We start from the raw sequence: 115,343 nt of genomic DNA, 5'->3' as shown, positions 1-115,343 counted from the left end.
TAAAACCTTTAACTAAGTCCCTTGCCTGTTTAAACTTCCAAAGTGTAGCAATTGAATACTCTTTTCCTACAAGCTTCTCAAGTCTGTCATTATGCTCTTTAAAAAGCTCAAGAATTGTTTTGGTTCTGATTGAGACATCTCCCTTGTATTGTAAGTAAATATCTCCTACATCAAAGTTTTCTTCATTGACTTGCAGAAATAAAAAAGCCTGATTAATTTCATTCTTAATCAGACCTAATTGTGTATTAATAAAACTGTTTTCCTGATTGGGCGGTTTAGCCTTCTGTAATCTACTATCCCATTGCTTAGGATTTACAAATAATCCAGTAGAAAACTCTTTTCTATCCTGGTGAAAAGTAATCCTACACTTTATAGGGCACTTACCCTGTTTATTTAGTTTCACTTTTTGCAATAGAAAAAGTATTGATAATTTATTGTTATTCATTGATTTAAGTTTTAGAAAATGGGTCACCAAAAAGTAGAAGTGGGACACCTAATAGGACACCTTTTAACAAGTATTCTATATATCTGATTACATAGATTAAATTGAACTGTTGCAATTAAGACAATATTACAACACCCTGAAATAGAGAATAAAGCACAAAAAAAAGCACCTACATTTCTGTAAGTGCTTGATTTTATGTGGTCCCACCTGGGCTCGAACCAGGGACCACCTGATTATGAGTCAGGTGCTCTAACCAACTGAGCTATAGGACCTCAAAACTTGGTTAAATTTTGTGTTTGCAAAAATAGTAAAATTTCTTTCACTACAAAATTTTTTATTGCTTTTCTTGGCAAAGTTCTACCAGAACGCCATTGGTAGATTTCGGATGAAGGAACACAACTAATTTGTTATCAGCACCTTCTTTGGGTTCTTCAGAGATAAATTGAAATCCTTCTTTTTTTAATCTTTTTACTTCATCCAGGATGTTTTCAACTCCAAAAGCCAGGTGATGGATCCCTTCACCCTTTTTTTCAATAAATTTTGAGATGGGACTTTCAGGATTACTGGCTTCCAAAAGCTCAATTTTACTTTCTCCGGTTTCGTAGAAGGAAGTTATCACTCCTTCCCTTTCTACAGTTTCCTGTTTGTAGGATTCTTTTCCTAATAATTTAGCAAAAAGTTCGTCAGAAACGCCTAAAGATTTTACGGCAATACCGATATGTTCTAGCTTCATAAATACTAATAAATATAATTAATTCGTAAATTTGATACGATAGCAGAATTTCAAAGTATCAATTCAAACAAAAGTACTAAATTTGCATAAATTATGGAAAGTAACAGACAAAGAAAAGTAGCACAGATTATTCAGGAGGACTTCGCAGAACTTTTCCGCAAGCAGGCTGCTGACAGCAAACAAAGTATATTGGTATCCGTTTCTGATGTAAAAGTAACAGCAGATTTAGGTATTGCTAAAATTTATTTAAGTATTTTCCCTCAGGAACACCGTACAGCGGTAATGAAGGAAATTGAAGAAAACAAACCTCAATACAGAAACTTTATTGGCCAGAAAATGGCAAAACAGGTACGTATCATTCCGCAGCTTAACTTTTACTTAGACACGGCTCTTGATGATGTAGAAAAATTGGAAAGAGAATTAAGAGGCGAGGGCGACAATCCCGTTTTATAGATCTTGAAGAATATTGCATTTTACATAGCATCCAGATACCTTTTGGCCAAAAAAGGCAGTACCGCTGTTACATTTATTACGTGGCTGGCAGTAGGTGCCATGACGGTTGCTGTGACTGCAATGTTCGTTATTATTTCAGTTTTTTCAGGTCTTGAGGATCTGAACAAAGACTTGATTTCTAATCTTCATGCTGACCTTACCTTAAAAAGTGCATCGGGTAAAACCATTAAAAACCTGGATCAGGTTAACAAGATTTTAAAAAGCAATAAAGAAATCAGCAGCTATTCCCGTGTTATCGAAGAAAAAGTATATATAAGCTTTAACGGAAAAGGGGACATAGCCTACTTACGTGGTGTTGATTCTGCCTATGTAAAAGTAAATCCTATCAATAAAGAAGTATTTTACGGAACTTATCCAAGTTTCAAATATTCTAATGAAGTATTGATGGAAAACAGTCTTGATAATCGGTTATCCATTCCGGTAGATTCTTCCAATCACTATGCTACCGTTTTCATGCCTAAGCCTGGAACCGGAATCATTAATAAAGAAGAAGATATCTACAATAAAAGAGACATCCTGGTAACAGGTGTTTTCCCTGGTAAAGACCAATTGGACAGCTACATCATCTCTCCTATTGAACTTACCGAAGAATTATTAAGTCTTCCGAAAAAATCAGCATATCAGATTGTTATTAAATTAAGAAACCCTGAAAATGCTGATGCTGTAAAACAAAATCTACAATCTTCTTTTGGTAAAAATATTGAAATCAAAACCAAAGAAGAGGAAAATGCGGCCTTCTGGAAGATGATTAATACTGAAAAGCTATTCATCTACCTGATTTTTGCACTGGTTATTTTCATCACGACTTTTAATCTTGCAGGAGCTATTATTATCTTACAGCTTGATAAAAAAGAACAGGCAAAATCTCTTATTTCTTTAGGGTTTCCTTTAAACCATCTGAGAATGACCTATTTCTATACCGGACTTCTTATTGTTATTTCCGGAGTAATTACCGGCTTAATCTGTGGAACAGCTTTGTGTTATTTCCAGCTTTACACAGAATTCTTCAGAGCAAATGAAGTATTGCCCTTCCCTGTAAAAATAGTAGGCAAAAATTATCTTATTGTTGCTCTTACCGCTTCCATATTTGGAATTGCAATCTCATGGTTCTTCTCAAAAATCAGCAAAGAGTATATTACTAAAAGTTAACATACTACACTTACACATTTAACTTCAAAAAACTTTTCCAGTTTCATTTTTTTGTACCTTTACGCCCCAATTTTAAAAAAATGAAACGAATTTTATCTTTTTTTTTATTAAGCTTTGCATTCATTAATGCTTTTGCACAGGCTCCAGCTGGTTACTATAATGCAGCAGCCGGTTTAACAGGTGCTACACTAAAAACTGCCTTAAAAGGCATCATTGAAAACGGACATATAGACCATGGATATGATGGGCTATGGACAGCTTACGACACTACAGATCGCGACTATTTCTATGAAAATGATGGTACAGTTTTAGATATCTACTCAGAAAACCCTTCCGGACCAGATCCATATAATTATACACCAGGGTTAAAAAAATGTGGAAGCTATTCCAATGAAAGTGATTGCTATAATCGTGAACATATCGTTCCTCAGAGTTTATTTGGAAAGAAATCACCAATGGTGGCAGATGTTCACTTTATTCGACCTACAGATGGAAAAGTAAATGGGATGAGATCGAATTATCCATTCGGAAAGGTAGGATCACCATCTTTTACTTCTCAAAATCAATCTAAATTAGGTAACTCAGCATCTCTTGGATATTCAGGAACTGTATTTGAACCTATCGATGCATTTAAAGGAGATGTGGCCAGAATGATCTTTTATTTTGTAACAAGATATGAAGATAAACTTTCTACATTCAGCTCCGGTAATATGCTTGGAGGCTCTGCTTTTCCAGGTCTTCAGGCATGGGAACTTCAACAACTTTTACAATGGCATGCTATGGATCCTGTATCTGCTACAGAAATTGCGAGAAATAACGCATCCTATACATTTCAGGGGAACAGAAATCCATTTATTGATAATCCTGCTTATGTTGATTTAATCTGGGGAACTCCGGTTGTAGATAACCAAGCCCCTACAGCCCCTACGAATTTAGCAACAAACACTCCAACTTCAAATTCTATTTCATTAAGCTGGACTGCATCAACAGATAATGTGGACGTAACAGGTTATGATATCTATGTAAATGATGCATTTAAATCTACTGTTTCTGGAACATCAACAACGGCTACAGTATCCGGATTGTTACCACTTACTACCTATTCATTCCATGTCATTGCAAAAGATGCATTTGGAAATGCTTCCCCGAAAAGTAATGTTGCCCCAGGAACTACTCTTGACGGCCCAGTAAATGTAGGAAACTGTGGTGATGAGAATTTCACTAATATTCCTGGAAATGCAAGCGATTATAAAACCAGAACATGGACAAACAACAATGTAAGCTGGACTGCAACATTGGCAAGAACTGATCAAACTATTAGCGGTAAGGCAATAACACTTCAAGGAGGTGATCTAACCAGTTCTAATGTACCTGGCGGAGTTCAAACATTAACGCTAACTACTCAACGTAAATACAATGGTGGGGATAGTACCCTAAATGTTTTTGTAAATGATAATTTAGTGGGAACAATTCCTTATAGTGCATCAGTGGCAACAAACTCAATCAATGTAAATGTCAGTGGAAATGCCACTATTAAAATTGTAACCCCTAACCCGAATGACCGAATAGCAATTGATGATCTGAAATGGACTTGCTACAGCGGAGCATTAGCAACTTCTGAAATCAAAAAAGATAAATCAGAATTCACTATCTACCCTAACCCGGTAAGAAATAATGAACTGTTTGTAAAAGGCGAAAACCTTAGCAAAATTTCAAAAGCTGAAATCTATGACATTTCAGGAAAAGTAATTGAAACACTTGTTAATCCTTTCAAAAACTCAAATAAAATTAATCTTAAAGGTTTAGTGAAAGGAACTTACATCTTAAAAACAGATAATTTCTCTACTAAATTCATTGTAGAATAATTATTACAAAATATTTCAAACTAAAGGCCGGATTTATCCGGTCTTTTTTTATAATTTTGATGTATGGATTCCAATAAAAAATTAGGTTTGATAGGACGAAATATTTCCTATTCCTTTTCTAAAAAATTCTTCGAAAATAAATTCCAAAAGCTTATGCTTAAAGGTTTTTCCTATGATATTTTTGATTTGAATGAAATTGATGAAGTAGAAAACCTTTTCTCCTCGACGGAATTGTTAGGCTTTAATGTTACCATTCCTTACAAAGAAAAGATCATCAGTTATCTTGATGAATTAAGTGATGAAGCTGAAAAAATTGGTGCAGTGAACTGTGTTTTAATTCAAGACGGTAAAAAAACCGGATACAACACGGATGCTTTCGGTTTTGAAAAGACCCTTCTTCTTCACCAAAAACCATCACAGGACAAAGCATTAATTCTGGGTAATGGAGGAGCTGCAAAAGCTGTAAAATATGTTTTGGACAAACATAATATTCCCTCCCAAACCATTTCAAGAAGCACAGAAATCAATTTTGAAAATCTGGATAAGCAAACTGTACAGGAGCATAAAATTATTATCCAATGTACACCGGTAGGCACATTTCCGAATATTGAAGACTGCCTAAGCTTTCCATTTGATGCGCTTTCTCCGGAACATTTAGTTATCGATTTAATTTACAACCCCAACTATACACAGTTTATCATCAATGCTTCAGAAAAAGGAGCAAAAACGGTAAACGGTTATTATATGCTTGAGCAGCAAGCAGAAAAAGCTTGGGAAATTTGGAATTTTCAAAAAAAATAACATAAATTAGTACTTTAATTGGCCTTACAGCCATATATAAAGGATATTAACGCCACTCACATAAAAGATTTGCTATGACTACAGAAAACAATCTTTCTGAAAACGAAGAAAAGAAAAATCCTAACGAAGTATCTCAGGAGACATCGGAGAACCCTGTTTCTCATGATGCCCACCCCCATGAAGATGATACTGAACACCTGGAAGAACATGAAGATGTCGAAATCTCTCTGGCTGATGCCCTGAAAGAAATGGAAAAAATCATCAATGCACCTAATGCCGGTGAGAACTCCAAAAGATTCATTCAGCTAAAAGAAAAAGCAAGTCATCACATCCATGATGAAGTGGAAGATAAAAAACATGAGTTTGCAGAAGCAGGAAATGCTACCGAAACCTTCAGTTATGAGCATCCCTCACAGGCTAAATTCTCTGCTTTAGTCAATATTTTCAGAGAAAAGCATGACGAATTCCAGAAGGGACAGGAGGAAGAACAGAAAAAAAACTTGGAGCACCGTCAGAATATTATTGAAAGATTAAAAAATCTATATACTAATTCCGAACCGGGAGTCAATCTTTTCAAATCTATTCGTGAAATTAAAGAAGAATGGTCAAAAGCCGGACAGGTTGCCAAGTCTGAGTTCAAAATCCTTAACAATAATTATTTCCACCATTTGAACCAGTTTTATCAAATGCTGGATTTGAATAAGGAATTTTTGGAGCAGGAATACAGCCATAACCTTGAAAAAAGACAGCACATTATCGCCCGTGCTCAGGAGTTGGAGAATGAACCTGTTATCCAAAAGGCTTTAAATGAACTTCAATATCTCCATAAACTGTGGAAAGAAGAAGCAGAGCCCGTTGCAGAAGAATTCCGTGAAAAAACTTGGGAAGAATTCAAAGAAATCTCCAATAAAATTCACGAAAGAAAATCTGAACTTTCAGCATCTATTGAAAAAGAACAGACAGCCAATCTTGAAAAGAAAAGTCAGATTATTGCTGAAATCAAGAAGCTTTCAGAACCTTCTGAAACCCCTAACCATAATTACTGGCAAAATGCCATCAAAAGAGTTGAAGACCTTCGTTCTGATTTCCTGAAAACCGGAAGTGTTCCAAGAAAACTATCCAATCAGAACTGGAATGACTTCAAAACTACCCTTAGAGCCTTTAATACTACAAAAAATAATTATTATAAATCCTTAAAAGGTTCTCAGCAAGCTAATCTGGAAGAAAAGTTAAAACTAATCCAAACTGCTCAGGATAATCAGGGTAATGAAGAATGGGATATCGCTGTTCCATTGTTCAAAAAGCTTCAGGAAGACTGGAAAAAAATTGGGCACGTTCCAAAGAGTATGACCAATAAAATCTGGGATGAATTCCGTGATGCTTGCAATGCCTTCTTTAATAATTATAGAGAAAAGAGCAATACTCCTACCGACAATTGGAAAGAAAATCACAAAAACAAGAAAGCCCTTCTTGACGAATTGAAATTGGTTTCCAATGACGAAGGAAGCATTGAAAAAATAGAAGCAATTAAAACAGCATGGAATAATATCGGAAAAGTTCCAAGAGATAAAATTGCAATCAACTCTGAATTCAATAAGACTTTAAGAGAGAAACTGAAGATCAATAAGATCAATGAACTTGAATTGAAAGAAGAAGGATTATCCGAAAATCAACTTACCGATAAGGCAAGAAAGATCAAAAACCAGATTTCTGATCTTGAAGCTGAAATTGTTAAACTTGAAAATAATCTTTCATTCTTTAATAAACCATCAAGAGAAAATCCTCTATTAAGAGATACTTTTAACACTATTGATGAAAAGAAAGCTCATTTGGAAACTTTAAAACAAAATCTCCACAGCATTATTGCCGGAGAATAAATCTTAACAAAATAGATAAGGGCGGAGCAAAGCAATTTGTCTTCGCTTTTTCTTTTTATACACTATGAATAACGACGAACTCTATATTAAAAGATGCATTGAGCTGGCTCAAAAAGCCCTTGGTAAAACCTACCCTAATCCTCTTGTAGGAAGTGTGATTGTTCACAACGGAGAAATTATTGGCGAAGGATACCATCACAAAGCTGGAGAAAACCATGCAGAGATCAATGCCATCAATTCAGTAAAAGATAAAAGTCTCATTCCGGAATCAACCATTTATGTTTCTTTGGAACCATGCGCTCATTATGGAAAAACACCGCCATGTGCTTTAAAGATTAAAGAACTGGGCTTTAAAAAAGTAGTTATTGGTGCTATGGATTCTCATGATAAAGTCAATGGAAAAGGGAAAAAGATCATTCAGGATGCAGGAATAGAAGCTTTTTCTGGAGTTCTTGAAAAGGAATGTATTGAACTGAACAAAAGGTTTTTCACCTATCATGAAAAGAAAAGACCTTATATCATCTTAAAATGGGCTGAATCCGGTGATGGATTTTTAGATAAAGATTTTAAACCAACAGCTGTTTCAAACGCTTTGGTTAACCAGTTTGTTCACCAGTTAAGAGCAAATGAACATGCTATTCTGGTAGGAACTCAAACTGCTTTAACTGATAATCCAAGTCTTACTGTAAGAAATGTTGAAGGAATTAATCCGGTTAGAGTTCTTATTGACTTTGATCTGAAAGTTCCTGAAGACTTCAAAATTTACAATAACGAAGCCAGAACATTAGTCTTAAACACCATTAAAGAAGGAACCGAAGACCACATCCAATTCATTAAGATCGAAAAAAATAATTTTTTGTCTGATTTGATGGAAGCTTTATACAAAGAACATATTCAGTCTATCATTATTGAAGGAGGTCGCTTTACCTTACAGCAATTTATTGATGCCGGTCTCTGGGACGAAGCTATCGTTATTAAAAATGAAAATCTGAAACTGGAAAACGGGACAAAAGCTCCGGAATTTACTCAGAATCCTTACAAAACAAAAAACTATAGGGATAATACCATTTCTTTTTTTCAATCAAAACAAAACAACTTTATCACTTTGGAATGAAATAATTTATTTACCTTAGTAATATCCAAAAAAATATTATCATGAAAAATGTAAAGAAAGTTTCAAGACAAAGTTTAAAAAAAGTACAGGGAGGTATAGCACCTGAATGTTGTTCGTTTTATCCGCCTTCATTACAACACTGTTGTGCAACCCCATCAAGTATGAGTTGTCCACCACCTTGGGCAGACGGATCATTCCCATGCTAATAATGTGAAACCGTACAAATTAATCAAACTAAAAATAGTATCATGAAAAATTCAAAAAAACTATCCAGAGCAGGATTAAAAACAATCCAGGGAGGTGCTGTTTTTGTAACATGTACATTGCCTAATGGACAACCAACAAGATGTAGAGATAGATGTCCTCAGGATTTCTGTGGCCCTACAAGCTATATGTGTCTGATTCCAATGGACCTTTGCGGAGATGGAATTTAAGAAAAATTTTTACATTCAAAATGATATAAGCCGTCAAAATTTGACGGCTTATACTTTTTTAAATACAAACTATTGATACTTTTACTAGTTTTGCAAAAATTAATAATAATGTACAAATACTTTTCTATTCTTTTCTTGAGCTTAGTCTCTTTCATCAAAGCCCAAGAATGGAAATTTTTAACCCCTGTAAAATCTTTTTCCACCATCACTAATCTGGAGGTTACACCCGATCAAACATTATACATGCTTGATCAGTCTGAATATGGAATCGTAGCATCTTCAAAGGATGGAGGGAAAACCTGGAAAAAGCTCTTCAGAAATGAAATATACAGAGATATTCAAATGCTCAATAATAATCTTGGATTTGTTTTAACACAAACTGGAATTTATAAAACTACAAATGGATTTAAGACTTCTGTTTACAAATCAGCCAATGCTGCTTTTTTAAGAAGTTTTTATTTTGTAAATGAATCTGTAGGTTTTCTTGGTGGGAATTCAGGTGTTATATACAAAACATTAAATTCAGGAGATTCATTCTCTTTTGTTTCATTACCGGAACAAAGTAATATTAATGATATCTTTTTTATAGACGAGAATATCGGGTTTGTGTGCGCCACTAATGGAAAAGTCTATAAAACAATAAACCAGGGAGCAAACTGGACTGCTACAAGTTTAAGTACAACCAGCATCAATAAAATTCTTTTTATTAACAGTACAGATGCATTTATTGTAGGAAATAACGGTAAACTCTTTAAAACAAATGATCAAGGTGCAAACTGGTCTCCTGTAAGTATTTCAGCAACTTATAATTTAAATGATATAAAATTGTACTCCAACCAGCTTTATATTGTTGGCGATGACAATAGACTGTATAAGTCTCCAGATATGGGACAAAACTGGACGAATCAAAGATTAATTAATACTTATCCTTACTTCGACCTTAATTCCATTGGCATTATCAATGGTAATATGATCGTTGGAGGTAAATCAAACATTTACAAATCTACTGATACAACCAACTGGAGCTTATTAGTTCCTGGGGTTTATCCTTCCGAGTTAAAAAGCATTTCTTTTGCAAATGACAACCAGGGAACTATCGTAGGAAGCGGATCTACCGGATTATACAGTGTTGTTTACCGTACAACTGACGGTGGGCACACTTGGATTAATCAAGCAGCAACATTTACATTGAATGCTTTTAAAGGGGTACAATTAAAAGAAAACGGAAAAGGTATTCTTGTTGGGAATGGAAATTATTCTTTAACATCAAATTTTGGTCAAACATGGAATAGTTCCAGTTCAACCAATCCAGCAATATATCCTTCTGCATTCTGGATTAAAGATAATGGAGATGTCTTATTAGGTACTGCATCACCTTATATAAGCCCTCCAAATGGAATACACTTCATATCACCCCCCTCAACCGCTTCCCAATTTACCGAAATGGGAAAAATAGAATCCATTCAGTTCTATAACGATATGATTGGCTATGCAGGCGGCTCCCAAAAACTGTATAAAACTACGGACGGGGGAATTACCTGGAATTCTATTTTCGAAGCAACAGGTTATCTAAATTCTGTCAATGTAATTAGTGCTTCTAAAATTTCTATAACAGCCAATTATGGAAAAGCATATATGAGTAATAATTCAGGAGCAACATGGGTAGAAACTACAAATTCTGTTTCTTCTAAATATTATTTTGTCAATGAAAATCTAGGCTATTATTATGGCTCTAATAACGCTCTCTACAGAACTACAGACGGAGGTGCTACCTCACAACTTGTTGTTTCTGCTGCAAGCAATGAAGATTTAGATCTTGTAAGTATTAATGCTTATAAATATTTTAATAACAAAGTTATAGTTGTAGGAAATTATTCAGATATCTATATCGTTGATTTTTCGAATACAGCCTTAGCAACCCATGAAAATGATATTGTAAACAAAAATGACTCACAACTGTTATTATATCCCAACCCTACTACATCATCAGTTTTCTTTAAAACACCAGTGACTTTAGATAAAGTTCAGGTTTATGATACAAATGGAAAAACAGTTCAATTTAATAAAGAAAATAACGGCATCAATATATCACATTTGCCACAAGGAGTTTACTTTGTCAAATTTGAATCCAATGGAAAATGGTTTACCCAAAAAATAATAAAAAAATAAAAATAATGAAGAAGCTGTCGGAATTCCGACAGCTTCTTTACCAATAAAGGTGCAAGTTTATAAAGCATTTAATACTTTTGCATAAATAAAGCCGGAATACAAATGACGTTTGAATACAAAACCATTGATAAACCCATAGAAAACACCTTATTAAAAGAAAAAGGAAGCAAATTTATCGGATTTGCCTTTCCGGTTACCAATGAAAAGGAATTAAAAGCTGCATTGGAAAAAATCAGGGAAGAACATCCAAAAGCAACACACCACTGCTATGCTTTCAGAATGGGATTGAATGGGGAAAATTACCGTGCTAATGATGATGGTGAACCTTCTGGAAGTGCAGGACTTCCCATTTACAATCAACTCTTAGCAAACGAAATAACCAATGTTCTTGTTATTTCAGTTCGTTATTATGGTGGAACCAAACTAGGCGTTTCAGGTTTAGTAAAAGCCTATAAAGAATCTGCAAAGATTACATTAGAAGAAGCCAGTATCATTACTAGAGAACTGGAAACTGAAATTGAAATCCAATTCAACTTCAATCAACAAAACACCATCTTTACCCTGCTTTCAAAGTTTGATGCCAAGGTTGTTAATTTTGATGCGAATGAAAACTGCATCCTTACCGCCTCATTAAAACTGGCACAAAAAGAAAGCATCTCAGAAAAATTATCTGAGATGCAATATGTTTCATTTGAATTTAATGATTAATCTCTTCTTCCACCGAGAAGTAAAGACCCCCAGTAAAGAAGCTGAGCTAAAGATCCTAAAGCTGCCACAACATAAGTTCTTGCTGCCCACTTTAAACTATCCTGAACTCCTACAAATTCTTCAGCAGTTACAGTACCCGTATCTTTAAGCCATTTCATTGCTCTGTTACTTGCGTCATATTCTACCGGCAATGTTACAAAAGCAAACAAAGTGGTAACTGCAAACATTGCTACCCCAATGGCCAGAATCGCTGTATTTCCGTTAGGATTCTCTATTGTTCTGGTAGCTGCCATTATCGCAATACCTGCAATGAGAACAAATTGCATCAGATTGGAACTTATATTAACAACAGGAACCAGCTTTGAACGTAAGTTCAGCATTGAGTATCCTACTGCGTGTTGTACGGCATGTCCGCATTCGTGAGCTGCTACAGCAGCAGCAGCAGCATTCCTCTGCATGTAAACACTTTCGGAAAGATTCACTGTTTTATCTGCCGGATTATAGTGGTCCGTTAGCTGTCCGGGAACTGATATTACCTGAACATCATTAATCCCGTTATCTCTCAACATTTTTTCCGCTACTTCTTTTCCCGAAAGACCATTTCGAAGATGTACGTTGGAATAATATTCAAATTTTGATTTCAACCTGGATGAAACCCACCAGCTCACCAGCATTGAAATACCAATAATGATATAATAACCCATCATTTTATTTAGATTTTGTGTTCAATTTTTAACCATAATGATATAAAAACTGTGCCAAAGTATACGATATTATTATTTATATTTGTCCCTAAATTACCATCAAAAGTTATGTCTAAGGTTTCAATTATTGAAGTAAAAACAGCAGATCATCTCAAGCAATTCGTAAAATTTCCGATGGATTTATATAAGAATAATCCATACTATGTTCCATCCTTTATTAAAGATGAAATGAAAATTTGGGACGCAAAAGAAAATCCTGCATTACAATATTCCGAATCCAAACAATTTCTAGCCATAAAAGACAACAAAATAACAGGAAGAATTGCTGTAATTATTAACCATAAAGAAGAAAAAGAATTAGGCATCAAAAAAGTACGATTTGGCTGGATAGACTTCATTAATGATCCGGAAGTTTCCAAAGCTTTAATCCAAACTGCAATTGATTACGCCAAGGAACATAATATTGATATGATCGAAGGCCCAATGGGCTTCACCAATCTGGACAAAGCAGGTATGTTGACGATGGGATTTGATAAACTGGCTACTATGATTGGAATTTATAATCATGCCTATTATCCGGAACATCTTGAAAGCCTTGGATTAATAAAAGAAAAAGAATGGGTAGAATATGAAATGAATTTTCCAAAAGTACTGCCTGAAAAAGTAGAGAAATTCAGCGGATTGATTGCTCAAAAATATAAACTTAGTGTTCTTAAATTCAAATCAAAAGAAGAAATTCTTCCTTATGTAGAACCTATGTTTAAACTATTGGATGAAACGTATAAACATCTTTCCACTTACACCCCAATTTCGGACGAACAGATCAAAACCTACAAAGAAAAATACTTCCCTCTTATCGATAAGAACTATGTTATCTGCGTGGTAGACGAAAACCAGCAACTGGTTTCTTTTGCCATTACCATGCCGTCCTACTCAAAGGCTTTACAGAAGTCAAAAGGCAAACTATTTCCTTTTGGATGGTGGCATTTTTTACAGGCTGCCAAGAAAAATGACCGTGCTAATTTTTATCTTATCGGAATTCATCCTGAATATCAGAGACGTGGAGTAACCGCTATCATTTTCAAGGAAATCTTTGTCCGATTTACAAGTATGGGAATTAATTTTGCTGAAACCAACCCTGAACTTGAAGAAAACAAAAGTGTACAGCTTTTATGGCAGGACTACAATCCTGTGAATCATAAGAGAAGAAGAACATACTCACTTGTGATAAATGATAAATAACGAGTGGGTACAATCTCACTCATCCACTCTAAAATTCTCCCTCAAATATTTTCACCCCATGAAGCCACAACTTATCATTTTCGCTGTTTTAATTGCTGGATTTATTGCTTACAATTTCTTTTTCCAATCGCAGGACAACCGAACAAATACAGTGATTAACATTGTTTTTGCAAGTCTTCTTTTTGGATATATTGCATTCATGGCCTACTCTCTTCTTAAAAAAATGAAGAAATAATTTGTTATTTTTATTGATTCTAAATTGTAACTTTTCTCTATTTTCACCCTACTTTTAAGCTGATAAATTTCATGCTTTCTTGTTTATTCGTTAAATTTGCAAATTGAGATAATAATGCAAAAATGAATTTACCTGAAAGTTATATTCCAATCCTTATCCAGGCAGGTGTAGCAGTAGGATTTGTCGCTGTTTCATTGCTTGGGGCACATTTCTTAGGTCCAAAGCAGAAAAAAGGAGATTCTGTAAAAAACCAGAGTTGGGAATGTGGGGTTCCTAGTGAAGGAAACGCAAGAACACCGTTTTCTATCAAGTACTTCCTGACTGCGGTATTGTTCGTACTATTCGATATTGAAATCGTATTCTTTTATCCTTATGCGGTAAACTTCAGAGAATTCGGTATGGAAGGATTCCTGGCTGTGCTTACGTTCGTTGCGATCTTCTTCGTGGCGTTTTTCTATGTTTGGAAGCGTGGTGCACTAGATTGGGATAAATAGAGCAATTATAAATTTTAAATTAAAAATTTTAGATGGTGATTTTAAATTAAACCAATCGTATTAATTTAAAATCTAAAATTTAAAATCTAAAATCATCTACAAGATGTCAGATAAAAAACCAGTAATAAAAACAGATGCACCTGCTCCCGAAGGTTATGAAGGAGAAGGGTTTTTCGCAACAAAACTGAGCAGTGTAATCGGGATGGCAAGAAAGTTTTCACTTTGGCCATTACCGTTTGCAACCTCTTGTTGTGGTATTGAGTTTATGGCTACCCTGAACCCTACTTACGATGCTTCAAGATTTGGTATGGAAAGAAACTCTTTCTCTCCAAGACAAGCAGATATGCTGATGGTTTGCGGAACTATATCAAAGAAATTAGGACCAGTCCTAAAAGAAGTATATACTCAGATGGCGGAGCCGAAATGGGTAGTAGCTGTTGGGGCCTGTGCCTCCAGCGGAGGTATTTTTGATAGCTATTCCGTACTTCAGGGAATTGATAAAATTATTCCGGTAGATGTTTATGTTCCTGGATGTCCTCCAAGACCTGAACAGATTATTGAAGGAGTAATGCAGGTACAAGCTCTTGCAGAAAGCGAAAGCATCAGAAGAAGAGACATGCCTGAATATCAGAAATTATTAGATTCTTACAACATAAGCAACTAAACGGAAATGACAAACGAATTTGTATTAGAAGCAATCACCAGAGAATTTCCGGAATCTGTTATTTCAAGTTCAGAGCCTTATGGAATGTTGACCATTGAAGTAAAGAAAGAAGATATCAAGAAAATCATTCACTATCTTAAAGATTCATCATTGGAATTTAACTTCCTTACAGATATCTGTGGTATTCATTATCCTGAATTCCCTGAAAAGGAAATTGGTGTTGTATACCATTTACATAATATGATGGCCAACTTCAGATTACGTCTGAAGATCTTTATGTCCAGAGAAAACATTGAAGTAGACTCACTTGTTGAGCTATATGCAGGAGCCAACTGGATGGAAAGAGAAACGTATGATTTCTATGGGATTAAATTTAAAGGACACCCGGATCTTAGACCTATTTTGAATATGGAAGATCTTGGATACCACCCAATGTTGAAAGAATATCGCCTTGAAGACGGTACAAGAACCGACAAGGATGATAATATGTTCGGAAGATAAATAAATTTGAAATTGGATATTTGAGATTTGAAGTTAACAATTCAAATTTCAAATCTCAAATCTAAATATATTATGAAAGATAACTCATTATCTAATATACTAAACCAATACGAAAGTAAGGAACAGATTGATGGACAATTATACACCCTCAATTTAGGACCTACCCACCCTGCCACTCACGGGATTTTCCAGAATATCTTAACGATGGACGGAGAAAGAATCCTTCATGCTGAGCAAACGGTAGGATATATCCACAGAGCATTTGAGAAAATTTCCGAAAGAAGAAACTATTCTCAGATCACTACCCTTACCGACCGTATGAATTATTGTTCTGCCCCTATCAACAATTTAGGTTGGCACATGACAGTAGAGAAGCTGATTGGCATTGAAGTTCCAAAACGTGTAGACTATATGCGTGTTATCTTAATGGAACTGGCAAGAATCGGTGACCATCTGATCTGTAACGGGGTAACCGGAATGGACTCAGGAGCGATTACAGGTCTTACTTATATGTTTATCGAAAGAGAACGTATTTATGATATGTATGAGCAGATCTGTGGGGCAAGGATGACTACTAACATGGGAAGAATCGGAGGATTTGAAAGAGATTTCACTACTAAGTTCCATGAGTTATTGAAAGACTTCTTAAAGACTTTCCCACCAAGATTCAAAGAATTCTGTACACTATTGGAAAGAAACAGAATTTTCATGGACAGAACCATCGGTACAGGAGCTATTTCTGCCGAAAGAGCATTAAGCTACGGTTTCACTGGTCCAAACTTACGTGCAGCAGGTGTAGATTACGATGTGAGAGTTGCACAGCCTTATTCTTCATACGAAGATTTCGACTTCATTATTCCTGTTGGGACTTCAGGAGATACTTACGACCGTTTCATGGTTCGTCAACAAGAAATCTGGGAATCAATTAAAATTATTAAACAGGCTTACGAAAACCTTCCGGAAGGACCATTCCACGCGGATGTTCCTGATTTCTATCTTCCTGAAAAGGCAGATGTATATCAGAAAATGGAAGCGCTGATCTATCACTTCAAAATTGTAATGGGAGAAACTGATGTACCGAAGGGAGAAGTTTACCATGCGGTAGAAGGAGGAAACGGAGAATTAGGTTTCTATCTTGTGAGTGACGGAGGAAGAAGCCCTTACAGACTTCACTTCAGAAGACCATGTTTCATCTACTATCAGGCATACCCTGAAATGATTACAGGTTCTGTTATTTCAGATGCCATTGTAACGATGTGTAGTATGAATATTATTGCGGGAGAATTAGACGCATAACTGGGATTATAAATTTTGAATTATAAATTATAAATTGATTTTAGACCGTTATTCATTTAGAATTTAAAATCTAAAATCTAAAATTTCAAAAATGAGCGAAACAATAGCTTTTAAACCGGAAAGTTTAGCACAGGTACACAAAATTATCGCAAGATATCCTGAAGGAAGACAAAAATCTGCTCTTCTTCCTGTACTTCACTTGGCACAGAAAGAATTCGGAGGATGGTTAGATGTTCCTGTGATGGATTATGTTGCCGGACTATTAAGTATCAAACCGATCGAAGTATATGAAGTGGCTACTTTCTATACCATGTTCAACATGAAGCCGGTAGGTAAATATGTGTTGGAGGTTTGCAGAACAGGACCTTGTATGGTTTGTGGAAGCGAAAAAATCCTTGACCATATCAGAACGAAACTGAACATTAAGGACGGAGAAACTACTGAAGACGGTATGTTCACCTTAAAACCTGCTGAATGTCTTGGAGCATGCGGATATGCACCCATGTTACAGCTTGGAAAGTTCTTTCATGAAAATTTAACGATAGAAAAAGTAGACGAAATCCTTGAGCTTTGCAGACAGGGGCAGGTTGCTTTAGACTAATAGAAATTTTAAATTCTACATTTTAGATTTTAAATTATTCACTTAACGTTTAATACTAATTAATGCAGGAAGCCAAAAGCTGATTGCAATAAGCAAATAACAATGAGTAAAAAACTTTTACTTAAAGACGCACATATAGAAGGTATTCGCTACTTTGAAACATACCGTAAACAGGGAGGTTACACTGCAGCTGAAAAGGCCTTGAAGATGACTCCTGACGAAATTCTTGAAGAGGTAAAAGCATCAGGATTAAGAGGACGTGGTGGAGCTGGATTCCCAACAGGGATGAAATGGAGCTTTTTGGCAAAACCAGAAGGCGTCCCAAGACACCTTGTCGTAAATGCGGATGAATCTGAGCCCGGGACATTCAAGGACAGATATTTGATGGAGTTCCTTCCTCACCTATTGATTGAAGGAATGCTAATTTCATCTTACTGTTTAGGTTCAAACACTTCTTATATCTACATCCGTGGAGAATATTCATGGATTCCGGATATCCTTGAAGAAGCTATTGAAGAAGCTAAAGCAGCAGGATTTTTAGGTAAAAATATTTTAGGAACAGGTTTCGATCTTGAAATCTATGTACAGAGAGGTGGTGGAGCATACATCTGCGGTGAAGAAACTGCATTGCTTGAATCCCTTGAAGGAAAAAGAGGTAACCCAAGATTAAAACCGCCATTCCCTGCCGTAAAAGGTCTTTGGGAGAGACCAACCGTAGTAAATAACGTTGAGTCTATCGCAGCAATTGTTCCAATCATTGATATTACAGGTGCTGAGTATGCTAAAATTGGTGTAGGTAGATCTACAGGAACGAAATTAATTTCTGCTTGTGGAAACATCAACAAACCGGGTGTATACGAAATCGATATGACCATCACCGTAGAAGAATTCATTTATTCTGATGAATATTGCGGTGGTATTAAAGACGGAAAAAGATTAAAGGCTTGTATTCCTGGAGGAAGTTCTGTTCCAATCGTTCCAGCAAACTTATTGTTGAGAACAGTGAACGGAGAACCAAGATATATGAATTACGAATCATTAGCTGATGGTGGTTTTGCTACCGGAACAATGATGGGTTCAGGAGGCTTCATTGTATTGGATGAAGACCAGTGTATTGTAGATCACACAATGACTTTAGCAAGATTCTACAACCATGAAAGTTGTGGACAATGTACACCTTGCCGTGAAGGTACAGGATGGATGTACAAAATACTGAAGAAAATTGAGAAAGGAGAAGGAAAAATGGAAGATATCGATCTACTTTGGGATATCCAGAGAAAAATCGAAGGAAACACGATCTGTCCATTAGGAGATGCAGCGGCTTGGCCTGTTGCAGCAGCGATTCGTCACTTCAGAGATGAATTTGAGTGGCATGTGAAAAACCCTGAGTTATCTCAGACCCAAAATTATGGATTGGCACATTATGCAGATCCTATTCCGGCTGTTGAAAAGAATGCATAGTTGAAATGAAAAGATTGTTTGTTGTCGGCTTAATGATGTCGAGTTTTGTTTTCGGACAAAAAAAAGATTCTCTACTAGTAGAAAATAATGCAGACCTGTTTAAAGCTCCTGTTTCTAAAAAACCTGAGCCTTTAAGCAAAAAAGGACAAATGTTCTTTTTTTACGGGTGGAACAGAGCGGCATTCAGTAATTCTGACATCCGTTTTAAAGGAAATGGATATGATTTCCAACTGAATAATGTAACTGCTCAGGATAGACCTACAAAATTTGGACTTGTTTATTTTGATCCAAGCTGGTTTACGGTAACGCAGTATAATTTCAGAATAGGATATTTTATTAAAGATAATTTAGCACTTGTTTTAGGGATTGATCACATGAAATATGTGATGGATCAAGATCAAACCGTTAACTTTAAAGGACATATTTCAGATCCTGAATATGCAGCCATGGTACAAAACGGTCAGGTAAACCTGGCAGATGAGAAGTTCCTTACTTTTGAACATACAGACGGACTTAATTATGAAAACTTAGGTCTTGAAAAATACCAAAGCCTTATCAACAAGAAAAATGTTGATTTAGTTTGGTCTTATGGAGCCGGTATCGGATTTATGTTCCCAAAAAGTAATGTAAAGCTTTTTGGAAATGAAAGAAGTGACCGTTTCCACGTTGCAGGGATGGGAACTGATGTAAGAGCCAGTCTTAACTTAGTACTTTGGAACCATGTAATGGTAAGATTAGAAGGAAAAGCAGGTTATATCAATATGTGGGATATTAAAACCACATTAAATAATAAACCTGACAAAGCCCAGCAGGATTTTGTTTTCGGACAGATTATGGGGGGAATTGGATATACATTTAATACTAAGAAATATAAATAACAAAGCCTATTGCTTAACGCATAAAGCTTAAAGCATACAATATGAGCGAAGAAGTTAAAAAATTCACAATAACTATAGACGGACAAACTACTGAAGTTTTGCCTGGTACTTCTATTTTGGAGGCGGCAAGACAAATTGGTGGTAAATCTGTACCTCCTGCTATGTGCTACTACAGCAAATTAGAAACCAGTGGAGGAAGATGCAGAACTTGTCTTGTAGAAGTTTCTAAAGGATCTGAAGCAGATCCGCGTCCTATGCCTAAATTGGTAGCAAGTTGCAGAACGAATGTAATGGACGGTATGGAAGTTAAAAACCTTACTTCTGAGAAAGCTCAGGAAGGAAGAAAAGCGGTTACCGAGTTCTTATTGGTAAATCACCCGCTGGACTGTCCGGTTTGTGACCAGGCTGGTGAATGTCACCTTCAGGATCTTGGATATGAACATGGAAATCTTGAGACAAGAACAGAATTCGAAAGAAATACTTACGAAGCTGATGATCTTGGACCACACATCAAGTTGAACATGAACCGTTGTATTCTTTGTGCTAGATGTGTATTAGCTGCCAACCAATTGACGGGTGAAAGAGAACATGGTATTCTTTTCAGAGGAGATCACGCTGAAATTTCTACGTATTTAAATAAAGCTTTAGACAATGACTTCATCGGAAACGTTATCGACGTTTGTCCGGTAGGAGCATTAACAGACAGAACCTCTCGTTTTGCAAGCAGAGTATGGTTTACAAAACCAATGAATGCTACTTGTAAATGTGATAAGTGTTCAGGAAAAACTGTAGTTTGGATGAAAGGTGATGAAATCGTAAGAGTAACTGCAAGAAAAGACCAGTGGGGTGAAGTTGAAGAATTCATCTGCGATACATGCCGTTTCGAAAGAAAAGCATTATCAGACTGGAATATCGAAGGTCCTAGACATATCGACAGACACTCTGTAATTTCATTGAACCACTACGAAAAGCCGAAAGATGAGCTAAGAGTTTTAGACAATCCTATGGCTAAGGAAATCAGTGAAAAAGACGAAAAATAATTTTAATAAAGACAATTAGATTTCAGACACAAGACATCAGACTTAACCTCATATCTAGTATCTGACATCTCACATCTAAAAATCTTTAAAACAAAAATGGATTTACTTACATTTAAACTTATACTTGTACTAGCACTTTTCCTGCTTTCGTTAACGATTGCAGCCTACTCTACCTGGGCAGAAAGAAAAGTTGCCTCTATCATGCAGGATAGAATTGGTCCTAACAGAGCTGGACCTTTCGGACTATTGCAACCTCTTGCTGACGGTGGAAAATTCTTCTTCAAGGAAGACTTTACGCCTGCCAATGCAGAAAAATTCCTTTTCGTATTGGGACCGGCTTTAGTAATGTTTATTTCATTAATCACAGGAGCCGTTATTCCTTGGGGTAAAAGTTTAAATATTGCAGGTACTTCTTTTGATCTTCAGGTAGCTAATATTGACGTTGGTGTACTTTTCATCATCGGAATGGCTTCTATCGGGGTTTACGGAATTATGATCGGAGGTTGGGCTTCGAACAATAAATATTCATTATTAGGTGCTATCCGTGCTTCTTCTCAGATGATTTCTTATGAATTGGCAATGGGACTAGCGCTTCTTTCTATCATTATGATGTCTGGAAGCTTAGATTTAAAAGCAATCACGGAAAGCCAGACTACCGGAAAACTATGGGGAATTATTCCTTGGGTTTCCGGGATGAACTGGAATATTTTCTATCAGCCAATTGCTTTCCTTGTATTCTTTGTAGCCGCTTTAGCAGAAACTAACAGACACCCGTTCGATTTACCTGAGTGTGAATCTGAATTGGTAACAGGATACTCTACAGAATACTCTTCCATGAAGTTAGGTTTATATATGTTCGGGGAATACGTGAACATGTTTATTTCCAATGCTTTCATGGTTGTTCTTTTCTTTGGAGGTTACAACTATCCTGGTATTGAATGGGTAACTCAGAACTGGGGAGAAAACATTGCAGGAATCTTAAGTATCGTAGCATTCTTAACGAAGACTGTAATCGGAATTCTGATCTTCATGTGGATCAGATGGACGCTTCCAAGATTCAGATATGACCAGTTAATGCACTTAGGATGGAAAACATTAATCCCGATGGCATTGGTAAACCTATTAATTACAGGAGCTGTAATTTTAGCATTTGCAAACTAAGAAAATTTGAAAATGAGCTGATTTGAAAATTTGATAATGAAATCAAAGTTTTATCTTTAGCCTATCATATTCAATCATCAATATTAAATAATTAAGATAGCAGACAAGATTAGTCTAAAATCTGGTGTCTAACATCTAATATCTATAATTAAATGAAACTTACAAACAGATCAAAAGTTGTTTCCAATAAAGAAATGACCCTTGCTGAAAAAATCTACCTACCTGCTATTTTTACAGGGATGGGGATTACATTTAAGCATGCTGTAAGAACCGTGATAAAAGGTGCTCCCGCAGTATATTCGTATCCGGAAGTACAGAAGCCAAGAACTACCATCTGGAGAGGTCAGCACGTTTTGAAAAGAGACGAGGAAGGCAGAGAAAGATGTACTGCTTGCGGACTTTGTGCGGTAGCTTGTCCTGCAGAAGCCATTACAATGACTGCTGCTGAAAGAACTAAAGAGGAAAAAGGACTTTACAGAGAAGAAAAATATGCTTCAGTATATGAAATCAATATGCTAAGATGTATTTTCTGCGGTATGTGTGAAGAAGCTTGTCCTAAATCTGCCATCTATCTTACAGACAGATTGGTAGACGTAGAAACCAACAGAGGTTCTTTCATTTACGGAAAAGATAAATTAGTTGAAAAAATAAATGAAAGGATTGACATCACGACCAGACAATCCGAGAAACAAAAAAATGCGGTAAAATAATGGATCAGTTTTTATTTTTCTTGGTGGCGTTTTTAGCAGTGGCGAGTGCAGTTTACTTTGTATTTGCAAGAAACCCTTTATATGCTATTTTGTCATTAATTGTTACGATGTTTTCAATTGCCGGAATGTACATTCTTTTGAATGCTCAGTTCCTAGCGATTATCCAGATTATAGTGTACGCAGGTGCCATCATGGTACTTTTCCTTTACATCTTAATGATGCTTAACCTTAATAAAGCAGACGAAAGTAAGAAGGGTAATACTTTAAAATTTATTGGAGTTTTTACTGCAGGTCTTCTTTTAGTAGGAGTATTAGGAGTATTCAGAGGAGTTCAGCAAAACCAAATTGTTGTTGAGAATGTAGACAGAGGGGTTGGTCTTACTAAAAACCTGGGTAGACTTTTGTTTAATGAATATGTTTTACCGTTTGAGCTTGCTTCCATCCTGATTTTAGCAGGTATTGTAGGCGCGGTATTAATCGGTAAAAAAGATTTATAAAATTATGGGAGAAGTAAATACATTTATACAAAGCATCCCTTTGAACTACTTCATTATCCTTTGTTCAGTATTATTCTGCTTGGGAGTGATGGGCGTATTGCTTAGAAAAAATGCTATTGTGATTCTGGGCTGTGTAGAGCTTATGCTTAATTCTGTAAACCTTTTATTGGCTGCTTTTTCAGCATACAAAGGTAACGGAGACGGACAACTTTTAGTGTTCTTCATTATGGTGGTTGCTGCTGCTGAAGTAGCGGTAGGTCTGGCAATTATTGCTATGCTGTATAGAAATACCCGTTCTGTAGATGTGAGTATATTTAATAAATTAAGAGGATAAGAATGGAGAATTTAGTATATGCAATAGTACTTTTACCACTTTTAGGGTTTCTTATTAACGGTTTATTCGGAAAAAATCTTCCAAAAATATTGGTTGGATCTTTAGCAACAGCTATGGTTTTCGGATCATTCTGTATTGCTGTAAGTCTTTTCATGAATTTCAATTCTGAAAGTCAGCCTGTAATCGTAAAAGCTTTTGAATGGTTTAGAGTAAACGGGGTTCAGATCAATTTTGGATTCCAGATCGATCAGCTGTCTTTAATGATGGTAATGATCATTACGGGTATCGGTTCACTGATCCACTTATACTCTATCGGATATATGAGTCATGATAAAGGATTTTATAAGTTTTTTACTTACCTGAATCTTTTCATCTTCTCAATGTTACTTTTAGTGATGGGAAGTAACTACCTTATCCTATTCATCGGATGGGAAGGTGTAGGTCTTTGTTCTTACTTATTGATCGGATTCTGGTACACCAATGAGGAATACGGTAAAGCTGCAAGAAAAGCTTTCATCATGAACAGAATTGGTGACTTAGCATTATTGATCGGTATCTTTATGATTGCTGCTCAGACGAATGCTGTAGATTACCTTTCAGTAGCTGAAAATGCTTCAAAATTTGAATTAGACGGAACAGTGATTATCTTTATCACAGCGAGTTTATTCATCGGTGCTACCGGTAAATCGGCTCAGGTTCCATTATATACTTGGTTACCGGACGCAATGGCCGGACCAACTCCTGTTTCTGCGTTAATTCACGCAGCAACGATGGTAACAGCGGGTATCTACTTGGTAGTAAGATCAAACTTCTTATTTACTTTAGCACCAACGGTACAAGGAGGAATTTTATTAATCGGATTCTTAACTGCAGCTTTAGCAGGATTCTATGCACTACGTCAGAACGACATCAAAAAAGTATTGGCATACTCTACCGTTTCACAGCTTGGATTTATGTTCATCGCTTTAGGATTGGGAGCTTATACAACAGCTATGTTCCACGTAATGACGCACGCTTTCTTTAAAGCTTTACTATTCTTAGGGGCAGGTTCTGTAATCCACGCTATGAGCAACGAGCAAGATATGCGTTTCATGGGAGGTCTTAAAAAATACATTCCTCTTACCCATGCTACATTCCTGATCGGAACATTAGCCATCTCAGGTTTCCCTTTATTATCAGGGATGATCTCTAAAGACGAAATTTTAGTAGCAGCTTTCGCTAAAAATCCAATCTATTGGGTAATCTTATTTGTTTTAGCGGCAATGACTGCAACATATATGTTCAGACTATACTATCTGACATTCCACGGAGAGTTCAGAGGTACTGAAGAGCAAAAACACCACTTACATGAAAGCCCATCTAATATGACATTACCATTGATCGTATTGGCCATCCTTTCTGTAGTTGGAGGTTTCATCAATTTGCCACACTTCATTGGTCACGGACACTATGCTAAATTGATGGAATGGTTAAAGCCTGTTCTTACTGAACAAAGCTACAGCCAAATGGAAGCTACTCTTTCAGGAGTAGATTTCAACACTGAAATGATCTTATTAGCAGCTACAGTTCTTATGTTCTTCTCTGTATGGTTTATCGTTAGAAATACCTACGTGAAAAAGAAAAAAATGGCTGTGGCAGAAGAAAACTATACCGGATGGGAAAAGCTTTCTGCTAAGAAATTATACGTTGACGAACTTTACAACGCATTGATTGTAAAAACTGTTGAAGGATTAGGACGCGGAGGAAAGATGTTTGATAAGGGTATCTTAGACCGTTTTGTAAACTTTGTAGGTGATGGTGCTGAAGACAGCGGAAAAGCTATGAAGCGTGTTCAAAACGGAAATGTAGAGACGTATATTCTTATCATGTCTTTAGCTGTGGGAATTATATTAATTGTTAACTTTTTATTACAATAATAATGTCTTGTTTATTATTAACATTATTACTATTACCTCTAGTAGGTTCGGGATTAGTTTTTGCGTGGAAGAGTAATTCCAGCAAATATTTGGCACTAGGGATTGCATTGGTTCAAATGCTTCTTACGTTCTATATACTATCGGATTTTGATTTTACTCCGACAGTAGACAGCGTATTGCAGCACGAGATCAATTATCCGTGGTCACAATTTATGAAGAGCTCTCTTCACTTCGGTATCGATGGGATGAGCATGCTTCTTTTATTGCTGACGAACATTTTAGCGCCAATCATCATTTTATCTTCTTTCAATGAAAGTGTAAACTACAGAAATACATTCTACGGATTGATTCTGTTGATGCAATTCGGCCTTGTAGGAGTATTTACTTCTTTAGATGGATTGTTGTTCTACATTTTCTGGGAAGTCACTTTGATTCCAATTTGGTTTATTGCCGGACTTTGGGGACAAGAGAATAAAAGGTTTGAATTCACTACGAAGTTCTTCGTATATACATTCGTTGGATCTTTATTTATGTTAGCCGGATTGATCTATGTGTACAACCACTCTGCATCATTCGCTTTAACAGATCTATACAATGCACAACTGAATGAAACACAACAGACTGTGGTATTCTGGTTCATCTTCTTTGCTTTTGCCGTGAAATTACCGGTATTCCCTTTCCATACATGGCAGCCTGATACGTATACCTATTCTCCTACTCAGGGATCAATGTTGTTATCCGGTATCATGCTTAAAATGGCAGTGTATGGGGTATTGCGTTATTTACTTCCAATCACTCCACTTCCGATTGCAGGAATTTCAGGACAGATTGTAATTATCCTTGCTATTGTGGGAATTGTTCACGGAGCATTGATTGCCATCATCCAAACAGATATGAAGAGAATTATTGCTTATTCATCTTTCTCTCACGTAGGATTGATGGTAGCGGGTATCTTCGCTTCTGCAGTAGTTACTTTAAGAGGAACTTTCAATGTAGAAGGAGCTGAAGGAGCATTGGTACAAACTTTCGCTCACGGTATCAACGTGGTGGGGTTATTCTACTGTTGTGATATTTTATACAAGAGATTTAAATCAAGAGACATCAGACAAATGGGTGGTTTAGCTAAAGTAGCCCCTAAGTTTGCGGTGTTGTTCCTGATTATTATATTAGGTTCAATGGGAGTTCCATTGACGAATGGATTCATCGGAGAATTTATCCTGCTAAAATCAGTATATGATTTCAACGGAACAGCAGCAGTAATTGCTGGTCTTACGGTAATTCTTTGTGCGGTGTATTTATTGAGATTCTACGGAAAAGCAATGTTCGGAGAAGGGAATGCAGAAGTTCTAAGCACAGCAAAAGATTTATCTGGTGTAGAATTCTCTGTATTGGCTAGCATAGCGGTTTTTGTGATCTTACTTGGTATTTTCCCACAACCGGTAATCGATATGGTGAGTAGTTCAGTGAAGTTTATCTACACAGCGATGGCTAACTAAAAAATTAAAAGATTTAAAAATTAAAAAAATAAGAGATTAAAAGAGACAAAGAATAAAGAGAAAAGAACAAAGACTTTAAGAACCGGTTTTCGGATATTATTCAAACTTTCAATTTTTAACTTTATACTTTCAATTAAAATCTCACATCTCAAATCTATATTATGAGTGTTTTAATTATTGTTTTCCTAACGGCAGTTATTGCGTTATTTTCAGGAGTTTTCGAACAAGGAAAATTCGCAAGATACATTGGGATTTTGGGTTTAATCATCGCATTGTACGTAAGCTTTATGCCTGAATGTTCGTTCTTCGATCAATACAAGCATATGTATGAATACAGTGCCAATACTGCATTATTCACCAAATTATCCATTGTAACAACTTTATTGTTATTCTTCTTGGGAGGTTTTGCATTCAGCAATCACAGAAGCCACCAATCAGAATTATATGCATTGATGCTATTTGCATTATGTGGAGGAATTGTTCTTTTCGGATACCAGAACCTGGTTACCATGTTCTTAGGTGTTGAAATCCTTTCTATTCCATTATATGTAATGGCAGGTGCCAACAAAACTGATCTGAGATCAAACGAAGCTTCAATTAAATATTTCTTAATGGGTGCATTCGCAACAGGTTTCTTACTTTTTGGAATCGCATTCATCTACGGAAGCGCTGGAAGCTTTGATTTATATAAAATCCATGACTTTGGAGTAGCAAACGCTTCAAATGTAATGTTCATCTTAGGGGTATTGCTTATCCTTTGTGCATTGGCATTTAAAGTAGCATTAGCACCATTCCACATGTGGAGTCCTGATGTATATGCAGGATCACCTTCATTAATTACAGCATTCATGGCGAGTGTGGTAAAAATCTCAGGATTCTTCGCTCTATTCAGATTGATGACCATCGGATTTGCCGGAGTGACTCACGAATGGATTAATGTTTTAGGAGTATTCTTAATCATCACTTTATTGTTGGCAAACGTAATGGGTCTTGCACAGACAAATGCAAAAAGAATGTTGGCGTACTCTTCAGTATCTCATGCAGGATACATTGGATTGGTATTCTTCGGAATGACAAGCCTTTCTACTTATAACTTAGCGTTCTATTTATTCGCTTATGCTTTATCTACAGTAGGAGTGTTCATGTGTCTGATCTGGGTAGAGAAATTAAAAAGAGAAACTTCTTTCGGAGCGTTCAAAGGATTGGCAAAAACAGAACCTTTATTGGCAACAGCAGCAGCCATCTCCATGCTTTCAATGGCTGGAGTTCCGCTAACGGCTGGTTTCATGGGGAAATTTGCTTTATTCTCTCAGGCAATGAACGGAGCAGCTTTCTTGGTATTAGTAGCAGTGTTAGGTTCTGCCCTATCTATCGCTTACTATTTAAGACTGATTATCGCAATGTTCTTCTTTAAAGAATCAACATTCAAATCATCAGAAAAAGTAACACTTACTTACAATATTGTTGCAGTATTTGTAATTGTAGCAATTATCGTTCTGGGTATCTTCCCGGATCTGTTTGCAAAAGTGTTCGGACTGTAAAAAGTTATCCATACAATATCAAAAACCTTTCAGAAATCTGAAAGGTTTTTTTGTACTTCTCTATTTCTTCTCCGCTAAGGGAAATTTTGTTATTTTTAAAACTGAATACAACTAATACTCAAGAAAAAGAATTATCAAGACATGGAAGAAATAAAAGAAAACACAAACACCCCTCAAAACTCGAGTAACAAAAAGAAAAAAAGAATTATTATCATCACTTCGGTTATCGTCATTATCGCAATATTAGGCGGGTTTGTATATAAATATTTTGAAGAGAAAAAGAATAGAGAAAATGAGATTACTCTAGCTGATGACTCTGCTACAGCGGTTGATTATGCATATGGTACTTTTCTGGCTTCTGATGAAGATTATAAATATTGGGCACCTTCCATCTTTGCCACTCATGCCTATGACGAGATTGAAAAAGATTATAAAAGAGCTATCGTTAAAATTTTCATGGATAATAAATATACTGAAACCGGAGAATATTTCCTGTCGAAGATAGAGACCCGTGGAAAAAGCACATTTGCTTTTGGAAATTTTACAGGTAGTGTTCAGAAAAAACCGGATATGGCATTTTTAGTTGAAAAATCAGATTATGCCAGCAGCGCCTTATATATTATTTCTCACGATGGGAATGTTCTGTACTGGAAAGAATATTCTCAGGAACTTCCTATCATCAATTCATTTTCACAGGGAAGCAAAATCTTCATGGATAAAATGGAACTGGAACCTTCTCCCCTGGATGGCTTAATCATCAAAAATAAAAATGATAAACGGGTTGTACTCTATGATTCCAAGACCAAAAACTTTGAGAATTTTTATCAGTATACCAATGATGATATCAAAGCCGCGAGAGAAGAAGCATCCTATCGTGGTGATGAAGACATAATTGTTGCGGATAGCATCGCGCGATAAAATATCAAAAGAAGAAAGTGAAAAACCTCATCATCTTATTCTCATTTTTAACTCTTTTTTCCTGTAAGAAAGACAATCATCAAGTAATTGTTCAACCCACAGAAAATACAGGAGCTCCATCTCAGAATAACCCAACAAAATCTATAAGTCCTCCGAATCATTGGAATGGGCATTATCATTTTGAAGCCTCAAACAGAGATCAGATTAAAACGAGCTATGACATTACGATTAATTCCTTAAATGATATTTCAATCCAAATTAATGAAGATGGAGATCAAGAATCTTATTCTCATATACAGGCAGAAACGCTCAATGATGATAAAATAAAACTGATTTTCAACCCTTCATTAGAAGATGAAATGGGAATTATTTATATTGAAAAATCGGATAATATCTATTTAATTTCCGGCTATCCCATCTATTTTATTAACCCGGGAAATAATGAAATGCCTTTAATAAAAGAAAAATAAATACTTTTGGTGTATGATAAAACATGTAGTAGCTGTATTAGCCATAATTTCATTAGGGAGTTGTAACTCCAAAAAAGAAAAAAAAGACCCCCAGCCAGAAGTTGAAAAAGTAACCCTAAAAGATACTACAGCAAAACCTCAGCAAATTGTTGAAACTTCTTCTCAGGATCAGGAAGATCATTTAAAATATAATCAACTTGGATTGGCTGTAAAATCCGGAAACATTGAAGAAGCCGGAAAACTATTAAAAAACGGGGCTGATATTAACAATGCTGCAGAAGATGAATACTATGCTTATGGAGCTTTGTATATTGCCATCAATACAGGAAATGAAGCAATGGTAAAATTCCTTATAGACCATAAAGCGGATCTGAATACACAGATCAATGATGAAGGATATTCTCTTCTTATAGCAGCTATCAACTCCAAGAATGCAAATATGGTGAACCTATTGATACAATCCGGAACGAAAGTTGAAACATTTACCGATCCCGAAGGAAACAAAAAATTTATCCCTTTATTAGAAGCCACTCAAGGCAATCAACTTGAAATGATTACATTATTGCTTGAAAAAGGAGCAGATCCTCACGAAATGACTTTTGAAGGCTTGTCTGCCTATAATTACGCCAAAGAAAATAATAAAAGCATCTTTAGCTTATTCAAAAAATAGTCAATCCAAATCATGATATGACAAAGAAAACAATTCTAGCATCTCTATTCATTATTTCCCTTTTATCTTCTTGCAAGAAGAAAACGATGGAACAAAAAATAGAAAATCTTCCTCCAGCACAAACTACAGTTACAGCAGCTCCTTCTCAAGAAAACATCGCAGATATGGAAAATAATTCTTTCACTCTCAGCTGTGGTTCAGGATGTGCAGCCACTTACACAGCTGAAGAGATTTCCCAGGATAAAACTTCTGTAAAGGTAAAGTTCAAGGTGGAAAACTATATGAATGACAAATTGGAGGAAACCAATGAAGAAACCTATCTTTTTTACTACAGCAACACCGGGGAAATTGATAAAATCATCAATGAGGAAACCCAAAAGAACATTCTGGATGAATATATCCTCAATGCTCAGGAATCATTCAAAGAATTTGCAGCTTCACTCATTAAAGATAAGAAGGTTGAAATTCCACAATCAAAGGAACAGAACAACTCTGCCAATACAAAATACAGGATATCTGCTTTACCTTTCGATCATGAGGATTATTATTCCACATGTTATGTAAAATTTGATGAAAAAGAATGTGCAAATAGATATCCACGGTATTCTTATCCTGAAAACAAAAATATTCTTGAGGAATATGGGATCAAAGATACTCCCACCAGCTTCTTCATGCTTCCCAAAATCAATAACCTGCAGCCTTTTATTCTTGGGTATACGGATTCTGATGTGGAAGGTTACGACCTGATAGTGGCTACAAAAAACAAAGTGATTTCATCATTGCAGATTGCAGAATTTGACGGTGAGACAGTCAACGACTTCATCATTACCAAGAATTTTGAGATTGAACTCTACACAAGAAAAAATACCACTGAAAAAAGGATATTGAAAAAGAAATATAAAATACAGCCAGACGGCAAGCTTAAACAAGCGTTATAATATACCGCAAAGAAGCCTTACAATTTTATTCAATTATTCTTCGAAAGATAATCTCACTGCAAACATTTTTAAAAAGTAAATCAGAACCATTCAATGTTATATACATTTTGACTATTTCTTCAAAAAAACTGAACAAAATAACTATAAAGAATCATTTTCACAAATCTGAAACACAATTGGAAATACTCTTTTTTTCATAACTTTACTCTAAATTTCAGCAATTGACCAATCTTTACAAAAAAGACTCTCCCTTTCAGGTTTATATATCATTCAAAAAATATTTGGATGTGTTGGAGCATATCCGTTATAATGACCGCCTGGAATATAGGGCTAATTACGCTGAATCTCTCATTGAGAAAACAAAGAATTTTAAGGAACTGAAAGATGGCTTTCAGGACATTAGTCTTTTGGAAAAAAATGAAGACCTCATCAGATTACTTCTTGCTGACCTCTTCCCTACCGGACTTACCAATAATGAAATAAAAGCGGCAAGTATTCCTCTTTCCAATATCACCTTCAATTATACCGAAAGATTTAAAGGAATACTGAAAGATGCAGGAAAAGACTTTGAGATCGAACTCAGAAATATTAATGATAATGAATTTTATGTATTCTGTTGCTGCCTGATTCTTCAGTCTTATTTTAAAAAGGATATTAAAAGCACTATTCCTTTTTATTATGATATTCCCAATAAACAGGGAATCATGAAACATTATAAAATTACAGTAAATTCAGATTTTACTGAAATTTTTCCTACAGAAGAAGCCAAAATCCCTTCTGATGACACTCTGGATATGCTGTTGGAAAATCTGGATGATTTTAAACTGTGGAAAAAATATTTTCCCTCACAATCTTGGATACTGAAAGGATTTACTATTATTTCACTGGTAGACTGTACGTCTGAAGTAGCACTTTCTGACCTGAAATCAAGCATGATTGAGATTGATCCCGAAGATTTGAATCCCAATGAAAATCTGACTGAAATTTTCAAATCCTATTTTGATGTTCCGGAACTCAGCTTCGGACTGATGACCTTTAACAAAAAAGAGCAGAAACTGGATAAACTTCCTATTTATGAGAGTCTTCTGACCAATCATATTCTGGATTTCTGGATCAACGCTTTTGACGAAGATACGCGTAAGAGTACGTTTAATAATTTAAATCACAATTCAAAACCCGTTGTTGTTTCCAATGTAAACAACCTGGATGAAAATGTAAAACAACTTCCTTCCTTTAGCATTTTAAAGGATAATAACGTTAACAGTTTCATGGTAATTCCTATCATGAAAGATGCTGAACTTCTTGCAATCATGGAGTTCACTTCTCCTATTACCGGAAGTTTCAATGGCTTAAAACTAAAGAAGCTGGAGTTTTTTTCAGATATGATTCTTTTCTCTCTGAGCAGGTTCTATTTTGAAAAAAATTACCAGATAGAAGCTATTATCCAGCGTGAATATACTACTATCCACGATAGTGTAGTCTGGAAATTCAGGAATGAAGCTGAAAAGTACTTTACCGCATCACTGGGGAAAAAAATATATACTTTAAAACAGATTTCTTTTAAAAATCTCACTCCGCTATTCGGGGTTTCTGATATCCGTTCTTCTTCAGAGAAGCGTTTTAATCTGATGCTTCAGGATCTTAATCAGCAGATTGAATGGCTGAATGAAATTTTTGTACTCACAAATTCCGATTCAGAAAAATTTTTACTGGCACTGGATATTTTTGAGAATGAATTAAACAATGAAATCAAAGCGGATACAGAACAGCGTTTTCAAAGATTATTAAGGGAAGAAATTCATCCTTTTTTACAGGGAAAATTGGAAGTAAGAAGCTCCAGAGAAATAAAAGCAAAGATTAAAGATTATTTTTCACACATCTTTGCACCTACAGATCTGTTTTATCATCACAGAAAAAACCTGGATGATTCTATCACACTGGTCAACCGAAAGCTGGCAGATTTACTGGACGAAAGCCAGATAAAAGCGCAGGAAATTTTTCCGCACTACTATGAGAGATTTAAGTCTGATGGTGTGGAGCATAATCTGTACATTGGATCTACCATCGCTCCTGAGCTGCACTATACCTCAAAAGTTGTCCACAAACTGAGATACTGGCAGTTGAAAACCATCTGTAAAATGGAACTGGAGTTTCAGTCGTTCAAAAAAAATCTTCCTGTACAGCTGGATATTGCCTCACTGATTTTTGTGTATAATGAAAAAATAGACATCCGTTTCCGAATGGATGAAAAGCGCTTTGATGTAGACGGAGCCTATAATTCCTACTACGAGATCATTAAAAAACGTTTGGATAAAGCGCATGTGAAAGATTCTTCAGAACGCATCACCGCTCCCGGAAAAATCACCATCGTGTATTTCGGAATGGAAAATCAAAAAGAATACCTTGACTACATTTCCAAACTTCAGAAAAAAGGAGTTCTACAAAATGATATAGAATTCCTAAAGGTTGAGGATCTCCAGGGAATTACGGGATTGCTGGCACTGAGGGTTTCTTTTACGCTTCCTCAGGAATAGAAATCAATTTTTAATCCACAAAATAAGTATCCGGCTTCTCCAGCTCACCTTGAGAGATTCCTGCCTGTTCAAAAATAGAAAACTCAATTGTGCGGCAAATACTGTTCAGGGCAAGGTCATTTTCTTCTTCACCAAAAGGCTCACCAATCTCCTGAATAATAGCATCAAGAGCGATAAAGGTATAGCTGATTAACAAAACAATTAAAGGCATCATCCACCCCAAAGAATCTACTAATCCGAAAGGAAGCCAGAAGCAGTAAAGATATACAGTACGATGTAGAAGAACGCTGTAAGCAAATGGTAACGGAGTGTTATAAATTCTCTCACATCCACCAGAAATATTAGAAAACTGATTCAGCTGATGATCCATAGAAGTCATCACAATGGTATCAATATTTCCTTTTTTATTCTGTTCGTTAAGCCAGTCTGCAATAAATCCAAGAATAATACTTGGAATAAATTTTTTATTCTTCACCTGTTCCAGTTGTATAGGAGAAAGAAGTCTCTCAAGATGTTCTGTTCCGGATTTAGCTCTCAACTGGAAGTTAAGCGACCAGGAAAATGCAGAGATTAATTTAATGATTTTCTCTTTTTCTTCTTTAGCATCGGGAGAAGAATCATTGACTAGGGATAAAATCTGTCTCGTCAAAGATCTGGTTTCAATAACAAGAAGTCCCCAAAGTTTTCGCCCTTCCCAGAAACGGTCATAGCTCGCAGAATTACAGAACCCCATAAATATAGCAAGAGCCAGTCCTATCAATGTAAAAATCGTAGGATTCAAATGTACTTTATAATCAAAGATTCTCCCTTTGAAAATATAGATAGCCAAGGAAAACAGCGTGATGATGCTAAGCTGAACAACAATTTTCTTTAATACAGAGCCTCTCCATATAAATAACATTTTCAGCCAATTCGTTCGCTGTCTGACTATCATCTGTATGTATTTTTAATTAAAGACTAAGAAATGCGTACCCAAAAGATAAAACGGAAATAATAATTCCTGCCATAAATATCTTATAAGTAATGGATAAAAGCTTATACTTTCTGTCTAGCACCTTTCCAAGATAATACAGATCCTTCACCATAGAATCATAAATATAATCCCTGTCTTTGATGAGATCTCTCATTGCATTATGATAATCATCAAACAACATCTGCTGAAAATTCCCGAAGAACAGTAGATTCACTTTTCTGTTGGAAACATCCTGATTGGTAAACGTAGTCTTCGTTACATTTGGCTTTGTAGACAGAATCGCAAATATAATGGTGAGAACACTGGATAATAGCAATATAAAACTCGGCAAGATCAGGTGAGAGTTTTTAGGAGCATCCAGCTTTGGCACCAGTACCGAAAGACACACGGAAATAATAATCGCATTTACAGACAGCAGGATATTCGCTTTACTGTCTGCAATATCACTTAGTCTTGTATGGTTGTTCAGCGTTACCCTGAATAAGGTATCCACACTTCTGTCTGATTTTTCTTTATCTTTTTTGTTATCAGATTTAGTATCCGTATTCTCTTTTTTCTCTTCTTCTTTTCCCAGCTTCTTCTCGATCTTCTTGATATTTTTCTTTTTTAAAGGTTCCCAATTTTCTTTAGCATAATCGGTATAAAAAGTATGCTTGTTTTTAAGCATATCCAGATTTCCCGCATTCCATTCTTCATTAGAGAAGCATCTTACATTGGTAAGTTCCCATTCTTTTCTTAACGCATCAGAAATATCATTGTAATCATGACCGGCAAAATGGCTGAAGTCAGCATCTTTTACAATTTTCTCCAGTAAATTCTGAGGAACATAGGTAATTTTAGTCGCCAGAATCAGTTTCTCCACATCTGAGATATAGCTTTCCGGATAATTTTCCTGATGAAGAAAGTTCTTCATAATCTCTACTCCCCTTTCTTCATGGTTCATGGCACATTCTATATATCCTGTATCATGAAACCATAAGGCCACAAGAACTTTTTCCTGATCTTCTTCAGAAACAGGGGTATGCTTCATAATCTCCTCGGCTTTATTCACCGTATAGGCAGTATGAATAAAATTATGATAAAAATATACTGAAGATAACTTATCTTTGAATAAGATTTCAACATAATTTTTAGCGTTGTCTAGAATGTTCATTCCTGAATTTTTGTTAATGTAAATTTATGAATTTATCCTTTAAAACTCATCTAAAAAATACTTCTATTGTTCTGAGAACAGTAATGTCTGCCGGAGTGATGTATTCCTGCGCAACATATAACGTACAAAAAGGCAAAAACTTATTCGAAGTAAAAGATTCTGAGATAAAATCTGAAAATGATTTTAAAATTTTCCTGATTGGAGATGCCGGAAATGCAGATGAACCACAAGCACAGAAAACTCTGAATTTACTTAAAGGCAAGCTGGATTCCGCAGACAGCAACTCTATGCTGATCTTTCTTGGAGATAACATCTATCCCAGCGGAATGCCCAAGGAATCTGATAAAGGCTATGCTTTAGCCAAACAAAAACTGGAAGACCAGCTTGCCATTACTAAAAATTTTAAAGGGAAAACTCTTGTCATCCCTGGAAACCATGATTGGTATAGTGGCTTGAGCGGATTAAACGCTCAGGAATCATTGGTAAAAAAATATTTTGATGATAAAAAGGCCTTCCTACCTAAAAATGGCTGTCCTATTGATGACATCAGCATCACTAAAGATATTAAACTGATCGCCATTGATACGGAATGGGCAATTACCAACTGGGACAACTATCCCGGAATTAATAAAAACTGCAACATCAAAACCCGTGAAGACTTTTACACAGAATTTAAAGATCTTATCATTAAGAATCAGGGTAAAAAAATTATTGTTGCCTTACATCATCCGATCATCAGCAGTGGAACCCACGCAGGATTTCATTCAGCAAAGTCGCACCTTTTTCCTCTGAAAAGTAAAATACCGGTACCGGGAGTGGCAAGCCTTATTAATATTCTTAGAAGCTCTTCAGGAATCAGCCCGGCAGATATTAACAATCAGCACTATACAGAGCTAGCCAACAGACTGAAAAGTATTGTGCAGGATAAAGATAATGTCATCTTCGTTTCCGGGCATGACCATAATTTACAGTATCATGAAGAAGAAAATATAAGACAGATCATCAGTGGTGCAGGTTCTAAAACAGATCCTTCTACCATTACTGAAAAAACAGACTTTTCCTATGGTGGAAACGGTTTTGCCGTCCTTAATCTCAGAAAAGATCAGAGTACCGATGTGGAATTTTTTTCCACAAAGGATGCTAAGCTTCAGAAATTATCACAGATTTCCGTGATATCCAAGCCTGATGAATTTGTGAATAATTTTCCCAATACATTCCCAGCTACATTCTCTTCCAGCATCTATCCGGTTCAGCTCACCCAAAAAGGTGGTTTTTACCGATGGCTTTGGGGAGATCACTACAGAAACTATTACGGAATTCCTATTGAGGCCCCTACAGCCAATCTTTCTGAGCTAAATGGCGGTTATATCCCTTTCAGAGAAGGAGGAGGAAACCAATCTAACAGTTTAAGGTTAAAAGCTAATGACGGACAGGAGTTTGTGATGCGTGGAGTGAAAAAAAGTGCAGTACGGTTCCTCAACAATATGGCTTTCCAAAAAAGCACATTGGGAGAAGAACTTACCAATACTTTCCCGGAGAAATTCCTTTTGGACTTCTATACCACCAACCATCCTTTCACTCCGTTTACCATAGGAAATATGTCAGAAAAACTGAACATTTTCCATAGCAATCCGAAGTTATATTATATTCCCAAGCAGCAGGCTTTAGGAAAATATAATCAAAACTATGGTGATGAAATGTATATGATTGAAGAACGTTTTTCTTCAGATCCTAAAACATTGGCCTACCTAGATCATGCAAAAGATATCGTCTCTACTGACGATGTCCTGAAAAACCTGACCAAAAACTACAAATACTCTGTAGACAGGGAATCCTACATCAGAGCAAGATTGTTTGATATGCTGATTGGTGACTGGGACAGGCATTCAGATCAGTGGAAATGGGCAGAATATGAAAAAGGTGATAAAATTGTCTATAAACCGATTCCAAAAGACAGAGATCAGGCGTTCAGTAAATATGACGGGGCGGCATTCAGACTGATCATGAATGTTCCGGCTATCCGACACATGAAAACTTTTACAGAAGATATCAGCAGCGTAAAATGGCTGGCGATGGAACCGTATCCTATGGATCTTGTTTTTTTAAAAAGTTCTAGTCAGGAAGAATGGGAAGCTCAGGCAAAATACATTCAGGAACATCTGACCGATGCAGATATTGATGATGCATTCCACAACCTTCCTAAAGAAGTTCAGGATAGCACCGTAGCAGAGATCCAGAGAAAACTTAAAATAAGAAAAACAAAACTGCAGAAATACGCATCCGATTATTATAATGTCCTGCAGGAAAAAGTTCCTTTGGCAGGAACCGTGAACCCAGATAAGTTTGTCATTACTAAAAACGGACACTCCGTTCTTGTACAGCAATATAAATTAGGGAAAAACAAAGATAAAAACGAACTGGTTTTTGAAAAGACTTATCATGATTCAAAAACAAAAGAACTTTGGATTTATGGGCTGGAAGATGATGACATTTATGAAGTAGTAGGATCCGGCCGCCCTAAAATGAACATCAGACTGATTGGTGGCTATAACCATGATGTGTATAATGTGGCCGATGGAAGAAAAGTAAAAATCTACGACTTCGCCTCTCAAAAAAACACCTACAATGCAGGAAACACTACCAAAAATATTGCAGATGATTATGAGATAAACACCTACAATTACAAACATCCAAAATACAATGCATTTGCTGGGTATCCTAATTTGGATTATAACCCGGATGACGGCGTTATTGTTGGTGTTTTGGCTAATTATACAGTGAATAACTTCATCCGTGATCCTTTTACTCAAAGACATAGTTTAAAAGCCAATTTCTATACTGCTACTGCCGGGTTCAGCCTTATTTATAAAGGTGTTTTCAAGAAAGCAGTTTCAGGATGGGATTTTAATATTGATGCGGCTTATACCACTCCAAGATTTTCACAGAACTTTTTTGGACTGTCCAATGAAAGTCCGTATGATGAAGAAGGTACGGAAAGAGAATACAACAGAGCAAGAATTTCAAAATTCAATGTTGCCCCTTCTATCTCCAAAAAAGGCTGGATGAATTTTAGTCATCAGATGCAGCTTACATTTGAAGATAATAAAGTACAGAGAAAAGACGGCCGCTTTATCAACACTTCCCCAGATGTAAGACAAGAAGTTTTTGACAGCCAACAGTTCTTGGGAGCCAATTATACATTCAGCTATAAAAATGCGGATAACCCTGCCTTCCCAACTCTGGGTATGGAATTGATGCTGAATGCCGACTGGAAAGCTACTTTTTCAAACTTCAACAGAAACTTCCTTACGGTAAAAGGAAGATTCGCGATTGACCACAGAATTGATAAAAAAGGGGTTTTCGTATTTGCCAATGCCAGCAATGCCATGTGGATCAACAATGATAATTTTGAATTCTATCAGGCTGCAGCTATTGGCGGTAACAATGGTATGCGTGCCTTCAGAAATGAAAGATTCTCAGGAAGATCTTATTTTATCAATAATTCTGAGATCCGTTGGGATTTTGGAAGAATCAGAAATAATATTATCCCTGCCAATCTGGGAATCCTTGTAGGTTATGATGTTGGCCGTGTATGGAATGATGGCGAATACTCCAGAAAATGGCATCAATCAGTAGGTGCCGGGATTTGGCTAAGCGTCGTGGAAATGATGTCTGCCAGACTCAATTATTTCTATGGCGCAGATGGTGGACGTATCTCTGCAGGAGTAGGAATGAAATTTTAAATAAAAAATAATTGTTAATAAAAAACTCAGGAGTTTCCTGAGTTTTTCTTTTTTAACGAACATAATAGTTTTATATTCAATACGTTTTTATACTTTAGCTATAACAAACAATGATAAAAAAGCACACAATGAAAGCACTCATCACTTCACTTAATATTATTTTGGTTTTATCAAGTATTCATTGCCAGAACCAGAGCAAGAATGGAAACATTGAAAAAAATTCAACCGTAAATGCTCAACAAACAAAAATTGAAAAAATAGAATTAACTGAACAAACCAGAGGCTTTCATACCATAATTACCTTCACTCCAAAGTCTAAAACCTCTTCTTTTAATGGTGAGGAAAAGCAATCTCCTATGTCTTCATCTGACTGGGAACGTATCTCAAAACAGGCTTCAGCTATTGATTTATCTAAAGTATCAACACTTGAAGCTCCTACTACAGGACGACATTCCGATCAGGCTATGATTGCCACTCTTATGATAACAAGTAATGGTATCACTTATACTTCTGCAAGTTTTGATTCCGGTAACCCACCAAAAGAATTGAAACCGCTGTATGATGAATTTCAAAGGAAACAATAATAAAAAATCCCATGGAACAGTCTAGTCCGTGGGATTTTTAGTTTATCTATTTTATTTTCAAAGTCTATGGTTTAAGAGAAAACTGATAGACATTTCCGCCTTCATCTTTCCCTTTTTCATCTGCAATCATTAAAGTCTGGTCATTAAGAAAAACAATCGCTTCTTTCTGTGAGTTATGATTTAATGGAATCTTATTAATCTTTGCGGTACTGAAATCATCAGCATTAAATCCTGTAAGAACATGTACATTTTTATGCGTCAATAGCACAATCTTATCTTTTGTACTGTTAATGGTTGCGGAAGTAATAGCGGCATCATTATATCCACCCTGCAGCTTCAATTTACCAATCAGTTTAGCTTCAAAAGCTCCTTCTTTATTAGGTACTTTAAAAACAAGGAAAGTTCCGTCAAACCCCTTGCTTCTGTTCTTGGTGAAAAGATAGAAGTTACCATCCATCTCTACAAAACCTTCACAGTCATACAGCAAATTTGATTTTTTCGGTGGGAATTCCGTTTGTCCTTCATAATGGAATTTAGTCGTTTGAACAACTTTGGTAGTCGTTTGGGTAATATCTTTCAGATCGGTTTTTAAAATAGCCAGATCCTGTCGGTTGTTATCATTATTTCCGAAATCCCCGATGTAAATATTTCCCTGAGTATCTGATATAATGTCTTCCCAGTCTGTATTTTCAGCATTTTCAACCGGAACTTTAGCCATCATCTGCCCACTGTCATTAAGGCCATATATCGCATTTTTATTTCCTTTGTCCTCTATGACCCAGATTGTTTTTTTATCTTTTGACAAAGTAATCCCGGAAACTTCCTTTAATTTTTTAGGTAAAGAAAACTGCGGCTTCAGAGTATCACCCTGAGCAGGTGAATTCTGGGCTTTTGGATTACAACTCAATAAAAGCATAGCGGGAAGTATAAGAAAACGTAGCATATTTATTTTTTATTTTTTAACTGAATATAAGTAACATTAATTGTTCCAATCCGGAAATTATGATAACTGTTTTGCCTTTTCCCAAAGAACATCCATTTCTTCAAGAGACATGTCTGCAAGCTTTAAATCCTGTTCTTCGGCAAGGCCTTCCATCTTCTTGAATCTTGAAATAAACTTCAGATTGGTTCTCTCCAATGCAGAATCCGGATTGATCCCTGAAATTCTTGCATAGTTGATTAACGAGAAAAATACATCTCCAAGTTCCTGCTCCTTTTTGTCTAAATCTGTCTCTGCATGAAACTCCTGAATTTCCTCATCTACCTTTTTCCAGGCATCTTCCGCATCATGAAACTCAAAACCAATCCCTTTTACCTTATCCTGAATTCTATACGCTTTTACCAAACTTGGGAGGCTTTTCGGAACACCCCCTAAAATAGATTTGTTCCCTTCTTTAAGCTTTAGCTTTTCCCAGTTCTGTTTTACTTCTTCCTCATCTTTCACTACAGTATCTCCATAGATATGAGGATGACGGAAAATCAGTTTTTCATTTAGGGAATTGATGACATCTGCGATATCAAAACTTTCTTTTTCTGAGCCTATTTTAGAATAAAAAACAAGATGAAGTAATACATCTCCCAATTCTTTTTTAATCTCCTGCAAATCTTCCTGTAAAATGGCATCGGAAAGCTCATAGGTTTCTTCCAGAGTAAGATGACGAAGAGATTGTAAGGTCTGCTTCTGATCCCACGGACACTTTTCACGCAAATCATCCATAATATCCAGTAATCTCCCGAAAGCTTCTAGTTTTTCCTGTTTTGTATTCATAAGTAATTGGAAATTCAATATTATACAAATGTAAGGGTTATTCGGACACTATTACAAACGTTGAGAGTGAAAGTTACGAGGTACGGGGTTCATGATAGTGTGATAGAATATTTGTTTAAACCTAACAGGTTTCGAAAACCTGTTAGGTTTTTGGAATAGATTCTTTGTTCCACTCAGAATGGCTTACTAATTTTTATACACAAAAAAACCTCATCATTTCTGACGAGGTTTTATATGGTAAATTCAAAAATGAATTATCCTTGTTTTCTATGCGTACTTTTAGGAGCTGATTTTGCTGCTGAAGTAGCTTTTACTTTTGGAGCTGCCGGTTTTTCTGCTTTTGGAGCTGCTTTTTTAGCATCTAAATCTAAGCTTACTTCTTCTGCAGGCTCACCATCTAAAGTTTCAGGTTCTGCCTTTACGAAGCTTTCAGGAGTGATGTATCCTGCTTTCTGAAGAGTGTTGTACCACTGAGCCAATTTCTTGATATCCGAAGCATATACTCTTTCAGTATCGTAATTAGGAAGAGACGCTAACATAAAGTCTTTCAAATCTGCATCTGAAGATTTGTGAGAAATTGTTTCTTTGTAATCGTTGTTTTTTGCAATATTTTCAAAAACCTCGAACAATGGAACTTCTTTTTCAAATGTAAACATTGCGATATTATCTAATAAGCTTACCTGGCTTGAGTTTCCAATGCTTACTTTTTTCTTGTTGGTAACATCTTCAATGATGAATCCGTTTCTTAATTGAGAAACTAATTTGTAAAGTCCTGGTTTTCCAGAAATTGAAATTATTTTTTCTAACAGCATAATTTTATTTTTTGTAAATTCTGCAATCAGCGTTAAGCTTTTTGCTTTTTATTATTTCTTTTAATCCTTGTTTAAATTATTTCGGAAATCTCATTTTGTAACCGATGCTTACATCCCCCTGAGAGATTTTTGACAGTTTTCCTTTTACCAGCTTCTTCTTCAAAGCACTTAGGTGATCGGTAAACAGAATCCCTTCAATATGGTCATACTCATGTTGAATTACGCGGGCTCTAATATCGGAAAAAGTTTCTGTATGTTTCACAAAATTTTCGTCATAATATTCAATAACGATTGTGCCCTTTCTTTTCACATCTTCTCTTACATCCGGAATAGACAAACAGCCTTCGTTGAACTTCCATTCTTCTCCTGATTCTTCAAGGATTCTGGCATTGATGAATACTTTTCTGAATTCTGCCAACTCATCCTTAATATCCTCATAATCCTCATCTTCCGCAAGAGGAGTTACGTCTATCACAAACAGACGGATATCCAAACCGATCTGAGGCGCAGCAAGACCAATTCCGTTTGCACTGTACATCGTTTCGAACATACTATCTATCAGTTCCTGTAATCCGGGGTAATCTTTTTCTATATCTTTTCCCACTTTTCTCAAAACAGGATCCCCAAAAGCTCTTATCGGTAATATCATTTTAATCTTTGTTCTAAAAAATTCTGCAATATGATGGTTGCACTTACTTTATCTATTAATCCTTTTTCCTGTCTTTTCTTCTTGTTTTTTCCGCTTTGGGAAATAAAGAATGAAGCCATTTTGGAAGTAAACCTTTCATCAAAACGATGGACTGCAATATCCGAAAATTCTTTTTTAAATGCTTCAATGAATTTTAAAATATCGGTTTCCACCTCTGAAAGATTTCCTTTCAAATCTATGGGAAGTCCAATCACTACTTCATCCACCTTATTTTCATTGAAATATTTTTTTAAAAATTCCATTAAAACACGGTTCTCTACAGTCTCCAGCCCACTGGCTATAATCTGCATATCATCCGTCGCAGCGATGCCACAACGGGCTTTTCCGTAGTCTATTGCAAGGATTTGTCCCATAAGTCTGCAAATTTAGTAAAATTTACTGATTTTATTCATTACGCAGTTTTTTTATATAAATCATGTTTTATTCCATATTTTTTTTTATAATTTTAATCTTCCAAAAAACAGACTATATGAAGAGACTCATCCTCGTAAGACATGCGAAAAGCGACTGGCCGGAAGAAACGGAGGATTTTGATAGACCCTTGGCAGACAAAGGCCTGCAGGATGCCATGAACATGTCCAGATTCCTTAAAAACAATAATATTTCTATCGATTATTTTGTATCGAGCCCGGCAGTCCGAGCTTTGAATACCTGCAAAATTTTCAATCAGGCTTATCAGCTGGATTGTACTACAAATGAAAAATTATACAATCCTTCGGAAAGAAATTTTGAATCTGTAATCTATGATCTGGACGACAATCTGAGTTCGGTTGCTATTTTCTCTCATAACAATGGTATTTCCAATTTTGCCAATTCCATTTCGGAAGATATTTTTCATTTTCCAACCTGTGGAGTAGCCGGTTTTGAAGTAGACTGTGAATCGTGGTCTGAATTTGACGGTGCCAAAAAGAAACTCCTTTTCTTTTATGAGCCAGGGAAAATATAACTTTATCCCGATTTTTCTTTACACCATTGTCTTTATACTCTTTTTTCATGTCAGAAAAAGGAGAATACCTATTTTGAAACCATTGCCATCAATGATGTAAAATTATCTGCCACTCCCAAAACCGAAAGCTGAAGGGCTGGCAAAAAATTTATTTTTTGACGGGGTGGTTAAGTTTCGGCTAAAGCCCTTATCCGCTGTATATAAAAAAGACGGGCTAAAGCCCGTCCCTATTGAATATCTTTTATGACTTTCATCTTTCTTTCCACTATTTATTTTCTTTTCAGATCCAGATCATCAAAGTCAAAACTGAAGTCTGTAACATCAGAAATTGCTTTTAATTTTGCAGACTGAGCTTTTCCGTTTTCATCATAATCGAAAATAATGTATGCATCAGCGTCATAGCTTCTATCATCCCATTTAATAATGAATGAATTATTTGAATATGGCAGCAGTTCTCCTTTTAATCTTGGCGAGTTTTTACATGAAACTCTATAGGTACTTCCCTGCTGAGCAATTTCCACATCGCCAAACCAAACATCATTATAAGTTCCTGTAAACTGTTCTGCTTTGGGTTGAAGTGCTTTTTCTTTTTTAAAGGCATCAGATTTAGCGTAAGCCTCTTTCTTTTGTTTATCAAATTCTGCATTCACTTTTGCCATTCTGTCTCCATACGTTTTCAGCCAGTTTCTATCCGCCACTCCAAGGTAAGAATCTTTAACCGTATTGGTAATAGTGTTGAACGCTGCTCCAGACTGCTGATTCGTTAATACCACAATTCCTAATTTAAGATCAGGAATGAGAGTAAACTGGGTTACAGTCCCAATTAACCCTCCTGTATGCTGTACTTGTTTGTGCCCTTTCACATCGCTTAGGAACCAGCCTAAACCATATCCATAAAAACTTGTATCATAAGGATTTTTAGCCGCTACTTTATCCGGAATCTGTAAGCTCCAAAGTTGTTGAACATTTTTATCTGAAACTAATTTCTTACCGTCTTTTGTGGTGAAATTGTTTAATAAACATTCTGCCCAAGTTGTCATGTCTTTAATATTACTCATGATTCCTCCGGCAGCATTACCCGTTTCATTCCAATCGTGAGGAACGGCAATGGCTTTTCCGTCTACAGGTGCATGAGCATCAATTTTATTGGTTACAGCTTTAGCCCTGTTGTAGCTTCCAAAACTGGAGGTCATTCCTACTGGTTTCATGATCCTTTGTTCAATAAATTCTGCCCAGCTTAATCCGGAAATTCTGTGGATCACTTCACCGGCAACAATGAACATGATATTGTTATAATCTAAAGTTGTTCTGAAAGGATTTTCAGGTTTCAGGTATCTTACGTTGTGAACAATATCATTAACGGTTAAACTTCCGCCTTCCGGAAAAAACATAAGGTCTCCCTGTCCCAACCCTAATCCTGCTCTGTGAGTAATCAAATCTTTGATCGTTACATTTTGAGAAACGTATGGATCATACATCTGGAATTCAGGAATATATTTTGAAACTTTATCGTCCCAGTTCAGTTTTCCTTCATCTGCCAGAATCGCTAATGCTACGCAAGTGAACCCTTTGGAGTTGGAAGCAATTCCTACTAAAGTGTTATCATCCATTGCCTGTTTTGAGGTAAGAGAACGCACTCCAAATCCTTTGGAATAGGTAACTTTTCCATCTTTTACAATTCCTACCGACATTCCTGGAACATCAAAGGTTTTCAAAGTATTTTGGATCAGATCATCCAGTTTTTTCTCTTCAACCTGTGCATTCGCCAATCCTACGGTTAAAAGAAAAATGAAAAAAGAAAATTTCTGTTTCATTATTTTTTAATTTTCCCAAATTTAGTAAATAACATGCGTCCGGAAGAGGAAAATTGTGATTTATGTGGCGGGAAGCTTTTTCCCACAAAAAAACCGGAAGAAAACTCTTCCGGCTGTCGTTAAATCAAATGATCTTATTGTACTAACAAAAAAGAAATTATTTTTTAGAAATGACATTAACTCCCATTAATCGTCCACTTCCTTTAAGTTTAAACTCAACTTTTGTATTTTTAGAAACAGGGTCATAAGAACTTAAACCTGAAAAGTTATCAGCCTTATTATTAGACATAAAATAGATTCTGTTTTTATATAAGAATGGGTTCTGATAATTATAGAAATTATCCACAGGAATATCAAGTTTTACAGCCTTTTTCGTATGAACATCAATTTCGTTCCAGAACCAGATATCATTTCTGTAGCCTACTCCATGCCCGCCATTGTAATAAGATGCTGCAGATGAAGGAATGGTAGTATAGATTTTATTATTGTGGGCAAAAATTCTGTTAAATTCTGCCGGATGTACATAATTTTTGATATCGATTTCAAAACTCGCGTCAAAGATATTCTGCCCATTCTTTATTCTAAGAATTTTAGATGAGTAGGCTGCATCCTGAGCTTTCATATCTGATGTAGCCACCATATAAATATCTTTGGTTACCTCATCAATACTCCATAGAACATGGTCTGTGAATAGCCCAAGATTTGTAGCATAAGGATATTTGGTAACATTTTCCACTTTTTTCGTAGTCAGATTATATACGGCAACCGCTACTTCTTTTACAACTGGCTTTATCTGCCAGTTTGAACCTTTCTTACCGATCTGTAAGTCAAGATACAGTTTATCATCTCTCTTGATTAAAATGAGCTGTCCTGCAGCCTGATAAGATGTTTCTCCCGGTTCAAGAACAGCAGGATCGATAGTTTGAGCTAATGAAGAAAGGTCAATTTCTCCTGTACGCTGCATCGTTCCCGGATTAAAGGTCTGGATTTTAAGCATTCCTCTTGAACCATCCCAATAATATCCTTCTGTATCACTTACCACAAGATAATTAGGTTCAAAACCATTATTTTGGGTAGCAATGAAACCTTTTGAAAAAATATTTCCTGCATTATCTGCTGTAAGTTTAGAAAAACCTTCTTCCGAAGATGCCGCTCCGCCAAGTCTGTAAATATTTTCTCCGAAAGCTTTTCCACCTGCAGAATACGCAATCTGATAGAAAGGTTTCTTATCAGCTAATGAAAGTTCTCCCTGAGGCAGTTCTGAGAAAGAATAAATATTTCCACCCCATCCAGCTGTACTGTTATAGATGATCCAGCTGTCTTTAGTTTCGGTTGTGGGTTGTTTTTGTTGCTCTTCAATATTGTCATCGCTGCTGCAATGGGTAAAAAGCAAGAGGCTTAATGCAGATAAAATGATTGAAATCGGTTTTGATTTTCTCATGATTATAATATTAAAAAATTGTATACGTTAATTTCAAATGATAAGATCTTGTAGGTTTCTGTGCGTTATAATTATCATAAAGTCTTTCGTTCGTAAGATTATTAACGCTAAAATTAATGGCCAGCTTAGGGTCTGCCAGGAAATAGGTAATTCCTACCCCTACATCCACCATGCCCAGCCTGCCGTCATTCGGAATCAGGAGATCACTGGAAGCAATAGTAGCTTTGGAAAACAATCCTGGCTCAAGGTTTTTCGGTACAGGATAGAGTAAGAAACGATGTACGTAATTAATGTTATAGTACAGCTCTATCTTATCCTTCATATTGAGAATATCTGAAAAATTCAGTCTCAGATAATGGTTTCCAAATAAGTAAGGAATATTCGGTTGTCTGGCATCTTCCCAGATACTTTCGGAACCGGAAAGGTTCTTAAGCCTTATATCCTGATACGTAAAATTGAATCCTGTCTGAATATTTTTAATAGGTTGGTAATTAATTTCATATTCCAACCCAAGGATGCGATTGTCATAATAATTCTGATACCTTCCATAAGGATTATCCGGTATCATGAATATTGTGTTTTTAACGTTCCTGTAGAAGAGATTTAAGCTTGTATTCAGCTTATAATTCGATGAAGTATAATCCAGAACAACATTGACGTTATCACTTTTTTCAGGTTCCAGATCAAGATTTTCTTTGATTAAAATTCCATCTCCGAAAATTTCGGTTTCATCAGGAAGTCGAACGGCTTTCTCATAAGATAATTTCAGAATAAAATTTTTAGGCTTATAGCTGATTCCCGCCATATATCCTGATGCGTTTTTATTGCGGTCAGACTCCCATGTAAAATTATATTTATCCGTAGTATATCCTTTAGAACTGAAGAAGTAATTCTTTACTCCAAGCACTGTTTCCACTTTTCGGTCAAGCCAATGAGACACCAATCCCAAAGCTGCAATATTCTTATTGTAAATCGCCGGAATCTTAAGTACATCTTCCCCATTTATATTGATGGCTCCATAAGGATCGCTTCCTTTTCTTCGTTGATAGAAATACATATTTCCAAATTCCAGACTGTGATTATTATTGATCCGGAATGCAGCATTAAGCCTTGTATGAAACATATTGTAACTCATTTTCATATCATTCCCTTTATTGATCTCACCAACGTTGTTTTCATTACTGAAAGTGGATTCTCCCAGCCAATTGTATCTGCGCCTGCTGATGTCTACAAAGGAATTGTTATATCTGGCAAAGGCTGTCATCAAATCTAATTTCAGGCGATTATCAAAGAACATTTTTTTATACTGAAGGTAGCCCGTCACATTGTTTTCTTTGGCAAATGCTTCACCATAAGGTTTTCTCATTTCAAGATCATTCTGAATTTCCTTGTAGAAATGAGAATAGATAAATCCGACTCTAAAATCGTTGGCCCAGCTTTTATTTCTTACGCCTGTGTAGACTTCCATATAAGAAGCTTCCGTATCATCATGAAATCTTTTGGCTTCTACTTTTTTAAGATTGGCCGTCTCAGGATCTATAATGTCACCCAGAATTTTATAATTGTTCTTTGAAAATACATAACTTGCCTGCGTTCCAACATAGAACAGACTGTCTTTTTTCCCTGTAAATACTGCATTAAGATGAGATTTATAAGTACTGAATGATGCAATCTCATTAGAAATTTCAAGGTTGTCTTTTTGTATAGGTTTTGAGATAAAATTGATCCCACCTCCTAAAGCATCAGATGCTAAATAAATAGGCATTACTCCTTTATACACATCTACCCTGTCCAACATATTGGGAGATAAAACATTTGGATTAAAGCTATGCCCATAAAATTCAATCGGGACTCCATCCCTGAAAATTCTGACCGCTTTCCCCTGAAGACCTCCAAGATTAACCTGAAATCCTGAACCAACGCCACCTTCTGTACGAAGTTTAACTCCTGTTGCCATATTCAGTATTTCACCAATATTGTTGGCCTGGCTTTTTACGGCCTGCATATCAACAATCTTAACACTTAATGGAGTTTCTTTGAGTTTCTCCAGCTTCTTTTTACCTCTGATATACACCTCATCAATACGGTTCGCATCTGAAACTGCTATTTCATACTTTTGGTGTGACTGACAATTGATATCTAACGTATCATTATAAATTAATTTATTCTGATACAATACAGAAACATTTACAGAACCATCCGATACCTCAGCAAAATCAACAGTGCCTTGTTTTGAAATCTTTTTCTTTTCGCCGTTAATCACTACATACACCTCATCGTGGTTATAGTTTTTAATATTTTTAACAACTAAAGTAATTGGACAGGCCGCCAATGCTAAGGAAGAAAGTACAGAAATCAGAAAAAATATACGCTTCATAGTTTATATAGTTTCTAATGCTCCGAAATGTTGGAACGCAATATTTTTCTCCAATGGATAATGTTCGTGGCCTAATATTTTATTGATAATAGTAGCATTTCTATAAGGTCCCATTCCTAAATCTGAGGTGATAATCCCTTGTGAATCTACACAGCCGTTCTGCATGAATATTTCATTATCATTCACATCAACCGTATAATTTTCTGAAGATAGTAATGTGCCATCATTTTGGCTCTTGTTTAAACGGCCTTCAATAGGTTGTAAAAAATGCGGAACTTCATATCTGTAGCCTGTTGCCAGAATAAGATAATCCGTATCTACTGAAAACGTTTTTTCTTCTTCAAGATGCCTCATCTTCAGGGTATAATTTTCATCATACTCCATATCTTCCAGCAAACTATTAGTTAATATTTTTACAGGAAGTGGTTGTTCTTCTTTCATCTGCTGATGATAAAGCTCATCATAGATGGTGCTTATCAATTCATCATTAATTCCTTTATATAGAATATCCTGTTTATTGATCACTTCTCTTCTTTTTGATAATGGAAGCCTGTTGAAGTAGGAAATATAATCCATGGAAGTAAATTCATAAGTGAATTTCGAATTTTCCATGGGGAAAAATCTGTCTGCTGCTGTTACCCAGTTCAGTTTTAAGTCTAAATCCGGTCTGGATGAAAGAAGATCAAAAAATACTTCACCTCCACTTTGTCCGGAACCCAATACGGTAATAGTACTGCCTTTCTTCAAATATTGTTTTCTGTGTAAGTATTCAGAAGAGTGGAAAATATGTTCTTTAGAGAATCGCTCTGTTATTTTGGGAACATTAGGAATAGAACCTACTCCTAATACAATTTTATCAGTGAGATACACTTTCTTTTCACAATTAATAAGATCTATAACCGAAACTTCGTAGCATTGATGAATTTCATTATAATCTATTTCTGTAACGGTATGACTGAAATTCAGGCTTTCAATTTGTGAGGCTACCCATTTACAGTAGAGGTTATATTCCATCCTGGTTACATAAAAGCTTTCCTTAAAGCAAAAACGGAAAATTTTACCTTGCTCTCTTAAATAATTGATATACGTAAAAGGACTTTTAGGATTTACAATGGTTACCAGATCTGCAAGGAAAGGAACCTGAAGAGTCGTCCTCTCTATCATTAAACCGCTGTGCCATTCAAATCTGGGAGCCTTGTCAAAAAATATGGTTTTCAGATTATGTTCTTCAAGCAGAGCCGCAAGACTTAGATTGAATGGTCCTATTCCTATACCAATGATATCATATTTCATAAATTATCTTTTTCAGTATTCAAGTATTATTATGTAGTAATGTTTATTTTCAGGACCGAGTTTTTGAAGATATCTTCTGTTGTTTCATAGAACTTCTCACGGTCAAGGAAAGTCAGATTGGATGTTTTATAAGGAAGTGCCAGCGATCTGTTGAATTCACATCCTACCTTGGTAATCAGATTATGAGTTCCTTTATGAGAGGCAGAGGCCTCGCCTATCATTCTTGTCAATTGTGGGAAAGAGAAGAAATATTCCATGCACATGGCCAATGCATTCATTGAAAAGTTTGGAATTTTCTCTTTTGCAGGAGCGATAAGCATGTGAAAGCCGTAATCTCCAGGATTGAAACGATAATATTTACCCACTTCATCCTTTACAGCCCAATACAGTTCCAACGTAAAAATAGGATTGCCATTCAGAAGGCCGATATAAGGATGAGAATAATCAACCCCCATGTGTTTGATGTAGGCTTCTTCAAACTCCTGTTTATCCACATCCATTTCCCAGTACTTTTTAGCGTAATCCATATTAGACCATTCATGAAGGAACTCCATATCGGTTTCAGGATTAAAAGCTCTCAGGGTAATTTCTAACGTTCCGTTATTAAAATATCTTTTATGCAGGATTTCCCCATAATCAGGTTTTATCAGCTTTTTGGAATAATGTTTAGGGTTAATCAGGAAATTATGGTGTCTGATATATTCTTTCCAAATATCTTCATTCACACTGTAAGCCTGTTTCAGGAAAAGCCTTGCTTCTATCGTTTCATAAATAAAATTCATGGCATCACCATAAACTTCTCTTAATGAATCAATTTCAGAATCTACAATCTGATAAAGAATTTCTTCCTCTATAGAACCTAAATAGGCCAAATGTCTTAAAACCGGATAAAGATTGTAGTAAACCACATGGGTTCTTATGAAACTTTCAGCCTTCTCAGTTCGGATAGCAGATCCGTCTGAAATGTATTCATCAAAACTAACATCTACCTTATCTGCACTTTGGTTAATAAATGTATGCTCGATATTGCTGTTATAGATAATTCCTTCTTCAATATACTTTCCTACTGCTGTTTTCAACAATGAATGGGTATATTCTGAAAACCACTGGATAATAGCTGCTTTCTTATCGTACCTGGATTCTAACGCTACATTCTTCGAAATAAACTCCAATAGATTTTCATTTTCGTATCCGAAAAAATTAAAGATGGCTCCTGCCTTAACACAGTCTATGAAAGAGTCAATACTTTCTACCATTTTATGCCCTTTGTTAAAATACTCATCAAATTCTTCAGAAAAATATTTGATATAGGCTTCCTCAGGATTTTCTACGGCTGTACTTGCACCGTAAACAAGCGAAATAATAAATCGATAAGCTTCTTCAGTACTTATCTTCAATACTTCGCCCATTTTCTTTTCTCTATACCCTACATCATTTCCTATGTAATGAACTCCAGTAGTAGAAAAATGCTTTACAGGAACAATTAAATAAGATTCTTTACCTGTAATATTAATTCGGATGAATTTACTTTCAGAACAACGGTTCATGAACGTTGACAACTCTTCATCAAACTTTGGTATAAGGTCAAAATAATACCAGTTTTTGCTTTCCAATAAGTATAAACCGACACTCATTATTATTTTTGTTTAGATTAAATAAAAATTAAGACAAATATATACATATTTTTATCTCAGCAAAAAAAATATTTACAATACCGAAAATGAACAATTCAAAATACTGATTTACAATTTATTAAAATACAAAACAAATCCAAATTAATACACCAAAACGTGAATACATGCATTTTTTCAATCCCCATTTTTTATAACGAAAATCAATTTTTTGGGTTTTAAAAAAAACTTTTTAAGAATTAAATAAAAAATCAGTCACAAAAAATAAAATATCTCAATTTGAGACTTTATAGAAATAGTAAGCTCTGTTGATAAATTTCATATTAAGCGGAAAACTTTTCAGTCTTCTATTGAAAAGCTTAATTTTGCCGATATTAAAGTGTAATCATTTTAAAAGTATGAAAAAGTCGATCCCCTTTCTTTTGTTATTATTCTTCGCAACCGGTTTTATGAAAAGCCAGGACAGAACCTCAGACCCTTTTCTTTTACAGACATGGAAACTGACTAAACTGGACAATTATATTTACACTTACGAAAAGCAGAATATTTTTAATGCCAAAAGTCCAGGTTTAAAGTTCAGTAAAAACGGAAAAATCATTGGAAATTTAAGTAAATCAGCCAATGGTTATGATACAAAGGAAGATTTTCCTGGAAAAGCTTCAAAGTTGGAACGATATGTAGGAAACTGGAAAAAGGTTTCAGATACCACCATTGCCATTGTATTTTCTTCAAATAACAGTATGGATGGAACTTTTGTGATATCAAGGCTTACCGAAAGTGGACTGAAATTAAGAAAAGTCTTCAGTGCTGACATTGAAAAGAAGCTTGATTCTATACGAAGAACCAAGAGTATTTCTTATTAATATACAATGAGGCTTTACAGCAACGATAAAATCCAACCAAAGTAATTTTTATCAAAGCTTCTTTATATTTGCAATCTAAAACATTAAAAATGGCAATAAACAGACTATTCACTTTCTTTATATTGATGATGAGCTGTAATTTATATTTTTCGCAGGATATAACCATAAAAGACGATAAAGTTCTTCTGGATGGAAAACAGATTCTAAAAGCAGAAAAGATTAATGTTACCCAGTACTCTTTCTTTTCCATGAAGGATGATGAAGAAATCCTGATGTACAAATACATGGATAATGAAACGCCAAGATATGTAAGCGATGATTACTTTATCCTGAATTTCCTAACTGAGAAAACTAAAGTAGAGTCTACTGACCTAGCAAAAATTGCCAATTTTATGAATTCTAAAAAAGGAATGGAAAAGCTGGTAAGATGGCTGCTTAAAGAAAGAGTTATCAATCAGGATGGTGATTTAAACTCCGAACGTGTTGCTATATTTAAAGAAAAATACGACGAAAATATTACCCAAAGAACTCTTAGATAATGACAAAAATCCTTCTCCTCTCCGATTCCCATTCTTATATAGATGACAGAATTCTGGAATATGCCTCTCAGGCAGATGAAATCTGGCATTGTGGAGATTTCGGAAGCATGGATGTTATTGAACAGCTCGAAAAAATAAAACCTTTAAAAGGGGTCTACGGAAATATTGACAACTCAAAAATACAGTCTGAATTTCCGGAAGTCAATCGTTTTTTCTGTGAAAAGCTGGAAGTTTTAATGATTCATATCGGCGGATATCCCGGAAAATATACTCCACTAACTAAAAAAGAAATGGCTGAAAAAGCCCCTAAATTATTTATATCAGGACATTCCCATATTCTAAAGGCTATGTATGATGAGAAAAATAGTCTTTTACACCTTAATCCAGGTGCTTGTGGAAAGCAAGGCTGGCACAAAATGAGAACGATGATGCGTTTTGTGGTGGATGGTGAGGAAATAAAGGATCTGGAGGTTATTGAATTGGGTCCTAGGGTTTAAGAGTTTGAGAGTGGTAGGGTTTGAGTTTTAGAGTATGAGCGTATATTTATGATTCAATATATTCATTTATCATTTATCATTTATCATTTATCATTTATCAAAAATAAAAAGCACTCATTCAAAGTAGTTTAAGAATTTATGAAAATTGGAGATACAGTTTCTGTAGTGGATGAAGATTTAAGCGGCGTAGTTACTTCCGTGAAGGGAAATATTGTGGTTTTTAAAGATGAATACGGCTTTACCCATCAATATCCTAAAGAAAAACTCGTTCTCAAGGATGCTGATCTTTATGAAAATATCCGTGTGGTAAAAAAAGCAGAGCCTAAAAAGATCATTTCTAAAAAACATCAGAAAAATCATTTGGTTTTAGACTTACATTTTCATAATTTGGTAAAGAATCCCAGTGATTATGACAGTTTTGAAAGATTGTTTATCCAAAAGGAAAAACTGATTGAAGTGATAGAATTTTGCAGAAGGAACAATTTAAAGAGACTGGAAATCGTTCATGGAATTGGAGATGGAATCCTGCAACGCATGGTTCGGGATGTTTTAGAAAGCCAGGTTGGTATTGATTTTTATAATAAGGAAATACTTCACCACCAATCGGGTGCGGTAATGGTAGAATTTCACTAAATTTGCAGGAATTGAAATATGAACGTACTTAATTTACTTTTTACCAAAGACGGATTAATCTACCAGATTGTGAAAAACAAAAGCATTCTGGAAGAAAAGTCTTATTTTGTTACTGAAGAAACACCAGCCAATCTTATTGAGGAAAAGCTGGATGAGGTTCTTATCAAACAGCGTTTTGATGAAATCCAGGTGATTTCTGCTCTGAATCATTTTACATTAATGCCGGAAGGTTTTTCTGATCATGATGCGGGATTTGATCTGATCTCATTCAATGCACCTGCTGATAGAGAGAAAGAAGAGTTGATGCTATCCATCAATAAAAAATTCAATATTCAGTTTTATTATACTTTTCCAAAGAATTACTACAAGAAAATAAAAGAACTGGCAGTACCGGTACATTTTAATTTTTCAGGGGAAAAGTTTTTAAGCTCTATCAACAATAAGAATAATAAAGAGATCCATATCAACCTTTATCATAATCAGTGTGAATTTTTTGCTATTGATAATAAGAAGATCATCCTTTATAACAACCTGGATGTCAATTCTGAAGTTGATTTCCTTTATTTCGTCATGTTTACATTAAGCAAAATAGGCTTCGGAATTAATGAAACCAGTTTTTATGCTTATGGGGAAACAACAGAAAATGAAACATTTATTTCCGAGCTTCAGAAGTTTGTAAGAAACCTGAAGATCGTTTTTGACAATATTCCTAATAAGAATTTTATACTTAATTAGGTTGCAGGTCGCAGGTAATAGGGAGTAGAACCCAAACATAATCACCTGCCACGTATAACCTATTACTTAAACCCTAACAAAAATATGTTCAGAATAATATCAGGCAAGTGGAAAGCCAAAAAAATTGCCGCTCCCAAAAACTTTGATGTAAGACCAACCACAGATTTTGCGAAAGAAGCTTTATTCAGTATTTTGGAAAATAAATACGATATGCAGTCGATTTCTGTATTGGATCTTTTCGCAGGAATTGGTTCTATTTCATTTGAGTTTGCTTCCAGAGGATGTCAGGATGTAACTTCTGTAGAAATGAATCCAAAGCACACTGCCTTCATCAATTCTACAGCCTCTGAACTTGATATGGCTCTTCAGATCAATGTACAGAGAGGGGATGTATTCGACTGGCTGAAAAAATTCAGAAACAAAAAGTCTTTCGAAATCGTTTTTTCAGATGCTCCTTTTGAGATGGAAGAGAAAAAATATTACGAATTAATTTCTTTAGTTTTGAATAATAAGTTCCTGAAAGAAAACGGAGTTCTTATCGTAGAACATCAAAGCCGTATGAAACTGGAGCACCCTAATTTAGTAGATACCCGAAAATACGGAAACGTGAGTTTCAGTTTTTTTGATCCGAATAAAGAAGATAATCAGGAACTTTAGTTCTTGGTTATTTTTTTTGAATTATCAGGAGCCGCCATTCCCCATTGGGTAATGGCTTCCAGAACAGGCAGCAATGTCTTTCCGAAATCTGTTAAAGTATATTCTACCATCAAAGGTGGTTTTTCTGTATATACTTTTCTGTCAATAATATTATCCTCTTCCAACTGTTTAAGCTGAAGACTTAGAGTTCTTTCTGTAATTGTCGGAATATCCTTTCTCAGCTCGTTATATCTTTTCGCACCATTAATAAGATGATGTAAAATTACAGCCTTCCATTTTCCGCCTATAAACCTCATGGTTACACTGGTGCAACAAGGGTAAAACTTATTATCTATTGTATACATTTTTATACTATCCTTTTTTACCGTTATTGCAAAGTTAATAAACTTAAATTAATTTTGTAACTATAAAAATGATAGTATAAAATTATGAACTTTTTAAACAAAATGAAAACAAGGTATACTGTAAAAAAGTATAATCCACAAGGCAATATCAGTGAAGAACAAATTTCTCAACTGAAAGAGATTCTAAACCTAAGTCCTTCATCCATCAATAGCCAGCCATGGAATTTTATCTTTATCAATCGTGGGGAACTGAAATCACAATTGGCAGAAGTTTCTTTCATCAATAAGGAAAAAGTAATCGACTGCAGCCATCTGATTATTTTCCAGGTGATCAAAAACCCTGAAGATTTTGAAAAACAAATTGAGGAAAACCTGCCTGAAGGCGCTGTGAATTATTATAGAACCAGAGTAAAACCTAAAGGAGATGCTTTTGTTAAATCCTGGCTGGGACATCAGGTTTATTTATCATTAGGAGTGCTTCTTTCTGCATGTGCAGACATGGAAATTGATTCTACACCTATGGAAGGGATAGAACCGGAACTTTATGATGAAATTCTGAAAAATGATAAATATGAAACACTTTTCGCAGTTGCAATTGGAGAAAAGCTGGAAACAGATGCTAATCAGCCTAAATTTAATCCAAAATCAAGATTGAAAGCTGAAAAAGTAATCTTGGAAGCATAATTTAAACACAAATTTCTTTCACAAGAAATAGTAATAAGATATTAATTAGCGCTCGCTGATTAAGTTGATACCACAGATTTTCACATAAATAACAGTAACCATCTGTGCAAATCTGTGAGATCTGTAGGAAATAAAAATTTCTGATAATGTAGATTCAATAGATCAGACAACAAAATAATCTGCGTAATTCGCGAAAAAAATATTCAGGATAAAATTTTATCGAAGATAAAATCTTTGCATCTTATGGATCTTGTTTTCCAACCTGCAATATTGAGATTGCTTCGCTGTGCTCGCAATGACGAGGGTGAGAAAGAAAAAAGTCTGCTTTCTAATGAGGCAGACTTTTTATTTATAGTACTTTAAGTTCTAAATCTATGGTTTTTCCGAAGAATTTCTTGGATATCTTTTCAAAGTTCTTGGTAATATCTGAAAGATAGAAATGATAATTCGGTTTAGCATTATTTTCATTCAGGAGATTATATTTATCAAGAATAATCTTCAGATGATTGGCTACAATGTTAGGAGAATCAATAACACGAACCCTATTCCCATAATATTGCTTAATTTCATCAATTAGCAATGGATAGTGAGTACAGCCTAAAATTAATGTTTCAATATTTTTCAGCTTGTTATTGCTCAGATAATTGTAAATAATAGCATGGGTAATCGGATGGTTTTTGAAACCTTCTTCAATCGCCGGAACCAATAAAGGAGTAGCTAATTCATCAACTTTTATCCATTTATTCTGTTTCCTGATACTCTTTTTATACAATCCCGAATTCACGGTAGCTTTAGTAGCAATTACTCCCACATTATTATGGATCTCATAAGCCACTTTTTCCGCCACAGGATTAATAACATCTATGACAGGAACTTTTCCGGCAACCAATTGCATTACTTCATTTAAAGCATTTGCTGTAGCCGTATTACAAGCTATTACAATGGCTTTACAATTCTGTTCCAACAGAAAATTGGTGATCTTTGTAGAATATTCTATAATTGCTTCTTTTGACTTTTCACCATAAGGAAGGTGCTTGGTATCTCCAAAATAGATAAGATCTTCATTAGGCAAAAGCCTTTTGATTTCTTTGGCTACAGTAAGACCACCTACTCCACTATCAAAAATACCGATAGGCTGCTTAGGCGAAAGATGCGAATAATCTTGTTTTTTAGTTTTCAAACGAACTGAAATTTTATACAAAAATAGTGAATAATCCGTTATTTAATTAAGATTAGTAATTGAAAAATCTTTCGGAAATCTTACTTTATAGCTTACTCTAATTTTTTTCGTTTCTGACGGGGAAATTTTAACATTCCAAGTTAAAAAACCTTTCTCTTTGTCAAATTCGGCATTATCACTCTGAAGCAGTTCAATCTTTACAGATTCATCTTTACTTAAAGGGATCTGATCTTTAACCTCAATATTGATTGTTTCCTTTTTATTATTACGAATAACAAGATCATAAGTAAATGTCTTTTCCTGATAAGAAGAGAAGAATTTTTCACTTGCTTTATCATTAACCACTTCTTTTCTGATACTTATTTTTTTGTCATCTCCAAGAGTAATACTCATTTTATCATCAGTGAGATTAGGGTTTATTCTGGTTTCACCAACATACATATTTTCAAAAATTACGTTAGCAGAACCGGTAATCAGTTCGTATTTATTAAAATCTTTAATCTCTGCTACAAGATAAGCCGTCTTATTATACTTTGGTACAGTATAGTATTTATACTCCGCCGGTATTTTTATTTGTTTTAAATTGATAAAATGGTCTTGATTATTGGAAAGAATATCATACGGAATATCTACATCAAAGCTCGTATTCAATTGGTTTTCGTTAATTTTAAAACCATAACCAACCATAACAACTTCTTCAATTCTTTTTTCTTTCACCGTATCTTTTTTAGAATAAGCCCGATTGGATATCTCTTCATTTTTATAAGAATTCAGAAACCATGGGTTCATTACCGGAGCATTATTATTTCTGGAAGATCTTGCATTAATAAGAGATAGCTTCACCCCTCTCCAATCAAGTCCTGTATCCTGATTTACTTTTGCTTTAAAAGTTACCTCTAAAGGTTCTGTCAATTTAGTTCCTTTTACTTCATAAAATGGTTCCCAAGAAACGCTTTCTGCTAAATATCCTATATCCATTTTAGCATTTCCAGCAGTAGTGCTGATTATTTTTAAGATAAGTACTCCATCTGAAAGAGTTTCTTCAACTTCTGTATTAGCCTTTAGACTATTCTTCAGTTTTTCAAGCTTTAGTCCAGTTTCTGTGTATTTCTTATTGATATCAAGCTGGGCAATGCTAAGTTCGTTCCTCTTCGTTTTATAATATTCAGTTAATTGCATAAGCTGAGCTACACTTGAGGTATTGCTTCCCACTAGAAGAGCTTGATTTTTATCTAATAGTTCAAGGGTCTTTTCATTTGTTTTCCTTTCAATATCAATTTTTGCTGTAAGATTTTCCAGAATAGCAATACTGTCCTTAATTCTTTTACCATTAGGATTATTATTTTCAAGATATGCAGATTGGTAACGATCTTTATACTGCACGGAAAGAATTGAAATATTCTTATTGTTAGTATTAATCTGGATTGACCTATCCTCAATTTCATCTGAAATATTTGTTATCACAACTTCAGAAGTTCCTGACGGCAGAGCAACATTTACAGTATTCTGAAGTTCTGCTGAAGTTCTGTAAATATTTACAGCTACTACTTTAGCTTTTACAAATATTGGTTTTTGTGAAAAAAATAATCCACTGAAAAGTAGGAGTAAAAGAAATAAGTTTTTTTTCATAGTATAGTTTTTATTAGAAGTTATCTACTCCAAATATACACTATAAACCCTAAACCATAAATAAATCCGAAGCAATTCCATCCGCCATAAACCAATGTTTTTCCTGAATTTTCAAATGTTCATCTTCAATGATCAAAATACCCTCTCCTATTTTATCTTTGATCTCGTTTTGAAAGTGATCCAGAAATCGATTGTCGAATTTTTCTCTTAAGCTTTTCAGATCTACCCCCCAAATGGTTCTCAAACCAATCATAATCATTTCATTAAACTGGTCCTCCTGAGAAAGAATTTCTTCTTCCTTGGCTAAAAGTTTTGTGCTTAGTTTTTTAATGTACTGCTGATTGTTGGCCACATTCCAACTTCTTACATCAAATCCGTTATAAGAATGTGCCGAAGGGCCTATTCCTAAATATTCCTGATACTTCCAATAGGATGAATTATGCCTGGAATAAAAACCTGGTTTTGCAAAATTGGAAACCTCATAATGTTCAAAACCATGGTCCTTTAAAAAGTCAGACAGATAATAGAACTCTCTGTTCTGTTCTTCTTCTTTAGGACTTTTAACTTTCCCTTTTGATATCCAGTTATCGAGAGCCGTTTTAGGTTCAACTGTTAAGGCATAAGAGGAAATATGAGGAACTTCCAGCGCAATAGTTTTATGTAAATTTTCTTTCCAGATCTCAAGATTAGAGGTAGGTGAGCCGTAAATTAGATCTATACTCAGATTTTCAAACCCGAAATCCTGGGCACGCTTGATAGAACCTTCTGCTTCTGAAGCCGTATGAGCCCGATTCATCAGTTTAAGATCTTCTTCAAAGAAGCTTTGTGTCCCAATTGACAATCGGTTAACTGGTATTCCAGCCAATTGCTTTAGGAAATTCTTATCCAAGTCATCCGGGTTGGCTTCCAATGTAATCTCAATATCCTTTTCAAAACTGAAGTGATGTAAAACCTCATCAATTAAAGAATTAATCTCATCCACAGAAAGAATAGAAGGAGTTCCGCCCCCAAAGTAGAGAGATTTTAAGCTCCTGTTCTGCAGTTCATCTTTTCTAAGCTGTATTTCAGTTTTCATGGCACGAAGCATTTCATCCTTAAAATTAAGGGATGTTGAAAAATGAAAATTACAGTAACTGCATTTTTGCTTACAGAACGGAATGTGAATATATATCATAAAAAAAGCTCTGAAAAAATTCAGAGCTCAAATTTATTTAAATTAAATTGATTAATATCTATATCCTCGAACATTAATAAAGTTATCGAAATTATAACCCAGTCCGATCATGAAGCTGTTTCCTCCGTATTGCTGAATATCAGACAATCCAAGGTTGTACGTAGCTCCAATCATAAATTTGTTGAATCTTACTTTAACAATGGGAGCAATTTCTAATTGCTGACCGTCAAATCTGTTCTGAGCAGCTCTATAACTTACCCCCACAGAGAAGGCATTCACCTCATTATTAAATGTAGCCATTAAGTTATAATCCATTACTCTTGTAGAGTTCGTGTTCAGGTTAATCATTGCAGCAGGAGTTAACATGATATTGTCTGCAATATGCCAGTTGTATCCTAAGTTTAAGAAAAACTTGATTGGAGATGGCTCCCATCCGTTTACAATAGGTTTATCATTCCCTAATGCGATATCATTTACAGAAACACCCCCGAAAAGGTTTTTATAAGTAGCTGCTAAACCGAAGTTAGCATAAGCCATAAAAATATTCTGTTGATCACCTTTTACTAAAGGATCTCCCTGCTCTTCAACGTTGATTTTTGTATAGTCAAAATTTCTGTTATACAAACTAACACTTGTACCGAATGAGAACTGATCTTTTCTGTCTCCTTCACTACTTAGAGGAATAAAATATGAAGCACCCGCTGTAACGCCACCTGCAGATTCAGCTCCATTGCTGTCTCTGAATACGGTAAGACCGGCACCTACTCTATCGAAAATGTTTGCATTGATTCCCACCGATTGTACATTTGGGGATTCGCTGAATTTTGAAAATTGCTTTTGATAAATGGCATTAAGCTGTACGTAGTCTGTTTTACCGTACTGAGCTGGGTTGAACAGAAAATCACCATCCAAAAGATACTGTTGATAATATGGTAGTGATTCTTGTGCTTTGTATGCATTTGACAAAAGAGCTAAACATACGATAGCATATAGTTTTCTCATAACAAATCTTGATTTCAATTCAACAAATATAAAAAAATTCTCAATATATTTTTAGTTTTCTAAATAATTTCTCCATTTTTTTACAGCATCCGCCATATCTTTGGGCATTGGGCTTTCAAAATATAATTCCTTTTTTGTTGTTGGGTGTATAAATCCGAGGGTGTGTGCATGCAATGCATGTCTTGGAAGAATTTCAAAAACATTTTTAATAAATTGTCTATACTTCGGAAGGTTCACTCCTCTTAAAGGCGTATGCCCTTCATAGCGCTCATCATTGAATAGGGTATGCCCGATATGCTTGAAGTGAGCCCTAATCTGGTGCGTTCTTCCTGTTTCAAGCTTACATTCTACCCATGTCATGTATTTGAACCTCTCTAAAACCTTATAATGGGTAACGGCATGTTTCCCATGACTTCCATCCTCATAAACAGACATCTGCATTCTGTTTTTAGGGTGTCTCCCAATATGCCCTTTAATAGTTCCCTCATCTTCCTGAGGATTTCCCCATACAAAAGCCCAATATAACCTCTTTGTAGTTCTGTTGAAGAACTGCTTCGCCAGAAAACTCAAAGCATATTCATTCTTAGCAATCACCAATAATCCGGAAGTATCCTTATCAATTCTGTGAACAAGCCCTACCCTGTCAAGATCAGATTTCTCGCCATTATTTTCAAAATGATAAGCCAGAGCATTCACCAATGTACCATCCCAATTTCCATGTCCCGGATGAACCACCATTCCGGGTTCTTTATCTACCACTACCAGATCATCATCTTCATAAACGATATTCACAGGGATATTCTGCGGAACAATCACATTTTCTCTTGGAGGGCGGGTTAGCAATACGGAGATCTGATCTCCGGGTTTAACTCGGTAATTCTGTTTTACGGGAGCACCATTCACTATAACGTTTCCAGCCCTGCAGGTCTGAGAAATTTTATTCCTTGAAGAATTCTGGCGGTGTATTAAAAGAAACTTATCAATTCTTAATGGCTCTTGTTTGGGATCAACAGTGATATTAAGATGTTCATATAAACCTTTGTTTTCCTCATCAATATCGATATTATCAATACTATTCGAATCCAATAATTCTTCGTCTAAAAAATCTTCGTTATCTTCTGACATTGTATTTATTTTTTTACACAAAAGGCTTCAACATTTTGCAGTTGAAGCCTATATTTTTACTATTAATCTCTATTTATTCTACAACCACTTTCTTAGCCTTTGGCTTTTGAGCAGACTGGTGTGTAGCAGTTGAAGCTGTCTGTTTTGCAGCGTTTCCTGTAGCTGGAGTACTGGTAGAAGCTTTAGGTTTCTCTGTTGTTGTACTTGCAGGTTTAGGAGTTGTTGGCTGAGGCTTTGGAGTCTCTGTTTTCGGAGCTTCCGTCTTTGGAGTTTCTCTTCTAGGCATAGGTACAGGCACTGGAGCTTCATAGCTTGGCTCATTATGAACTTCTTCATATCGTACCGGAGGCAAAGAAGTATCTACCTTCATTCGGTAAATAGAATTCAACTGTTCTACTTTTGCTCTTAGTTCCGCCGGGGTTTTCTTACTCGCCCAAAGGTCTATCTGCATTCCCTGGTCACGAACATCTCCTGAAGCAGGATCCTGATAATAGATAATATCAGATTCATCCTTACCACCATCCTCGTACTCTACTAATCCTACTTCGAACATACTCTTCGCAATTACCGCTCTGGCTTCTTTTACGGAAAGTCCTACTACATTAGGAATAGAAATATTTCTCATCGGTCCCGATCCTACAACAACATCAATGACTGAGAATCTAGGAAGACGTGCTCCCGGATTTACGGCATTTCCTTTATATAGAATTCTTAAAAGGGCATCTTTTTGGATACTCGGTTCGTAAATAGTATCACCAATTTTAAGACCTACCTGATCCAATCTCTGGAATGCCAGCCCTGAATATTTATTGATAACATCCGGAACAGCAATCTGAGCCCATGTTCTAGGGTTAACTTTAAGACGCACAGTTCTTCCGTCCTTTACACGGGAACCCGGTGCAGGATAAATTTGTAAAACCTGGAATGGTCTGTATTTAGGGTCATAAGTAGCACTGTCTACTTCATATTCCAAACCTGTGTCATCTAATATTTTAACAGCATCATGTACAGATTTATTAACTACATTGGGAACAGGAATTTCCTGACCGTGATTAGTATGGTATTCTAACCAGCGAAACGTAAGCCATACAAGACCAACGAAAACACCGATTGCCACAACTAAATTCACTAAAACTTTCCAATTGAAAAGTGATTTAAGCATACTTAAAAATACTTTAATTATAACCGCAAATATAGCTAATAATTTTAGAATGGACTTTTTATTTAACACAATTCATTTTTGATTTGAAAATTTCCCAATTTCCCATATTGCATTGCATAAAATGTTTAAATTTGCCTTAATTGATACTATATGGTTATGAACAAAAAAAGTGTTGCCGTAGTAATGGGAGGCTATTCTGATGAATATGTTGTATCCTTAAAAAGCGGACAATTGATCTATGATTCCTTAGACAGAAATCTATATGACGTATATAAAGTAGTAGTCCTTAAGGATGAATGGTATTTTCTAGAAGAAAATGATAAAAAACACCCAATCAACAGAGGAGATTTTTCTGTTACCTTAGATAATGGAGAAACATTAAAATTTGATGTATGCTTCAACATCATCCACGGAACACCGGGTGAAAATGGGATTCTTCAGGCTTACTGGGATGCTATAGGTCAAAAATACACAGGTTGTGATTTTTACCAAAGCGCCCTTACCTTCAACAAAAAAGATACACTTGCCGTATTGTCAAAATATGGAATTCCTTCTGCGAAAAGCATTTATTTAAGAAAAGGAGAAAACATCGATGTGGAGAAAATTGTAGAAGAGTTGAATCTTCCACTTTTTGTAAAACCAAATCAATCCGGATCTTCACTGGGAATTTCTAAAGTAAAAGAAAAATCCGAACTGATTGCTGCTACAGAAATTGCTTTCAAGGAAGATGACGAAATTCTTATCGAAAGTTTCCTGAACGGAATGGAAGTTTCTGTAGGGGTTATCGATTTTAAAGGAGAAACTATTGTTTTAGGAATTACTGAAATTGTTCCTACCAATGAGTTTTTCGATTATGAAGCTAAATATGAAGGCGCTTCCGAGGAAATTACTCCTGCAAGAATTGACGAAGAAACGACAAAAAGAGTAGAAGAAATTGCTAAAAAAGCATACAATTCTCTTGGAATGAGTGGTTTTTCAAGAAGCGAATATATCTTAATGGATGGTATTCCTTATATGCTTGAAATGAATACGAACCCAGGATTCTCTCCTGCAAGTATTCTTCCCCAACAGGCCAAACATTATGGAATTTCCATTATGGATCTTTGTGGAAATGAAGTTGAAAAAGCTTTAAATAAAAGAAAATAAGATAATAGATGTTAAAAATGAAAGATTACACTATAACCATTAATCTTATCAGTTTTGACGAACAATTATAAAACCAGACAACATGAAAATTGCTGTTTTCCCAGGGTCCTTTGATCCCATCACTTTAGGACATTATGATATTATAGAAAGAGCCGCTCCTCTATTTGATAAATTAATCATTGCTATTGGCCAGAATTCCCAGAAGAAATACATGTTTCCTCTTGAAAAAAGAAAGGAATTCATTCAAAATTCTGTAGCAGAATTCCCCAATGTAGAAGTAGACTCATTCGAAGGCTTAACCGTAGATTACTGTTTTGAAAAGAATGCACAATACATCATCAGAGGTTTGAGAAATCCTGCTGACTTCGAATTCGAAAAGGCAATTGCTCATACCAATAGAACATTAGCTCACAAAAAACTAGAAACCGTTTTCTTATTAACCTCATCCGGAAAATCATTTATCAGCAGCAGCATCGTAAGGGAAATCATTACCCACGGCGGCGAATACGAACTGATGGTTCCGGACTCTGTAAGGGTTGAGAGATAAACAGAATTATAATTGATAAGCGATAGATGATAATTGATACAATGGCCAAGAATTTGCTTAAGCAGAAAATCACTCATCAATTATCATTTATCAACGATCATTTATAATATATATGCACGAACAGTTCAATTTTGCCATAGAAGTACTTGGAACCATTGCGTTTTCCATGTCAGGAAGTTTTGCAGCCATGCAGAAACGGCTTGATCCTTTTGGCGTTCTTATTATTGCCTTTGTAACTTCTGTAGGTGGAGGAACTGTAAGAGACCTCTTGCTGGATATTCCTGTATTTTGGATGCATGATCTCCTGATGTGCGCCCTGATCATTATTACCAGTGTTGTTTCCATGGTATTCAAATCCCTTGAAAAAAACTTTAAGGTCACCTTATTCATCTTCGATAGCTTTGGACTAGGTCTGTTTACCATTATCGGAATTCAGAAAGGGCTTAATGTTGGCATCCATCCTCTGATCTGTATTGGTTTAGGAACAATTACAGGTTGTTTCGGAGGAATTATCCGGGATATATTACTGAACAGAATTCCATTGATTTTCAGAAAGGAAATCTATGCTACAGCATGTATTGTAGGTGGAGCTGCATTTTTATTAATGACAAAGTACACTCCGTTATCCTATACTTTTGTACAGATCTTTACGATTTTACTGATTGTAGCCATCAGAACACTTGCCGTGAAATACCAATGGCAGATACCTAAATTTTATGGCTATGATCAGACTTCAGAAATGTAATTACATATATTAGTAAGCATAAAAAAAGCACCTGAATCAGGTGCTTTTGGTTTTATCTGTAGTTTCTTACTAGAAGAATTTACCTCTATTTCTCATATTAGGATTGTGCATATGCTTCTGCATAGTTGGCATTTTCAACTGATCCTTCATCATTTTGATCTGATCCGTCATCATTCCTGCACTGTCTAATCTTTTAGCCTCATCCAATAGCTTTTGACCTTCCTGCTTTCTTCCTTTAGAAATAGCTGCCGCTGCAAGATTTAAAGTAGCCATTGCTCTGTCATGCTTCATATTCAATCCGTACTCCAAAGCTTTTTTCATTAAAGGCTCCACTTTTGTCGGGTGATCCTGAGCTTGTGTTAATCCTAATAAATAGTGGAAATATCCGTATTGAGTTTTATGAAGTTGTCCTTTATAGTCCGTAATTTTTGTTAACCATTCTGCCGCTTTCTCCATATTCTGTTTTCTCAACTGCCAGAATGCCAAAAGAATATACTCATTTTTAAAGTAAAGTACGATTGGAAATGCGGCAAGAAGAAAAACAACAATTCCCCATCCAAGATTTCTTGTGAAAATCATCATATAAAGTCCCAGAAGGATAAGAAGTGCTGCTACTGCAATTTTAATGTTCTTATTCATTATTAAATTTTAGAAGTGCAAAGATAATAAATTTAAAGGTTAAAGTTCAAAAACTCAATGGTGAATGGTCAATTCGCTGCACTTGTCAATTTTTATATCTGACAGCTATTCACGATTCATTTTGCGGAGCAAAATTTAACGATTGATTCTTAAGCTTCTTTTTTGATTCTTTCAAACGTCTGGAAACAGAAATCATAGCCATTTTTTTCGTCTTTTTCATGGCAGATTTCATGGGTCTTTTTCCAGATCTTCTCATCGATTTTCGGAAAAAAAGTATCCGCTTCAAGGGTAGCTTTTACCAGAGTAACCTCAAGTTTATCCACAATATCCATTGTTTGCTCATAGATGTTTCCCCCTCCGATGATGAAGACTTCTTCCTCAATCTTTTTAGCAAATTTCATTGCTTCTTTAAGGCTTCCCACGATAAGAATTCCTTCTTCAAACCAGTCTTTCTTTCTTGAAACAACAATATTAGTACGGTTAGGAAGTGGTTTCCCAATACTCTCATAAGTTTTTCTTCCCATAATGATCGGATGCCCGGAAGTAAGGTCCTTAAAATGTTTTAAATCTTTCGGAAGATGCCAAAGCAACTGGTTTTCAAAACCAATCTCGTTCTTCTCTCCCATTGCCACCACTATTGTTGTCATTCAAATATAATTTTCTACAAAATTAGCACATAATTTGTATATTTGATTAGCACAAAAAATTAAAAAAAATAAACTATGAAAAATAAAGGATGTCTGGGCGCCGGAACCATTGGTATCGCCCTCCTTATTATTGTTGCAGTCCTATTCTTTTGGGGAAAAAGCGGATATAACAGCTTTGTAGGCAAAGAACAGACTGTTAACGCAAAATGGTCTAATGTAGAGACTGTATATCAGAAAAGAGCCAATCTTATTCCTAATCTGGAAAGAACAGTAAAATCGTATTCAAAATTTGAGCAGGAAACTTTAACACAAGTTGTAGAGGCACGTTCTAAAGCTACTTCTATCAATATTGATCCTACTAACATGACGGAGGCAGATATTGCTAAATTCCAGGCTGCACAAGGAGAATTATCCGGTGCGCTAAGCAGATTAATGGCTGTGGTAGAGTCTTATCCTAACCTAAAAGCAGATCAGCAGTATATCAACTTCCAGAGAGAGTATACCGCTATTGAAAACAGTATCAGAACAGAAACGGTTTATTATAACGATGCTGCCAAGGATTACAACACCTCTATCAAGACTTTCCCCAATAATATTTTGGCGAATTTCACCAACTTTAAAGAAAAACCTTATTTCAAAGCTGATGCAGGAGCTCAGAAAGCCCCTGAAGTATTCAAATAATAATGGGTAATTTCCTTACAAATCAACAGATCGCTTCCCTTGTGGAAGCGATTCAGTCAGCAGAAGACCATTCTACAGGTGAGATTAGGGTACATATTGACTCTAATACGGAAAACCGTGATGCTAAGACAGCATTTAAAGTTTTCAAAGAGCTGTCTATGGATAAAACTACCGACAGGAATGCTGTGCTTTTTCATGTTAATTTTGAACAGAAGTACCTCACTATTATCGGGGATGTAGGAATTCATGAAAAAGTAAACCAATCCTATTGGGATCATCTGCATGACTATATTACCTCTGAATTTGCCAAAGGAAATTATTATCAGGCATTAAAAAGTGCAATTCTGAAAACAGGCCTTGAACTTAAAAAACATTTTCCTGTTGAAGGAGAAAATCCAAACCAACTTCCGAATGAAATTACATTCTCTTAAAATAGTATTTTCATTTTTACTGATCTGCTTTTACACTTTTGTATCAGCACAATATACTATTCCTCAAAAACCAGCAGTTTTATACCCTGTTTTTGATGAAGCAGGAATTCTTTCTCAGCAGGAAAAAGATGAGCTTAACAATAAACTTATCAAATTTGCAGATTCCACTTCCACAGAAATTGAAGTTGTTATCATTAAGTCTACTAAAGGCGAAGATATCAACTTTCTGGCCACTATGTTTGGTGAGCAATGGAAGATCGGAAAAAAAGGAGTAGATAACGGAGTAGTTTTCCTGATTGCTACAGAAGACCATACCATGTCTATCCAGCAGGGACGTTCCGTAGAACAATATCTGACGGCATCCATTGCAGGACAGATTCTGGATTATATCGTTACCCCTAATTTTAAAAAGGGACTTTGGTATGAAGGTATCAATCGGGGTACCTCAGCCATTATGGAAGCTGTTCAGGGCAAATTCAAACCTGTTCCTACCACAGCACCATCCGGTGGTGGCAGTGCGCTGAAAGTTCTTATTATTGCCTTTGTCATTTTTATCATCATTGCTATTCTCTTCGGCAACCGAGGCGGCGGCGGTGGTGGCGGTGGTGGCGGTAATTATGACGACGACGATGATGTCATCATCACTCGAAGAGGACGCAGAAATTATCCTGGTGGATTCTTCCCATTCCCAGGTAGTTTTGGCGGCGGTGGCTTCGGTGGCGGCAGTTCCGGAGGTGGTGGCGGTGGCTTTGGAGGCTTCGGCGGTGGAGGAAGTTTCGGAGGCGGTGGTGCTTCTGGAGGATGGTAATCTTACAAAAATTATATTTATTTATAAACAGATCAGGTCTTAACGACCTGATTTTTTATTTAAAAACTTAAAATAACTACGTTTCTTTGATTTTAATTAACATTTAACCTATATTCTCATATTAAAAAATTAACAAATCAACACAAAGCCTACCTTTTATTCAATATTTTTTTAGTATTTTTACTAAAAACAGGATTATGAAGAAGACGCTGGTAGTATTTGCACACCCTTATCTGGAGCACTCCAATTCGAATGTAGAGCTCATCAATTTCTACGTTCGCCACCAGCATTATACCTTAAGAGATCTTTATGAAGAATATCCTGATTTCCATATTGCCGCCTTCAGGGAAAGAAAGCGTTTAGCCAACTATGATCGCTTTGTGTTTCAGTTTCCATTGATCTGGTTCGGGATGCCACCTTTGTTAAGATTATGGATTGATGAAGTTTTTGATCGTGACTGGCTTCAGCCCGGAAAACATAATCCACTTGAAAATAAAGAAGTTTATATTCTGATAACCACTGGGGGAAAAGAAAGGTCTTTCAGTAAAACCGGGACGTATCAATATACTGTAGATGAACTAATTAGCGGATTGATTGTTTCGTTAAAGGTTTTCAAGGCTGATATCAAACATATCAAGATTGTTTACGAGGCCAATAAATTGTCAAAAAAAGAAATTATTCTGCATAAAAAAGAGTTTACAGAACTTCTCAATCAGTAATATATGGAGTCCAGCTTAGCGATGAACACATTAATTTTTCTGGGTGTAGCCATTATCATGGTTCCACTGGCCAGAAAATTGGGATTAAGTTCAGTAATTGGTTATATTTTAGGAGGAATTATCATTGGCCCCTATGTCCTCCGGCTTACGGGAAATAATGTTAATGATATTATGCATGCCAGTGAATTCGGAGTAATCATGCTTCTGTTCATTGTTGGTCTGGAACTGGAACCCCGAAAGTTCTGGGAGATGCGGAAGAAAATTATGGGATTGGGGCTCACGCAAATGCTTCTGACTATTTTATTATTATTTCTTGTGTTCATCAGTGTGGGTTGGAGAATAGATAAGGCTATTGCTGTTGCCATGTGTTTCGCGCTATCTTCTACGGCTATTGTACTGCAAACGTTACAGGAAAAGAACAACTTTAAAACTACAGCTGGGGAAGCATCATTCTCCACCTTATTATTTCAGGATATTTCGGTGATTCCTATTTTGGCCATTCTCCCAATTATTGCCAACTATAAAGCGAAGCATCATGATAATGAAATTCAGATCCTCATTCAAAAGCTTCCTCAATGGCTTCAGGCAGGAACAGTAATTCTTGGAGTTGCTTTATTAATTTTATTGGGCAGATATGTGTTTGTTCCTTTTTTACGGTATGTATCAAAATCCGGAATGGCAGAACTGTTAACAGCTTCTTCCCTATTCCTCGTTATTGGGGTATCTGAACTGATGGTTGTTATTGGGCTTTCTCCTGCATTAGGAGCTTTCCTTGCCGGGGTAATGCTGGCCAACAGCGAGTTCAGACATGAGCTTGAAGCGCAGATCAATCCTTTTAAAGGGCTATTGCTGGCTGTATTTTTTGTCAGCGTGGGATCAACAATCAATTTTAATATCATTCAAAAGGACCCATTATTTATTTTCAGCACTGTATTCGCAGTATTGGCCATAAAGTTTTTGGTCCTGTATACTATTGGAAAATTCTATAAAATAGATACTCCACAAAGTCTTTTCTATGCCTTCGCTCTTTCGCAGGTGGGAGAATTTGCCTTTGTCCTTATTAATTATGCTTCGGATCTTTATCTCTTAAGCCCCGAGTTGAATGCCCAACTGATGGCTGTAACAGCTATTACCATGTGCATCACTCCTATTCTACTTATTATCAATGATAAGTTTATTACTCCGAAGTTTATCCGGGAAATTCCCGAAGAGGAGCACGATTACAATATTCTGGACAGTGATGTAAGCCAGAAGAAGATTATTATTGTAGGTTTTGGACACTTTGGAAGTACTGTAGGGCGTCTTTTAAAAGCCAATAAAGTATCAGCAACGGTTTTGGACAGGGATTCTGACCGTGTGAAGCTTTTAAGAAGCTATGGCTTTAAGGTTTATTATGGAGATGCCACCAGAATTCCTATTCTAAGAGCTGCTGGAATTGAGGATGCTGAAATTCTGGTATTATGTCTTGATGATCCTGACGACAATATGTTTATTGCAGAACTTGTTCGTGAGCATTATCCGGAAGTAAAAATCTTTGTAAGAGCAAAAAACAGAATTGATGCCTATGAATATCTTAATAATGGAATCAATCATATTTATCGGGAAACATTGGGAACAGCCGTAGATATGGCTGTAGATGTACTTCATGAAGCCGGAATGAGAAAATATGCTGCAAGGCGTCTTGGGCAGAGATTCATGGCTATTGATAAGGCTTCCGTCAGAAAGCTTGCAAAGATGACAGAAGATCAAGATGTTGCTTTATTCAGTACAAAAGAAATCCTCCAGCGTGAAGAGGAATTATTAGCTTATGATAATCTTAATTTTGATACTAAAAACTGGGAAGGTTCCTCATCCACTGAGGAAGAAGATGAGGAAGAATCCCAAGATTAATTTATTGGATGTTTACACTTCCACCACTGCTTTCTTCTTTACTGATTGTTTTAAGGTCTCCTTTTTTGGAGATATCTACACTTCCTCCTGAAGAGGCTTCTGCCTTAACTGAAGATACGGCACTGATCTGAATACTGGCTCCACTGGATGCATCAGCTTCCAAATTATCTACAATAACGCCTTTAGCTGAAATGCTACTTCCGGAAGAAGAGCTGATCTCCCCATGTTTAGCTTTTCCGGAAATATCGATGCTTGATCCTGATGAAGATTCTATATCAAGATTTACAGCCCAGATTTCCCCACTGAAATGACTGCTGCTGCCTGTATTAATATTGAAGTCATTAGCTTCCAAATTTCCCGAGATACTTCCTGCACTTGAAGCCTCAACACTTGTTTTTTCCTGAGTAAATTTATCTTTCACATCAATGCTTGCCGCTGATTCTGCAATTAACTTTGTGAAGTCTCGGGTATAAATTTTTGCAGTAACTTTATTAATATTCATCACTCTGATCCCCGACTTGTAATGAATATGCAGTTTACCACCTTCATTTTCTACAAGAATTTCATCGATGATATTTTGAGGTGCTGAAATCACTACTTTTTCTGTATCAGACTTTATAATTTCTGCTTCTATTGCCTGAGAAACCTGAATTTCGTCAAAATCCCCATTGAATTCTCTCTGCTGAATGGGCCCTGAATCTTTATTGACAACCTTCTCTACCCAGCCACTTTTTTCTTTGTTTTTTTTCTCATGTCTTTCATTACATGAGGCTAATACCACTAAGGCTGAAAAAATAAAAAGAGTTCTTTTTTTCATGTTTATTTTTTTTATATATTATTTTTTTGATTATAATTTAATAACAACTAAAATATAAAAAATATTACATCTTCTTCTCATTATCCTTTTAGTCTGTATAATTCAACAGCTGGAAAATATTTTATGAAAGTAAAGGTTTATATTCCTGTTGATATAAAAATATTCCAAACAACCGTTTTATTAAATACATAGCTCAAAATAACCACTGTAAGGCAAGTTTTTAATATCTTTATGCTTTAATAACAACTATATTTATGAAGAATATTTCATCGGTATTATTAATTTCTGCCTTGGCGTTCAATCAATCTTGTACTACAATGAAACAGACCGATACTCAACAGGAACTTCCTGCCCCTGATCCATCATTATCTTCAAACCCTTTTATGAAGAAGAGCAAGCTTCAGTACGAAGCTCCGGAGTTTGACAAAATTAAAAACGAACATTTTAAACCGGCTTTTGAATTCGGATTGAAGCAACATGCTGCCGAAATTGAAAAAATTGCCAATAATCCAGCTTCCCCTACTTTCGAAAATACTATTGTTGCATTGGAAAAAAGTGGTGAAGTATTGAGAAGAGCACAAATTGTTTTTTCTAATCTTACCAGTGCCAATACAAACCCTACTCTACAGGCTTTGGATGAAGAATATGCTCCTATTTTTGCAGCACATTCTGACAAAATGTATCTGAATGAAAATCTTTATAAAAGAATCAAATCAATCAAAGAAGACGGACTTGACCCTGAAAGCAAGAGATTGGTACAGTATTATAAACAAAACTTTGAGATTGCAGGAGCGAACCTTTCTGCTGCAGATAAAGAAACATTAAAGCAGATCAATCAGGAGCTTGCTTCACTTTCTACACAATATGCTAATAAATTATTGGAAGCAAGAAAGCAGGGAGGGGTATTCTTTTCTGATGCAAAGGAACTGGACGGACTTTCTGCTGACGAAATTGCAGCGGCTGCAGCTGATGCTAAAACAGCAGGACAACCGGGTAAATATCTTCTTGCCTTACAAAATACAACTCAACAGCCTCTTTTACAAAACCTGAAAAACAGAACAACCAGAGAAAAGCTATTCAAAGCTTCATGGACAAGAGCTGAAAAAGGTGATGCTAACGATACAAGAGAAACTATTGAAAAACTGGCTAAGATCAGACTGAAGAAAGCTCAGATTCTTGGTAAAAAGAATTTTGCAGAATGGAAGCTTCAGGATCAAATGGCAAAAACCCCGGAAGCTGCTACGAAACTAATGAATCAGGTGGCTACACCAGCTGTAGAAACAGCAAGGCGTGAAGCTAAAGATATTCAGGATCTTATCGATCAGCAAAAAGGAGGTTTCAAGGTTGAACCTTGGGACTGGAATTTCTATGCTGAACAGGTAAGAAAAGCTAAATTTGATCTTGATGAGAGTGAGATTAAACCTTATTTCGAAATCACAACGGTTTTAGAAAAAGGAGTCTTCTTCGCTGCTGAAAAATTCTATGGATTAACTTTCAAAAAGAGAACAGATCTTCCTGTTTATCACCCGGATGTAGTAACTTATGAGGTTTTTGATCATGATGGAAAATCTATCGCTATCTATTATCTGGATTTCTACACAAGAGATTCTAAAAACGGAGGTGCATGGATGAGTAACTTTGTAGAGCAGTCTTACCTTATGGGAACAAAACCGGTAATTGTAAATTGCTACAATTATCAAAAACCAGCTCCGGGAAAACCTTCATTAATTAGTTTTGATGATGTTTCAACTATTTTCCATGAGTTTGGGCACTCTATCCACGGAATGTTTGCAAGCCAGAAATATCCATCTCTTTCAGGAACCAATGTACCAAGAGACTTTGTAGAATTCCCTTCTCAGATCAATGAGCACTGGGCACTGGATCCTATGGTTATAAAGAACTACGCAGTTCATTATGAAACAAAACAACCTATTCCTCAAGCTCTGGTAGATAAAATTAAAAAAGCGGCTACCTTCAACCAAGGTTATATGACTACAGAATTGATTTCTGCAGCTGCTTTAGACATGGATTGGCATTCTGTAACGAATGAAAGCCAGTTGATCCCTGTTTTAGATTTCGAAAAACAATCTTTAAACAAGCACGGATTTACTTTAGCAACGGTTCCGCCAAGATATCATACGCCTTATTTTGCTCACATCTGGGGTGGCGGATATTCGGCTGGATATTATGCTTATCTATGGTCCGAAACACTGGATAACGATGCATGGGAATGGATCAGCAACAACGGTGGATTAACCAGAGAAAACGGCGACCGTTTCAGAAAATATATTCTTTCCGTAGGAAATTCTGTAGATCTTAACCAGGCATTCAGAGATTTCACAGGACACGATCCGGATATCAAGCCTTTATTAAGAAACAGAGGGTTTATTAAATAATACAATTGAAGCATTCTTTTAAGAGTGCTTCTTTTTTTTGACTAAAACCTGAAATATCAGTTCAATGGAAAATAAGTTTTGGCTAAAGCCAATGGATTGATTACATTAGTTAGAATGAGCTAAAGCCCGTTTCTATTGAATATATTCATCTAAAAATTCAATTTAAAACAGGAAAATAAACATCTGAATTCTCATTGACTACGTCTAATCTTAGATTTCTGACGAACGAAGAATCTCAACATAGGTATTCAAAAATTATAGTTTGAATTCCTACGGAATGACAAAAACGAGGAAAAACATATCTGAAAGATAATTTCTGAGGTTTTAGAATAAGTTTGAACTAAAACTGATAGAATGATTACACTATTTTAGAACAGATTAAAGCCCATTCCTATTGATATTTATTCTATTTTTGTGGCTTAAAATTTTAAATAAGAAAGATGAATTGTCCCTGCTGTTCAGGAAAATCCTATGAAGAATGCTGCAAGCCTTATCATACAGGAGAAAAACATGCTCCAACAGCTGAAGCATTGATGCGTTCCCGATTCTCAGCCTTTGCGATCCCGAACGGTGAATATTTAATGGAAACTACTCTGCCGGGAAAACGAAAATACCATAACAAAAAGGATTTACAAGAGTGGGGTGAGATTAATGAATGGACAAAACTCGAAATCATTCAGACTCCCGCTTTAAACCATGTAGAGTTTAAGGCTTACTATACAGACCAGGACGGTCATCAGCAAATCCATCACGAATTTTCTGTCTTTCAGAAAATGCATGAGCACTGGTACTATGTTTCAGGTGAATTTTTAGACTAATAATATGAAGAAGAATTTTATGTACACATTGCTGCTCATGCTTTGCAGCTTTAGTATTTTCAATGCCCAAACTGCTGAGGATAAAAAGGAGATTTCCATTGCTGTAACTGACATTTTAAAAGGGTTTCAAACCAAGAACGGTGATATCATGAATAAATATGTGAACCCCACTTATGGTGTTGGTGTCCTTTTTAAAAGTGGTGGAGATCTTGGATTTGTTTTAAATGAGGATATAAATTTCAATAGGTCACTAGGCTACATTCAAAAAGCATGGAATATCAGAAATCAGTCTCCAATCCAGTTTGATACTGCTTTTGAATATGATTTAAACCACAAAAAGTGGAAAAAAGAAGGATTATCTGTACAATTTAATTCTAATGCTGTAAATGCTTATGCAAATAAATTCTTGTCCCAGTATTCTGTAAAAGATCAGGAGATTTTTAAAATCAATTCCAATCCTAAAAATGTGGTTTTTGTAACACTTGCTGAGAATACTAAGGAGAGTGCTCCTATTAATGGATTTCGATTTGTCATGACAAAGATTGAAGGAAAATGGTTCCTTACCTTTATTGATGTGACGGAGTATGATACGGAATAAGACTGTGAAATAAACTATTTCGTCAAATCTTTGATTTGACACCACTCCGTCGGAGGGGAATGCCAAGCACTATTTGACTATTATTACTGATAAGAAATACCCCACAGAATGCTCTGCGGGGTATTTTTATTTTATTTAAGCCTGGATCTTTGTGAAAACCAAAGCAATAAAAAATGTCCGAAAAAATCAGACACTTATATTATTTTTTAGTGAGCCTCAGTTCCGTCAATTCCGTGAGCGTGACCGTGAGATAATTCCTCTTCTGTTGCAGGACGAGTGTTTAAAACTTCTACCTGGAAATCTAACACTTTACCAGCCATTGGGTGGTTAAGGTCTGCTACTACAGCTTCCGGAGTTATTTCTACTACAAAAGCCTGGAAGTTATTTCCTTGGTTGTCTGATAAAGGTAAAATGGCTCCAATTGGAGGGGTTCCTGATTCTTTGAACATTTCAAGTGGTAATTGTGCAATAGCATCAGGCTGTCTTTCTCCGTAAGCTTCTTCAGGCTGAATTACAAAAGCAGCTTTATCACCAGCTTTCAAACCTAGGATATTTTCTTCAAATTTTGGAATCATCATTCCAACACCATACAAAAATGTAAGTGGGTTTTCTGCTGTGGTTTCTTCTACTAGAACTTTAGTTCCATCTGCTTCGATTGTGTGAAGTATATACTTTACAGCTACAACGTGATTGTTTTCAATTGTCATATTTTCTTTTTTTGTCGTGATTTTCCTTCACGATTAACACCACAAATATAATGTTTTTGAAATGATTTGATTAAGTTGAAAGCTTGGAGATAGAAGAAGGAAGCTATGAAGGGCATAAAGAATAATTACGGCTCTTTTTTCCATCCCAAAAATATTTTCATGAACTATCAGAAATTATAAGATTACCAGAAACTTCCGGCATCATTCTTCCAGCTTCCAGCCTTGTTACTTCTTTTTCCTAGATTCTTCTCTTTTTTTCTGTCTTAAAACATACAAATACAAACTTTCAACTTTCGCCCTTGCCCAATCTGTTTTGCGTAAAAATTTCAATGACGAATTGATACTTGGGTTATCTGTAAAACATTTGATGTTAATTTGTTTCCCCAATTCCTCAAACCCCTGATAATATTCTACAAGTTCTTCAAGAATAGCATCAAGTCTTTTTCCGTGTAAAGGATCTTTTGATTTTTCTTCCATAACGCAGTAAAATTAAAACATTTTATCAGACTTAACGACTAAAATTGTTTCAACTCTTAATCTTTAGTATTTTTGATGAAGCTATTTCTTACCCCTAAAATTATTCGTTACCAAAATATGAGCAAAAACAACGAAGTAAACAGAAAAAAAAATAAAAATAAAATCGACCAGAAAAAGCGCAAAGCACAAAATGCAGAAGCAGAAAGGAAAGCACGTTTAAAACAAATTCATCAAGATTTTAAAGCAAAAGAAGCTGATGATAAACTATGAAAATCTTTTATTATTAAACCGAATGATTTTTAAAAGCTTATATTTCCTTTAAACATTGATACACTTTTTATGAAAATTCTACATACAGCCGACTGGCATTTAGGAAAACGACTGGATCGCTTCTCCCGATTGGAAGAGCAGGTTTCAGTGATGGAAGAAATCATCACAATTGCTGATGATGAGCATGTTGATATGATCCTTATTGCCGGCGATCTGTTTGATAATTTCAACCCTTCCGTAGAAGCTGTTGAGCTTTTTTATAAAACCCTGAAACGTTTATCTCAAAACGGAAAACGTCCTGTAATTGCTATTTCAGGAAACCACGACTCTCCTAACCTCATCGATGCTCCGGATCCGTTGGCCAGAGAATGCGGAATTATTTTAATAGGTCATCCCAAAGCAGAAATTGTTCCGTTTGAAACAGAACATTTTAAAATTACCCATTCAAAAGAAGGTTTTATAGAAATGAAGATCAACACTATTGATTTTCCTATACGACTATTGCATACTCCTTATGCCAATGAGGTCCGTTTGAAGGAATATTTGGGAGAAAATAAGGAGGAAGAGATCAATAATGTACTTTCCAGAACCTGGAAAGATCTTGCAGACCAGTTCTGTGATGAAAACGGAATCAACCTTCTGACTGCCCATTTATATATGAATAAAAGAGGGGCTGAGATCTTGGAGGAACCTGAAGGAGAAAAACCTATCAAAATCGGGAATGCAGATCTTATTTATTCCGATAGTATTCCTGAACAGATTCAATATACGGCTTTAGGCCACCTGCATGGTTTTCAGAATATCGGAACAAAGGAAAAACCGGTAATTTATTCCTCTTCTCCCCTATGCTATAGCTTTAGTGAAGCAGGGCAGACAAAATATGTTTCAATTATTGATATTGAACCGGGAAAACCCGTTTCGTATGAAAAAAAGGTATTGAAAAGCGGAAGAACTTTAGTAAGAAAAACGTTTACATCCGTTGATGAAACCGTTCAATGGCTGGAAGAACATCCATATACTTTTATTGAACTGACATTAGAAAGCGAAACCTTTTTAACGGCTGATGAACGAAGGCTGATCTATCAGTCTCATACTGGAATTGTACACCTTATCCCAAAAGTTAAAAACAAGGAATTTGGGAAAGAAACAAGTCATGAAATTAATCTCAACCAGAATATAGAAACATTGTTCAAGGATTATTTTAAATCAAAAAATGCAGGCCAGGAAGCCAATGAAGAACTGATGAAACTGTTTAACGAAATTTTAAATGCCTAAGCTATGATTCCTATTCAATTAACCGTTGAAGGTTTATATTCTTATCAGGAACGTCAGACCATTGATTTCAAAAATCTTACGGAAGCTGGATTATTCGGTATTTTTGGAGCTGTAGGTTCCGGAAAATCCTCAGTTCTTGAGGCTATTTCTTTTGCTTTATATGGTGAAACGGAACGTCTGAATATGCGTGACAAAAGAGCATATAATATGATGAATTTAAAATCAAATTCCTCCTATATTGAGTTTGATTTTATAAATTATGAAAATAAGCTTTTCCGTGCTACCAGGGATTTCAGACGGAATTCTAAAAAATTCGAGGATGTAAAACCTTATTCTGTAGCGTTCTATGAGAACATCAACGGAAAATGGGTTCCTTTGGATCATTCCAATGCAGAAGAGATTATTGGTTTAAGCTATTCCAACTTTAAACGTACCATCATTATTCCTCAGGGGCAGTTTAAGGAATTTCTTGAATTGGGTGCTGCAGACAGAACGAATATGATGAAGGAAATTTTCAGTCTTCAGCGTTATGATCTGCAGAATAATGTTTCTGCTTTGAATACCAGAACCCGATCAGAACTGGATCAGCTTGAAGGTCAGCTGAAAGGTTTTGAAGAGATCAGTGAGGAAAAAATTCAGCTCCAGAAAGACCTTTTGAGAGAGGAACAGAAAAAACTTGTTCAGGCCAATGACAAGTTTGAAAAGGTTTCCCAGACTTATCAACAACTGAAAAATTTAAAAACCGATTTTGAAAGCTTACAACAAAACCGGGAGAACTTCAACAAACTTTCTGAGCAGAAACCTCAGATGGATGCATTGGAAGCTCAATCAGAGCTCTATGAACGTACCTTCAGTGTTTTCAATCCATTAATTACTGAAAAAAACAGGCTTTTCAAAAGTGTTGCTGAAAAAAGGGATGAAAAAGAAGGTCAGATTAAAGCTGTACAGGAAACAGAAATTGCTTTTAATCTTGTAAAGGAACAGCTCATTGTTTTGGAACCGAAATTCAAAGCTTTGGAACAGTCTAAAATACAGGAAAACGATTTAAGTCTTATTGTACAGATCCTGAAGTTTTATGATGAGATCAAAACGCTTAATGAAAGAACTCAAAAAGGATCAGCTAAAGTAGCAGAAGTTGAAGCTCAAAAGGATATCATTCAGAAAAAAATTACTGAACTTTCTAAAAACCTTGATGTTTTAAAAGGACAAAAGCTTGATACTTCTTTACTTTCCCATGTAGGTAACTGGTTTATTCAACATAAGAATTTCAAAAAATCACAACAGGAACAACTTGAAAAAACTGAAAAACATCAGAAGCAGATTGAACGGATTGCTGAGGAACTGAAACCTTTTGCTCTTCAGGAAAACTTTAAAGCTGATTTCAATATTAAAAAAGAAGCTCTGGAAGTACAGAAAAAGGAACTTTCTCAAAAGCTGGATCATCTGAAGATTCAAAAGGAACTTTCCCGTTTTGCGAATGAACTTCATGATGGAGAAGCTTGTCCTCTTTGTGGTTCTCAGGAGCATCCTCATATTGTGGAATTTCATGATGTAAATGCTGAGCTACAGGAAATTGAAAAGAAAATAAAAACGGTTGAACAGGAAGCTCATCAACTTCAGCAACAGGAAACCGCTGTTGATAAAATTCTGGACAGAAAGAAAATCTTTGAAGAACAGTTAATCTCTGAACAGAAAGTTCTTCAACAGATCCAAAAGGATATGGAAACCCATCTTCAACAGTTTACGTGGAAAACATTCAGTCCGGATCATGAGGACGATTTTGAGAAGAAACGTTTGGATTCTTTCGCTGTGGAAAAGAAAATTGAAGAAACGGACAAAACAATCAATCGGGAACGTGAAAACCTTGAAAAGGAGAGTAAAGTTCTTGAAAAATACAAAAATGCTCTGGAAACTTTCAAGCTGGAAGAGGCTACGAAGCAGAAAGAAATCAATATCAGCCGTTCGAACCTTAAAATTCTGGAGTGGGAGCATTATGCACAAAAAACTGTAACAGAAGTTGAAGAAGCTCATCAGAAATTAGCACAATCCAATACAGAGATAGAACAAAGTTATCAAAAGGCGGCTCAACAGGAAAAAGATCTTGCCCCTAAGCTTGCAGAACAAAAAGCAATTGTCAGCCAATCCGAAAAACAGATTGTAGAGTTTGAAAAAGAAATTTCAGAGAACCAGCTGACTATTGATAAGGCTTTAAATGAAAATCATTTTACAACATTTAATGAAGTAGAAAATATCCTTCAGCAGGAAATCAATATTCAGGAAGCAAGAGCTAAAATCCAGCAATTCAAAATTGATTTTGAAACCCTGAAAAAAGTGATTGAAGCACTAGAACTGAAACTAAAAGATCTTTCCTTTGATGATGAGCAGTTTTCATTGGCTGAAAAACAGTTTGGAGAAGCCCAGACGGAATTAAAACAAATCAATGATGCTGTTGTTACCATGGCCGCTGAAAAGGAAAGATTAGAAAAAGAATACAAGAAAAAGGAAGAACTTCTAAAGGAATTAACAAGGCTTCAGAAACGCTCTGAAAATCTAAAATTGATGATGAATCTGTTTAAAGGTGCCGGCTTTGTTCAGTATGTTTCTTCTATCTATCTGAGACAGCTATGCGATCATGCGAATACCCGTTTCCATAGAATGACCAGAAATCAATTGAGCTTACAGCTTAATGAAAATAATGATTTTGAGATCATCGATTACCTCAACGAAGGCAGAAGCAGAAGTGTGAAAACGCTTTCGGGCGGACAAGCATTCCAGGTATCTTTAAGTCTAGCATTAGCCTTAGCGGAAAGTGTTCAATCCAATGCTCAGGCAGATAAAAATTTCTTCTTTATTGATGAAGGTTTCGGGACTCAGGATACGGAATCCGTAAATATTGTATTTGAAACGCTTACTAACCTGATGAAGGAGAACAGAATTGTGGGAATTATCTCTCACGTAGAAGAGCTTAAAGAGAAGATTCCTACAGCACTCAATATTATTAAGGATGAGGAAAGAGGAAGTCTGATTGAGATCATATAATTTTAAAACCACAAAAGTCACAAAAGCTTATTTTGAGACACTTTAGTTCACATAAGTAGGCTGACAATTGAACTGCTTAAAAAGTTCACATTAGTTGAAAATCAAAGATTTTCATAAGGCCTGAGTGTACTTCTTATGCGTACATTTTGTCACTTAAAAATAACTAAAGTGTTCAAAAACTTTTGTGACTTTTGTGGTTAAATAGTATCTGTAATTACAGGTTTTGGACCAATGGTTTCACTTCTTTCCCGAATAACTCAATAGATTTCATCATGATATCATGAGCCGGATCACCAATATCCATATGCCCAATAAATCTTGTGATTCCAAACAGCTCTTTCATATAAGCGATTTTATCTGCTACCTCAGCCGGACTTCCGATGAATAATGCTCCATCTTTGCTTCTTCCGCCATCATACTGCATTTTAGTGTAAGGAGCCCAGCCTCTGGAAGCCCCTATCCTATCCATCTGAGACTTATAGTTGTGGAAATATCCGTCTACCACACTCTGATCGTCACTTACAAAGGTATGTGAGTGAATCGCAATCTGCATTTTAGACATATCATGCCCTGCTTTTTGATATTCCTGTTTGTAGAATTCGATCAGGTTTTTAAACTGAATCGGCATTCCCCCAATAATTGCGACCACTAATGGCATTCCTAACTGAGCAGCACTTAAAACAGACTGTGGAGTTCCTCCTACCGCTCTCCAAATGGAAAGTTTACCGTCATTTTTTGCTCTTGGATATACCGTCTGATCTTTCATTGGGGCACGAAGCTTTCCTGACCAGGTCACATTTTCCTCAGAATTGATTTTCAATAATAAATCCAGCTTTTCGTCAAAAAGCTCTTCATAATCATTCAAAGAATAGCCATATAGCGGAAATGATTCAATAAAACTTCCACGTCCTACGAATATTTCTGCTCTTCCATTTGAAATTAAATCCAATGTTGAAAAATCTTCATATACTTTTACCGGTTCAGATGAGCTTAAAACCGTAACACCACTCGCCAGTTTTATATTTTTTGTCATGCTTGCCGCTGCAGCCAGTATCATTTCCGGTGAAGAAACAGCATAATCCGGACGGTGATGCTCTCCCATCGCAAAAACATCTATTCCTACCTCATCCATGAATTTTACCTGCTCCAATATTTCATGAATTTTGTTTCCTGCATCTCTATATTTCCCGGTTGACTGGTCAAAAGCCAAATCACCGAACATTCCTATCCCTAATTCCATATTGTTGATTTTGATTTTATATAGGCAAATTTACATCTATAGAAACGTAAATGCATTGATGTTTGATAAGATCGATAATATGCTTTAAAGACTAGTAAATTTAATTTTATTAGGTTGAAAAACGCAAAGGCGTAATTTTTTCAAACTGTATTCCGCATATTTTAAGGCGCAAGAAAATCAAACATTTTCAACAAAATTTACCCTGATTTTTGCCACGAATACCTGAATTCTTTTTATTCGTCCATCCATGGCAATTATAAAGCAGTGTTCAATTTTATCACAGATAAAATCCTTGTGACTTAAAACAGCATCATAGTAAGTACTCTTTTTCCCTTTGCGTTTTCCCAACAAAAAATCCAACCGAAATGGCTGGATTTTAATATTATTTCTTCAGATACTGATCAAAATAATCTGTGATTTTCTGCATCAGGTGAACCCTGTCTTTTCCAATTACATTATGCGGATGTCCGGGATAAGCAAAGTAATCTAACTGAACTCCATTATCCACTGCCGATTTAATGAACTTAATGGAATGCTGCCATACCACTACATCATCTTGTGCACCGTGGATCATCAATAGTTTTCCTTTCAGATTCTGAACTTTATCTAAAAGATTAGCCGTTGCATATCCTTGTGGGTTTTCCTGTGGAGTATCCATATATCTTTCTCCATACATGATTTCATACATATTCCATTCAATGACCGGTCCACCAGCTACTCCTACTTTAAATACATCCGGTTTACGAAGCATGAAGCTTGTCGTCATAAATCCACCGAAGCTCCATCCATGAATTCCCATTCTGTCACCATCTACGTAAGGAAGGGATTTAAGATAGTCAACTCCTTTCATTTGGTCGTTCATCTCCGTTGTTCCCAGGTTTCTGAAAACAGCCTGCTCAAACTTCATTCCACGGTTGGCAGAACCTCTTCCGTCCATTGTGAAGATAATATATCCGTTTTGAGCCATATATTCATACCAAAGATTTCCGGAAGCTGGGAAGCTGTTTGTAATCAGCTGTAAGTGCGGTCCGTTGTACAGATAAACAATGGTTGGGTATTTTTTGTTCGGATCAAAGTTCGTTGGCAAGATGATCTTTCCATATAAAGGAGTTCCGTCATCAGCCTTTAATTCTACATTTTTAATTTCCGGTCTCTGATAATTCTTTAATGGATTTTCAGAAGTAAGAATATTGGTCGTTTTTAAATTCGAAGTATTAATAATATTTCCTACTCTAGGTGTATTTCCATTACTGTAAGCATCATAGATATAATTTCCATCATTGCTTAGGACTCCAAAATGCATTCCTTCAGCAGCGTCCAATCTTTCCATCTTGAAGTTTGCCCAGTTGATCTTATATAAATGTCTTTCCAAAGGAGTTTCTTTGGTAGAAGTAAAGAAAATTTCTTTTTTCTTTTCATTAAATCCTAAAACCTCAGTGACCAGCCAGTCCCCTTTTGTGATCTGAGCAACCAATCCTTTTTCAAGATTGTAATGGAACAGATGATTGTATCCTGTTCTCTGGCTCTGCCAGATGAAATCCGTATTTGAATTCGGGAAGAACGTAAGCGGGTGCTGGGGTTCTACATATTTATTATCTGTTTCTTCAAATAAGGTTTTTACCAGAGTCCCTGTAGCAGCATCATATTGGTTCATCTTCATGTGATTCTGCCCTCTGTTTAGTACTCCTACAAAAATATATTTTGAATCAGGGCTCCAGGTAACTGCCGTCAGGTATTGGTCTTTTTCACCATCAATCTTCAGGAAAGTTGTATTCTGAGTTTTGATATTGAAAACCCCTAATGTTACCTGATGAGAAGTTTGCCCAGCCATTGGGTATTTGATGTTGTGGTTTACAGCTGGGGTTACAGACCAGTCAATAATTGGGTAGTCTGCCACCATCGTCTGATCCATTTTATAGAATGCTACACTTTCAGAGTTTGGTGCCGGGAAAATTCCGGTATCAATCCCAAATTCATTTCTGTGAACAGTTTGACCGCTGATGATATTCTCATTAGCTTCATTGGTAACGGCTATGGTTTTCCCGTTTTTATTAACAAATAAATTATTCTTTGCTGTAAAGGCAAAAGTCTGCCCATCACCAAACATTTTTACATTAGCAGCATCCTGATCTATGGTAGCTGAATTCTTTACTTTCCAGTCGTTTCCAGATTTTTCAATCCAGAACATCTTCCCATTTGTATTGAAATATCCACTAGATGTTCCTGTGAACTTAATAGAAGGGACAGATTTCAGTTTATTATCTGCAAACTGTCTGTTCAGCTGCGTCAGAGATATCAGCGTATCCTGTTTGTTTGTTTTTAAATCTGTAGCCAGATATCCGCCTTTTACAGACTGAATATAGGATTTCCCGTCTGCAGACCATGAAAACTGTGAAATATTTTTCACGGCAAGGTTGGTTCTCATTCCATTTACAGCCTCCGCCATTGTAAACTTCTGCGTCTGGGCAAATGCTGAGCTACCCAAAACAAGCATCAATAAAGAAAATTTATGTAATTTCATTGTATAAAATTGAATCCCTCAAAAATAAGAAATAAAAACCATCCGTTAAGAAACGTTAAAATAAAACATTCATAAAATGGAATTAATACATTGATAGAAATTATTTCTTAACTTAATAGTAGAATTTTGTGTTGCTAGTTGGGGAAACACGAAGACGCAAAGTTGGTTTAAAAAAGTATGTTTTTAAGACGCAAGGATTTTATCCGCGATAAAATAGATTGAGTATAACAAAGTAAAAAAGGAAATTCATCATTCAAATGAGATTATTTCATTTCTTATCCTATATCAATGACTCGTATATGCTCTCTGTTCTAAATTTGCATCATTAATAATAACAAAAAAATACAAAATTACAATGGCAACAAAATGGATTTTAGACCCAACACATAGTGAGATTACTTTCAAAGTAAAACACATGATGATTTCTAATGTAAAAGGAAGCTTCAGAACTTTCACAGCTGAAATTGAATCTGAAGATGAATTCTTTGCAAACGCTAAAACTACAGCTACTATCCAAACGGATTCTGTATTCACTAATAATACTGACAGAGATAATCACTTAAAGTCTGCTGAGTTCTTCAATGCTGAAGCTCATCCAACCATCACTTTTGATTCTCTGAACCTGAACAATGAAGTGGTAGGAAACCTTACGATCAACGGAATTACAAAACCTGTATCATTAGATGTAGACTTTGGTGGAATTAATGTAGACCCATGGGGAAATACAAAAGCAGGTTTCTCTTTTGAAGGAAAAATCAGCAGAAAAGATTTCGGACTGAACTGGAATGCAGCTCTTGAAGCAGGAGGTGTAATGGTAAGTGATGATGTAAAAATCGCTGGTGAATTACAGTTTGTAAAACAAGCGTAATTGATAACATACATTATAAAGGGTTCAGGGATTTTTACTAAAAAACCTTGGACCTTTTCTTTTTTATTAATATTCAATCCTTATGAACCTCAACGATCTTCAAAATATAAGTGAAAGTTTCAACAATACACAGAGAATGCCGGTTTTATTCCTTGGGCACGGTTCTCCGATGAATGCTATTGAAGAAAACCAATTTGTACAGGGATTCCGCAAGACAGCCACTGAGATTCCAAAACCGAATGCTATCCTATGTATTTCGGCACATTGGTATACGCCTGGAACTTTCGTTACCGCTATGGAAATGCCCAAAACCATCCATGATTTTTATGGATTCCCGAAGGAATTATTTGAAGTGCAATACCCCGCTCCCGGAAGTCCGGAACTCGCCAAAGAGACTGCTGAACTTCTATTACCTGCAGAAGTGAAAGAAGATTATAATTGGGGGTTGGATCATGGGGCATGGTCTGTTATCAAACACTTATATCCTGATGCCAATATTCCGGTAATCCAACTGAGCATTGATTATACAAAACCTCCACAATACCATTATGACCTTGCCAAAAGGCTGAATAAGCTTCGTGAGAAAGGAATTCTGATTATAGGAAGTGGAAATATTGTTCATAACCTGCGTATGATCGATTGGAAGAACATCAATACTGTAGGAGCTGGTTGGGACTGGGCGATAGAAGCCCGTGAAAAAACCAACAATTGGCTTCTGGATGGCAATTTTCAGCAGATTATTGATTATCATAAACAGGGAACTTCCTTACAGTACGCTGTTCCTACTCCTGACCACTATTTACCCTTGATCTACACTTTAGGGTTAAAGGATCAGGCTGAAGAATTAGTCCTATTTAATGATGAACTTATTGGTGGTTCGCTGAGTATGACAAGCGTAAGAATAGGATAATGTGATATTATAATAAAAAGGAAACACTTCAGCTGAGATGTTTCCTTTTCTTTTTTTTAGTATTATTATTTATTTACTGTACTGCTTTCAAGACATTAATGTTTCCATAACCATAACTTGAATTAACAGTTGGATAATACGTTGCCGACTGTCTCATTTTATTAAGCACCTGATCTCTGGTCCATGATGGATTTTTAGCCCAAACCAGCGCTGCAATTCCTGCAGTAGCAGCTGTTGCTACTGAAGATCCGCCTACATAATCAGCCTGTCCGTTATAATAACTTAAAACAGGAACTGTATTTCCTGACGATCTTTCCATTTGGAAAGTAAAATCAATCTGGCTTCCAGAGTGGCAAACATCACATTTTTGGTTGGATGTACCTTCTTTTACCCCAGTTATAGCTTGCGTTTCAGACATTGAAGCTGGGAAAATAACACCTACAAAATTTGTAAAGCTGGTAGAGGTTCCTCCTGCACAGAAAATCAGTTTTCCTCTGGCATAAGCATATTTCACTCCATCCTCAATTTTTCCTACTGAAAAAATATGCCCCATAGACATAGAGATGATCTTTACAGTGGTATTATTTCCTAATTCTGTAAATGCAGTTTTCACACCATTTTGTTCACTGGAAGTTTCCAGTACAACATTTTCGGCAGCACGATAAGCGATAAGATTTGCATTATAAGCAACTCCTACTGGAAGTCCTGCATTGTTTCTAGGAGCAGTCATTACAGAAGCCATTTTAGTTCCGTGCCCGCACTGATCCGCGGAACCATCAGAATTATAAACCCCGAATTTACTGATCGTTCTTCCTGACGATGCTCCATTATTAAAGCTGGATCCCAATAAAGACTGATCCGGAGAAACTCCTGTATCAATAAGACCGATAGTGACTCCAGCTCCGGTACTGTAACTCCAGGCATCAGGGATATTATGTTGGGTAAATGCCCACGGAATTTTTGCACTTGGCGTTGTGGAGGTATAATCTACCGCACTTAAAGTAGCTGTGGAAAAACCACATCCTGAAGAACCGCTGCCTGAAGATTTTGCGGTGGTATTGTATTTAGCTTCGTTTTCGAAATAATGATAGTCTGCAGGTTCTACATACCGGATGTTCTTCATCTGGCGAAGAGCTGTTATAGTTTCCTCCTTTTCGATGGTAACATCCATCTGGTTAAGATATTTATCAGAATTCAAGAGAAATCTTGCAGATCCTCTCCCTTCATATTTTTCAATGAGATTTAAAATCTCTTCTTCCATATTTTTGTTATCCGGAGATTTACTTCTGTCAAAATCGTCTTTGGATGAACCAAATCCAATAGATACCATTCTGTTGCCACGGAAAATGGCACTCCAAAGAAAATGATCAGATTCGTTCTTCCAATTGAAAGCTCCATCCTTTTTTATAGCCTGATTGATCCTTTCATTGATTTGTTTTTCCGTTAACGGAGTTTTCTGAGACATTTCAATATTTGAACTCTCATTGCGAAGTTCTTCCTGTGTACAGGAGTTTAAGGCAAAAAATAATGCCAGGAAAAATACACTTTTTTTCATATGTTATAATTTTGATTGGAGCCACAATATAACACTTTCATGAGAATTAAAAGTTTTAAAAAAGTGAATTTAGCATTATATGAATATTAATTTTGAAGATAATAGTTTAATATTCTTAAATAAGTGATTTTTAATGAATATTAGTATAAATTATAGATAAAACAGACCACCCTGTCAAAAATTCTTTGAATTTTTGGTACTCCTCCAGAGAACGGGAATTTCAACTCCTTCAACTGAAGTATTATTTTCCTATTTCAATTCTTTCTCAAAACATACACTGCTCTCTACCCCAATGTACTGTCCATAATTAGGAATTTTTTGGAATCCATTTTTTTCATATACAGAAATTGCATTGGTAAGGTCCTTGGAAGTTTCAAGAACTGCCTTTTGATAGCCTAATTCCTTAGCCCAACTTTCCAATTCTTTTACAATGGCAGAACCTAAACCTCTTTTCCTAAACTCAGGGTTCGTAAACATTCTTTTGATTTCAACGGTATCTTCTGTAAATTCCTTGAAGGCACCACACGCTGCAGGAACTTTATCAATATAAACTACGATACAGTTTTTAATCATATCAATTTTATTAAACTGGGCAAAAAATGCATCATCATCTCCATTATGTTCGGCAAGGTTGGCATCAAGAGATTTCACAAGGATTTTAAAATCTGAAGAATTGGAATCGGTTCTTTGTATTATCATTATTTTTTCATTAAAATTTAAAATCTACGTCTTGTATTTTATTTACATAGATAATATTGATTATACTCTCTTATTATTCAATCTATGAAATCAGTAATATCTACGAGAGTAAAATAGAAAAGCTCCCTTTCGGAAGCTTTTCAGTTTTATTTGATTAGTTTACAATAAACTTTCTTTCCCTGATGAGCTCCGCAATGGCAAGCATATCCTGACCTATCAATCTGTCGTCTTCAAGCTTAGCAACTTTAGAGCGAAGAATCGTGAAGTTTTCTTCAATGATCTTAGAACATTTTGAAGGTCTTCTGAATTCCAATCCCTGAGCTGCAAACATTAATTCAACCGATAAAATATTAACCAGATTTCCAAGAACCTGATTGAATTTTCTTCCTGAGATACTTCCCATAGAAACGTGATCTTCCTGTCCTAAACTTGTAGGAATAGAATCTGCAGATGCCGGGAAACACAATGTTTTATTCTCTGTTACCAACGCTGCAGAAGTATACTGAGGGATCATAAATCCTGAATTCAATCCCGAGCTTTCTGTTAATAATCTCGGAAGTCCGTATTTTCCTTCCAATAGTAAATAACTTCTTCTGTCTGAAATATTTCCTAATTCAGCAGCTGCAAGGGTTGCATAATCTAATGGTAAAGCCATCAGCTGCCCGTGGAAATTTCCTCCAGAGATAGATTCTTCTGCACTTAATACAATTGGGTTATCGGTTACAGAATTTAATTCTGTTTCTGCCATATGTTTAAGATGTTCAAACGCATTTCTGCTGGCTCCGTGAACCTGTGGCACACATCTCATAGAATAAGGATCCTGAACCCTTTCACAGTCTTCGTGAGCTTTCATATTCTCTGATCCTTTCAGAAATTTAAGCATTCTTGCTGCTACTTTTTTACTTCCTTCAAATGGTCTGATATCATGAAGTTCTTTTTTGAACGGACTTGCAGACCCTCTGTATGCTTCAATACTCATGGCAGCAGTTATATCAGCAAGATCCAGCAGATATTCAAATTTCTCTAAGCCTTTGATTGCATGTGCCAGGATAAACTGTGTCCCATTAATCAACCCTAGTCCTTCTTTTGGTCCAAGAATTAATGGTTCAAGATTATTTTTTTCCAATACTTCCATGGTATCCGAAACGTTATCTCCTTCCCAAACCTGTCCAAGACCTAATAAAGGTAATACCAGATGTGCTAAAGGAGCTAAATCTCCGGATGCTCCCACAGACCCTTGCTCAGGAACTACAGGAATAATATCCTTTTCAAGCATCAGGATCATTCTCTCAATCACATCAAGAGAAACTCCTGAAAATCCTTTTGATAAAGCATGAACTTTAGCAATCATCATGATTTTAGAAAGTTCTTTTTCAATGGGTTTTCCTACCCCTACTGCATGTGAAATAATCAGGTTATACTGTAACTGAGCGGTTTCATCTGCTGATATTTTAGTATCGCACAACGGCCCGAATCCTGTATTGATTCCATATACACATCTGTCGGATTCTACAATTTGCTGTACGTTTTTCTGAGATTTTAAAATTTGGTCTTTGGCGGCTTTGTTCAGCTTGGCTTTATTAGGTTTTTTACATATTTCCAGAACATCATGGAAAGTAAAAACATCTACTCCGTATATCATTTCTAAAAAATTTTCTTAAAATTACGCATTTAACAATAATTAGAGAAACTAAATTTCACTGTTCTATCTTTTTATCTGAAGAAGTAAATTAATTTGTTATTTTTACCGCCAAAATTAAAAACTATATACATGAGACTGAAAACTTTACTACTTGTATTATGTGTTGCAGGTACAACCACTTTTGCTCAAAAAGTGAAATATTCTAAGGAAGAAAGGAAAGAAATGAACCGTTATTTATTTAATGAAGGATTCAATACGGCAACAGATAAAAAGGTTTCCACCATTATATTAAAGGATAACACCGAACATCAGGGTTACAGTAAATCATGGGAAAGGCAAAAAGGGCAGATTCTTTCTATCACTATAGAAGATGTTGACACCAAAAAACCTGTAAAATTTACAGCGGCAGAAATTGCTGAAATGTACCTATATCCTACTGAGTTGGAAAAATCGATGAAAGCTTCGAAATTTATTTCAAACATGAGAAATTACAGCACTAAAAAATACAGTAAATCTGTAACTGATGATGCAGTCTTATATGAAAACCAAATTGTTTCTTTAAAAAATAAGAAAGAACCAAAAGCTTTTTTAATGCAGGTTATCAATCCTGAATTTAATGAGCTTATTTCCGTTTACCATGATCCATTCGCTTCAGAAACAATGAGCACAGGCTTTACAGGTGCTCCCGCATTTGGTGGAGGTGTTATCAAATCCTATTATGTAAAGAAAGGAAATAAAGTAATGTGGCTTCACAAGGATGACTTTGAAGACAATTATGATTTTTTATTTGGTGATAACGATGAATTTATGAAAAAATATCCCAAGAACTCTGTAGAGTGGAATTATTTAAGCTTTTTAATCTATCAATATACTGAAATGAACCACGGATAAAATGGGTGATCAAAATATCAGAGCCTGTAGAATCATCTGCAGGTTTTTCTTTTTTAAATAGGGAAAGATTCCTTAATTTTGTTATATGAATCCTTCTTTAGAGTTACAGCTCAAAACCTTACCATCCGAACCCGGCGTTTATCGTTATTATGATAAAAACGAGCAATTATTGTATGTCGGAAAAGCTAAAAATTTAAAGAAGAGGGTTCTCTCCTATTTCAATAAAAATCTTTCAGGATACAGAATTAAAATTATGGTCGGCAAAATCCAGCGTCTGGAAACGACTATCGTAAACAGCGAGTATGATGCTCTTTTGTTGGAAAACAACCTTATTAAAGAACACCAACCGTTTTATAATGTCATGCTGAAGGATGACAAAACTTATCCATGGATCTGTATTAAAAATGAAGATTTTCCAAGAATTTTCCTGACCAGAAATATCATTAAAGATGGTTCGGAATATTATGGCCCTTATGCTAAGGTACGTCCTGCAAAAATTTTGCTGGATACTATCAAACATATTTATAAGCTCAGAACCTGTAATCTGAATCTTTCGCCTTCTAAAATTGCTGACGGAAAGTATAAAGTATGTCTGGAATATCATATTAAAAACTGTGAGGGGCCTTGTGAAGACCTTGAAAGCAAAGAAGATTATGACGAGAAGATAGATGCCATCCGTGGAATCATTAAAGGAGACTTCCGAAAAGCAAAGGAATATCTGGTTAATCACATGATGAAGCTTGCCACCAACCTTCAGTTTGAAGAAGCTCAGATCATTAAGGAAAGGCTGGATATTCTGGAAGATTATCAGGCGAAGAATACTATAGTAAATCCCAATATAGATGATGTGGATGTTTTCGGTATGACCAGCGATGAGACTGCAGCTTATGTTAATTTCTTTAAAATAAGAAACGGAAATATTATCCAGAGTTTCACTACAGAAATCAAAAAAATTCTCGAAGAAAGTGATGAAGATATTATGGAAGAAGCTTTAATTGAGATTAGACAAAAATTTAGCTCTGATTCGAAAGAGGTGTTACTTCCTTTCCATTTGTCTGTGGAAATTCCAAATGTAAAGCTTATTGTTCCTAAAGTTGGGGATAAGAAAAGAATCGTGGAACTTTCGGAAAAAAATGCAAAAGAATATCGTCTGGAAAAATTAAAGCAGGTTCAGATTATTGACCCGGAAAGACATACCAACAGGATCATGGCTGAAATGCAAAAACTTCTCAGAATGCCTGTAGAACCAAGGCATATTGAAGGATTTGATAACTCGAACATCCAGGGAACCAATCCGGTTTCTGCCTGTGTGGTTTTTAAAGATGGAAAGCCCAGCAAGGCAGATTATAGAATTTTCCATCCTAAAACAGTGGAAGGCCCCAATGACTTTGCAACGATGGAGGAGGTCATCTACCGCCGGTATAAAAGAATGCTGGATGAAGGTGAAAATCTTCCTCAACTGATTCTTATTGATGGTGGGAAGGGACAGTTGTCTTCTGCTGTCAAAAGTTTGAGATTATTGGGATTGTATGGGAAAATTACCATTGTAGGGATTGCTAAAAGACTGGAAGAAATTTTTTTCCCGGAAGATTCTATTCCTTTATATCTTGATAAAAAATCTGAAACTTTAAAAATTCTGCAAAGAGTACGGGACGAAGCTCATCGATTTGGAGTAAAACATCACCGAACAAGAAGAAAAAATTCCACTATAAAATCTGAATTGGAAGAAATTCCTGGTGTAGGAGAAAAAACCATTGAATTATTACTGTCTAAACTTAAGTCAGTAAAAAGAATCAAAGAGGCCAGTCAGGAAACTCTGGAAGAGATTTTAGGTAAAAGTAAAGCGAAAGTGATTTGGGAGTTTTTCAATAACAATGGGTAATCCTACCATACACATCGATTTATTTTTCACAAGAAAATGATTTTTTTATACAATTCGAATTCAGGCTCTTTTTTATCAATAAGAAACCAATACCATAAAAGACGCATAAAATTCCTTTTAGAATCAACAAAAATTAAATATATTTAAAATATTACACAAATAATACTATTATATGTATTTTTTTCATAAATTAGTACTATTAATAAAAACAATAATACCATGAAAAAACACTCATTCTGCAAATGATAATGCATTATCATTTTACCTCTACTGGCATTCTACCTTATTTAAACGTTTTCCTTCCTTATAATTTTTTACAAATAATAGCTTGGTAGAGTCTTAGTTATCCTAAAGAAGAAAAAACACATCAGCATACTTCCAAAAAAATAAGCTCTTTTAAAGAGCTTATTTTAGTTTTTATAGTAAGTAAACTGCATTATTTTCCAGTGAAGATCTCTTTAGTGTACCTTCCATCAGCCTGAGGAATATCAATGATAATATTTCCATTTTCGAAATAACCAATGGTAGTTGTATTATCTGCAAGTTTCACGATGAATACATCTTTTTTCGAAGAGGTTTTAAAGATCGCAAAAGGTATCGAGTTTCCTGATTTTGCAAGAATAAACTGATTGGCATCAATCTGAATCTTCTGCAGATCTATTTTCCCGTTGGAATAATTCCCTGTTGAGGATCCTGTAGCCGGAGCAGTCACAGCTGTTTCCGGAGCAGAACTTTGAACAGTATTGGTCGCAATTGTTGTTGTAGTGGTTGAAGCTTGAGTTGTTATAGATTGCGTCACCATAGGATTAGAAGCTCCTACTTTCATTAAAGCTTGTTTTAGTGCGTCTGGATATCCCGTTTCAAATTCCTTAATGTCCGAACGACCTTTAGATTCAAGAATTATATTTTTACTACAATCCATAAATTGTAAAATAACCTTATTGGTAAACATGTTTGAATCATCCAAAACATTAGCAGTCAAAACATTACATGAAATATCTTTGGCTTCAGAAGGCCATTGATCTATCCTTGTTGGTAAAATCACATAATTCTTTCCTTTTAATGCTTTTGCTAAAAAGGTTTCTAAACCATAATTTGATTTCTTGAATGCATCAAACTTCTCTGGAATTGACACATACTTATAATCTGAAACCTTTTGTCCAAAAATAGCTGTTGAGCAAATTGCCAGCATTAATATTGATAATTTTTTCATATCCTTCATTTTAATCATTTCTGAATGCTCCCATATCCAGTTTAAGCGAGAAGAAATTAGAATAGAAATTAGAACCTCCAATACCTGAATTCGTAATAGCATAATCCAGCGTAAGTCCTCTATATCTTATCCCAATCCCTGCACTTGGCTGGAAGGAAACTTTTCTTTTTAAATCTTCTATATCTGTAATAGACTGGAACCTGTTGATCCCTAATCTCACAAAAATCATTTTCTGATAACCTAATTCAGCACCTGCATAAGGGCTGATACTTGCAAAATCAGTAGAAATCAAAGATGCGGTCTTTGCAAAATCAACATTGATTCCTGCTTCCGGCAATACATAAACACTACTGTTGATTTCAAATAACTTACTCGCCCCTACATTCAGCTTAGGCATCGTAAGCTCCATTTTATCTTTTGGTGCCGGGTTGAATTCTTCACCGTTCACCACTGTTGACAATTCTTTCTGATTAATGCTCCAAAAGTTAACAGTAGTAGTAATATCTCTTACCATGCCTCCGAATTTCCATCCGTTTTCCCCTTTATAAATAGCCCCTACATCAAAACCAAATCCATACCCGTTTGCAAATTTCCCTACATTTCTATAGACAATTTTAGCATTTACCCCAACATCAAGATTCGGGTTTCCTCCCGGGCGGAATGCATATGAAAGGATCGCAGCATAATCAGACTGTGAGAATTTTGTGATTTTATCGTAATCAATATTCCCTTCAGCATCAATCATCTGGGTGGTGTTCAAAATATTATCTACCCCAAGTCTTACTACTGAAACTCCAAAAACACCTTCTTCCATTACTCTTGCATAGGCTAGATAATCATATTTTGCTATGGATTCAAAATATTCAGCATGCATGGCTGCTCCCTGCCAGTCTTTTTCAATAGCCATTAAACCTGCCGGGTTCCACATAGGAGAATACACGTCATCCTGATTGGATATTACAGCACCTCCCATTGCTAATCCTCGGGCCCCTGCTCCGATATTTAAGAATTCATTAGAATACTTCCTGATAATCTGAGATTGAGACAGCCCATAGAACAGTGAAAATGCAAGTAAAAAATATTTTTTCATCATATAAAATTGATGCTAGTTAAAGTTTTTAGTTTTCCTGGCCTTAATTAATCCATTCGCAATGATTGCCAGTATCATAACTCCTGAGGCAATATAAAATATAGGACTCATGTGTTCTGATTCCCCAAAGATAAAAAAAGCTAGTATAATTCCGTAAACAGGTTCCAAATTAACTGTTAAAATTAGAGTAAAAGGCGATATATACTTCATTAAATTCACTGATTCCAGCATCGGAAAGGCAGTGAAAACGCTGGCTAACAAGCATATTAACGCTATATCACGGTAGTTTATTTCATTCATTTGAAAAATTTGCCCTGAAAACAAATAAAATAACATCAAAATAAACCAACCACAAAATATTTCGTAAAATATAATATTTCCGGAACTCGTTTTACCAAACATCTTACCATTAAAAACTGAAAATATAGTCCCAAAAATAGCACAAAGGACACCATAAATAATCCCTTCCTTGTATTGAAATTCTGTTTTGAAAATCAATAAAATACAAGCTACAATCACTACTCCCATGACTACTTCTGAAATATCTATTTTTCTTTTAAAGATAAGCGGTTCCAAAATTGAGGCGAAGAGTGTGGATAATGATAAACAGCTTAACGCAATGGATACATTGGAAACTTTAATCGAATAAAAAAAACAATACCAGTGAAGCGCCATGGCAAAACCTATTGCTGCCAGCTGAAAAAATATTTTTTTAGAAACCGTTATACTTTCTTTTTTAAATATCCTTATGAATACAAAAAGAAAAATTGCAGCAAAAAGCATTCTGTAAAATACAAGGATCTGGGCATTGGCATGAATCAGTTTTCCTAAAATTGCAGTGAATCCCCATAAAAATATTATTAAATGCAATCTGAAAAGTGCTAATTTATGCATATCCTATCCTCTTTAAAATTTTAAGTGGCAAATTTACAAATAGGCTTTTATAAATCTCACAAAAAATATAAATTTACATTAATAAAAAAACGATAAATAAAGTTTTTAATAGTTTTTCTTTCTAATGCATAATCTATTCTATTAATATCTTGAAAAAATAGGTAAAAAGTAGGAGATAAAACAATACTATTTTTTTAAAAATACCATGATATTAAATCCAACTATTAAAATCAAAACCGAGCGCTTAATCTTACAACCAGTTGAAGATTCATATATAGATGATATTTTAGAACATTTTACCAATGAGGTCACTAGATATATGCCCTTTAATCCACAAGGTAACAGAAAAGATATTATCAGTTTTGTTAATGAATCAAAAAGAACGTTATTACAAAATACAGACTTAGTAATGGTTGCTCTAGATTCAAAAAGAGATTTTATGGGATGCTGTGGGATTCATAATATCACAGAAGAGTCTATTGAACTTGGATTATGGTTAAAAAAGAACGCTCAAGGAAAAGGATTAGGAACTGAGATCATAACAGCACTTATTGAATTTCTAGAAAACAATTTTACTTTTAAATATATTTTGTATCCTGTTGATGAAGAAAATATAGCTAGCAAAAAGATCCCTGAAAAACTTGGGTTCATTCCTACTATAAAATATACGAAATATAAAAATTCTACAACTGATCTTAATATTATTGAATATAGAAAATATTACTAATTCAAAAACAAAAAACCCTGAAAATTGCTTAAACTTTCAGGGCCTTCAAATAATAAACTATTAAAAAAATAAACTAGGAATAGAGTATTTATCAGAGGATTTCACCCTCTGTTACTCTTATGTAAAGTTAGAAAAAATATAAATTATTTAAAAATATTTTTTAGTTAAAAATTTCACAATTTACTAATAACCAAACTATTAAACATCTGTTTTACTTCTACTTCATATTCCTCATAAAAATAGTATCTTTAAGCGTAAAAAATTGAAAATTCTATGGACATCGAATTCAACAAACGAGAAGATCAGAACAGATTAAAATTATCAGAGATAAATCGCTTGCTTACCGACATCAAAAAAGGAGGCGGTGAAAAGAGGCTTCAAAAGCTTCGTGAGGAAGGAAAAATGACAGCAAGAGAAAGGATAGATTATCTTCTTGATAAAGATTCTGATTCCATAGAAATAGGTGCATTTGCAGGCTATGAAATGTATGAGGAACATGGAGGCTGTCCTAGTGGAGGGGTAGTAGTTATGATGGGGTATGTTTCCGGAAGACAATGTATCGTTGTTGCCAATGACGCCTCTGTAAAAGCAGGAGCCTGGTTTCCAATCACAGGAAAGAAAAATCTGAGAGCACAGGAAATCTCCATGGAAAACAAACTTCCAATCATCTATTTGGTTGACTCTGCAGGAGTTTATCTTCCAATGCAAGATGAAATTTTCCCAGATAAAGAACATTTTGGAAGAATATTCAGAAATAATGCTAAAATGAGCTCTATGGGAATCATCCAAATTTCTGCTGTTATGGGAAGTTGTGTAGCGGGAGGAGCTTATCTTCCTATCATGAGTGATGAAGCTATGATTGTAGATAAAACAGGTTCTATTTTCCTTGCAGGAAGCTATCTTGTAAAGGCTGCCATTGGTGAAAGCATCGATAATGAAACATTGGGAGGAGCGACTACTCATTGTTCTATTTCTGGGGTTACTGATTATAAAGCTAAAGATGATAAAGATGCCCTAGACAGAATCAAAAACATCATGAAATCTATCGGAAGTACTGAAAAAGCAGGTTTCGATAGAATAGAAAGTTTTCCACCTAAAGAAAACCCTGATAATATCTTCGGAATTATGCCTGTTTCCAGAGCAGAGCAGTACGATACTTACGAAATCATCAAATGTATTGTAGATAATTCCGAATATGAAGAGTATAAGCCAGACTACGGTAAAAGTATCATTTGTGCTACGGCAAGAGTAGATGGCTGGTCTGTAGGAATTGTAGCCAATCAGAGAAAATTAGTTAAAAGCGGTAAAGGAGAAATGCAATTTGGAGGAGTAATCTATTCTGATTCTGCGGATAAAGCAACTCGATTCATAGCCAACTGTAATCAAAGAAAGATCCCTTTAATCTTCTTACAGGATGTTACGGGCTTTATGGTAGGTTCAAAATCAGAACACGGTGGAATTATTAAAGATGGAGCTAAAATGGTCAATGCTGTTTCCAATTCTGTAGTTCCTAAGTTTACGATCATTACAGGTAATTCTTACGGAGCTGGAAATTATGCTATGTGTGGAAAAGCTTATGACCCTAGACTGATTGTTGCATGGCCTTGGGCAGATCTTGCCGTAATGGGTGGAGCACAAGCCGCTAAAGTATTAGCACAAATTCAGGAATCTACGCTCAAAAAACAAGGTAAAGAAATTTCTGAAGAAGAACACAATCAGATATTGGATACTATTTCAAAGAAATATCAAAAACAAACCGAAACTACCTACGCTGCTGCAAGATTATGGACTGATGCTATCATCAATCCAGCAGATACCAGAAAATGGATATCTATGGGAATAGAAGCTGCTAATCACTCTCCTATTACAGAGAAATTCAACTTAGGGGTAATTCAGGTCTGATTCATAATAGTATAGATAAAAAGGCGGCTATCTCAGTTATTGAGATAGCCGCCTTAATTTATACTTTGAAAGTTATTAAAACTTTAGGTTTCATGTATCCCACTAAATTATACTATTTATTGTAGGTTCAACAAAACTGATTGTTGTATTAAAATCCTAGGATAAAATGTACTTTACTTACAATAATAAAGCATTTGCAAATTACAATATAGCACCTTACACCAATCACTAGAATAATCAAGCTGAAAACAACATTGATATTTAAACATGCAGATTCCATAGGCTAGCCTAGATAATACATTCCCAATTGTGGATCCTCTGAGCAACCTGATCCTGTAGCTACTCCATAAAGTGATTTTAAGCTTACTGCATAGCCTTATAGCTACTAAAGCTCCTTACAGGATAACAAAACCGATAAGTTTATCAGAAATAATGATATAAAGAATATATCTGTAATAAAGAAAAGAAAAAAAGAAATTTTAAAAGCTGATATCAAGAATAGATCATGAGCTTACATTAGTATTATACAAATTAAGCATTCAATAGGGACGGGCAGTAGTCCTGAGCTTAGTCGAAGGGAGCCCGTTCAAATAAAAAAGAATAATCCAGTGACTTTAGCCAAAACTTAAGAATAAGTGGTTAGGGTTGTCGTTGGATTGAGTATCCTTGAGTTGTGGATTAGGTCTGCTTTATTCGTTGGGTATAACGCAAAAAAAATCCTTTATCTTTCGATAAAGGATTTTTAAAAATAAAATAAAAACTGGCGGCGGCCTACTCTCCCGCGTTAGCAGTACCATCGGCGCTGGTGGGCTTAACTTCTGTGTTCGGAATGGGAACAGGTGAGCCCCACCGCTAAAACCACCCTAAAGGTTGTATATAAGATATCAGTCTATAGATATCAGAGTTCAGACGTATTCGTCTGTTATCTAATGTCTTACAGCTGACATCTGTTTTAAGCGATAAAAACTTTCACAAAGAGCTAACCTTGCTGCACTTCCGTGCGCCATATTAGGCTATAAATCTACGGGTAATTAGTACTACTCGGCTATGACATTACTGTCTTTACACCTATAGCCTATCAACGTGGTCATCTCCCACGACCCTTAAAAGATGTCTCATCTTGAGGCGAGTTTCGCACTTATATGCTTTCAGTGCTTATCTCTTCCAAACGTAGCTACTCAGCAGTGCACCTGGCGGTACAACTGATACACCAGAGGTTTGTTCAATTCGGTCCTCTCGTACTAGAATCAAGCCCTCTCAAACATCTAACGCCCGCAATAGATAGAGACCGAACTGTCTCACGACGTTCTGAACCCAGCTCGCGTGCCACTTTAATGGGCGAACAGCCCAACCCTTGGGACCTTCTCCAGCCCCAGGATGTGACGAGCCGACATCGAGGTGCCGAACCTCCCCGTCGATGTGAGCTCTTGGGGGAGACTAGCCTGTTATCCCCGGAGTACCTTTTATCCTATGAGCGATGGCCCTTCCATACGGAACCACCGGATCACTATGTCCTGCTTTCGCACCTGATCGACTTGTTGGTCTCACAGTCAAGCACCCTTATGCCATTACACTCTACGCACGGTTACCAAGCGTGCTGAGGGTACCTTTGAAAGCCTCCGTTACTCTTTTGGAGGCGACCACCCCAGTCAAACTACCCACCACGCAATGTCCTTCTAAAAGAAGTTAGGCTCCAAGTAAGTAAAGGGTGGTATTTCAACGTTGGCTCCACCTACACTAGCGTGCAAGCTTCAAAGCCTCCCACCTATCCTACACATTACTTACTCAAAGTCAATACGAAGTTATAGTAAAGGTTCACAGGGTCTTTTCGTCCCATTGCGGGTACTCGGCATCTTCACCGAGACTACAATTTCACAGAGCTCATGGTTGAGACAGTGCCCAGATCGTTACACCATTCGTGCAGGTCGGAACTTACCCGACAAGGAATTTTCGCTACCTTAGGACCGTTATAGTTACGGCCGCCGTTTACTGGGGCTTCAGTTAATGCCTTCGGTTTAACCCTAAGCACCTTCCTTAACCTTCCAGCACCGGGCAGGTGTCAGACCCTATACTGCATCTTTCGATTTTGCAGAGTCCTGTGTTTTTGATAAACAGTCGCCTGGGCCTCTTTACTGCGGCCACCATTGCTGATGGCGTCTCTTCTCCCGAAGTTACGAGACTATTTTGCCTAGTTCCTTAACCATGATTCACTCTAGCACCTTAGGATTCTCTCCTCGACTACCTGTGTCGGTTTTGGTACGGGTTGCTTCACTTCGGCTTTTCTTGGAAGCACTTTCCCTACAGCAGCTTCGCCCGAAGGCTAGGCCTTGACTATTCCGTCAGTCTCCAGTAAGTACGGCACTCCGTCCCCTTTTTAGTGTGAGCAAGTATGGGAATATTAACCCATTGTCCATCCACTACCCCTTTCGGGTTCGCGTTAGGTCCCGACTAACCCTCAGCTGATTAGCATGGCTGAGGAAACCTTAGTCTTTCGGTGAGCGGGTTTCTCGCCCGCTTTATCGTTACTTATGCCTACATTTTCTTTTCTATCCGCTCCACAATACCTCACAGTACTGCTTCGGCGCAAATAGAATGCTCTCCTACCAGATGTACATAAAGTACAAATCCATAGCTTCGGTAATATGTTTATGCCCGATTATTATCCATGCCGGACCGCTCGACTAGTGAGCTGTTACGCACTCTTTAAATGAATGGCTGCTTCCAAGCCAACATCCTAGCTGTCAATGCAGTCCAACCGCGTTGCTTCAACTTAACATATATTTTGGGACCTTAGCTGTTGGTCTGGGTTCTTTCCCTCTCGGACATGGACCTTAGCACCCATGCCCTCACTGCCGTAGAACATTTATTAGCATTCGGAGTTTGTCAGGAATTGGTAGGCGATGAAACCCCCGCATCCAATCAGTAGCTCTACCTCTAATAAACTTATATACGACGCTGCACCTAAATGCATTTCGGAGAGTACGAGCTATCTCCCAGTTTGATTGGCCTTTCACCCCTACCCACAGGTCATCCGAAGACTTTTCAACGTCAACCGGTTCGGTCCTCCACTCTGTGTTACCAGAGCTTCAACCTGCCCATGGGTAGATCACAAGGTTTCGCGTCTAATCCTACTAACTATACGCCCTATTCAGACTCGCTTTCGCTCCGGCTCCGGTACTTAATACCTTAACCTCGCTAGTAAAATTAACTCGTAGGCTCATTATGCAAAAGGCACGCCGTCACCCAACATGTGGGCTCCGACCGCTTGTAGGCGTACGGTTTCAGGTTCTATTTCACCCTTCTATTCGAAGTGCTTTTCACCTTTCCTTCACAGTACTTGTTCACTATCGGTCTTTCAGGAGTATTTAGCCTTGGAGGATGGTCCCCCCATATTCAGACAGGATTTCACGTGTCCCGCCCTACTCATTTATCATCTTAATATACCTTTCGAATACCGGGCTATCACCGTCTACGGCCGTTCTTTCCAGAACGTTCTTCTAAATATATAAAGACTTTTGGGCTAATCCGCTTTCGCTCGCCACTACTTACGGAATCTCTTCGATTTCTTTTCCTCCGGGTACTTAGATGTTTCAGTTCTCCGGGTTTGCTCCTCCTAAGAGGTGACTGGTCTTCAACCAGCCGGGTTGCCCCATTCGGACATCTGCGGATCAATTCGTGTGTGCCAATCCCCGCAGCTTTTCGCAGCTTACCACGTCCTTCGTCGCCTCTGAAAGCCTAGGCATCCGCCATACGCCCTTAACGATTTCTTTCCTAATAATTATATTAGTTCAGTATTTTTTTGATAAACTCTCGTCTATCGATATTTTTATAAACTCGGCACTCGAAAGTGCTCGGTTATCTCTTTGTGATGTCTTTACCGTTAATGTCAATGATCTTAATGTCTTCTTGTCCAACTGATGAACAGATGTTGTTTTTGGCTCCTATCCGTAACTTTTAAATCAGTCTTCCAAAACTGTGGAGAATAAGGGAGTCGAACCCTTGACCTCCTGCGTGCAAGGCAGGCGCTCTAGCCAGCTGAGCTAATTCCCCCTCTAGTAGAAATTTTAAATTTTAGATTATAAATTTTAAATTATTTTTAATCTAAAATCTATAATTCATAATCTATAATTCCCTATAATTAGTAGTCTCGGGCAGGCTCGAACTGCCGACCTCTACATTATCAGTGTAGCGCTCTAACCAGCTGAGCTACGAGACTTCATTATTAATTTTAAATTTTAAATTGAAAATTTTAAATGATTATTTAAATCTAAAATCTATAATTTATAATCTAAAATCTCTCTATCCCTTTACTAATTTCTAGTGGGTGTTGTATTTTTAATATAAGCAACCAAACAAAAAACTAAAGCTATACTTTAAGTAAGTATTTTGTACTTGCGTACTGTTTTTTTATCGTCAAAAGACGCTCTAAAATGAGATGTTCCAGCCGCACCTTCCGGTACGGCTACCTTGTTACGACTTAGCCCTAGTTACCTGTTTTACCCTAGGCAGCTCCTGTTACGGTCACCGACTTCAGGTACCCCAGACTTCCATGGCTTGACGGGCGGTGTGTACAAGGCCCGGGAACGTATTCACCGCGCCATTGGCTGATGCGCGATTACTAGCGATTCCAGCTTCATAGAGTCGAGTTGCAGACTCCAATCCGAACTGAGACCGGCTTTCGAGATTTGCATCACATCGCTGTGTAGCTGCCCTCTGTACCGGCCATTGTATTACGTGTGTGGCCCAAGGCGTAAGGGCCGTGATGATTTGACGTCATCCCCACCTTCCTCTCTACTTGCGTAGGCAGTCTCACTAGAGTCCCCAACTTAATGATGGCAACTAGTGACAGGGGTTGCGCTCGTTGCAGGACTTAACCTAACACCTCACGGCACGAGCTGACGACAACCATGCAGCACCTTGAAAAATGTCCGAAGAAAAGTCTATTTCTAAACCTGTCATTTCCCATTTAAGCCTTGGTAAGGTTCCTCGCGTATCATCGAATTAAACCACATAATCCACCGCTTGTGCGGGCCCCCGTCAATTCCTTTGAGTTTCATTCTTGCGAACGTACTCCCCAGGTGGCTAACTTATCACTTTCGCTTAGTCTCTGATTCCGAAAAACCAAAAACGAGTTAGCATCGTTTACGGCGTGGACTACCAGGGTATCTAATCCTGTTCGCTCCCCACGCTTTCGTCCATCAGCGTCAGTTGTTGCTTAGTAACCTGCCTTCGCAATTGGTGTTCTAAGTAATATCTATGCATTTCACCGCTACACTACTTATTCCAGCTACTTCAACAACACTCAAGACCTGCAGTATCAATGGCAGTTTCACAGTTAAGCTGTGAGATTTCACCACTGACTTACAGATCCGCCTACGGACCCTTTAAACCCAATAAATCCGGATAACGCTTGCACCCTCCGTATTACCGCGGCTGCTGGCACGGAGTTAGCCGGTGCTTATTCGTATAGTACCTTCAGCTAGATACACGTATCTAGGTTTATCCCTATACAAAAGAAGTTTACAACCCATAGGGCCGTCGTCCTTCACGCGGGATGGCTGGATCAGGCTCTCACCCATTGTCCAATATTCCTCACTGCTGCCTCCCGTAGGAGTCTGGTCCGTGTCTCAGTACCAGTGTGGGGGATCACCCTCTCAGGCCCCCTAAAGATCGCAGACTTGGTGAGCCGTTACCTCACCAACTATCTAATCTTGCGCGTGCCCATCTCTATCCACCGGAGTTTTCAATATCAAATGATGCCATCTGATATATTATGGGGTATTAATCTCCCTTTCGAAAGGCTATCCCCCAGATAAAGGCAGGTTGCACACGTGTTCCGCACCCGTGCGCCGCTCTCAAGTCTCCGAAGAGACTCTACCGCTCGGCTTGCATGTGTTAGGCCTCCCGCTAGCGTTCATCCTGAGCCAGGATCAAACTCTCCATTGTATGTTTGTCTGACTCACTCAAAGTTTTAACGCTTTAGTTTTTCCTTACTTGGTTGTTATATTGTATGTCAATGATCTTTATATCTTTCGCTTTTTAATGAAGCACTCTTCTCTGTCAGTGGTACTCCATATTTGCGAGTGCAAAAGTAAAAATTTATTTTCATTTGACCAAATGTTTTTGAAAGAAATTTTAAAGTTTTTTAAGTAACCTTAATTCTTCCTAAACTCTCAATCTCTCTACTCCTGCGCTCCCTTAATTGGGATTGCAAAGATACTAACTTTATTTTAACCAGCAAATTTTATTTACTAAAATTTAAAAGCTTTTTCCGTTCGTTTCATTAAGTAGAATAAATGTTTAATGCTTATCTAAAAGCTCTTCTGCGCTTACTGAATCTCTTTCGTTTTTCAGTGGGGCAAAGATAGAGACTTATACCATACCACACAAATCTATTTAACATAAAGTTTACATTACTATAGCAATTGTGGGTAAATAGACATCTTAACTTATTGATAGTTTTATATTTACACGGTTATTAACACTTATCCACAATGGTGGAATTGTTTTTTAAAAGGTCTGGAATATTGTTTTGAGGGGGAGATAAAGGGGTTTTTATACATATATATAATAGATACGCTCCTATATAATAGATATGATGTGAGTCTTTAGGCTGTATAGGTTTAGGCTAAAGCCAATGGAAGGGGCTTAATTTGTTTGAGCGGGCTCCCTTCGACTAAGCTCAGGATTATAGCCCACTCCTACTGATGTACTTCTAGTGGTTTATAAATAATGATGAAAGGCTTTTTTAATAATACATTGCCCTAAGCGTTGTTGAGATCCTTACAGGATGACAAGGATGGTGCAGAGCAGAATGAGAAATAAAGGGACTATATAATATCAATAGTCTATACAATGTTTATTATGGGAGATTACAGCATGGAAGGATAGTTATAAAATGTTTATAGGTAAGTGTTTTTTAATTTTCCCACAGATGGCACAGATTGGCACAGAGGACTGGAAATAATTGGATAACCACCCCGTCAAAAATTCTTTGAATTTTTGACACCCCTCCAAAGGATGGGAATGATGGATGCCTTTCCTTATAGATAATAGGTTAAAGTATTAATTAATGCCACCCTATTACCTATTACCTATTACCTATTACCTATTACCTATTACCTATTACCTATTACCTATTACCTATTACCTATTACCTATTACTCATCATTTATAATATATGTCCCCTACCCTAGCCCCGATAGAAACGGTTACCCCGCAGCAAGAGTTGGAAAGTTGAAGGGGTGAGCATTGGGATGCTTTGGAGCGAGGAGTATGAGTAGATAGCGGGATAAAGCTCCTGATGAAGTTTGAGAGTTCGAGGGTTTTAGAGGTTGAGCGCAGGAGAGTAAGAAATTAAAATGAAGATGAAGAAACGGTAAGAGTGTCGGAGTCCTGATTTAAGTAAGAGTGTTTTTCAAATGATGGATTAGAAAAATCGTTTAACCAGTATCCTATAAGTAAAGTAACCTATAAGACATCCGACTGTATCTGCAACAATGTCTAATGTCTCCATAGATCTTCCCAATCCCATTTCTTCCTGTAGGATCTCTGTGAGGAAGGCATATATAAGGATGATCTGAAAAAAGTAAGCGAATTTAATTTTAGGAAATGCGGCAATGAAAGAAAATCCTAAAGCTGCAAAAATGCTTAGGTGCAAAACTTTATCGATACCGCTGAACATGAACCAATATTCATGGTTCTCTTCTCCGGGTTTGAGAAGCATATAAGTAAGAAATGCCCAATAAATGGGCAATATCTTACTAAATATTTTTGAAATTTTATCCAATGATCGCTTGGTAATCTTCTGCAGAAAGTAATTCTGACTGATCTGCTCCATCAGCAAGTTCTAATTTGATAATCCATCCGTTTCCATAAGGATCTGTGTTTAACAGTTCCGGCTGGTCTTCTAATTCTGAGTTGAATTCGATCACCTTTCCTGAGATAGGCAAGAATAAGTCTGAAACAGTTTTTACTGCTTCTACACTTCCGAAAACGTCTCCGCCATTAAGATCATCATCTACTGTATCTACATCTACATAAACGATGTCTCCAAGTTCTCCCTGAGCAAAGTCTGTAATACCGATTGTAGCCACATTACCTTCAATCTTGATCCATTCGTGATCTTTAGTGTACTTTAATTCTGATGGTGTGTTCATTTTTTAATTTTTATTTTCTACAAATGTATTCAAAATTCTAAAAGGTTCAAAGCGTTAATAGGCATCTTCATTAAATTTTGGGTGTAAATAAAAAAATCGCTGCAAAAGCAGCGATTTGGAATAAGTAATTATTTTTTAATAATCTTATTTGGATAGTTCTTACCAGCTGAATCTATAAGGGTATTATTTATTTGCCTTTTTTAAAACTTCAATTTCTTCCGCTTGTTTTTTCAACTGCTTATTTAGTTCAATTGTATACAACGTTAACTCTTCTATTTTCTGCAATAATTTAATCTGAAACTCTCCTACATTCACTCCTTCTTTTTCCATCTCTTTTGCAGAAGCTATTTCAGGAAGATGTTTCTTTTCTTTGATGTGTTTTTCAACGGCATCTAGTTTTGGTAAATCATAGTTTTCATCAAATACAAAATCGGCTGTTGGTGTTAAGGTTACTTTAACCTCTTTTGCTTCAAGCTTACCTTGAATAGCAACATTACCACTTTCATTCCAACTCAAAACATTGAATTCATTATCATTTTTCTTAACTCCTAAGCCACCACCTGTCCAGCCATAGAGAAAAGGGCCATCTAATAAAGAGTTATCACTATTATTCCTTTTATATTTCAAACCATGAGATGAATCATTTCCAGCCAGCTGGATAGGAAATCCTCCAGCAATATTAATCCCTCCGGCAACCTGAAATTTAGACTGTGGATTCATTGTTCCCACACCCACATTTCCATCTTCACTTACAGTTAACATAGCATTCTCATGATTCCCTTTTGAAACTAACCAATATTGATTTCCTAGATTTCCAAAAAACCAATTATTAGTTCCGTTTAACATTCGAGTTTGTATACCTTGGGTGAATCCTCCTGTATCTGTATTTCTTTCTAGAACAACAGTTGGGGAATAGTTTTTAACTATTATGTCATTAGTAAACTCATGTTGTGCTGATAATAGAGACGATATCATTACAAAAGCTAATAATTCTTTCTTCATTTTTTATTCAAAATTTTCGGCGAAGATAATCATTAATTCAAAAAACCGTGGATTATTAAAGAAAAATAAAGCCTCTTTCTTTTCAGAAAGAGGCTTTATTATAAAGTGTTTATCTTATTTCTAGAATCCGCCACCACCGGAGTCTCCGAAAGTAAACGTTGCAGAGATTCCTGCTCTGATCGTAGACAGCGGAAAGGCTGTGGAGATCTTATACTTCGAAGTCATCTGTTCGTAGAAGATTCTCAGGTTTAAGTTTTCTGAGACATTATAGTCTGCTGAAAGCTTGATATTAAGAAGCCTCTGCCCTCCTGTAATCTGTGAGTCATTCAACAGGATATTCATGATAGAAGTTCTACTATCTCTTAGTGAAATATCTCCTCTGATATTAAGATCACTTCCTTTTCCTCTGGTTCCTCTACCTCTTACATTGGCGGTACCTAATCTGAAGTTACGAACAATGTATCCCAGTCTTACTACATATTCTGTATTAGAATCTTCAGTAAGGGTATGGTTTACCAATCCTAATACCATCATTCGGTTCTTGTTGTACTGTAATCCGAACTGCATATTATTTCTCATGGTAACATCTATCCCAAGAAGTGGTGAGAATGATTCTACATAGCCTACCTGAGCGAAAGTATATGGGTTAATTTTATCACCATCATTCTGTTTTATAACTCCTGCATCATCTACTGTCTGATAATATCCTCCAGGATTACTATGATAATCAATATTGCTCTGAATTCCCGTTGCTGTATAGGTTGCTGTATAACCATGCAGAATATCAAACTTTGTAAACTGTCCGCTGATTATCGGAATATTCTTCAATCCTGAATAGGTAATTCTCCAGTTCGGCAATGGCATTCCTGCTTTTTTAGGGTTACCCATCGGAGAAACAGATTTCCCTTCAAGAGCAGCCCTGAATGCTGGGATCAATACATAGGCATTCGCTATACTGTAATGTTTTGCAAATCCATCATTACCTATTTCTGCATTAGGACCTCCCAACTGTTGTGAAATATTTATTGCATTTTCTCTGATTGCCTGATATACTGCTGTGCCATCTTTGAATGATGAATTAAGCAGCATCGTGGAGTTTGAATAGGTAATCATGTCTGTTGCGAATGTAAAACTTGGATCTGGAATTCCCGCACCATTAACATAATTAAATCCGGAATGCGAGAAATTGCTATTGAAATTATGCAAAACATTCAGATCTATTCTAAAATCATTCATCGGCATTACCTGCAAGTTGGCCCGTAATTCTTTGGTTGACATTCTTACATAGGCATCAGTCATATAATTAGAGTTACTTACCCAGCCATTTTCCATTACGGTTCTTCTGATATCTGCCTGAGATCCTAACAGGAATCCAATGGTAGGACCACCCAATGTCTGCCCAGAACCATACCAGTTGGGAGCTGATAATAAACCAGGAAGTACAGTACCGTTATTCTCTGTATAACTTACATCCAATTGCTTAAATGAAGTAAGGAAGAATGCTGCACTTTGAAGTGGAGTAAGCTTATTTTTGAATTTATACTTCTTATATCTGTATCTGTTCTTTTCCCATTGTTTTGTATATACATTGTTCAGGGAATCCATTTCCTGCTTACGTTTCTGAAGCTTGGCATTGATATTTTTAAAATAATTAAACTGTCCAAAGAATTTAGGAAGATCTGCCGTGGCAGTAGCCTGAATAACATTGGTATTCTGACCTATCGAACCTAAGCTTTCCACTTTATTATTGTCCGGATTCACCATACCATATAATGCAGTACTTCTCGCATTCCAATTATACGTAAATCCGTATCCTACTTCAGCATCAATAAAGTCCAGATAAGGCAAATACTGGAATGGTAATTTATAGTTTAGCTGAGCTCTGTGATTATACAATACCGGTCTACCTGCTCTGAATACATTTCCGAAAATGGCTTTATTATCCATTGTATTTACATCAAGGTTATCATTAAGCGTTCTGGTTGCAGAGTTGATCTCCAGTTTTAATGATTTTGTAAAGTTAAATCCTAAACCATACTGCCATCCGAAGTAGAAATTTCTGTTTCTGATTGCATTGATATCTCCACTTGTATTTCCACCTAAAATAGCTTCGATATTTCTAAACTCAAGTTCGTTATAGTTTCTGTCTATCTCTGTTCTGAAAGATAATCTTGTCGGAATAGGATTAATGTTAAATTCTTTTACCCATCTCAGATATTTAGTAGATTTTGCAGTATCACTAATCATTTTATTGAAAGGTTTTATCACCCATGGTTTGAAAGTATAGTTGTAATCAATATACCCTCTCAGATACTGTCTGTAATTTCTCTTTGTATAAATATCTCTGAAATAGTCATCATTATATACCGCAGTTACCGAAACGTTTTCGATATCATAAAACTTAGGCTTTTTATTCTGATTTACTCTTTCTTTACGCATATTAACAACTCCGATACTTCTTTGCTGTGTATACGTTCTTGCCACTTTTTTCAGCTGTTCTCTGTTGGGAGCCTTGCTGAATTCAACGTCGGTATCCAAAGGATTATATTTAGGATCTTCGATTGTTTGTGAGTAAGAATAGTTCAATGGAATTTTTATCCCTGTCTTTTCCGGTAAAAGCTTATCTACATTAATTGCTGTATTGATACTAAATGCCGACTGAGTAGACTGATTTCTTTCTGCCGGTTTAGAATCTATATTTCCAAATCCTACCGAGGTATATGATGCATTGGTATTAACAGTTGCAAAATCTCCTAAATTGAAATTTAAACTTGCATTTCCTGCGTACCCGCCGTCATTTTCAATCTCAGAAAGACGGATTTCGTTAACCCACAAAATTCTGTCTATAGATAATCCTGTTTCATCCCTAGGTATTCCGTTCTTAATACCAATCATAATGGTTGTCACATTCCCTAAACTTGGACGTCCCTTGATATATATTCTTTTAAAGTTATCCCCTTCTTCAAAAACAGGATCACGGAACCTTTGCATAATTTTATCAGCATACATTTTATCTCTTCTGATCTTGGCATCAACAAAATTCTGAATATCAAGATTCACTTCATTTTCCATTGGCCATATTTCCATAGGAGCTGTTGCCGAAGTTGAAGTAAGTTTCAAAGACGCTTCATATTCATAGTAGTTATCTGTAGCATCATTTCCGAAACGAATAAAGAATTTAGTCGTTTTATCCAAACCTATTACTCTACCTAATGGATCATGAGCATGCACAAAAAGTTTTAGTTTTTTGTATCTTCTCATATCAAGACTGGTATTTTTGAATACCCCTTGCGCCTTACCAGGTGCCAACTGACTGGTTTTCATGTACAAAGAAGCCTCATTTTGTCTTTGTGCTCCGGCATTTCCACTTAAAACCTGTCTGTCAATTCCAGGAGGCAATACATAAGGGGGTTGGTTAAGAGCATTCTCTTCTATGTTCACACTCCCCACTTCAAGTTTTTCAATTTCTGAATCTATTGTTACTCCTTCATTCTGAGCTGGATCTAATGCTCCATTTGAATAAGTGGCAAGACTCTTAGGATATTTTCTCCAGTCTGATCTTACAAGGTCCATGGTACCGAATCTCAAAGTAGACGTGTTCTCAAATCCTGTAAGCATTAATCTCGCAAATCTCACATTATTAAGTACTGTTTCACTATGAGCTCCCTGCGTTTTATCAAACTTGGCAACCGGAATTCGGAACAGGTACCATTTCACATCAGCAGACTGTCCATTCAGGAAATCTGCTTTTACTGTTTTAACATCAACGATATTATTATCTGCACCTAATGAAAGGCTGGCCTGATCTAGTTTTATTGGATATTCGTTATAGCTTTCAATCTGATCCAGGTTATAGTCTCTGTTGATATCTTCAGCATCCGGAGTCTGTGAAGCCACACTCAGTGAATTTGCTTCAGAGTT

101 protein-coding genes, 3 tRNA genes and 3 rRNA genes (2 of these 107 only partly in view) are annotated in these 115,343 nt (G+C 36.1%); 62 read left to right on the top strand and 45 right to left on the bottom strand.

What is annotated here, in order from left to right; genetic code table 11:
- From CHSO_RS04750 to mce, 3 genes are all read right to left on the bottom strand, one after another.
- Positions 1-445, bottom strand: the 5' portion of a protein-coding gene (locus tag CHSO_RS04750; protein WP_045492929.1) for a site-specific integrase. 764 nt of this gene lie to the left of the window's left edge; the window shows 445 of its 1,209 coding nt (coding positions 1-445); its start codon is at positions 443-445; the stop codon falls past the left edge of the window.
- Between the two features lie 198 nt (positions 446-643).
- Positions 644-717, bottom strand: a tRNA-Ile gene (locus CHSO_RS04745).
- 62 nt (positions 718-779) lie between these two features.
- Positions 780-1,178: a methylmalonyl-CoA epimerase gene (gene mce / locus CHSO_RS04740; protein ID WP_045492926.1), complete on the bottom strand. Its 399-nt coding sequence runs from the start codon at positions 1,176-1,178 to the stop codon at positions 780-782.
- A gap of 93 nt (positions 1,179-1,271) precedes the next feature.
- On the opposite strand from mce, the gene rbfA reads away from it, so the two are divergent.
- The 10 genes from rbfA (at position 1,272) to CHSO_RS04700 (ending at position 11,808) form a co-directional block, all read left to right on the top strand.
- Entirely contained in the window at positions 1,272-1,631 is a 360-nt protein-coding gene (gene rbfA / locus CHSO_RS04735) for a 30S ribosome-binding factor RbfA (protein WP_045492923.1), read from the top strand.
- Positions 1,632-1,634: 3 nt separating this feature from the next.
- Complete coding sequence (locus CHSO_RS04730; protein ID WP_045492920.1) at positions 1,635-2,840, top strand: ABC transporter permease; 1,206 nt, start codon at positions 1,635-1,637, stop codon at positions 2,838-2,840.
- An 80-nt stretch (positions 2,841-2,920) separates the two neighbouring features.
- Positions 2,921-4,705: an endonuclease gene (locus tag CHSO_RS04725; protein WP_045492917.1), complete on the top strand. Its 1,785-nt coding sequence runs from the start codon at positions 2,921-2,923 to the stop codon at positions 4,703-4,705.
- A gap of 63 nt (positions 4,706-4,768) precedes the next feature.
- The gene (locus CHSO_RS04720) at positions 4,769-5,506 is read left to right on the top strand and encodes a shikimate dehydrogenase family protein (protein WP_045492914.1); all 738 of its coding nucleotides are present in this window, start codon (positions 4,769-4,771) and stop codon (positions 5,504-5,506) included.
- A gap of 74 nt (positions 5,507-5,580) precedes the next feature.
- Positions 5,581-7,383: a DUF349 domain-containing protein gene (locus CHSO_RS04715; protein ID WP_045492911.1), complete on the top strand. Its 1,803-nt coding sequence runs from the start codon at positions 5,581-5,583 to the stop codon at positions 7,381-7,383.
- A gap of 64 nt (positions 7,384-7,447) precedes the next feature.
- A complete protein-coding gene (gene ribD / locus CHSO_RS04710) occupies positions 7,448-8,497 on the top strand; it encodes a bifunctional diaminohydroxyphosphoribosylaminopyrimidine deaminase/5-amino-6-(5-phosphoribosylamino)uracil reductase RibD (protein WP_045492908.1) in 1,050 nt (349 codons plus the stop codon).
- Positions 8,498-8,538: 41 nt separating this feature from the next.
- Positions 8,539-8,703, top strand: a complete 165-nt coding sequence (locus tag CHSO_RS25855) for a bacteriocin-like protein (protein WP_171817579.1) — start codon at positions 8,539-8,541, stop codon at positions 8,701-8,703.
- Positions 8,704-8,745: 42 nt separating this feature from the next.
- On the top strand, positions 8,746-8,931 hold the full coding sequence (locus CHSO_RS25560) for a bacteriocin-like protein (protein ID WP_089739344.1): 186 nt from the start codon (positions 8,746-8,748) through the stop codon (positions 8,929-8,931).
- A gap of 108 nt (positions 8,932-9,039) precedes the next feature.
- A complete protein-coding gene (locus CHSO_RS04705; protein WP_045492905.1) occupies positions 9,040-11,100 on the top strand; it encodes a YCF48-related protein in 2,061 nt (686 codons plus the stop codon).
- A gap of 102 nt (positions 11,101-11,202) precedes the next feature.
- Complete coding sequence (locus CHSO_RS04700) at positions 11,203-11,808, top strand: IMPACT family protein (protein WP_045492902.1); 606 nt, start codon at positions 11,203-11,205, stop codon at positions 11,806-11,808.
- Here CHSO_RS04700 and CHSO_RS04695 read toward each other — a convergent pair.
- Positions 11,805-12,515: a zinc metallopeptidase gene (locus tag CHSO_RS04695; RefSeq protein ID WP_171817601.1), complete on the bottom strand. Its 711-nt coding sequence runs from the start codon at positions 12,513-12,515 to the stop codon at positions 11,805-11,807. The genes CHSO_RS04700 and CHSO_RS04695 overlap by 4 nt on opposite strands.
- Positions 12,516-12,620: 105 nt before the next feature.
- Here CHSO_RS04695 and CHSO_RS04690 point away from each other — a divergent pair, with 105 nt between their 5' ends.
- The 22 genes from CHSO_RS04690 (at position 12,621) to CHSO_RS04590 (ending at position 34,109) form a co-directional block, all read left to right on the top strand.
- Complete coding sequence (locus tag CHSO_RS04690; protein ID WP_045492899.1) at positions 12,621-13,754, top strand: hypothetical protein; 1,134 nt, start codon at positions 12,621-12,623, stop codon at positions 13,752-13,754.
- Positions 13,755-13,812: 58 nt separating this feature from the next.
- Positions 13,813-13,989, top strand: coding sequence for a hypothetical protein (locus CHSO_RS25850; RefSeq protein WP_171817600.1), 177 nt, complete (start codon positions 13,813-13,815; stop codon positions 13,987-13,989).
- Positions 13,990-14,111: 122 nt separating this feature from the next.
- Positions 14,112-14,483, top strand: a complete 372-nt coding sequence (locus CHSO_RS04685; protein WP_045492896.1) for an NADH-quinone oxidoreductase subunit A — start codon at positions 14,112-14,114, stop codon at positions 14,481-14,483.
- Positions 14,484-14,586: 103 nt separating this feature from the next.
- Positions 14,587-15,147 carry an NADH-quinone oxidoreductase subunit B gene (locus CHSO_RS04680; RefSeq protein ID WP_045492893.1) on the top strand — a complete coding sequence of 187 codons (561 nt, stop codon included), beginning with the start codon at positions 14,587-14,589 and terminating at the stop codon, positions 15,145-15,147.
- Between the two features lie 6 nt (positions 15,148-15,153).
- Entirely contained in the window at positions 15,154-15,648 is a 495-nt protein-coding gene (locus CHSO_RS04675) for an NADH-quinone oxidoreductase subunit C (protein ID WP_045492891.1), read from the top strand.
- A 72-nt stretch (positions 15,649-15,720) separates the two neighbouring features.
- Positions 15,721-16,944 carry an NADH dehydrogenase (quinone) subunit D gene (gene nuoD, locus CHSO_RS04670; protein ID WP_045492888.1) on the top strand — a complete coding sequence of 408 codons (1,224 nt, stop codon included), beginning with the start codon at positions 15,721-15,723 and terminating at the stop codon, positions 16,942-16,944.
- Positions 16,945-17,035: 91 nt separating this feature from the next.
- A complete protein-coding gene (nuoE, locus tag CHSO_RS04665) occupies positions 17,036-17,545 on the top strand; it encodes a complex I 24 kDa subunit family protein (protein WP_045492885.1) in 510 nt (169 codons plus the stop codon).
- A gap of 102 nt (positions 17,546-17,647) precedes the next feature.
- The gene (gene nuoF / locus CHSO_RS04660) at positions 17,648-19,006 is read left to right on the top strand and encodes an NADH-quinone oxidoreductase subunit NuoF (RefSeq protein WP_045492881.1); all 1,359 of its coding nucleotides are present in this window, start codon (positions 17,648-17,650) and stop codon (positions 19,004-19,006) included.
- A gap of 5 nt (positions 19,007-19,011) precedes the next feature.
- Entirely contained in the window at positions 19,012-19,884 is an 873-nt protein-coding gene (locus tag CHSO_RS04655; RefSeq protein WP_052480485.1) for a hypothetical protein, read from the top strand.
- A 41-nt stretch (positions 19,885-19,925) separates the two neighbouring features.
- Positions 19,926-20,924, top strand: a complete 999-nt coding sequence (locus tag CHSO_RS04650; protein WP_045492878.1) for a 2Fe-2S iron-sulfur cluster-binding protein — start codon at positions 19,926-19,928, stop codon at positions 20,922-20,924.
- 96 nt (positions 20,925-21,020) lie between these two features.
- Positions 21,021-22,085, top strand: a complete 1,065-nt coding sequence (gene nuoH / locus CHSO_RS04645) for an NADH-quinone oxidoreductase subunit NuoH (protein ID WP_045492875.1) — start codon at positions 21,021-21,023, stop codon at positions 22,083-22,085.
- Positions 22,086-22,237: 152 nt separating this feature from the next.
- Positions 22,238-22,795: a NuoI/complex I 23 kDa subunit family protein gene (locus tag CHSO_RS04640; protein WP_040996950.1), complete on the top strand. Its 558-nt coding sequence runs from the start codon at positions 22,238-22,240 to the stop codon at positions 22,793-22,795.
- The gene (locus CHSO_RS04635) at positions 22,795-23,292 is read left to right on the top strand and encodes an NADH-quinone oxidoreductase subunit J (protein WP_045492870.1); all 498 of its coding nucleotides are present in this window, start codon (positions 22,795-22,797) and stop codon (positions 23,290-23,292) included. Before CHSO_RS04640 ends, CHSO_RS04635 begins: the two co-directional genes overlap by 1 nt.
- A gap of 4 nt (positions 23,293-23,296) precedes the next feature.
- On the top strand, positions 23,297-23,626 hold the full coding sequence (gene nuoK, locus CHSO_RS04630) for an NADH-quinone oxidoreductase subunit NuoK (RefSeq protein ID WP_045492868.1): 330 nt from the start codon (positions 23,297-23,299) through the stop codon (positions 23,624-23,626).
- Positions 23,627-23,628: 2 nt separating this feature from the next.
- The gene (nuoL, locus tag CHSO_RS04625) at positions 23,629-25,542 is read left to right on the top strand and encodes an NADH-quinone oxidoreductase subunit L (RefSeq protein ID WP_045492866.1); all 1,914 of its coding nucleotides are present in this window, start codon (positions 23,629-23,631) and stop codon (positions 25,540-25,542) included.
- 2 nt (positions 25,543-25,544) lie between these two features.
- Positions 25,545-27,038, top strand: coding sequence for a NuoM family protein (locus tag CHSO_RS04620; RefSeq protein ID WP_045492864.1), 1,494 nt, complete (start codon positions 25,545-25,547; stop codon positions 27,036-27,038).
- Between the two features lie 161 nt (positions 27,039-27,199).
- Positions 27,200-28,579, top strand: a complete 1,380-nt coding sequence (locus tag CHSO_RS04615; protein ID WP_045492861.1) for an NADH-quinone oxidoreductase subunit N — start codon at positions 27,200-27,202, stop codon at positions 28,577-28,579.
- Positions 28,580-28,720: 141 nt separating this feature from the next.
- Positions 28,721-29,497 (top strand): hypothetical protein, encoded by a 777-nt coding sequence (locus CHSO_RS04610; RefSeq protein ID WP_052480484.1) that lies wholly within the window; start codon positions 28,721-28,723, stop codon positions 29,495-29,497.
- Between the two features lie 17 nt (positions 29,498-29,514).
- Positions 29,515-29,967 (top strand): hypothetical protein, encoded by a 453-nt coding sequence (locus CHSO_RS04605; RefSeq protein WP_045492858.1) that lies wholly within the window; start codon positions 29,515-29,517, stop codon positions 29,965-29,967.
- A gap of 13 nt (positions 29,968-29,980) precedes the next feature.
- Positions 29,981-30,637 carry an ankyrin repeat domain-containing protein gene (locus tag CHSO_RS04600; protein ID WP_045492855.1) on the top strand — a complete coding sequence of 219 codons (657 nt, stop codon included), beginning with the start codon at positions 29,981-29,983 and terminating at the stop codon, positions 30,635-30,637.
- Between the two features lie 17 nt (positions 30,638-30,654).
- Positions 30,655-31,575 (top strand): hypothetical protein, encoded by a 921-nt coding sequence (locus tag CHSO_RS04595; RefSeq protein WP_144428849.1) that lies wholly within the window; start codon positions 30,655-30,657, stop codon positions 31,573-31,575.
- Between the two features lie 221 nt (positions 31,576-31,796).
- Positions 31,797-34,109 carry a GAF domain-containing protein gene (locus CHSO_RS04590; RefSeq protein ID WP_045492850.1) on the top strand — a complete coding sequence of 771 codons (2,313 nt, stop codon included), beginning with the start codon at positions 31,797-31,799 and terminating at the stop codon, positions 34,107-34,109.
- A gap of 10 nt (positions 34,110-34,119) precedes the next feature.
- On the opposite strand, the gene CHSO_RS04585 is transcribed toward CHSO_RS04590, so the two are convergent.
- On the bottom strand, positions 34,120-35,043 hold the full coding sequence (locus CHSO_RS04585) for a bestrophin family protein (RefSeq protein ID WP_045492847.1): 924 nt from the start codon (positions 35,041-35,043) through the stop codon (positions 34,120-34,122).
- 16 nt (positions 35,044-35,059) lie between these two features.
- Positions 35,060-36,235 carry a Pycsar system effector family protein gene (locus CHSO_RS04580; protein ID WP_045492844.1) on the bottom strand — a complete coding sequence of 392 codons (1,176 nt, stop codon included), beginning with the start codon at positions 36,233-36,235 and terminating at the stop codon, positions 35,060-35,062.
- Positions 36,236-36,261: 26 nt separating this feature from the next.
- On the opposite strand from CHSO_RS04580, the gene CHSO_RS04575 reads away from it, so the two are divergent.
- Complete coding sequence (locus tag CHSO_RS04575; protein WP_045492842.1) at positions 36,262-39,978, top strand: metallophosphoesterase; 3,717 nt, start codon at positions 36,262-36,264, stop codon at positions 39,976-39,978.
- 128 nt (positions 39,979-40,106) lie between these two features.
- Positions 40,107-40,562 carry a hypothetical protein gene (locus CHSO_RS04570; RefSeq protein ID WP_144428848.1) on the top strand — a complete coding sequence of 152 codons (456 nt, stop codon included), beginning with the start codon at positions 40,107-40,109 and terminating at the stop codon, positions 40,560-40,562.
- Between the two features lie 64 nt (positions 40,563-40,626).
- Here the strand turns inward: CHSO_RS04570 and CHSO_RS04565 are convergent, their stop codons facing one another.
- The 5 genes from CHSO_RS04565 to ruvX all read right to left on the bottom strand — a co-directional run bounded on the left by CHSO_RS04565 (position 40,627) and on the right by ruvX (position 44,204).
- Positions 40,627-41,505 carry a hypothetical protein gene (locus tag CHSO_RS04565; RefSeq protein WP_045492836.1) on the bottom strand — a complete coding sequence of 293 codons (879 nt, stop codon included), beginning with the start codon at positions 41,503-41,505 and terminating at the stop codon, positions 40,627-40,629.
- A 57-nt stretch (positions 41,506-41,562) separates the two neighbouring features.
- On the bottom strand, positions 41,563-42,330 hold the full coding sequence (mazG, locus tag CHSO_RS04560) for a nucleoside triphosphate pyrophosphohydrolase (protein WP_045492833.1): 768 nt from the start codon (positions 42,328-42,330) through the stop codon (positions 41,563-41,565).
- Between the two features lie 254 nt (positions 42,331-42,584).
- On the bottom strand, positions 42,585-43,142 hold the full coding sequence (locus CHSO_RS04555; RefSeq protein ID WP_045492830.1) for a DUF5606 domain-containing protein: 558 nt from the start codon (positions 43,140-43,142) through the stop codon (positions 42,585-42,587).
- A gap of 76 nt (positions 43,143-43,218) precedes the next feature.
- The gene (gene def / locus CHSO_RS04550; RefSeq protein ID WP_045492827.1) at positions 43,219-43,791 is read right to left on the bottom strand and encodes a peptide deformylase; all 573 of its coding nucleotides are present in this window, start codon (positions 43,789-43,791) and stop codon (positions 43,219-43,221) included.
- Positions 43,788-44,204, bottom strand: coding sequence for a Holliday junction resolvase RuvX (ruvX, locus tag CHSO_RS04545; RefSeq protein ID WP_045492824.1), 417 nt, complete (start codon positions 44,202-44,204; stop codon positions 43,788-43,790). Before ruvX ends, def begins: the two co-directional genes overlap by 4 nt.
- Before the next feature lie 116 nt (positions 44,205-44,320).
- Between ruvX and CHSO_RS04540 the strand changes: the two genes are divergently transcribed.
- The gene (locus CHSO_RS04540; RefSeq protein ID WP_045501883.1) at positions 44,321-44,797 is read left to right on the top strand and encodes a SixA phosphatase family protein; all 477 of its coding nucleotides are present in this window, start codon (positions 44,321-44,323) and stop codon (positions 44,795-44,797) included.
- Between the two features lie 269 nt (positions 44,798-45,066).
- Here the strand turns inward: CHSO_RS04540 and CHSO_RS04535 are convergent, their stop codons facing one another.
- From CHSO_RS04535 to CHSO_RS04515, 5 genes are all read right to left on the bottom strand, one after another.
- Positions 45,067-46,611, bottom strand: a complete 1,545-nt coding sequence (locus tag CHSO_RS04535) for a serine hydrolase (protein ID WP_045492821.1) — start codon at positions 46,609-46,611, stop codon at positions 45,067-45,069.
- 157 nt (positions 46,612-46,768) lie between these two features.
- Complete coding sequence (locus CHSO_RS04530; RefSeq protein WP_045492818.1) at positions 46,769-48,052, bottom strand: hypothetical protein; 1,284 nt, start codon at positions 48,050-48,052, stop codon at positions 46,769-46,771.
- A 10-nt stretch (positions 48,053-48,062) separates the two neighbouring features.
- Positions 48,063-50,429 (bottom strand): TonB-dependent receptor, encoded by a 2,367-nt coding sequence (locus CHSO_RS04525; protein ID WP_045492815.1) that lies wholly within the window; start codon positions 50,427-50,429, stop codon positions 48,063-48,065.
- A 3-nt stretch (positions 50,430-50,432) separates the two neighbouring features.
- On the bottom strand, positions 50,433-51,722 hold the full coding sequence (locus tag CHSO_RS04520; protein ID WP_045492812.1) for a lysine N(6)-hydroxylase/L-ornithine N(5)-oxygenase family protein: 1,290 nt from the start codon (positions 51,720-51,722) through the stop codon (positions 50,433-50,435).
- Positions 51,723-51,751: 29 nt separating this feature from the next.
- Positions 51,752-53,356, bottom strand: a complete 1,605-nt coding sequence (locus CHSO_RS04515; RefSeq protein WP_045492809.1) for a GNAT family N-acetyltransferase — start codon at positions 53,354-53,356, stop codon at positions 51,752-51,754.
- Positions 53,357-53,751: 395 nt separating this feature from the next.
- Here CHSO_RS04515 and CHSO_RS04510 point away from each other — a divergent pair, with 395 nt between their 5' ends.
- The 6 genes from CHSO_RS04510 (at position 53,752) to CHSO_RS04485 (ending at position 57,277) form a co-directional block, all read left to right on the top strand.
- Positions 53,752-54,216 carry a hypothetical protein gene (locus tag CHSO_RS04510; RefSeq protein ID WP_045492806.1) on the top strand — a complete coding sequence of 155 codons (465 nt, stop codon included), beginning with the start codon at positions 53,752-53,754 and terminating at the stop codon, positions 54,214-54,216.
- An 89-nt stretch (positions 54,217-54,305) separates the two neighbouring features.
- The gene (locus tag CHSO_RS04505) at positions 54,306-54,755 is read left to right on the top strand and encodes a hypothetical protein (protein ID WP_052480483.1); all 450 of its coding nucleotides are present in this window, start codon (positions 54,306-54,308) and stop codon (positions 54,753-54,755) included.
- On the top strand, positions 54,755-55,252 hold the full coding sequence (locus tag CHSO_RS04500; protein ID WP_045492803.1) for a metallophosphoesterase family protein: 498 nt from the start codon (positions 54,755-54,757) through the stop codon (positions 55,250-55,252). Before CHSO_RS04505 ends, CHSO_RS04500 begins: the two co-directional genes overlap by 1 nt.
- Before the next feature lie 138 nt (positions 55,253-55,390).
- Entirely contained in the window at positions 55,391-55,885 is a 495-nt protein-coding gene (locus CHSO_RS04495) for a Smr/MutS family protein (RefSeq protein WP_045492799.1), read from the top strand.
- Between the two features lie 18 nt (positions 55,886-55,903).
- The gene (locus CHSO_RS04490) at positions 55,904-56,620 is read left to right on the top strand and encodes a DUF3822 family protein (RefSeq protein WP_045492796.1); all 717 of its coding nucleotides are present in this window, start codon (positions 55,904-55,906) and stop codon (positions 56,618-56,620) included.
- Between the two features lie 84 nt (positions 56,621-56,704).
- Complete coding sequence (locus CHSO_RS04485; RefSeq protein WP_045492793.1) at positions 56,705-57,277, top strand: RsmD family RNA methyltransferase; 573 nt, start codon at positions 56,705-56,707, stop codon at positions 57,275-57,277.
- On the opposite strand, the gene CHSO_RS04480 is transcribed toward CHSO_RS04485, so the two are convergent.
- Positions 57,274-57,621, bottom strand: a complete 348-nt coding sequence (locus tag CHSO_RS04480; protein ID WP_045492790.1) for a winged helix-turn-helix transcriptional regulator — start codon at positions 57,619-57,621, stop codon at positions 57,274-57,276. The genes CHSO_RS04485 and CHSO_RS04480 overlap by 4 nt on opposite strands.
- Positions 57,622-57,705: 84 nt before the next feature.
- Here CHSO_RS04480 and CHSO_RS04475 point away from each other — a divergent pair, with 84 nt between their 5' ends.
- Positions 57,706-58,305, top strand: a complete 600-nt coding sequence (locus CHSO_RS04475; protein ID WP_045492787.1) for a nitroreductase family protein — start codon at positions 57,706-57,708, stop codon at positions 58,303-58,305.
- Between the two features lie 349 nt (positions 58,306-58,654).
- On the opposite strand, the gene murI is transcribed toward CHSO_RS04475, so the two are convergent.
- From murI to CHSO_RS04445, 6 genes are all read right to left on the bottom strand, one after another.
- Positions 58,655-59,485, bottom strand: coding sequence for a glutamate racemase (gene murI / locus CHSO_RS04470; protein ID WP_045492784.1), 831 nt, complete (start codon positions 59,483-59,485; stop codon positions 58,655-58,657).
- Between the two features lie 42 nt (positions 59,486-59,527).
- Positions 59,528-61,114, bottom strand: coding sequence for a DUF4139 domain-containing protein (locus CHSO_RS04465; protein WP_045492781.1), 1,587 nt, complete (start codon positions 61,112-61,114; stop codon positions 59,528-59,530).
- 49 nt (positions 61,115-61,163) lie between these two features.
- Entirely contained in the window at positions 61,164-62,288 is a 1,125-nt protein-coding gene (gene hemW / locus CHSO_RS04460) for a radical SAM family heme chaperone HemW (protein ID WP_084220929.1), read from the bottom strand.
- A 51-nt stretch (positions 62,289-62,339) separates the two neighbouring features.
- Positions 62,340-63,290 carry a type IX secretion system membrane protein PorP/SprF gene (locus tag CHSO_RS04455; RefSeq protein WP_045492775.1) on the bottom strand — a complete coding sequence of 317 codons (951 nt, stop codon included), beginning with the start codon at positions 63,288-63,290 and terminating at the stop codon, positions 62,340-62,342.
- Between the two features lie 51 nt (positions 63,291-63,341).
- Positions 63,342-64,415 (bottom strand): RluA family pseudouridine synthase, encoded by a 1,074-nt coding sequence (locus tag CHSO_RS04450; RefSeq protein WP_084220928.1) that lies wholly within the window; start codon positions 64,413-64,415, stop codon positions 63,342-63,344.
- Between the two features lie 73 nt (positions 64,416-64,488).
- Positions 64,489-65,577 carry a PASTA domain-containing protein gene (locus CHSO_RS04445; protein WP_045492771.1) on the bottom strand — a complete coding sequence of 363 codons (1,089 nt, stop codon included), beginning with the start codon at positions 65,575-65,577 and terminating at the stop codon, positions 64,489-64,491.
- Positions 65,578-65,733: 156 nt separating this feature from the next.
- On the opposite strand from CHSO_RS04445, the gene CHSO_RS04440 reads away from it, so the two are divergent.
- The 3 genes from CHSO_RS04440 to CHSO_RS04430 all read left to right on the top strand — a co-directional run bounded on the left by CHSO_RS04440 (position 65,734) and on the right by CHSO_RS04430 (position 68,015).
- Positions 65,734-66,723, top strand: a complete 990-nt coding sequence (locus tag CHSO_RS04440; RefSeq protein WP_045501876.1) for a D-alanine--D-alanine ligase — start codon at positions 65,734-65,736, stop codon at positions 66,721-66,723.
- Between the two features lie 82 nt (positions 66,724-66,805).
- Positions 66,806-67,270, top strand: coding sequence for a pantetheine-phosphate adenylyltransferase (gene coaD / locus CHSO_RS04435; protein ID WP_045492768.1), 465 nt, complete (start codon positions 66,806-66,808; stop codon positions 67,268-67,270).
- A 112-nt stretch (positions 67,271-67,382) separates the two neighbouring features.
- The gene (locus tag CHSO_RS04430; RefSeq protein ID WP_045492765.1) at positions 67,383-68,015 is read left to right on the top strand and encodes a trimeric intracellular cation channel family protein; all 633 of its coding nucleotides are present in this window, start codon (positions 67,383-67,385) and stop codon (positions 68,013-68,015) included.
- A 69-nt stretch (positions 68,016-68,084) separates the two neighbouring features.
- On the opposite strand, the gene CHSO_RS04425 is transcribed toward CHSO_RS04430, so the two are convergent.
- Together CHSO_RS04425 and CHSO_RS04420 are read right to left on the bottom strand one after the other, a co-directional pair.
- Positions 68,085-68,654, bottom strand: coding sequence for a membrane protein (locus CHSO_RS04425; RefSeq protein WP_045492762.1), 570 nt, complete (start codon positions 68,652-68,654; stop codon positions 68,085-68,087).
- 149 nt (positions 68,655-68,803) lie between these two features.
- Positions 68,804-69,301, bottom strand: coding sequence for a dihydrofolate reductase (locus CHSO_RS04420; RefSeq protein ID WP_045492759.1), 498 nt, complete (start codon positions 69,299-69,301; stop codon positions 68,804-68,806).
- A gap of 75 nt (positions 69,302-69,376) precedes the next feature.
- Between CHSO_RS04420 and CHSO_RS04415 the strand changes: the two genes are divergently transcribed.
- The 5 genes from CHSO_RS04415 (at position 69,377) to CHSO_RS04395 (ending at position 73,830) form a co-directional block, all read left to right on the top strand.
- The gene (locus tag CHSO_RS04415; protein WP_045492756.1) at positions 69,377-69,982 is read left to right on the top strand and encodes a LemA family protein; all 606 of its coding nucleotides are present in this window, start codon (positions 69,377-69,379) and stop codon (positions 69,980-69,982) included.
- Between the two features lie 2 nt (positions 69,983-69,984).
- Positions 69,985-70,413 carry a TPM domain-containing protein gene (locus CHSO_RS04410; RefSeq protein ID WP_232509150.1) on the top strand — a complete coding sequence of 143 codons (429 nt, stop codon included), beginning with the start codon at positions 69,985-69,987 and terminating at the stop codon, positions 70,411-70,413.
- Positions 70,394-71,221 (top strand): TPM domain-containing protein, encoded by an 828-nt coding sequence (locus tag CHSO_RS04405; protein WP_045492750.1) that lies wholly within the window; start codon positions 70,394-70,396, stop codon positions 71,219-71,221. The genes CHSO_RS04410 and CHSO_RS04405 overlap by 20 nt, the downstream gene beginning before the upstream one ends.
- Positions 71,222-71,418: 197 nt before the next feature.
- Positions 71,419-71,940 carry an NAD(P)H-dependent oxidoreductase gene (locus tag CHSO_RS04400; protein ID WP_045492747.1) on the top strand — a complete coding sequence of 174 codons (522 nt, stop codon included), beginning with the start codon at positions 71,419-71,421 and terminating at the stop codon, positions 71,938-71,940.
- Positions 71,941-71,943: 3 nt separating this feature from the next.
- The gene (locus tag CHSO_RS04395; RefSeq protein ID WP_045492744.1) at positions 71,944-73,830 is read left to right on the top strand and encodes a monovalent cation:proton antiporter-2 (CPA2) family protein; all 1,887 of its coding nucleotides are present in this window, start codon (positions 71,944-71,946) and stop codon (positions 73,828-73,830) included.
- A 1-nt stretch (position 73,831) separates the two neighbouring features.
- On the opposite strand, the gene CHSO_RS04390 is transcribed toward CHSO_RS04395, so the two are convergent.
- Positions 73,832-74,647 carry a GIN domain-containing protein gene (locus CHSO_RS04390; RefSeq protein WP_045492741.1) on the bottom strand — a complete coding sequence of 272 codons (816 nt, stop codon included), beginning with the start codon at positions 74,645-74,647 and terminating at the stop codon, positions 73,832-73,834.
- A 254-nt stretch (positions 74,648-74,901) separates the two neighbouring features.
- Between CHSO_RS04390 and CHSO_RS04385 the strand changes: the two genes are divergently transcribed.
- The 3 genes from CHSO_RS04385 (at position 74,902) to CHSO_RS04375 (ending at position 78,459) form a co-directional block, all read left to right on the top strand.
- On the top strand, positions 74,902-77,043 hold the full coding sequence (locus CHSO_RS04385; protein WP_045492737.1) for a M3 family metallopeptidase: 2,142 nt from the start codon (positions 74,902-74,904) through the stop codon (positions 77,041-77,043).
- Between the two features lie 440 nt (positions 77,044-77,483).
- The gene (locus CHSO_RS04380; RefSeq protein WP_045492734.1) at positions 77,484-77,861 is read left to right on the top strand and encodes a YchJ family protein; all 378 of its coding nucleotides are present in this window, start codon (positions 77,484-77,486) and stop codon (positions 77,859-77,861) included.
- A gap of 4 nt (positions 77,862-77,865) precedes the next feature.
- Positions 77,866-78,459 (top strand): hypothetical protein, encoded by a 594-nt coding sequence (locus tag CHSO_RS04375; protein WP_144428847.1) that lies wholly within the window; start codon positions 77,866-77,868, stop codon positions 78,457-78,459.
- A 206-nt stretch (positions 78,460-78,665) separates the two neighbouring features.
- Here CHSO_RS04375 and CHSO_RS04370 read toward each other — a convergent pair whose 3' ends face one another.
- Positions 78,666-79,166, bottom strand: coding sequence for a peptidylprolyl isomerase (locus CHSO_RS04370; RefSeq protein ID WP_045492728.1), 501 nt, complete (start codon positions 79,164-79,166; stop codon positions 78,666-78,668).
- 225 nt (positions 79,167-79,391) lie between these two features.
- Positions 79,392-79,643, bottom strand: a complete 252-nt coding sequence (locus tag CHSO_RS04365) for a VF530 family DNA-binding protein (protein WP_045492724.1) — start codon at positions 79,641-79,643, stop codon at positions 79,392-79,394.
- A gap of 117 nt (positions 79,644-79,760) precedes the next feature.
- On the opposite strand from CHSO_RS04365, the gene CHSO_RS25845 reads away from it, so the two are divergent.
- The 3 genes from CHSO_RS25845 (at position 79,761) to CHSO_RS04350 (ending at position 84,227) form a co-directional block, all read left to right on the top strand.
- A complete protein-coding gene (locus CHSO_RS25845) occupies positions 79,761-79,913 on the top strand; it encodes a hypothetical protein (RefSeq protein ID WP_171817599.1) in 153 nt (50 codons plus the stop codon).
- A gap of 69 nt (positions 79,914-79,982) precedes the next feature.
- Positions 79,983-81,188, top strand: a complete 1,206-nt coding sequence (locus CHSO_RS04355) for an exonuclease SbcCD subunit D (RefSeq protein ID WP_045492719.1) — start codon at positions 79,983-79,985, stop codon at positions 81,186-81,188.
- Positions 81,189-81,191: 3 nt separating this feature from the next.
- Positions 81,192-84,227 (top strand): AAA family ATPase, encoded by a 3,036-nt coding sequence (locus CHSO_RS04350; protein WP_045492716.1) that lies wholly within the window; start codon positions 81,192-81,194, stop codon positions 84,225-84,227.
- A gap of 214 nt (positions 84,228-84,441) precedes the next feature.
- Here CHSO_RS04350 and CHSO_RS04345 read toward each other — a convergent pair whose 3' ends face one another.
- On the bottom strand, positions 84,442-85,467 hold the full coding sequence (locus CHSO_RS04345; RefSeq protein ID WP_045492713.1) for an LLM class flavin-dependent oxidoreductase: 1,026 nt from the start codon (positions 85,465-85,467) through the stop codon (positions 84,442-84,444).
- 382 nt (positions 85,468-85,849) lie between these two features.
- A complete protein-coding gene (locus CHSO_RS04340; protein ID WP_045492710.1) occupies positions 85,850-87,988 on the bottom strand; it encodes a S9 family peptidase in 2,139 nt (712 codons plus the stop codon).
- A 355-nt stretch (positions 87,989-88,343) separates the two neighbouring features.
- Here CHSO_RS04340 and CHSO_RS04335 point away from each other — a divergent pair, with 355 nt between their 5' ends.
- Positions 88,344-88,856: a YceI family protein gene (locus CHSO_RS04335; RefSeq protein WP_045492707.1), complete on the top strand. Its 513-nt coding sequence runs from the start codon at positions 88,344-88,346 to the stop codon at positions 88,854-88,856.
- An 82-nt stretch (positions 88,857-88,938) separates the two neighbouring features.
- A complete protein-coding gene (gene ygiD / locus CHSO_RS04330; protein WP_045492704.1) occupies positions 88,939-89,766 on the top strand; it encodes a 4,5-DOPA dioxygenase extradiol in 828 nt (275 codons plus the stop codon).
- 73 nt (positions 89,767-89,839) lie between these two features.
- Here ygiD and CHSO_RS04325 read toward each other — a convergent pair whose 3' ends face one another.
- The 3 genes from CHSO_RS04325 to hutH all read right to left on the bottom strand — a co-directional run bounded on the left by CHSO_RS04325 (position 89,840) and on the right by hutH (position 93,662).
- Positions 89,840-91,321, bottom strand: coding sequence for a S8 family peptidase (locus CHSO_RS04325; RefSeq protein ID WP_045492702.1), 1,482 nt, complete (start codon positions 91,319-91,321; stop codon positions 89,840-89,842).
- A 249-nt stretch (positions 91,322-91,570) separates the two neighbouring features.
- A complete protein-coding gene (locus CHSO_RS04320; RefSeq protein ID WP_045492699.1) occupies positions 91,571-92,020 on the bottom strand; it encodes a GNAT family N-acetyltransferase in 450 nt (149 codons plus the stop codon).
- A gap of 154 nt (positions 92,021-92,174) precedes the next feature.
- Positions 92,175-93,662 (bottom strand): histidine ammonia-lyase, encoded by a 1,488-nt coding sequence (gene hutH / locus CHSO_RS04315; protein ID WP_045492697.1) that lies wholly within the window; start codon positions 93,660-93,662, stop codon positions 92,175-92,177.
- Between the two features lie 129 nt (positions 93,663-93,791).
- Between hutH and CHSO_RS04310 the strand changes: the two genes are divergently transcribed.
- A complete protein-coding gene (locus CHSO_RS04310; protein WP_045492694.1) occupies positions 93,792-94,553 on the top strand; it encodes a hypothetical protein in 762 nt (253 codons plus the stop codon).
- Between the two features lie 85 nt (positions 94,554-94,638).
- On the top strand, positions 94,639-96,435 hold the full coding sequence (gene uvrC, locus CHSO_RS04305; RefSeq protein WP_045492691.1) for an excinuclease ABC subunit UvrC: 1,797 nt from the start codon (positions 94,639-94,641) through the stop codon (positions 96,433-96,435).
- Positions 96,436-96,871: 436 nt separating this feature from the next.
- Here the strand turns inward: uvrC and CHSO_RS04300 are convergent, their stop codons facing one another.
- The 3 genes from CHSO_RS04300 to CHSO_RS04290 are packed head-to-tail and all read right to left on the bottom strand — an operon-like array spanning position 96,872 to position 99,632.
- Complete coding sequence (locus CHSO_RS04300; protein WP_045501863.1) at positions 96,872-97,648, bottom strand: hypothetical protein; 777 nt, start codon at positions 97,646-97,648, stop codon at positions 96,872-96,874.
- Between the two features lie 10 nt (positions 97,649-97,658).
- The gene (locus CHSO_RS04295) at positions 97,659-98,741 is read right to left on the bottom strand and encodes a PorV/PorQ family protein (RefSeq protein ID WP_045492688.1); all 1,083 of its coding nucleotides are present in this window, start codon (positions 98,739-98,741) and stop codon (positions 97,659-97,661) included.
- A 12-nt stretch (positions 98,742-98,753) separates the two neighbouring features.
- Positions 98,754-99,632, bottom strand: coding sequence for a DMT family transporter (locus CHSO_RS04290; RefSeq protein WP_045492685.1), 879 nt, complete (start codon positions 99,630-99,632; stop codon positions 98,754-98,756).
- Positions 99,633-99,837: 205 nt separating this feature from the next.
- Here CHSO_RS04290 and CHSO_RS04285 point away from each other — a divergent pair, with 205 nt between their 5' ends.
- Both CHSO_RS04285 and CHSO_RS04280 read left to right on the top strand, forming a co-directional pair.
- Positions 99,838-100,359: a GNAT family N-acetyltransferase gene (locus CHSO_RS04285; protein WP_045492682.1), complete on the top strand. Its 522-nt coding sequence runs from the start codon at positions 99,838-99,840 to the stop codon at positions 100,357-100,359.
- 273 nt (positions 100,360-100,632) lie between these two features.
- A complete protein-coding gene (locus CHSO_RS04280; protein ID WP_045492679.1) occupies positions 100,633-102,261 on the top strand; it encodes an acyl-CoA carboxylase subunit beta in 1,629 nt (542 codons plus the stop codon).
- A 758-nt stretch (positions 102,262-103,019) separates the two neighbouring features.
- On the opposite strand, the gene rrf is transcribed toward CHSO_RS04280, so the two are convergent.
- The 9 genes from rrf to sprA form a co-directional block, all read right to left on the bottom strand.
- A 5S ribosomal RNA gene (rrf, locus tag CHSO_RS04275) occupies positions 103,020-103,127 on the bottom strand.
- A gap of 145 nt (positions 103,128-103,272) precedes the next feature.
- A 23S ribosomal RNA gene (locus CHSO_RS04270) occupies positions 103,273-106,031 on the bottom strand.
- Positions 106,032-106,237: 206 nt separating this feature from the next.
- Positions 106,238-106,311, bottom strand: a tRNA-Ala gene (locus CHSO_RS04265).
- A 92-nt stretch (positions 106,312-106,403) separates the two neighbouring features.
- Positions 106,404-106,477, bottom strand: a tRNA-Ile gene (locus tag CHSO_RS04260).
- A gap of 212 nt (positions 106,478-106,689) precedes the next feature.
- Positions 106,690-108,207, bottom strand: a 16S ribosomal RNA gene (locus CHSO_RS04255).
- The 16S, 23S and 5S rRNA genes sit together here with 2 tRNA genes alongside, the layout of an rRNA operon.
- Before the next feature lie 1,483 nt (positions 108,208-109,690).
- A complete protein-coding gene (locus CHSO_RS04250) occupies positions 109,691-110,017 on the bottom strand; it encodes a VanZ family protein (RefSeq protein WP_045501854.1) in 327 nt (108 codons plus the stop codon).
- A gap of 25 nt (positions 110,018-110,042) precedes the next feature.
- Entirely contained in the window at positions 110,043-110,420 is a 378-nt protein-coding gene (gene gcvH, locus CHSO_RS04245) for a glycine cleavage system protein GcvH (protein WP_045492676.1), read from the bottom strand.
- A 183-nt stretch (positions 110,421-110,603) separates the two neighbouring features.
- A complete protein-coding gene (locus tag CHSO_RS26170; protein ID WP_045492673.1) occupies positions 110,604-111,422 on the bottom strand; it encodes a hypothetical protein in 819 nt (272 codons plus the stop codon).
- 120 nt (positions 111,423-111,542) lie between these two features.
- Positions 111,543-115,343, bottom strand: partial view of a cell surface protein SprA gene (gene sprA, locus CHSO_RS04235; RefSeq protein WP_045492670.1) — the 3' portion only. 3,273 nt of this gene lie beyond the right edge of the window; 3,801 of the gene's 7,074 nt are visible here — the last part of the coding sequence; its start codon lies beyond the right edge, outside the window; its stop codon occupies positions 111,543-111,545.

This window comes from Chryseobacterium sp. StRB126 (assembly GCF_000829375.1).
Lineage (GTDB): Bacteria > Bacteroidota > Bacteroidia > Flavobacteriales > Weeksellaceae > Chryseobacterium.
This window is presented reverse-complemented; position numbering and strand designations above follow the sequence as displayed.

Coding starts and splice junctions, on each gene's coding strand:
- mce (WP_045492926.1), bottom strand. CDS start 1,178: ATGAAGCTAGAACATATCGGTATTGCCGTAAAATCTTTAGGCGTTTCT.
- rbfA (WP_045492923.1), top strand. CDS start 1,272: ATGGAAAGTAACAGACAAAGAAAAGTAGCACAGATTATTCAGGAGGAC.
- CHSO_RS04725 (WP_045492917.1), top strand. CDS start 2,921: ATGAAACGAATTTTATCTTTTTTTTTATTAAGCTTTGCATTCATTAAT.
- CHSO_RS04720 (WP_045492914.1), top strand. CDS start 4,769: ATGGATTCCAATAAAAAATTAGGTTTGATAGGACGAAATATTTCCTAT.
- CHSO_RS04715 (WP_045492911.1), top strand. CDS start 5,581: ATGACTACAGAAAACAATCTTTCTGAAAACGAAGAAAAGAAAAATCCT.
- ribD (WP_045492908.1), top strand. CDS start 7,448: ATGAATAACGACGAACTCTATATTAAAAGATGCATTGAGCTGGCTCAA.
- CHSO_RS25855 (WP_171817579.1), top strand. CDS start 8,539: ATGAAAAATGTAAAGAAAGTTTCAAGACAAAGTTTAAAAAAAGTACAG.
- CHSO_RS25560 (WP_089739344.1), top strand. CDS start 8,746: ATGAAAAATTCAAAAAAACTATCCAGAGCAGGATTAAAAACAATCCAG.
- CHSO_RS04705 (WP_045492905.1), top strand. CDS start 9,040: ATGTACAAATACTTTTCTATTCTTTTCTTGAGCTTAGTCTCTTTCATC.
- CHSO_RS04700 (WP_045492902.1), top strand. CDS start 11,203: ATGACGTTTGAATACAAAACCATTGATAAACCCATAGAAAACACCTTA.
- CHSO_RS04695 (WP_171817601.1), bottom strand. CDS start 12,515: ATGATGGGTTATTATATCATTATTGGTATTTCAATGCTGGTGAGCTGG.
- CHSO_RS04690 (WP_045492899.1), top strand. CDS start 12,621: ATGTCTAAGGTTTCAATTATTGAAGTAAAAACAGCAGATCATCTCAAG.
- CHSO_RS25850 (WP_171817600.1), top strand. CDS start 13,813: ATGAAGCCACAACTTATCATTTTCGCTGTTTTAATTGCTGGATTTATT.
- CHSO_RS04685 (WP_045492896.1), top strand. CDS start 14,112: ATGAATTTACCTGAAAGTTATATTCCAATCCTTATCCAGGCAGGTGTA.
- CHSO_RS04680 (WP_045492893.1), top strand. CDS start 14,587: ATGTCAGATAAAAAACCAGTAATAAAAACAGATGCACCTGCTCCCGAA.
- CHSO_RS04675 (WP_045492891.1), top strand. CDS start 15,154: ATGACAAACGAATTTGTATTAGAAGCAATCACCAGAGAATTTCCGGAA.
- nuoD (WP_045492888.1), top strand. CDS start 15,721: ATGAAAGATAACTCATTATCTAATATACTAAACCAATACGAAAGTAAG.
- nuoE (WP_045492885.1), top strand. CDS start 17,036: ATGAGCGAAACAATAGCTTTTAAACCGGAAAGTTTAGCACAGGTACAC.
- nuoF (WP_045492881.1), top strand. CDS start 17,648: ATGAGTAAAAAACTTTTACTTAAAGACGCACATATAGAAGGTATTCGC.
- CHSO_RS04655 (WP_052480485.1), top strand. CDS start 19,012: ATGAAAAGATTGTTTGTTGTCGGCTTAATGATGTCGAGTTTTGTTTTC.
- CHSO_RS04650 (WP_045492878.1), top strand. CDS start 19,926: ATGAGCGAAGAAGTTAAAAAATTCACAATAACTATAGACGGACAAACT.
- nuoH (WP_045492875.1), top strand. CDS start 21,021: ATGGATTTACTTACATTTAAACTTATACTTGTACTAGCACTTTTCCTG.
- CHSO_RS04640 (WP_040996950.1), top strand. CDS start 22,238: ATGAAACTTACAAACAGATCAAAAGTTGTTTCCAATAAAGAAATGACC.
- CHSO_RS04635 (WP_045492870.1), top strand. CDS start 22,795: ATGGATCAGTTTTTATTTTTCTTGGTGGCGTTTTTAGCAGTGGCGAGT.
- nuoK (WP_045492868.1), top strand. CDS start 23,297: ATGGGAGAAGTAAATACATTTATACAAAGCATCCCTTTGAACTACTTC.
- nuoL (WP_045492866.1), top strand. CDS start 23,629: ATGGAGAATTTAGTATATGCAATAGTACTTTTACCACTTTTAGGGTTT.
- CHSO_RS04620 (WP_045492864.1), top strand. CDS start 25,545: ATGTCTTGTTTATTATTAACATTATTACTATTACCTCTAGTAGGTTCG.
- CHSO_RS04615 (WP_045492861.1), top strand. CDS start 27,200: ATGAGTGTTTTAATTATTGTTTTCCTAACGGCAGTTATTGCGTTATTT.
- CHSO_RS04610 (WP_052480484.1), top strand. CDS start 28,721: ATGGAAGAAATAAAAGAAAACACAAACACCCCTCAAAACTCGAGTAAC.
- CHSO_RS04600 (WP_045492855.1), top strand. CDS start 29,981: ATGATAAAACATGTAGTAGCTGTATTAGCCATAATTTCATTAGGGAGT.
- CHSO_RS04595 (WP_144428849.1), top strand. CDS start 30,655: ATGACAAAGAAAACAATTCTAGCATCTCTATTCATTATTTCCCTTTTA.
- CHSO_RS04585 (WP_045492847.1), bottom strand. CDS start 35,043: ATGATAGTCAGACAGCGAACGAATTGGCTGAAAATGTTATTTATATGG.
- CHSO_RS04580 (WP_045492844.1), bottom strand. CDS start 36,235: ATGAACATTCTAGACAACGCTAAAAATTATGTTGAAATCTTATTCAAA.
- CHSO_RS04575 (WP_045492842.1), top strand. CDS start 36,262: ATGAATTTATCCTTTAAAACTCATCTAAAAAATACTTCTATTGTTCTG.
- CHSO_RS04570 (WP_144428848.1), top strand. CDS start 40,107: ATGAAAGCACTCATCACTTCACTTAATATTATTTTGGTTTTATCAAGT.
- CHSO_RS04565 (WP_045492836.1), bottom strand. CDS start 41,505: ATGCTACGTTTTCTTATACTTCCCGCTATGCTTTTATTGAGTTGTAAT.
- mazG (WP_045492833.1), bottom strand. CDS start 42,330: ATGAATACAAAACAGGAAAAACTAGAAGCTTTCGGGAGATTACTGGAT.
- CHSO_RS04555 (WP_045492830.1), bottom strand. CDS start 43,142: ATGCTGTTAGAAAAAATAATTTCAATTTCTGGAAAACCAGGACTTTAC.
- def (WP_045492827.1), bottom strand. CDS start 43,791: ATGATATTACCGATAAGAGCTTTTGGGGATCCTGTTTTGAGAAAAGTG.
- ruvX (WP_045492824.1), bottom strand. CDS start 44,204: ATGGGACAAATCCTTGCAATAGACTACGGAAAAGCCCGTTGTGGCATC.
- CHSO_RS04540 (WP_045501883.1), top strand. CDS start 44,321: ATGAAGAGACTCATCCTCGTAAGACATGCGAAAAGCGACTGGCCGGAA.
- CHSO_RS04535 (WP_045492821.1), bottom strand. CDS start 46,611: ATGAAACAGAAATTTTCTTTTTTCATTTTTCTTTTAACCGTAGGATTG.
- CHSO_RS04530 (WP_045492818.1), bottom strand. CDS start 48,052: ATGAGAAAATCAAAACCGATTTCAATCATTTTATCTGCATTAAGCCTC.
- CHSO_RS04525 (WP_045492815.1), bottom strand. CDS start 50,429: ATGAAGCGTATATTTTTTCTGATTTCTGTACTTTCTTCCTTAGCATTG.
- CHSO_RS04520 (WP_045492812.1), bottom strand. CDS start 51,722: ATGAAATATGATATCATTGGTATAGGAATAGGACCATTCAATCTAAGT.
- CHSO_RS04515 (WP_045492809.1), bottom strand. CDS start 53,356: ATGAGTGTCGGTTTATACTTATTGGAAAGCAAAAACTGGTATTATTTT.
- CHSO_RS04510 (WP_045492806.1), top strand. CDS start 53,752: ATGAAAAAGTCGATCCCCTTTCTTTTGTTATTATTCTTCGCAACCGGT.
- CHSO_RS04505 (WP_052480483.1), top strand. CDS start 54,306: ATGGCAATAAACAGACTATTCACTTTCTTTATATTGATGATGAGCTGT.
- CHSO_RS04500 (WP_045492803.1), top strand. CDS start 54,755: ATGACAAAAATCCTTCTCCTCTCCGATTCCCATTCTTATATAGATGAC.
- CHSO_RS04495 (WP_045492799.1), top strand. CDS start 55,391: ATGAAAATTGGAGATACAGTTTCTGTAGTGGATGAAGATTTAAGCGGC.
- CHSO_RS04490 (WP_045492796.1), top strand. CDS start 55,904: ATGAACGTACTTAATTTACTTTTTACCAAAGACGGATTAATCTACCAG.
- CHSO_RS04485 (WP_045492793.1), top strand. CDS start 56,705: ATGTTCAGAATAATATCAGGCAAGTGGAAAGCCAAAAAAATTGCCGCT.
- CHSO_RS04480 (WP_045492790.1), bottom strand. CDS start 57,621: ATGTATACAATAGATAATAAGTTTTACCCTTGTTGCACCAGTGTAACC.
- CHSO_RS04475 (WP_045492787.1), top strand. CDS start 57,706: ATGAACTTTTTAAACAAAATGAAAACAAGGTATACTGTAAAAAAGTAT.
- CHSO_RS04465 (WP_045492781.1), bottom strand. CDS start 61,114: ATGAAAAAAAACTTATTTCTTTTACTCCTACTTTTCAGTGGATTATTT.
- hemW (WP_084220929.1), bottom strand. CDS start 62,288: ATGATATATATTCACATTCCGTTCTGTAAGCAAAAATGCAGTTACTGT.
- CHSO_RS04455 (WP_045492775.1), bottom strand. CDS start 63,290: ATGAGAAAACTATATGCTATCGTATGTTTAGCTCTTTTGTCAAATGCA.
- CHSO_RS04450 (WP_084220928.1), bottom strand. CDS start 64,415: ATGTCAGAAGATAACGAAGATTTTTTAGACGAAGAATTATTGGATTCG.
- CHSO_RS04445 (WP_045492771.1), bottom strand. CDS start 65,577: ATGCTTAAATCACTTTTCAATTGGAAAGTTTTAGTGAATTTAGTTGTG.
- CHSO_RS04440 (WP_045501876.1), top strand. CDS start 65,734: ATGAACAAAAAAAGTGTTGCCGTAGTAATGGGAGGCTATTCTGATGAA.
- coaD (WP_045492768.1), top strand. CDS start 66,806: ATGAAAATTGCTGTTTTCCCAGGGTCCTTTGATCCCATCACTTTAGGA.
- CHSO_RS04430 (WP_045492765.1), top strand. CDS start 67,383: ATGCACGAACAGTTCAATTTTGCCATAGAAGTACTTGGAACCATTGCG.
- CHSO_RS04425 (WP_045492762.1), bottom strand. CDS start 68,654: ATGAATAAGAACATTAAAATTGCAGTAGCAGCACTTCTTATCCTTCTG.
- CHSO_RS04420 (WP_045492759.1), bottom strand. CDS start 69,301: ATGACAACAATAGTGGTGGCAATGGGAGAGAAGAACGAGATTGGTTTT.
- CHSO_RS04415 (WP_045492756.1), top strand. CDS start 69,377: ATGAAAAATAAAGGATGTCTGGGCGCCGGAACCATTGGTATCGCCCTC.
- CHSO_RS04410 (WP_232509150.1), top strand. CDS start 69,985: ATGGGTAATTTCCTTACAAATCAACAGATCGCTTCCCTTGTGGAAGCG.
- CHSO_RS04405 (WP_045492750.1), top strand. CDS start 70,394: ATGAAATTACATTCTCTTAAAATAGTATTTTCATTTTTACTGATCTGC.
- CHSO_RS04400 (WP_045492747.1), top strand. CDS start 71,419: ATGAAGAAGACGCTGGTAGTATTTGCACACCCTTATCTGGAGCACTCC.
- CHSO_RS04395 (WP_045492744.1), top strand. CDS start 71,944: ATGGAGTCCAGCTTAGCGATGAACACATTAATTTTTCTGGGTGTAGCC.
- CHSO_RS04390 (WP_045492741.1), bottom strand. CDS start 74,647: ATGAAAAAAAGAACTCTTTTTATTTTTTCAGCCTTAGTGGTATTAGCC.
- CHSO_RS04385 (WP_045492737.1), top strand. CDS start 74,902: ATGAAGAATATTTCATCGGTATTATTAATTTCTGCCTTGGCGTTCAAT.
- CHSO_RS04380 (WP_045492734.1), top strand. CDS start 77,484: ATGAATTGTCCCTGCTGTTCAGGAAAATCCTATGAAGAATGCTGCAAG.
- CHSO_RS04375 (WP_144428847.1), top strand. CDS start 77,866: ATGAAGAAGAATTTTATGTACACATTGCTGCTCATGCTTTGCAGCTTT.
- CHSO_RS04370 (WP_045492728.1), bottom strand. CDS start 79,166: ATGACAATTGAAAACAATCACGTTGTAGCTGTAAAGTATATACTTCAC.
- CHSO_RS04365 (WP_045492724.1), bottom strand. CDS start 79,643: ATGGAAGAAAAATCAAAAGATCCTTTACACGGAAAAAGACTTGATGCT.
- CHSO_RS25845 (WP_171817599.1), top strand. CDS start 79,761: ATGAGCAAAAACAACGAAGTAAACAGAAAAAAAAATAAAAATAAAATC.
- CHSO_RS04355 (WP_045492719.1), top strand. CDS start 79,983: ATGAAAATTCTACATACAGCCGACTGGCATTTAGGAAAACGACTGGAT.
- CHSO_RS04350 (WP_045492716.1), top strand. CDS start 81,192: ATGATTCCTATTCAATTAACCGTTGAAGGTTTATATTCTTATCAGGAA.
- CHSO_RS04345 (WP_045492713.1), bottom strand. CDS start 85,467: ATGGAATTAGGGATAGGAATGTTCGGTGATTTGGCTTTTGACCAGTCA.
- CHSO_RS04340 (WP_045492710.1), bottom strand. CDS start 87,988: ATGAAATTACATAAATTTTCTTTATTGATGCTTGTTTTGGGTAGCTCA.
- CHSO_RS04335 (WP_045492707.1), top strand. CDS start 88,344: ATGGCAACAAAATGGATTTTAGACCCAACACATAGTGAGATTACTTTC.
- ygiD (WP_045492704.1), top strand. CDS start 88,939: ATGAACCTCAACGATCTTCAAAATATAAGTGAAAGTTTCAACAATACA.
- CHSO_RS04325 (WP_045492702.1), bottom strand. CDS start 91,321: ATGAAAAAAAGTGTATTTTTCCTGGCATTATTTTTTGCCTTAAACTCC.
- CHSO_RS04320 (WP_045492699.1), bottom strand. CDS start 92,020: ATGATAATACAAAGAACCGATTCCAATTCTTCAGATTTTAAAATCCTT.
- hutH (WP_045492697.1), bottom strand. CDS start 93,662: ATGATATACGGAGTAGATGTTTTTACTTTCCATGATGTTCTGGAAATA.
- CHSO_RS04310 (WP_045492694.1), top strand. CDS start 93,792: ATGAGACTGAAAACTTTACTACTTGTATTATGTGTTGCAGGTACAACC.
- uvrC (WP_045492691.1), top strand. CDS start 94,639: ATGAATCCTTCTTTAGAGTTACAGCTCAAAACCTTACCATCCGAACCC.
- CHSO_RS04300 (WP_045501863.1), bottom strand. CDS start 97,648: ATGAAAAAATTATCAATATTAATGCTGGCAATTTGCTCAACAGCTATT.
- CHSO_RS04295 (WP_045492688.1), bottom strand. CDS start 98,741: ATGATGAAAAAATATTTTTTACTTGCATTTTCACTGTTCTATGGGCTG.
- CHSO_RS04290 (WP_045492685.1), bottom strand. CDS start 99,632: ATGCATAAATTAGCACTTTTCAGATTGCATTTAATAATATTTTTATGG.
- CHSO_RS04285 (WP_045492682.1), top strand. CDS start 99,838: ATGATATTAAATCCAACTATTAAAATCAAAACCGAGCGCTTAATCTTA.
- CHSO_RS04280 (WP_045492679.1), top strand. CDS start 100,633: ATGGACATCGAATTCAACAAACGAGAAGATCAGAACAGATTAAAATTA.
- gcvH (WP_045492676.1), bottom strand. CDS start 110,420: ATGAACACACCATCAGAATTAAAGTACACTAAAGATCACGAATGGATC.
- CHSO_RS26170 (WP_045492673.1), bottom strand. CDS start 111,422: ATGAAGAAAGAATTATTAGCTTTTGTAATGATATCGTCTCTATTATCA.